This window comes from Thiothrix winogradskyi (genome assembly GCF_021650935.1).
Taxonomy (GTDB): domain Bacteria; phylum Pseudomonadota; class Gammaproteobacteria; order Thiotrichales; family Thiotrichaceae; genus Thiothrix; species Thiothrix winogradskyi.
On sequence record NZ_CP091244.1, the window covers coordinates 3,770,220 to 3,885,562 of the forward strand.

Consider the following 115,343-nt stretch of genomic DNA (forward strand, 5'->3'; position numbering starts at 1 on the left):
ATCAATCGCCCTGAAAGCCGTGGCTTGCATTACACGCTGGATTATCCGAAGACCAACGTTAAATTAGAGGGGATTCCGACGATTTTAGACCCAATCACGACCTACCATGCGCATTAACAGACTTAACACCCGATGAATTTGCGGTACAATCCCAGCCTTTCAGACTTTTGGCTTCAGGATACGGCATGGAACTTTCTGCACTCACCGCTCTTTCCCCCACTGACGGGCGTTACGCCAGCAAAACAGCGGCGTTACGCCCGTGGTTCAGCGAATATGGCTTGATTTACCACCGCGTCCTCGTGGAAATCCGTTGGTTGCAAATGCTGGCAGCACATCCGCAAATCAGCGAAGTCCCCGCCTTTTCTGCCGACACCAACGCCTTTTTAGAAAGCATCCTCAGCAACTTTGGTGAAACAGACGCGCTGCGCGTCAAAGCCATCGAGCGCACCACCAACCACGACGTGAAAGCGGTCGAGTATTACCTCAAGGAAAAAATCGCCGGGCAAGCCGAACTGGAAGCCGTCAGCGAATTCATCCACTTCGCCTGCACCTCCGAAGACATTAACAACCTCTCCCACGCCCTGATGCTCAAAGGCGGCATGGAACAGGTGATTCAACCAGAGCTCGCCGCCACCATCGGCGCAATCCGCCAACTCGCGCACGATTACGCCGAGATTCCGCTGCTGTCACGCACCCACGGGCAACCCGCCACCCCGACCACCTTGGGCAAAGAAATGGCGAATACCGCCTACCGCCTGCAACGCCAACAGCAACAGATTCTAGCCACGCACTATTTCGGCAAAATCAACGGCGCAGTCGGCAACTACAACGCGCACCTCAGCGCCTACCCCGACATTGACTGGCAAGCCACCGCTGAACAATTCGTCACCTCCCTCGGCTTAACCTGGAACCCGTACACCACCCAAATCGAGCCGCACGATTACATCGCCGAAACCTTCGATGCGGTAGTCCGCTTCAACACCATCCTGATCGACTTCTGCCGCGACGTGTGGAGCTACATTTCCCTAGGGCATTTCAAGCAAAAAGTCATCGCGGGCGAAGTCGGTTCTTCCACCATGCCGCACAAAGTCAACCCCATCGACTTTGAAAACGCCGAAGGCAACCTCGGCATTGCCAATGCACTAATGACGCATTTGGCACAAAAACTGCCGATTTCACGCTGGCAGCGCGACCTTACCGACTCTACCGTATTGCGCACCCTCGGTGTCGGCTTGGGGCATTCCTTAATTGCCTACCAATCCGCCTTAAAAGGTATCAGCAAACTCGAAGTCAACGTTACCAGCACCGCCGCCGACCTTGATGCCAACTGGGAAGTGCTCGCCGAACCCATCCAAACTGTGATGCGCCGCTACGGTATCGAACAGCCGTATGAAAAACTCAAAGCCCTGACCCGTGGGCAACGCATTACCCCCGAAGGCTTACGTGAATTCGTCAATGCGCTGGATATGCCGCAGGAAGCCAAAGATGCGTTGATAGCCATGACACCAGCAACTTACATCGGCAATGCCATTGCGCAAGCTAAGGCGGTTTAAATGTTTGGTGATATTTCTGCTGAAGAGTTTCTGCGCGATTACTGGCAAAAAAAGCCCCTGCTGATCCGCCAAGCCTTCCCCAATTTCCAATCGCCCATCACGCAAGACGAACTCGCGGGCTTGGCGTGTGAAACCGATACGGCCCGCATTGTCATCGAACAAGGCGGCGCACACCCGTGGGAAGTGCGCCACGGCGCATTCGACGATGACGATTTCAGCAACCTGCCTGCAACGCATTGGACATTGCTGGTCAACGACACCGACCAGCATTTGCCTGAATTAAAAGCCGTGATGGAACCGTTTCGCTTCATCCCCGACTGGCGCATCGACGATTTGATGATCAGCTTTGCGGTGGAAGGCGGCTCGGTAGGCCCGCATGTGGATGCCTACGACGTTTTCCTGCTGCAAGCGCAAGGGCAACGCCGCTGGCAAATCACCACCCAACCCGCTCACCCTGACAATTTCCTGCCTGATTTGGAATTACGCATTATGAGCGATTTCCAAGCCGAACAGGAATGGATTGTCGAGCCGGGTGATTTACTGTATCTGCCCCCGAATGTGCCGCACTACGGGGTTGCGCTGAACGAATGCATGACCTATTCCATCGGTTTCCGCGCTCCCTCACAAGCCGATATGTTGGAAAAACTGCTCGAAGACTCGCTGGAAGATGCGCGTTTACAACAACGTTTCACGGATTCAGAGCGCACACCACAAGCCAATCCCGGTGAGTTAACCGCTGCTGATATGGATAGGTTGATTGATTTTGTGGTCGATGCACTGCCACAAGATGAACAATCGTTGCAGCGCTGGGTAGGAAAATACTTAACAACACCCAAGGCAGGCGCACAACCCTGTGAAGCAGAACCCATCAGCCGAGCGGAACTTAGCCGCTTGATTCGGCATAAAAAACGCTTTGAAAAATCACTGGATGCACGGATGCTGTACTTTCAATTAGGCAGCGACATACATCTATTTACGAACGGCAATCATTACTGCATAGATAGCCAACACCTTCAATTTATTGAATACCTTTGCCGGTCAGCCATGCTATTGCACAAAGATTATTCATATTTTTTAAGCGACTCCTCCTGTTTTGACACGCTACAAGAACTCCTGACCAACGGTATTTTCTCGATAAAAAAGTGACCAAGCCAAGCATTGTTTTGTTTAAAAGTTTTTCTATAATTATCATCATGATACATAAATAAAACTAATCTTCATTCACCTTAAGTTAAGTTTTGATTGATTAATATACTTCTCAATAATGAACTCACATCCTTTTGGGGATAGTTTTAGGGTTTTTGATGATTTTTTATGTAACAGGGGAAACACGATGGATTTCAAACGATCCATGTTTGCTGCTTTATGCAGCGTAATGGTAGTGGTGACTGCTAACACCATACTGCCAAGCATTGCGGTTGCCGCCGATAGTGAAAAGAAAATTTCACTGAAACGCACCAACCCCAATGAACCGATAGGACGGGATGCGGTACTCTCGAAAGTGAAAGCAACCTATAAGGGGCGAATACTTTCTGTTCAGGAGAAACCGCTGCCCGACTATCCAGATTGCCATATCGTGCGAATGCTTTCGTTGGAAGGTGAATACTTAACAATCAAAGTTGCTTGCAGTGACTAAAGAATCTGCTCGAAATCATTGAAAAATAGCGAGAATTTTATTTAAATACCCGAAGTTCGGTCTGAACCTTCGGGTATTTTTTTATAATTTTTATTAATATCTGCTATTGATGGTTTTTTATTGCCAGCAAGCTGGTGTATGATCACCTTTTCGGAGCTTGCTGATTAATTAAGGCTCCCTTATACATTCAAACGATAATCCGTTGACCAATCAAAAAAGAGCCGTGTTATGCGCGTACTGATAGTAGAAGACGACAACATCATCCGCGAACAAATCGCTGAAAACTTAAAAAAGAGCGGGTTCACCGTAGACCTAGCAGCAGATGGTTCCCAAGGGCTGTATGTTGCCCTCGAATATCCCATTGATATTGCAGTCATTGACTTGGGATTACCCCAATCTAAAGGCAGCCCTGTTAATAATGACCTTGGCCTAGACATTATCCGTGCCATTCGTGCCAAAGGCTTGAGTTATCCCATCATTATTCTGACCGCGCGTGACCGCTGGCAAAGCAAGGTGGAAGGCTTGGAAGCCGGTGCTGACGATTACGTCACCAAACCGTTCCATACCGAAGAACTTATCGCCCGTCTGCGCGTGCAATTGCGCCGTACCGGACGCTGGACGCAAGCTGAGCTTAGTTGCGGCCCGATTCGCTTAAATACCTCCGAACAACGGGTCTACGTTAACGAAGAGGAAATCACCCTAACCGCTTACGAATACCGCGTACTCGAACATTTGATGTTACATGCAGGCGAAGTTATCTCTAAAACACGCCTGACGGATAGCTTGTACGAAGAAGATACCGACCGCGACAGCAATGTGATTGAGGTGTTTATTCGCCGTTTACGCATTAAATTAGACCCGAATGATACGCTTAAGCCTATCGAAACCCTGCGCGGGCGCGGCTACCGTTTCACGTTAACACGCACATAACCTCCGTATTCGGTAGCAACCTTTATGCTAAGCTCCTTACGTAGCCGCCAGCTCATCAGTGGGTTTGGTGTTATTATGGTCGGTATTCTGATGCTAGGCATCATGCTGCACTGGTTTTCTTATAGCTATAAGATCGACCAGAAAAAGGCTGAGTTAAAGGAAATATCTTACGATGTGCTGGGGTATCTGAACTTTCAGGATGGGCAATTCGGCGTCCTGTCCGACGAGGATATGTTAGCCAAAGCCAAGCAAATGATCAGTGATCATAACTTGGATGATGTCACGCAAAATCACTTCGCGTATGTGATCAATATCGAGAAATCCAAAATTGTCTGGAGCGCATCCACACTCAGCAAGCCCAATGCCTTGGTGGATGAGGATTATTACCTGCATTTCCAGATAAATAAGACCTTAAAAACCAGCTTTGAACCCAGCTTCGATCAGCTCAAACCGTTACCGCCTAAAGATACGCGCCGCTTGGAAGACGATCCAATGACGCGACAAACGTATAACCAGGAATACCTGTTAGCGATTCAAAGTTTCTTCCAGCCAGCCCACGGTACTTTCCAGTTCATTGTCGGCGTTTCTATCGCCGATATTGAAAAAGAAATGCAGGACATGCGCCAAAAATTTGCGGTCTTATTGTTTCTATCCGCCGTACTGGTATTGATTGCCCAACTGGCACTGAGTTTTTGGGTAGTGGCACCGATTAAGGAGTTTGAAAATGAAGTCAAAGCGATTGAAGCCGGTGATCGTGACAGCATTCATGAACATTACCCCGAAGAGTTACTCCCGGTCAAAAATGCGCTGAATGGTTTATTGAGCTACGAAAAAGGTCAAAAACAGCGTTACAAAGACACCTTGGATGATTTAGCGCATAGCATCAAAACACCGTTGACCGCCATGCAAAACCAGCTTGACCAATTACGCCGCGAAGCCAATCTGGAGCCAAGCCACAAAATTGCTGTCACCGTATTTGAGACGCAAATCGAACGTATCCGCGAAATCATTGGGCATCAGCTACGCCGTGCGATGGTGACAAACCAAGGCGCAATGATTTTATCCCAGCCAGTACGCCCCGTGCTGTTCCGGTTGCGTGAAACCTTGCAGAAAGTTTACCGTGATAAACCCTTTGAAATTCGCATCAATGTTGACGAATACGCCAAGTGCCGCATGGACGCCGAAGACATGATGGAACTGTTTGGCAACTTACTCAATAATGCCTGCCGTTTCTGCAACAACATTGTGGAAATCTCTGCGCATCACGACGACAACATGCTAGTGATTGATATTGATGATGACGGCATGGGCTTTCCGCTCAATAACCCCGCGAAACTATTGCAACGCGGCATCCGTGAAGACAGCAAAAGCGACGGTCAAGGCATTGGCATGGCAGTCAGTACCGAAATTGTGTCAGCCATTGGCGGCAAAATCGAACTGCTGGTATCACCGTATGTGGGGGCGCGGGTACGCTTGCATTTACCCGTGTAAGACGGCTTCAGGGCTGACTGATGACGCGAATGTTGACCTTATCAACCGCCCCGGCGGTGTCAAACACGGTTAATTCGTAATCGCCCGCTCGCGTAAAGGTATGGCGTAAACCACTACGGGCAGCATCCACGCCAATGGCTTCCCCGTTCACCAACCAGAAATACTCGCCTTCGCCACCATCCGCCAACAAATCCAGCGTTACACCGTTACTGAGCTGCCCTACAGCCACGTTGGGCAAATACAGGCGCGTACTCGCATCCAACTGCCGAATCGCCAATTGTTTCCCACTCTGATATTCGCTACCGGGCGGGCAACTGCTATCAAAAGCAGGTAAGCGTATTTTTTCCAACAAAGTACTGGCTAACCAAGGCTGCAATTCCAATGGCCATTGCGCGACTTGCCGTGACTCACGTGCTGGGGCATTGCAGGCTGCCGTCACCCGCAATCCCGTGGCGGGGTTAATCCAATACGTCTGCAAACCTGCCGACCAAGAATATTGCTGAAAATGCGGCAAGGTTGGCGGGACATTGCCATTGAGAATCCAGGCTTGCTGCCGCACATAGCAATGTTCGGGGGCTGTTTGCGCTGCACTCTCCCCCAGCGGCCAACAAATATCCGTTTGCGTCACGCTTGCCGGGCGACGCCGTGCATTCATGCCCGACTGCTTGGGCAATGCCCGGAATACGTCAAACAGGATAGGGCCTGCCGCAGCCCCCCCCAAACTGCCGGGCAAGGGTGTACCATCCGGGCGACCGGTCCACACACCAACGGTATAGTTATCGCTTACCCCAATAGCCCAAGCATCACGAAAACCGTAACTGGTTCCTGTCTTCCAAGCCACACCCGCCGCATTAATACTGCCCTCTGGCGGAGGAATCGCCCGCAAGGTTTCCTGAATAATCCACGCTGCCCCTGCTGACAGCATCCGGCGTTCCTCCAGCGGGTCTTCCTCCACAAAACGCGGCTTAATGCTAATACCGCCACGTGCCAATGCAGTAAAACCACGCACCAAATCTTCCAATGTCGTGCCAGCACCACCCAAAATGACACTCAAATTCGGCTCAGCATGTTGAGGAAAACTAACCACCACGCCACCATGACGTAACCGCGCCACAAACACGCCGGGCGTTAAGCGCTGCAATATATCCACGGCGGGTACATTCAGGGATTGCTGTAATGCCTGCGCCACACTCACTGCCCCAGAAAAATGCCGGAAAAAATTCTGTGGAGCGTAATCATGCAGCTTAATCGGCACATCACTCAGCAAACTCGCCGAATGCAGCAAGCCATCATCCAAGGCCATCCCATACAAAAACGGCTTCAAGGTCGAACCGGGCGAACGCACAGCCTGCACCATATCCACATGCCCAAAACGCTCGGCATTGTGGAAATCCGCAGACCCCGCATACGCCCGCACGTAACCTGTTTTATTTTCAACCACCAATAGCCCGGCAGAAGCCTTTTCCGGCAAACTATTCACACGGGTACGCAATACATTGTCAACTGCCCACTGGATATTCGCATCCAAGGTCGTTTGTAAACGTGACACTTTATCGGCGAAGGCGCGGGTTTTCATGCGCTCCGCAAACAAGGGCGCTTTCATCGGCTGTTGGAAACGCAACCTCATGACAGGCTCATGCATCGCATCTGCCACTGTGTCTTCTGACCACCTCCCCTGTGTCGCCATACGCCGCAAGACTTTATCGCGGTAACGTTGCGCCAATTCAGGGTAGCGGTCTGGACGCAAGCGCGAAGGTGCCTGCGGCAACACGGCTAATAATGCCGCTTCGGCATGACTCAAGGCTAAGGCAGGCTTGCGTAACCACGCAAAACTGGCAGTTTGCACCCCTTCAATAGGGCCTCCAAAGGGCGCAAGATTGAGGTAAAACGTTAGAATATCGGTCTTGCTGTAATGCCATTCAAGTTGCAACGCCCGAAACATCTGCTGAATTTTTCCACTCACTGTGCGTTCATGGGGATCTAAAATACGCGCCACTTGCATGGTCAGGGTAGAGCCACCCGAAATCACCCGCCCCCCTTGCAACCATTGCCAGCCTGCCCGTACTAACGCAAACGGATTAATTCCCGGATGCTGATAAAACCAACGGTCTTCATAGGTCAGCAATGCATCAACATACAAAGGCGACACTTCATCCAAGGTCACGGGGTAACGCCATACCCCTTCACTGTCAGCAAAAGCCCGCAACGGGGTTCGGTCTTGCGCCAGAATCAACACACTGCGCACCCGCTCAGGTTCCGGCAGCGGCCACCACCAATCTGCCAGCATAAACAGCAACAGGCAGAGCAGCGCTGAACCTGCCACCCGGCTCAGGTAGTAACGCATGATGATTGCCTCTTATGGAATCACCAATGTGGACGGCACTGCCCCTACCCCATTCAATTCTGGTCGATACATATCTTCAACATAAGGCGGTGGCACAGCAAATTTGCCCGCTGACACCACCCGTACCAAATAGAACAAGTGATGACGTGTTTTCGCGCTCAAAGGCAATGCGGCGATGTAACGATCATCGCGGAATTCCTGGGTGCGCAACTCGCTACTACCCAGCAACTCTAACACCGGCTTGTCCATCCCTTCCAATTGCAAGCCCTCCAAGGATTCGTTGCCAGACAAATTGGTATTCTCAATTTCAAAGCCTGCGGGCAATAAATCCGCCACTAGTGCATCATTAATGTCAATATTGCTGCTCACCGCGAGATGTGTCAGCAATAATGCCCCCGCCTTAATGCCATCCGGTGAGACTTTCTTGCCATCCAAACTGTACCAGGTGCGTTGCACCTCAATCGGATCACTGTCCGGTGCTGGCACAGTATTGGGATAGCCGTCCACATTCAACGCCAAGTACAAAGGCTGCGGTGCTGTTACCTGAATGCCTTGCTGGAAATCAGCCGTACTCAAGGTGCGGTATTGCGTACCACTACCCGCCAAATCCACGCTGTCCTTGCCGATGGTCAGCGTTGCTTTCCAAGCCGTTTGGGATTTTTCCTGCACTTTCAAACCCGCTAATAAGGTGAACAACTGTTCTTGGGTGCTGAAATAATTACGGTTATGCAACAAATCCACCAACTGATTAATTTCCGTTGCCAATTGCGGCAATTTGGCTTTGTGGCGTAACAATAAGTACAGCACCGCCGCCTGATCACGCAAACTGCTGCCGTAATCACCGAGGTATTTCTGTTCATCACGCACCTGTGCCAAGCCACGCTGAATCGCTTCGTCACCGCGATTACTGTCACCACCCGGTATCATTTGCAAGGCAAGCCCCAGATGCACCAATGGCAAGCCGGAGGCGGCTTTGCTCAAGTCTTTTTCATACATGACTTTCAGCGTCCCCGGCGAAGCCCGCTTCACCCGCGCCAGCACATACCCCGCATAAGCACGGGCGGCGAAATCCACATGCTCTGGCATATCCGAAAACTCATAACGGCTTTCCGCAGCACCTTCACCTTCCTGCAAACGTTCTTCCAGATTTTGGAGTGAACGCTGTAACAACCATTCCGGTACAATAAAGCCCTGCTCTTTGGCATCCAGCAAAAAGTCCACCACATACGGCGTGAGCCAATATTCTTCTTGTCCACCATTGGCATCGCCCCACAATGTGAAGCCACCATTGGCTAATTGCATTCCTGCAATACGTAATAACGCCGCATTCACCCGCTCATTGCGCTCCTTCATTTCCAAGGGTTCCAAACCCAGCGTTTCAGAGACGTTCGCATCTAGGAACAAGTAAGGCCAAGCACTGCTGGTGGTTTGTTCCAAACAACCATAGGGATACTGCAACAAACCCTGCAAGGCATTCCGCAACGGTAGCACCGGTGTTGCTGCCAAACTCAGATTCGCTTTCAAACCAGCCGCTTGAAACTGCTGGATCGTAGCAGCATCCAGCGTCAGTGTTTCACCTGCCGCCAATTCCCGGTTTTGTGCCAAATATTGCGCCGGGTATGCTGGGCGTATCGCCACCTGAAGTTGTCGCCGTGCCGTAAAGCCTTTTCCCGTCAACTCCAGATTAATCTGTGCATTGCCGAGCGCTTGCTGGGCGGATATTGGCAAACGTATGGTTTCGCGCTTACCCGCCGCCAAACTGAGTTCGCGCGTATCCGCCACACCCGATAGCAAGTCATTGCTGCTGAGTTTCAATGTCACCACTTGCGCTTCTGTCGTAGTGTTATTCACGTCCACGCTCAGAAAACTGCTGTCACCAGCGGCAAGAAAACGGGGAGCCGCCAAACTGGCGACCACGGGCGAAGCTACTTTCATTTCACGTTCGGCGCTACCAAAACGTTCCTGTGTGGCAGCGACTGCCATTAAGCGCAATGTTCCGTCGAAACCGGGCAATGGCAGTTCAATTTTAGCCTTACCGTCGGCATCAAACGTCACCGCACCGCTGAATAGCGACACAATCCGCAGATCCGCCTGTCCCAAAGCGCCACCGCGCCGCCCACCAGCAGCATCCCCACCAAAGCGTTGGCGTAAAGGCGCACCTTCCACGCTTTCAATAATCTTACCGTAAGCGTCATACAGGCTAGGCGTGTACTGGTGTTGTGAGAAATAAAACGCTAGCGGATCAGGGGTTTTGAACTCGGTAATGCTCAATACCCCCACATCCACTGCCGCCAAAGTCACGATTGCCTGTTCACCACTGAGATTATCCGCACTGACGGTCACAGTAGTCGTTTTTTCGGGCAAGACTTTTTCGGGAGCTTCAATGCTCAGATTCAAACGGCGTGAATCCCGATCCAATGGCAGGAAAATAACCCCCAAGGCACGGTTGGGCGCAATTTTCTGCTGACTACTGGCAGGGCGGAACGATGTCACAGTGATGTACAAATCATGGCGATTCCATGCCTTCTCCACAGGAATCTCCACCGTCATGCCTTCGGCTGGCAATGTTACCCGTTGTGACCACAACAGCGACTCCGCCTCTACCGCCACCAGTGCTTCACCAGCCGCAGGCGGGGTAATTTTCAACTTGACCACATCGCCAGCCTGGTACTTGGCTTTATCCAGAGCCAATTCAATCTGATCAGGGCGTGCCGCATTGTTCTCCGCCTGCTCCCAATCCCACCCGGCATGAAACGGGTAAACGGCTTTTAAACCGGTTTCAGCGTCTTCGACTTCCAAGCGGTAATAGCCATATTGCACCACAAACGCCGCTTTACCACGCGCATTCTCATCCAAAGTAATGTTTTTCTGTACAGTCGGGTATTCACTGGAAATCTCTTTACGCTGCCAACCTTCGGCATTGTTGTATTCCCAGAAATATTCTTTTTCTTCCCTAACCAAAGTCACGGTAAGCGCCTGGGTCGCAGGCACTGCCTCCCCTGCTGCATTCAATCGCACCAACTCGAAAGCCGCCTCACTATTATCGGCTACCGTGTCTTTGCTGAATAAAGGGCGAATTCCCACCAAATTGGGGCTAGGCCAAAACGGCACATCCAACTTGCGGGTCACGCTGCGTCCGCCGGTTTCGTGCAAACTGCCGATAATGCTCAAGGTTAACGGGGAACTGATGTTGCCCACCAGCGCCGGGCTTTCCACAAAACCACCACCGGTCTCATTTAAAGCCACTTCGGGTAAATCTTCGCGACTCACCAATTTCTCATCGGCTGGATCGCCAAAGTAATAGTCTTTAAATTCGGCAAAGGGATGACGATTCACGCTTACCGTGCGTACTGCGGTCAATTTATTACCACCGGCAGGTGCGCCGTACAAATAATCACCCTGCGCTGCCACCACAAGCTTTTCCCCTGCCGTCAACAACTTCTCTTCTGCACTCAAAGCCAGCTTCATGCGTTCCGGCATGAAATCTTCGACATGAAAATTGAACGTACTAACCGGCGTTTCATCTTTGGCATTGATACGTACTTCTGCTTTCCAGGTTCCCGTTGGGGCATCCGCTGGAATCAGCAAGCGATAGCTGAAAAAACCGAGATCGGCATTGGCAGCCAACAGGTTCTCTTCCAATAACAATTTGGTATCGGGGCGCACGATGCGTAGATGCAGATTTTTTACCGAAACCGCCTTGCCGTCACGGTCACGTAACAATACCGACAAATCCATCGGTTCACCGGGGCGGAATAAATCACGGGTGCTGTAGATAAACGGGGCAATCGGCTTATCCGGCAAACCCGTTACCGCGTATTCCGACAAATCTAACGCCGCATCACGCAAATCTAGGAAAGCAAACTGCGATTCCTGTTGTGCCGTCAGCAATAAATCACCGCTAGGCCGATGTTCAAAACTGACACGACCCTCCTCGTCTGTCTCCAGCGTCAAGGCTTCTTTTTCACCCTGCAACTTCAATTGCACCCCCGGCAACGGTTTGCCGGTATCCAAAGCATTAGCAAAGACTTCCAACCCACGCGCATACAAACGCACATGCAAACCAATATTCGTCACGACGAACTGCGTAATACGGTAAGCCTCATCGTTAAAACGCCCAGGCTCACGCATCACAGCAAAATACACCCCCGGTGTTTTCAGCTCCTGAATGTCTTCTACCGGAATCAACATCGAAGTACGTGCATTCAACTTGGCATCGGTGACATAGCGGCGGGAGTATACACTTTCAGTCACAGCATGAATTTCTTCCAATTGCCACTGCGACAAACGCCCCCCTAAACTGATTTTTTTCAACATATCCGACAATTTGTCTGGCTGCACCCGCAGGAATTCAATATCCAACTCCGACACATTCACCACACGAATCGGCAAACCACCCGTCAATTTGGCAGGCAAAATACTGCCGGTAGTTGCAAAATCAAACGCTGGGCTAATATCACGGGTTTTAAGGCTAGTATCCGACGGTTTTTGCAATTTCAGACCGTTATTACTGGTTACGCCCGGTCTAATTTGCACGCGGTAATCGGTTTGTGGCTTGATATTGCTGAAAAACAGGCGGCGCGACTCACTTGCCATCACCCACTGACCCTCGACCATTTTGCCGTTAGCCGTTAAGGTGATGAAGCTGTTGTAATCCTCTGTCGGGTTGAGGTCTTGTGAAAATGTTACGGCTAATGCAGGACTGGTATCCAAGGTACGCTCAGACACATCTACCACCAGCATTTGCGTCAATAAGGCTTCATTGCTGTATTGCGGGCTAGTAGCGGCTGATGCAGGCGCTTCTGCCCTTGCCTGTCCCATCAATAGCAGTAACAGGCACACCCACAACCACGGTAACACGCGACGAATTTGATAAGCCATTATTGTTCTCCACCCTGCAAGACCAGACGTATTGTATAGAATGCCAGTATAGACTTTTTTGGTACAGAAAAGTTACCGCGCCATCGTGATAATGCACGATACTGACGAATGGAGGTATGAAGGGGACATAAAGAAAGTGGCGACCCTATGGGGATTCGAACCCCAGTTACAACCGTGAAAGGGTCGTGTCCTAGGCCTCTAGACGATAGGGTCGCTGATGTGAACCTGTTGTGTACTACCTGCGTAGCTAGACTTGGAAAAGTGGCGACCCTATGGGGATTCGAACCCCAGTTACAACCGTGAAAGGGTCGTGTCCTAGGCCTCTAGACGATAGGGTCGCTGATGTAAACTTCCAAACCTATTGTTTGTCATCTTCCCGTGGAGAGAAAATGACAATGGTGGACAACCCGGCAAATGTAATCAAAAAACCGAGTGGCACCGCCAGTAAAAACATTTTCGCCAACTCATCGCTGTCTGCAAACATGAAGCCAAATCCGAAGACCAAGCCTACGACTGTTATCACCAGACCAGTGATTAAGCTGTAGCGACCAAGACGATCCATAAATACTCTCACGTCGGTCAATATTGGTGGAGCTAAGCGGGATCGAACCGCTGACCTCTACAATGCCATTGTAGCGCTCTCCCAGCTGAGCTATAGCCCCACGGCGAAAGAGAGGCGAATTCTGAAGTAATCCGCCGTTTCTGTCAAGCGCCTTTTAAAGAATTTGCGAAGATTGCTTTATGCACATCGCCAAGGCTAATAATGCCGACCAACTTGCCCGCTTCGACCACGGGAATTCGGCGAATTTTTTGCACGCACATAATAGAAACCGCCTTCATCAACGGCATCTCAGGGCTGGCAGATGCCACTAACTTGCTCATCAAATCACTAGCCTGCAAACCCAAAGCATCGCTGTAGCCTTTTTCCATCTTCTCGAAATCCGGCACACCCTCTTCGCGTGCCACCTCAGAGATGTCGGGGAACATTTTGCGTAACACGTCTTTTTCAGAAATGACACCAACAACATTGTTGTTGTCATCCACGACCGGCATACCGCTGATCTTGTTAAAGCACATAACCTCAACCAGATCACGCACTGGGGTATTGGGCTTAGCGGTTTTAACGCTGGTATTCATGATGTCTTTGACTTTCATTCATCCTCCTCATTCATGCTAGGTTTTGGTCGTACAAACATAACATAAAATCCCCCATAAATCGTATTAGCTTTGGGAGATATGCCCGCCTAAATCGCCAAGGTACGGATAAAGCTGACCGCCCGTTGAATGCGCTGCAATGCCCGCTCACGCCCGATCAATTCCAAGGTAATTTCCAGTGAGGGTGAAGAAGCACTGCCCGTTACCGCAACTCGCAACGGTGGCCCCACTTTCCCCAGCTTCAAACCTAATTTTTCGCAAGCGGCTTGAATCGCAGCGTGGATACCCTCGCCCTGCCAACCAGCCAAGACTGCCAATTCATCATGCACCGCCTGCAAATTGTCAGCGGTATCCGCCTTGAAATGCTTTTGCACCGCAGCAGGATCAAATTCTGCGAACTCTTCGTAGAAATAACGGCTGATAGCCACCATATCCACCAAAGTCTTGGCACGTTCACGCTGGGCATTGATTACATCAGCTAACGCAGGACCTTGGGATACATTCAGCTTTTGTGCTTGTAAATGCCATTGCAACTGCGCCGCTAACACCGCTACTGGTAGTGTTTTGATGTAGTGCTGGTTGAGCCATAGCAATTTTTCAGTATTAAAGGCAGATGGAGCGCGATTGATCGCTTCCAGTGAAAATAATTCAATCATCTCCTCACGCGAGAAAATTTCCTGATCGCCATTCGACCAACCCAAACGCACCAAGTAATTCAATACGGCTTGCGGCAGGAAACCATCATCGCGGTATTGCATTACCCCCACAGCACCATGACGCTTCGACAAACGCTGCCCATCCGCCCCCAGAATCATCGGCAAATGCGCAAATTTCGGGGGTTCAAAACCCAATGCCCGCATAATATTGATCTGACGCGGCGTGTTACTGATGTGGTCGTCACCACGAATAACGTGTGTCACCTGCATATCAATATCATCCACCACCACGGTCAAATTATACGTGGGTGTGCCATCCGAACGCGCAATAATTAAATCATCCAGTTCGGTATTGCTGATGGTAATTTTGCCGCGCACCAAGTCATTAATCTCCACGACACCCGTTTGCGGGTTACGGAAACGGATTACCGGCTCAATGCCTTCCGGCGGAGCTTCGTGCTGACGGTCACGCCATAGCCCGTTGTAACGCGGATTTTCTTTACGCGCCATTTGTTCTTCGCGCATCTGCTCCAGTTCTTCCTTGCTGCAATAGCAACGGTAGGCGTGACCACTCGCGAGCAATTGCTGAATCACTTCTGCGTAGCGGTCGAAACGCTGGGTTTGGTAAAACGGGCCTTCGTCATGCCCCAAATCCAGCCACGCCATACCTTCCAAAATCGCATCCACCGATGCTTGTGTGGAACGTTCACGGTCGGTGTCTTCGATACGCAAAATGAAAGTGCCGCCCATCTTGCGGGCATACAGCCAAGAAAACAGCGCGGTACGTGCGCCACCAATATGCAAATAACCAGTCGGGCTGGGGGCAAAGCGAGTTCTGACGTTCATGGGCTTCCAGTGAGTAATTTTTAAATAAACCTTAAGCAAAACTGAACAAAAAATAATCGAAATATTCAGTTCAAATTCAGCGCCACCCTCACATAATTATCCGCGTTGAAGGGCTAAACTGGGCTAAAGGGGCAGAAGAATAATAACAGGGCTACGCCCCTTCTTTTTTATTCGGCACTGAAGCGCCTAATCATAATCACAAGTTTCAGGCATTGAAAGCCTTCCTTCGGGAAGGTTTTTTCCTTTCTACGCAACCAAGAAATACGCCAGTGCTTGCAACACCAGCCAAGCATAGACACCCGCCAGTATATCATCGAACATAATACCAAAGCCGCCAGGCACATCGCGATCCACCAAGCGTATGGGCCAGGGTTTCCAAATGTCGAACAGGCGGAATAAGAAAAATCCCACTACAATCCACATCCACCCTGCCGGAGCCGCCAGCATGGTTAACAAGAAACCCGCAAACTCATCCCACACAATGCCACCGTGATCGTGTACACCCAAGCGCCGCGAGGATTCACCGCAAATCCAAATACCAGCCAATGACATCAGCAGCAATACCGCAACATACCCCCAGAGCGGCAACTGCACCAGCAACAAATACAACGGAATCGCCGCCAAGGTTCCAGCCGTTCCGGGCGCGAACGGTGACAAGCCACTGCCAAACCCGAAGGCAAGGAAGTGTACGGGGGAAGAAAAAACCGTTTTTGCCGGTACTGTGACGTGCATGAAGACAAATTCCTATACGCTTAAGGCTTAGGGATTATACACATCTGGCATCAGGTCGCTATAATTGCGCCCCATTACCTAACCGGAAACACAACATGACCACTTACACCTTTATTTATGACATAAACGGTATTGCCGATTTTGAAGAACGGGTGCTCAAAGCCTCCTTACGTCAGCCTGTCCTGGTAGACTTCTGGGCAGAATGGTGTGGCCCCTGTCTGTTCCTTGACCCGGTGTTGAAAGCCGTTATTCCCGAATACCACGGCAAAGTCATACTTGCCAAACTCGATACCGAAGAAGATGAAAACATGAAGCTGGCAGGTCGTAACCAAGTACGCGGGTTCCCCACCGTCATCTTGTTTGAACATGGCAAAGAAGTCGCCCGCTTTAGCAGCGCCCGTAACAAACCATTTGTCCGGGAATTTATCGACACCAACAGCCAAATGCTGGCAAAAGTTAACCCCGCACATCCATAAGACTAGCGTCTTGACATGAGTCATGCCATTATTCCAATAACAAACATTAATAAAAATGATCAACAGTTGAGGGAATGGCATCACCATGAAAATCCATACGCTTTCCTATACCACCGCCCAAGGTTTTTCTGACAATCTACCGACCATGACAGCCGCACAACAGCTTGTCTTGATCTTTGGGCATTCCAGTTTTCTCGATAACCCCGAACCCTTTGCGGTACTGACGGCGCAATACCCGCAAGCGATTTTCATGGGCTGTTCCAGCGCGGGTGAAATTCTCGACAATCACATTCATGACAATAGCCTCGTCATTGCTTTGGTCGAGTTTGAATCCACCACCTTACGCCTCGCACAAGTGGCTATTCATAACCCAGCGGAGTCACGCACCATTGGGCGCTATCTGGCAGATAGCCTCGCACATGAAACTCTAAAAGGTATTTTCACCCTCTCGGATGGCTTGAAAGTCAATGGCAGCGAACTCACCAAAGGCTTTAATGAGGTCGTATCCCCTGCGATTACCGTCACGGGCGGGCTGGCAGGTGACGGCGAACGCTTTGTGAATACATGGGTATTAAAAGATGGCAAACCCACCAGCGGCATCGTCACAGCACTGGGCTTATATGGCAAGGTACAAATCAGTCATGGCTCCAAAGGTGGTTGGAAACCTTTTGGTCCAGCCCGCGAAGTAACCCGTGCTGAAAATAACGTTTTATACGAATTAGGCGGTAAACCGGCACTGGCTTTGTATAAAACCTACCTAGGCGAGATGGCAGCCGGATTGCCCGCCACAGGGCTACGCTTCCCCTTGGCATTGAGCCAACCCGGTGAAGCCAAAGAACTGGTGCGCACCATCTTAGCCATTGATGAAGCCACCCAATCGCTCACGTTTGCCGGTGATATTCCGGTGGGTGCGCAAGCCCAGCTCATGCGAGCCAATCTGGAACAACTGGTGGAAGGTGCGGAAGACGCTGCCCTGATGAGCACAACGGATACCGACAAACCCGTGTTGTGTATTTCCATCAGTTGTGTGGGGCGGCGCATGGTCATGGGTGCGGATGCTGAAGAAGAAGTTGAAGCCGTGCTGGATCATCTGCCAGAAAATACCACGCAAATTGGCTTCTATTCTTACGGGGAAATTTCACCGTTTGCCAAGGGTACTAATACCTGCGACCTACACAACCAAACCATGACGCTCACCACAATTCATGAGTGATTACGGGCGCACACTCCAGCGGCAGTTACGCAGTCTGGGGTTAACCCCGGACGAACCGCCTGATGCCAGCAGTTGGCGGTCCTTCCTCAATCGGGTAGATCACACTTACGATGATCACAAACAAGCTTACTATGTGCTGGAACGTTCGTTAGAAGTATCTTCGCAGGAAATGCTGGCACTCAATGCCTCACTCCAGCGGGAATCGCAAGAAAAAATTCGCGCTCTGCAACAGTCCAAGGAAAAATCGCGCTTCCTCGCCAACATGAGCCATGAAATCCGCACACCGATGAACGGCGTATTGGGAATGCTGGATATTCTCGCCAAAACCCCGCTGGATCCACAACAACAGGAATACCTGCATACTGCCTACAGCTCATCGGAAATCTTGTTGGATGTCATCAATGCGGTGCTGGATCTTTCCAAAATTGAATCCGGCAAGCTGGCACTGGAATGCATCCCTTTCAACCTGCACAAACTCGCCGCCGACATGGTGCTGTTATTCAGTGGCTCCGCAACCAAAAAACACCTGACGCTGAGTAGCTATGTACCCGATGGTTGCCAGGCATGGTTTTACGGCGACCCCATTCGCCTCAAACAAGTGCTGGGTAATTTATTGGGCAATGCGGTCAAATTCACCACCAGTGGCACGGTGGCACTGCGCATTGAACCGTTACAAGAACAATCCGAACAAACCACTCTGCGTTTATTGATTGCAGACACTGGCCCCGGCATTCCCCCTGCACAACAAGAAGTACTTTTCAACGCCTTCAGTCAAGCCGATGAATCCACCACCCGTCTCTACGGCGGCACGGGCTTAGGGCTAACCATTTCCCAAGAATTGGTACACCTCATGGGAAGTTGTATTCGGATAAAATCCACACTAGGACAAGGCAGCACGTTCTATTTTGATCTTATCCTCACGAAACATCACCTGCCAAGCAACCCTGCCCCCGAACATCCACATGCCATAAGCGCCCCTTCTGCCAACAGCGTATTGGAGGGACACCTCCTGTTAGTTGAAGATAATCTGGTGAATATCAAAGTGGCAAAGGTCATGCTCACCAAACTGGGATTGAGCTTCGATATTGCGATGGATGGGCATGAAGCTGTCACCATGCTGGCTAAAAACCGCTACGATCTGGTGCTGATGGATTGCCAATTACCCGGCATGGATGGCTACGAAGCCACTCGCCAATTCCGCCAGATGGAACAAGCACAGCACACACCACGTACCCCCGTCATTGCACTCACTGCCAACGCCATGCAGGGCGACCGCGAAACCTGCTTGCAAGCGGGCATGGACGATTACATGACCAAACCCATATCAATGGCGGGTTTGCAGCAAACACTGCAACAATGGCTGACGCCAACACTCACATCTTAAAATGTTCATCCCCGGTTAGCATCGCAGGACTATGCTGATATTGCGTGAAGAAAAAACCAAAATTCTGCCGCAATGCTGTCAACGTTGCCCCGGAATCCGCGTTAATCTCTTCCACCGACAACAAATTAACCAAACCAAACAGGGGTGCATTATGAACAAAATAACGTTGGCAACGCTTACCGTTGCCTTGTTGCTCAGCGCCGCGAACGCCGCCGCTGCCACTGACCCGGATTTCGACCGTCTGGATACCAACAAAGATGGTTTGATTTCCTGGCCTGAATACGCCGCCAAAAACCCCAAATCCGGCAGACTTGACCCACGACGCATTTTTGACAATGTGGATACTAACCGCGATGGCTATATCGACACGGCTGAATTTGCTGAAATGAAACGCCGCCGCGATAAGCGTAAGCCCTAAACGCGACTATTCCTCATGGAATCTGACGTTTATTTATTTCAGGCAACAGGTAGAATGTAATCATCATCACTAAACCATAACGAGGATTATCGCATGAGCGCATTAGACCGTATCGACCAAGCCGTTAAAAGCAACCCCGTCGTCATTTTCATGAAAGGCACACCGAAAATGCCACAATGTGGGTTTTCCAGCCGCGCTTCCCAAGCATTGATGGCGTGCGGCGAAGAGTTTGCTTACGTTAACGTATTGAGTGACCCGGAAATTTTCCAAGACCTCCCACAATACGCCAACTGGCCAACATTCCCACAAGTTTACATCAGTGGCGAATTGATCGGTGGCTGTGACATTACCTTGGAAATGTACGCAAACGGTGAATTGCAGAAAATGGTCAAAGAAGCCATGAAAGGTGGCGCGGGCGAAGCGGCTTAATTGCGCAAGCTGAGCACAGAAAAAAGGGCTTGATACTGACATTCAAGCCCTTTTTTTTCAAACCGACTTAAGCTGCGGCTTTTTTCTTTTCTTCAGCGGCTGCATGAAGTGCATCATTAATGGCGTAGCCGTAAGAGCAGTCAACCTCAATCCGCACCCGCATTAGACCATCATCGCCCTCGTCCAACATTACCGCCAAGGGGTTACGGCGCTGGAAACGGCGATGCGGCTTGCTTAACCACATGACCCGCATTTGGCTGCTGAACGGAAACGTGGTGCGCAATGCATCAGCGATACCCACAATATGATCAATACGGTTCATCATTGCCGGGGTTTGTGGGAAAACTTTATCGCCCTGACGGTACTGCTGCAAATGGCGCGGGCGTACGTCTTCACCCAACTGCAAAATCGCCAGCATGTCATCCGCGCTGATCTTCCATTCATCCATGTGATTAAGAACGCCCCGTGTTAAAGCGCCCATTTCTTCGCTTGAAAAAGTTTGCATGAATTAATCCCTCTTTTTCAGACCAGCAATCGACATCACTTTCGGCGCACTGACTTCATCAATAAAATGTGGACGCTCTTCACTCACCCCAGCCGCTTGCGCCAACTCACGTTCACGTGCCGCAATCAAGTCGAAACATTTTTTAACATCTTCGACCGTAGCATCGGATAAGGGATAACGCACGGCGGAATCTGAAGGTGTCAGATCGCGAATAATACCGCCGAGGGTTTTACGCATCGCCATCAGGATACGCCTTTCTGTGGAGAATTGTTCTGCTGACATGATTAATATAGCCTGCCTGTAACGCTGCAAAGTGATGACATTATCTTAACAGCTAAGCCAATACCATACCACCAAGGTGGGGATTACCCTGTATCATCAAGCGGTCAGGGCAGCAACAAACAAACCGACCGCTTCCAATAACACAATACTCGCCCCGATCGACTCCCAAGTTAACCCGCCACTCGTCTGTTTCAGGCGCAAACGGATCAGCAGCAGTAACACAAACACTCCCAATAACGGAATGCCAGCCACTAAGGCCATTGGCAATGCCAATAACAACCAAATAAACAAAGAAACATAGGGAAATTCAGACCGAAAATCCTGTGCAAGGGTTTGTCCCGGTGCACTCGGCGTAAACCCAATCAGCGCAACGACCAATAAACGTGCAGCAAGCGGAGCCATCATGATATACAGCCACAATTTGTATTCAATCAACACCGAAAGTGCCGAGAACTTAACCATCATCACCAGTGCCATCACTCCCATGACACCGAAATGCGGTATCGGCAACTGTGCCGCCTCTGCCTCATCCTCTGCTACGGCAGAATCCCCCCCAAAAAACCACACATTAATGCTACGCGCCAAGGCATCCAGATGATGCAATTCACTAATAAACAACCAAGCCGTCAACAAAATCACCGAAGCCAGCATGGGTTCAATGCTTTCCAGACGCCATGCGGTCAGGGCAAGCAGCCCCCCCATTAACGCGCCAATCACCGGAAACCAGACTAAACCACGCCCTTTTTCTTCCGCAGAAAACGCGGAAACCGGCGGTGCAGGCAATAATGTCAGCACACGCAACGCCACCTGAAAAGAACGCAGCACGGCTTTCATCATCCGCAACCGTGCGCCAACAAACTAGCCCACTCACCGCTACGGTCACGCAACACGCGCAAGCGTGTCAACGCACCGTACTCAATGTTTAACGCCAGCAAGCGCTCATCCGGCATTTGCAATACATGCGCGAGAACCGTGCGAATCACCAAAGCATGAGTCACCACCAACACCCGTTCCCCCCGGTACGCACGCCCTAGCTCTGTCCATGCATCCAAGACACGGGCGCGAAAATCGCCAAAACTCTCCCCGCCCGCTGGCGACACTTGAGCAGGGTTTACCCACCATTCTGCCAACTGCTCAGGGTGGGTAGCCATCACCTCTTGTGGATTATGCCCCTCCCATTCCCCAAAATGGATTTCACGCAGGCGTTCGTCGCGTACCAGCGGCAAATCCTGTTTTTGTGCAAACCACTCAGCGAAGGAAGCGCATTGCATCCGAGGAGAAGTAACGACGGCATCCCAGTCTGCACTGGAACGGCCGAATGCTTGTTTGAGCTGCTTCCAACCGGCTTTGCTGAGCGGGGTATCGAGTTCACCACAGAACACATCCCCCGCCTCCACTGCACCGTGTTGCAACAAGCCAACATGGGTAAAATTATTGGCCACTATTGATAGCTAACTCCAACAATTTCGTATTCACGCACCCCGCCGGGAGCCTGCACCACAGCCACATCGCCCTCTTCCTTACCAATCATTGCCCGCGCAATTGGCGAGGAAACCGCCACACGGTTATGCTTAATATCCGCCTCAATGTCACCCACAATCTGATAGGTGATAGTGTCGCCGGTTTCGACCTCTTCCAATTGCACGGTTGCGCCAAATACAACCTTACCGGGATTCATCGCACCCACAGCCACCACATCAATGATTTGCGCCATTGACAACGTGCTTTCCAGTTCCTTGATACGACCTTCGCAAAAGCTTTGCTGTTCACGTGCCGCGTGGTATTCGGCATTTTCTTTCAAATCGCCGTGTTCACGGGCGGTGGCAATCGCCTGAATGATTTGTGGGCGTTCCTCAGTTTTCAAGCGCTGTAATTCAGCCTTCAAACGTTCGGAACCCTTCAATGTTAGCGGTGGTCTTGTACTCATCGCTTCAAACCCCTTGTTCTGTTATTTCCTGATGTAAATCTTGTAAGCAATAAACCTGCTCACTGTCAGTGTAGGCCATCGCTTTGCACAATGCCCGCGCACCTTCAATCGTGGTGGTGTAGGTAATTTTGTGCTGCAAGGCTTCGCGGCGAATCTCAAACGAGTCGCGGGTCGACTGTTCGCCTTCGGTCGTGTTCACGATCAAGTCAATTTCCTCGTTCTTGATCATGTCGACGATATTGGGGCGACCTTCGCGCATTTTGTTGACGATTTCGCAGGTGACACCAACGTTCTGCAATTCGCGTGCCGTACCACGGGTAGCCACGATCTTGAAGCCTTGCCCGATCAACATATCGCCTACTTCTTTCAAGTGACGGCGATCTGCTTCGCGCACACTGATGAACGCCACGCCAGAGGTTGGGTAAACTTCGCCCGCTGCGTATTGCGCTTTCCCGAAGGCTTCGGCAAAGGTTCTGCCCACACCCATGACTTCGCCCGTGGATTTCATTTCCGGGCTAAGAATCGGGTCAACGCCGGGGAATTTAATGAACGGGAACACCGCTTCTTTCACCGCGTAGTAGGACGGAATGATTTCGTTCAACGCATTCTGACTTGCCAAACTTTGACCAGCCATGCAACGTGCTGCGACTTTTGCCAGCGGACGACCAATCGCTTTAGAAACGAATGGCACGGTACGTGAGGCACGCGGATTGACTTCCAGCACGTATACGTCATCGCCCTTGATCGCAAATTGCGCGTTCATTAAGCCGATAACATTGAGGGCTTTGCCCATGCGCACCATTTGCTCACGCAATTGATCTTGAATCGCGACACTCAGGGAATACGGTGGTAAGGAACACGCCGAGTCACCGGAGTGGATACCCGCCTGTTCAATGTGCTGCATAATGCCGCCAATCAGCACGGTGTCGCCGTCGCAAATCGCGTCAACGTCGACTTCGATGGCGTCATCCAGATAACGGTCGAGCAATACCGGCGAATCGTTGGACACAGAAACCGCCGTGGTCATGTAACGGCGCAATTCGTTTTCGTGGTAAACGATTTCCATCGCCCGCCCACCCAGCACGTAAGACGGACGCACTACCAATGGGTAGCCGATTTCGTCTGCCAAGCGTACCGCTTCGTCGATGCTTCTCGCGGTGCGGTTCGGCGGCTGTTTCAAGCCGAGTTTGTGGATCAATTGCTGGAAACGTTCGCGATCTTCCGCCAAGTCGATGGAATCCGGCGATGTACCAATGATCGGTGCGCCCAAAGCTTCCAAATCGCGTGCCAGTTTCAGTGGGGTTTGCCCACCGTATTGCACGATCACACCGTAAGGCTTTTCCAAATCGACGATTTCCATCACGTCTTCAAGCGTCAACGGCTCGAAATACAGACGGTCGGAGGTGTCGTAGTCGGTGGAAACGGTTTCCGGGTTGCAGTTGACCATAATGGTTTCAAAGCCATCATCGCGCAACGCTAACGCCGCGTGGACACAGCAGTAGTCAAATTCGATCCCTTGACCGATACGGTTGGGGCCGCCGCCCAACACCATGATTTTCTTACGGTCGGTCGGGTTGGATTCGCACTCTTCTTCGTAAGTGGAATACATGTATGCGGTATTGGTAGAAAATTCCGCCGCGCAGGTATCGACGCGCTTATAAACCGGACGCACATTGAGCTTGTGACGCGCCACCCGTACCGTTTTTTCGGTTTCGTGCAACAGTTTAGCCAAGCGGCGGTCGGAGAAGCCTTTGCGCTTCAAGTTGCGCATTTCGTCAACGCTAATGCTGTTCAGCAAACGGTCTTTCAAACCGTTTTCCATATCGACCAGTTCTTTGATTTGCACCAAGAACCACGGGTCAATGCTGGTTTGCGCGAACAATTCTTCAATGCTCAGGCCCAAACGGAACGCATCCGCGACGTACAAAATACGTTCGGAACTGGCTTCGGTCAGTTGACGGCGCAGCGTGTCTTTCGCGTCGGGGTCTTGCGGATCAATGCGCTCGTTCAATCCATCAATGCCGGTTTCCAAACCGCGCAGGGCTTTCTGGAACGACTCTTGGAAGGTGCGCCCCATTGCCATGACTTCGCCCACCGACTTCATTTGCGTGGTCAAACGCGAGTCGGCTTGCGGGAATTTCTCGAAGGTGAAACGCGGGATTTTGGTGACAACGTAGTCGATAGATGGCTCGAACGATGCAGGTGTTGCCCCGCCGGTAATTTCGTTGCGCAATTCATCCAGCGTGTAGCCGACTGCCAATTTTGCCGCCACTTTCGCAATCGGGAAGCCCGTCGCTTTGGAAGCCAGTGCGGAAGAGCGCGATACACGCGGGTTCATTTCGATCACGATAATGCGCCCGTTTTTCGGGTTGACCGAGAATTGGACGTTAGAACCGCCGGTATCGACACCGATTTTGCGCAGAACCGCAATCGAGGCATTCCGCAACAATTGGTACTCTTTGTCGGTCAGGGTTTGCGCAGGCGCAACGGTGATCGAGTCACCCGTGTGAATCCCCATCGGGTCAAGGTTTTCGATGGAACAGATAATGATGCAGTTGTCGTTGCGGTCACGCACGACTTCCATTTCATACTCTTTCCAGCCGAGTAGGGATTCTTCCAGCAACACTTCGGTGGTCGGCGACATATCCAAGCCACGCGCCACGATGGTTTCAAATTCCTGCTTGTTGTAAGCAATACCGCCGCCGCTGCCACCCATGGTGAAGGAGGGGCGAATGACCACGGGGAAACCGAGGGTGGCTTGCACTGCACGGGCTTCGTCCATTGAATGCGCCACGCCGGAACGCGCCGATTCCAGACCGATTTCATCCATTGCCACTTTGAATTTCTGACGGTCTTCTGCCATGTCGATGGAGACTTCGCTCGCACCAATCATGTCCACGCCGAATTTTTCCAGCACGCCGTGGCGGGAAAGATCGAGAGCGCAGTTGAGCGCAGTTTGCCCACCCATTGTCGGCAATAGCGCGTCAGGGCGTTCTTTTTCAATGATTTTGGCGACGGTTTCCCAGCGGATGGGTTCGATGTAAATCGCATCCGCCATATTCGGGTCGGTCATAATGGTCGCGGGGTTGGAGTTGACCAGAATGACGCGGTAGCCTTCCTCACGCAAGGCTTTACACGCTTGCGCACCGGAATAGTCGAATTCGCACGCCTGACCGATAATGATCGGGCCTGCACCAATAATCAGAATGCTTTTAATGTCAGTGCGTTTAGGCATGTGCAGCTCTCATCATCTCAATGAAACGGTCGAATACAGGGGCTACGTCGTGCGGGCCGGGGCTGGCTTCGGGGTGTCCTTGGAAACTCAACGCAGGGCAATCAGTGCGTTCGATGCCTTGCAATGTGCCATCAAATAGCGAGCGATGTGTTGCACGGACATTCGCAGGCAGCGTGGTTTCATCGACCGCAAAGCCGTGGTTTTGGCTGCTGATCATGACGCGCTTGCTGTCCAAATCTTGCACCGGATGGTTCGCGCCGTGATGCCCGAATTTCATCTTGACGGTTTTCGCACCACTGGCTAAACCGAGCAATTGATGACCTAAGCAAATGCCAAACGTTGGAACTTTTTGCTCCAATACTTCGCGGATGGCGGCAATTGCGTAATCGCACGGTTCTGGGTCGCCGGGGCCGTTGGAGAGGAATACGCCATCGGGTTTCATCGCCAGTACATCTGCTGCGGGGGTTTGTGCAGGCACGACAGTAACGTGGCAACCACGATCCACCAACATGCGCAGGATATTGGTTTTGATGCCGTAATCGTAAGCGACGATATTGAATTCAGCCGTTGTTGCGGTGGAAGGGCGCGGGGTGGCGGGGTTTAACTGCCAACTGCCTTCTGTCCACACATAGCTAGACTTGACGGTGACTTCTTTCGCCAAATCCATGCCCTTCAAACCGGGGAAGGAACGTGCTGCATCCAGTGCTATGTCTACAGACAGATTTTCACCTGCCATAACGCAGCCACGCTGCGCACCTTTTTCACGCAAAATGCGCGTTAAACGGCGCGTGTCGATGTCGGCAATGGCGACAACGTTATTGCGGGCTAAATAGTCAGGCAGGGATTCTTCCGCACGCCAGCTACTGTATACCGCAGGCACATCGCGCACGATCAAACCAGCCGCGTGGACTTGCGTAGACTCGCAATCTTCCTGATTGACACCGACATTACCAATGTGGGGATACGTCAAGGTAACGATTTGGCGTGAATACGACGGGTCAGTCAGGATTTCCTGATAGCCTGTCAATGCGGTATTAAAGACCACTTCACCCGTGGTTTGGCCATCACAGCCGATGGAACGCCCGTGGAAAACACTCCCGTCTTCCAGCACCAGCAGTGCTTGCTTGTTCAAAAGAACCTCCGAAGTCTACATACGAAACGGGATGAGGCGTGGCTCATCCCGTGAAATTAGTAGGATGGCATTTTACTCTCTGCCCGACAGAGTGTCCATGCACGCTTTCACGGAAACTTAATGCTTATGCGCTGATCTATTGTATTGGAGCAGATGCAATATGTTTATGCAGATACGCTTTCAATCATGCAAATTATATTTTCTTATGTATAATTAGCGAGATCAGGGCTAAATTGGGGAATTTGTCAATCATGAATGCACACGAAAAAGGGTTCATACAAGTATCAACCTTCGACACTAGTAGCACGTCACTATGGGAAGAATTCCGTAAATTGCGGATTGTGGTTAAGCGCCGCGAAAAAACCTTGCTGAGTGTGTATCTGAGCGTTTTTCTATTAGCGTTGTTTGTCACAGAAGCTTTAAACCCTAATTTGGTGAAAAACTTTATCTTAAGTTTTATTTTGGGCTTGTGTGCTGGAGTGATTGCGGCATTTGTTCGCGAAGGCACGGATGCGATTATCAAAAATTCAGACATGCTGGCGCGGGTGCTACCCATTCCGCTGCTAGGCATTGCGCCTGCCATCCCCAAAAAAGCGGGCAATTATGCGTTCCAGAGTGCCGAACGCCCCGATTCAAAAGTGGCAGAAGCGTTTCGCTCCCTGCGCAATAATCTGTTGGTCGTCACGCAACAACAGCGCCCTAAAGTCATCAATGTGACCAGCACTGATGCCTCCGAGGGCAAAAGCAGCACCAGCATTAATCTCGCCACTGCTTTTGCGCAAGCTGGCACGCGGGTATTGTTGATTGATGCGGACTTGCGCCGCTCAACCCTGCACAAGCATTTTAAATTAGACAACACCAAGGGTCTGGGCAATTACTTGGCAGGGCTAGATGATTTCAACAAGCTAATCCGCCCCACCAAGATTGCTAATTTGCAACTGTTATCATCTGGCCCCATTACCCCACACCCGGTGGAATTGTTGTCTGGCGAGCGTTTAGCGCAATTGGTTGCCACCACTGAACAACAAGATGCACCGTTTGACTTGATTATTATTGACTCACCACCCGTGATGGGCATGGCGGATGCGTTACTTATCGGCAATCGTGTCCACGCCACTTTGTTAGTGGTCGCTTGCAATGAAACCCGCCGTCGCCCGCTTCATGCCGCGTTTGAACGTTTGAAGCAGGCACGTACCAATATGGTGGGTGTAGTGCTGACCAAGGTGCGTTAAAACACCAAACTGACATTTTCCTTACCCAATAGCTGCCGGAGGTCACGTACCCCGGCATCGTCTAGCGGCACTGTCCACGAACCTGCCAAACGCAGATCGGCGCAGGCTTTAGCGTTACGGTATTCAAGCGTAATCGGAAAACTTCCCGCTGTTGCTGCTGGTTTCAGGCGTTGGCGCAAGGCGGGTAATATGCCTTGTTCCACCTGTTTTTCTTCGAGCCGCAACACCAATTTGCGCAGGAAGTTTTCGCGCACGGATTGCATATTGTGAACTTTTTCGACGCGCAGCCGAGTCTTGCCCGTGCGCTGATCGGTATCGAGCGTGCCTTCCAACACAATACAAGCCTCTTTTTCCAACAAATTGCCGTACTGGGTAAAGGTATCGGTGAAAATCATCACCTCGTAATAAGCGGTATTGTCGTCCAATTGCACAAACGCGCGTTTGCCATTATCGGTGTGTTGCGTGCGCACACTAGCGACCAATCCCGCTAACATCACTGGCTCACGGCGGTATTTGGTGCTGTCATCTTCGGCAATATCCACCAGCTTTTTGCGGCTGCCTAAACCGGCAATTTCCGACTGGTATTCATCGAGCGGATGCCCGGTGAGATACAGCCCCAGCGTTTCTTTTTCCAAACGCAACCGTTCTTTTTCAGGAAATTCCTCGCGTTCTGGCATGGTCGCTTCGGGTGTGGATTCTGCCACACCGCCGCCAAATAATCCGCCGAACAGGTCGGTTTGCCCCGTGCCTTGATTGCGGTTGTATTGTTCTGCCATGCGCATGGCTTCGGGCAGGTATTCGAGCATGGCGCGGCGCGTCCCACCCAGGCTGTCGAAAGCGCCGGATTTGATCAAGGTTTCCAGCACGCGACGATTGACCTTTTGTGTGCCAGCACGTTTGCAGAGTTCCGCCAGTGATTTAAATGCCCCTTCTTTATTGCGTTGTTCCACCAATACACTCAAAGCAGCTTCACCCGCGCCTTTCACAGCACCCAGCCCATAGATAATGCGGTTTTGGTCATCCACCGTGAATTGGTATTCGGAACGATTAATGTCCGGCGGCAACACCTGCAAACTCAATTGACGGCAATCATCCAGCAAGGTCACGACTTTTTCGGTGTTATCCATATCCGCTGACATGACCGCTGCCATGAACGCGGCGGGGTGATGGGCTTTTAGCCATGCGGTTTGGAAGGCGACAAGGGCGTAGGCGGCTGAATGGGACTTGTTGAAACCATATTCCGCGAATTTCTCCATTAAATCAAATATATAGCCAGCCTGATTTTCATCGACGTTATTGTTACGCGCCCCCTCCATAAAGATGGAACGCTGTTTTGCCATCTCTTCTGGTTTCTTTTTGCCCATTGCACGGCGCAACATGTCCGCACCACCCAGCGTGTACTGGGCAAGCACTTGCGCAATCTGCATAACCTGTTCTTGGTAAACGATAACGCCGTAGGTCGGCTTGAGAATTTGCTCTAGGCTCGGATGCGGGTATTCGACCTTAGCAATGCCTTTTTTACGGTTGATGAAATCGTCCACCATCCCCGATTGCAAGGGACCTGGGCGAAACAATGCCACCAATGCCACCACATCCTCGAACACGTCGGGTTGCAAGCGACGAATCAGGTCTTTCATGCCGCGTGATTCAAGCTGGAATACGGCGGTGGTTTTTTGCGCCTTGAGCAGATCAAAGCTGGCTTTGTCGTCCAACGGAATGCGGTTAATATCCACCGACGGCAAACCTTTCGCCGCTTGTTTGCGGTTAATGGTTTGCAACGCCCAGTCGATGATGGTGAGGTTGCGCAAGCCCAAAAAGTCGAACTTGACCAGCCCGATGTCTTCCACGTCATTTTTATCGAATTGTGACACCACGCCTTCGCCGTTTTCTTCGCAGCAAATCGCGGTGAAATCGGTCAAATCGGTCGGGGAAATCAAGACCCCACCCGCGTGTTTACCGGTGTTGCGCGACAAACCTTCCAGTGAAATCGCCAAATCCATCAACGACTTAACTTCTTCATCCTTGTTATACAAGTCGATCAGATCGGGGGATACCAATTCGGAATCTTTTTCGGACTTGGGGGTACGCCCCAGCGCGTCTTCCAAGGTGATACCGATAGTAAACGGAATCAGTTTGGCAATCCGATCCACGAACCCGTAGGGATGACCCAACACCCGCCCTACATCGCGCACCACGGCTTTCGCTGCCATTGATCCGTAAGTGATGATTTGCGAAACCTGATTGCGCCCGTAAGTTCTGGCAACATAATCAATCACTTTGTCGCGCCCATCCATGCAGAAGTCGATGTCAAAGTCAGGCATCGACACCCGTTCAGGGTTGAGGAAGCGTTCAAACAGCAAGTCGTAAGCCAGCGGGTCAAGGTCGGTGATTTTCAGCGCATACGCCACCAGTGAACCTGCACCTGAACCCCGCCCAGGGCCTACGGGAATAGCGTTATCTTTTGCCCACTGAATAAAGTCCGCAACGATCAGAAAGTAGCCAGGGAAACCCATTTCGTTGATAACGTCGAGTTCGATTTTCAGGCGTTCGTCGTACACTTTGCGCTTTTCGATGAAAGCAGGCGTACCGCGTGGAAACCGCTCGCCGAGCAGGAAATCGAGGCGTTCTTCCAAGCCTTTTTCGCTGACTTGGCAAAAGTATTGGGCTTCGGTAAGTCCGTCGGGAATCGGGAATTGCGGCAGGTAGTTTTTGCCCAAGGTCAGCGACACATTGCAGCGTTTGGCGATTTCCACCGTGTTGCTGATGGCGCTGGGAATGTCGGCGAACAGTTCCTCCATTTCGTCGCCCGTGCGCAAATATTGCTGCGGGCTGTAACGTTTCGGGCGTTTGGGGTCAGCCAGCACGTAGCCGTCACGGATGCAGACCCGCGCTTCGTGGGAAGCAAAATCGGATTCGGCGGTGAAACGCACGTCGTTGGTGGCGACCACGGGGATGTCGTGTGCAAGGGCGAGGTCGATGGCGGCATGGATGTAGTCTTCTTCGCCATCGCGTCCGGTGCGTTGCAGCTCTAAATAGTAGCGGTCGGGGAAGGTTTCTAGCCATTCTTGCAAGCGTTTGTCGGCGAGTTCTTGATTGCCGGAGAGCAAGGCTTGACCTATATCACCCTCGCGTCCGCCAGAGAGCATGATTACGCCGTCGCTGAATTCCTTGATCCACTCGCGTTGTACACGCGGTACGCCCAGCACTTGCCCTTGTTGGTAAGCGCGGGATACGAGCTTGGTGAGGTTACGGTAGCCGGTGTTGTTTTGGCACAGCAAAATCGTGTGAAACAAGGTATCCGTGCCTTGTTCGTCTGCCAGCAGCAAGTCGAGGCCGAAGATGGGTTTGATGCCTGCGCCCATCGCGGCTTTGTAGAATTTTACCAAACCGAAAAAGTTGTTTTGGTCGGTAATGGCGAGGGCGGGTAAGTCTTTGCTCGCGGCAACTTTCATCAGCGGTTTGATGCGGATGGTGCTGTCGACCAGCGAGTATTCGGTGTGGAGGCGGAGGTGGACGAATGGGGTCATGCCTCATCCCCCGCACGCAATTCGGTATATTTCTTCGCCGACCCTTTCGCCAATTCCACCGGATATTTACGCCGATTCTGCACCATCTTCTCCCGCACTGCCGCTTCCAAATCAATTCCCAAATCCGCACACAAATACGTCAGGTAGGTTGCCACATCTGCCACCTCGTCACGCAACTGCGGCATGACTTTATCCAACGCCGCGCCCCGGCGGTCTTCCCACTGAAACAGTTCCAGCACTTCGCCCGCCTCTAAGGAAAGCGAAATCGCAAGGTTGCGCGGGGTGTGGAACTGCGCCCAATCACGTTCAGCGCGGAAGTGCATGAGTTCATCCACAAGGTCTTTCGGCAGCATGGTAATGTCCTATTGAATCCAATACGCATTATAATCCCCGAATCAGAACCTGACAGAAGAAAAGGACACTCACAGTGCTGAAATTTCTACCCGGCATTTTATTGCTACAAGCCATCACCGTGGTGTTGGTGTTGATTGCGCCCGCCGAATTGAGCGGCTGGGGCTGGTTACGACTGTTGATTCCTGTCAGCATTGTGGGTGTACTCACCGCCGCCTGGTTCAGTGCAATGGCGGCACACCACAACAAAGATGAAATCAGCCGCTTACAAGAATGCCACGCGAAAGAACGTGAAGCGCTGCGCGTCAATGCCGAACGCGCCAAGCATCGCGTGATTAAACAAGCGCATCAGGAAACGATTCAGGAAGTACGCCGCTCTTCCACCGAAGCGAATATCAAGGTAGGCATCGCGTTTGCGGGTGCTGCCGGTATTGGTGGCTTGCTGTTGCTGACGCAATTCATCACGCTAGGGTTGCTAATGTTGACCACTGCGGGCGGTGCACTCGGCGGCTATGTATTACGCATCCGCCAAGAAAAAGCCAAAATGGAACTGTTACCCAAAACAAAAACCAAACCGCGCCTGATCAATGCCTCACCGACCACTAAATAGCACCACGCCCCATTGTCGCGGGTCAGTCAGGGCTTGTTTGTCTTGCGCCATCCACGCGATTTTGCCATCGCGTGAGCCACCATCGTCATCATCGTTTACTTCCACATTGACGCTTACACGGTCTTTGATAGCCGGGTTCATGCCTAACGCTTTCCAGGGAATCCACGCCTCCAGCACATAGCCGTCGTAAAACGCCCGCATATCAAAGCGGATACTGTGCAACGCCTCCGCAGACATTGGTGCAGAACCTTCCCCCAACACCACTTTCTCACGATCACAAGCAAAGATCAGGTGGAAATCGTGCTTGCCGTCCAGCTTAGCATCGCGGCTATTATCCGTATCAATCAAGAACCCTACGGAATCATCATCCGCCGGGTGTGCCGAATCAAACACCCGCTTGCTGTCGTATACGCGCACGGTCAGAAACAGGAAATCGTCATCCCAGCGCCCCTGCCATTTTCCAAACAGATTACGTTTATCCCATGCCGTGCCTTCCAGCAATAAATCCAGGGTAATCGGGTTTTCAATAAAAAATACCCGCTCCGGGTCAACGGCTGGTCGCCATACAATCAAGGGATCATTCGGATTACGCGGGGCAGTGGCCAGCGGATTATGGGCAGGCTTCGATGGTGCAGGCAGAGGACTAGGCTGATGTGCCGCCATGAAATCCAACACGGCGGCATATTTCGGCGCTTGCTCACGCGGTTGGCGAATGTGTTCCTTTAGCCCCCAACAACCGTACCATTGGCAAATGCGTGGCGCAGAAAACAGCATCATCAACTGCCCGCCAGCTTGTTGCCACCCTTCCAAAAACTCAGTGTAAAGTTGCCCCATGCGCGGATCACGATTGGCAGCAAAAAACAGCGGATTAGGGTGCTGCTCTGGCTTACGGGTAGCCCAATCCACCAAGCCCTGCCCACCCTCATAACCTAGCAATGTCACCCCAAACTGCTGAGCCAGTTGCGCATGGCGTTGCACTTTTTCCAACACTTCTGGCAACGAACGGTAGGAATCTGGCTCGGTAGTCAGATGAAAAATATCCTCCACGGTTTCTGCTTCGCGATAGCCTTTGATATTACCGCCAAAATACGGCGCAATCGCCAGCGCATCAACCGCCTTATACGTATCGTCGTAACTCAGCACTTTTTCGGCAAAATCGGGGCGCGTATCCCAACCACCCAGCACACGCACGAAGCGTTCCCGCCCACCAAATACCTGTTCCCACATTGCAAAAATTTCGCGGGCGCGGATGGTGTAATACTCATAGCCCACGTCGGCAGCATTCAGCCCCAACGCCATTTCAATGCCTTTTTTCTGGGTATATTCGCCGTGGTTAAAGTTGGTATTCCAAATTTCATTGGAATATTCGAGGTAAATTTTCAGTTCGGGGTTAAGATGGTCGCGCACATAGGTGGCATATTCGCGCACATAGTCATCATCAGCCGCGTGTGGCAGGCTGAACCAAGCATCCTTTTGCAAACGGTTAGCCAGTTCCACCATGATTTCCAGCGGTGCGCCGCGAGCGCCATACGTACCGCCCCACGTGGCTTCATCCATGCTGGGGCGATCCTGCCAATGCGCTTCGGGGTTGCGGGTAATGCCTGACATCGGCATGAAGCGGATTGCCTGAAAGTCTTTCATGAAATCCAGATAATCCGGGTTGAAAACGATGCTGGCGTAATGATCCGCAAAGGATAAATACATACCCGTATCCCCGTTACAAGCCGCTGCATCCGCCACCCGCTTCAGTGGATAATGCTGGCAAATACCCCCCGGCAACACAATGCGGATATGACGCACATAATTATCCGGGTTACTGCGGGTAATCACCAGACTGGCATCCAAACGCCCATTATTTCCGGCATCCAAGCTAATAATGTCACGCCCCGGCGCATGGGTAATCAGTTTGGCATCATTGCCATAACGGATTTCACCCTCACCCTCATACAACACGGTGTATTCACCGGCGGGCAGCGCATCAGGTGGTAACTCGCCAAGGAAACGTGTGCCTGCTTCGCCACCGTTGAGGTTACTCGGCCAGCCATTCGCATCGTAAGTCACCGCATCAGCCTTCAAACGCAAGACATTTTCCTGAAACGGATTGGCGGAACGGAACAGATCCACAAAAGGCATACTCGCATCGGTATAACCAATTTCATTGGTATTAATGCCAAGCAAAGAGGCTTGCGGAGATTGGGCTGCTATCGAAGTAGCCGGTGTTGGCGGCGCTCTCACGGCTGGCACGGGCGGTTGTTCCTGCCATGCACGGTATGCATACCAAGCAACTGCCAGTAACACGAATAACGATACGAAAATCAGTAACCACTTGGGGAATTTATGTAGCATCCCGCAAGTGTAGGTTATTTTTCGGCGGCTGCCAGTGCTTTCCTGACCGGGGCAAAACTACGCCGATGAATGGGCGTTGCCCCGAACTCCCGCAAAGCGGCTAAATGCGCTGCCGTGCCATAACCTTTGTGCTTGGCAAAACCGTACTGCGGATACAACGCATCCAACGCCACCAACTCCGCATCCCGTGCCACTTTCGCAATGATCGACGCCGCACTGATTTCAGCCACCGTCGCATCACCACCGATAATGGCTTCCATGTTATACGCCAGCTTCGGACAATGGTTGCCGTCAATCTTCACCAGATCGGGCTGGATATGCAGCCCTTCCAAGGCGCGTTGCATCGCCAGAAACGTGGCTTGCAGGATATTGATTTCATCAATTTCCTCCACTTCTGCCCGCCCTAGGCTCCATGTCAACGCTTTCTCGCGGATTTCAACTGCCAGTTTCTCGCGACGTTTCTCAGTCAACTTTTTGGAATCGTTCAGCCCCACAATCGGGCGTTGCGGATCAAGGATAACGGCTGCGGCAACCACTGCCCCCGCCAATGGTCCACGTCCAACTTCATCGACACCTGCAATCAACACTATGCTTTCCTCAGTACAAATACCGAGGCAGGCGGGATATTGAAAAACACTGTGCTCACCCGCTGAATCTTGAAACCTTCGCGCTGCAAACGTTCAAACAAACGGATTTGCTTAATAAACGGCGTATAGCTCATCTGCACAATCGTCGAGCCGCTATTGAGGGAATCGCGGAACTGTTCCACCAGCTTTTCGGAATAAAACATTCCCGTCACCGGCATACACGACACCATGATGCAATTTGCCAACCCTTCCTCACTTTCATCTATCGGCAGGGTAAAAAAGTCCTTTGCCAACAACGGGGTATCTGCCCCAAAACGCGCATGAAACTGGCGGACAAAATCAGGATGCTTCTCCACAAACGCAAACGGCACGGGGGTTTGCATAAAATATTGCGCTACCACCCCACTGCCCGTGCCAATAAAGATACCGCGTGCATACTGGGAAAAATAACGCGCCGCGACTTCAAACATTTTCGCCCCAAACTTATCGCTGGAACTGATGACGGAGCCGGTGTGTTTGAGTTTGGTAAGGTAGACCATGATGTACTGTCTCTAGGATTTTTTGGTCGGAAAATGGGTAAGAATAGCATGGGCAGCGCTGGCACTAGCGTTTTGTCGTAGTTGCGCGTGCAATGCCTGAAAACGTTGCAAGAGGTATTGCTGGCGTTCGGCTGGCAGATTAAACAATTTTTCTATCGCCTGCACCAGATTCGCCGGTGTTACCTGTTCTTGCAACAATTCCGGCACCAGTTCCTCACCGGCAAGATTATTGGGTAAGGTCACAAACCGGACTTTGAGCAATTTGAACGTGCGAATCAGCCAAGCGGTCAGCGGAGCAACCCGATAAGCCGCCACCATTAAACGTCCGGCTAACATGCCTTCCAGCACCGCCGTTCCCGACGCTAACAGAATATAATCTGCCGCTTGCATCAAGGTGCGGGATTGCCCATTCAATACCGTGAGGATAAGTTCCGGGGCAATATCTTGCCGAATCGTATCCAGTTCCTGCCGCAACCTAGGGGTTGCTGCTGGTGTCACCAAACGCAATTCAGGGTATTGTTGCTGCAATTGCAAGGCAGCTTTGAAAAAATCCGGGGCAAGGCGACGCACTTCACCCAGACGGCTGCCCGGCAAGACCGCCAGAATCGGTTTCGTCAGCGGTAAACCCAGTTGCTCACGGGCTATTGCCTTATCCGCATTGAAACTTACTTCATCCGCCAGCGGATGCCCGACGAATTCCGCCGGAATGCCATGCTCGCGATAAAAATCCACTTCAAACGGAAATAAGGTCAACATTAAATCGAGATTGCCACGCATCTTGCGCACCCGTTTGGCACGCCACGCCCATACGGAGGGGCTGACGTAATGCACCGTGGGAATGCCGAGTGCGTGTAATTTCTTGGCAATGGGTAGGTTTAAATCGGGCGCATCCACGCCAATGAATAAATCGGGTGGATTCGCCTGCCAACGTTGCAGCAACTGTTTGCGGATAGCCAACAACTCAGGCAAGCGTGGCAACACCTCAACCAGCCCCATGACCGAAAACTTTTCCAGCGGAAATAAACTGGCGCAACCGGCTGCCTGCATTTCACTGCCTGCAATCCCTTCAAACACCAACTCAGGACAACGCTCACACAACGCCAAGATCAGACGTGCCGCCAGCAAGTCACCTGACGCTTCCCCGGCAATGATGGCAATACGCTTCATGCCTTAACGAATCAGCCCCCGCTGGCTGTTATGGCAGAAGTCGAGTAACAAGCGAATATCGGCATATTCACCGAAATCCACGTCAATTTTCGCGAGGGCTTCCTGCGTAGTCAGATTGTGGCGGTACAGAATGCGATGCGCCTCTTTAATGCGGTGAATCGCTTCGGTGCTATAACCCCGGCGTTTCAAGCCCTCCAGATTGATGCTGCGCGGCTCGGCGGGTGTGCCAGTCACCATCGCATACGGCGGCACATCTTTCGCAATCGCCGACCCCATGCCAGTGAAAGCGTGTTCGCCAATGGTGCAAAACTGGTGAACCAAGGTGAAACCACCCAAGATTACCCAGTCGCGGATTTCGACATGCCCTGCCAGCGTCGCGCTATTGGCGAAAATCGTGTTATTGCCAATGATGCAATCGTGCGCAATGTGCACGTAAGCCATGATCCAGTTATCATCCCCGATCACGGTTTTGCCTTTGTCTTGCGCAGTGCCACGATTCAAGGTGCAACATTCGCGGATAACATTGCGATCACCGATAATTAATTCGGTCGGCTCACCGTTGAATTTTTTATCCTGCGGAGCAGCGCCCACCGAGGCGAACTGGTAAATCTGGTTTTCCGCACCGATACGCGTCGGGCCGTCAATCACCACGTGCGAACCAATGCGGCTGGCCTGACCGATGCTCACATTCGCACCGATCACGCTATACGCACCCACTTCCACATCATCAGCCAGTTGCGCCGACGGGTGCACAAGCGCCGTGGGGTGAATCAGACCACTCAAGCGGCAGTCTCTTTTTTCGCTGCACACATCAATTCAGCCGACACCGCCAGCTTGCCATCAACCCGTGCTTCCGCCTTGAATACCCACATAATGCCTTTACGCTTCACCAATTCAACGGTCATTACCAACTGATCACCGGGGACAACCGCTTGTTTAAAACGCGCATTATCCACTGCCACTAGCAAGTATAAAGTATCGGTTTGCGGCTCTTCACCCATCGTGCGAAAACCCAGCAAGCCGGTCGCCTGCGCCAAAGCTTCAATAATCAGCACCCCCGGCATAATGGGCTGATGCGGAAAATGCCCGTTGACCCACGGCTCATTGACGGTGACGTTTTTAATCGCGGTCAATGACTTGCCCACTTCGTATTCCACTACACGATCTACCAACAAAAACGGGTAACGGTGGGGCAGGTAATTTCTGATTTGTTCAACGTTCATTGTACCCATAGCGGTTCAAGTACTCCCTTTGTTTTGTAAAGCCGCCAGTTGTTTTTCTAACTCCTGCAAACGGCGTGCTAATTTGTCCAACTGATTAAAGCGTACTGCATTTTTACGCCAAACCGCATTTTCCTCTATTGTAGTGCCAGAAGAATATACCCCTGGTTTGGTAATCGAATGCGAAACCATGCTCGTCCCCGTTACCACAACGTTATCAGCAATACTCAAATGCCCCGCAATCGCACACATTCCTGCAATCTGGCAATGCTTGCCAATCTGCACACTGCCCGCCACAGCGGTACACGCCGCCATGGCTGTGTAATCGCCAATTTGGGTGTTATGCCCGATTTGAATCAGGTTATCGAGTTTAACCCCATTGCCAATCATGGTTGACCCCAGCGCCGCGCGGTCAATCGTGGTATTCGCGCCGATTTCAACATCATCACCCACCACCACATTGCCAACCTGCGGAATCTTAAACCACGTGCGCCGATCGGGTGCAAACCCAAAACCATCCGCACCCAACACCGCACCGGAATGGATAATGCAACGTTGCCCAATCTGGGTATCGGCATACAAGGTAACATTGGCGTGCAACCAACTGCCATCGCCAATCTTGCAACCTGCACCAATCACGCAACCGGCTTCAATCACCACATCCTCACCCAGTTCAACCCCCGCACTGATCACCGCACTAGGGTGAATCGCGGGCACAGGGCGCACCATAGGGTAGAGCAAACCCACCGCTTGCGCATACGTAAGGTAAGGATTGGTGCTGATTAAACAATTACCGTCATAGGCTTGCGCCATATCCGGCGGCAAAATCAGCGCACTGGCTGGCGAGGTCTGCAAATAATGGCGGTATTTCGCATCACGGATATAGCTAATCTCACCCACTTGCGCCTTGTCAATGGAAGCAACCGCATACAAACGCAACTGTGCGTCACCTTGCAGGATAGTACCCGTGTGCTCAGCTAATGCCTGTAGCGAAACTCCTTCCGGCATGGCAATCACTCCTGTTTACCGGGCACGGGTGTTGCTGCGGTTTGTGCCTGAAATTTTTGTTCCAAATGCTGCATAACGGTAGCCGTTATATCAATACGGTCGCTGGCGACAATATAATTGCTTTCACGTAACACGAGGTCAATTTTTTCCCGTTCACGCACTTCAACAATCGCCTGCACAATCTCCGCCTGCAAAGTATCAATCGCGCTATCGCGGGCGAGACGGACTTCTTCACGAAAGTCCTCCATAGCACGGGCGTAATTGCGTTGCAAGTCACGTAACTCACGTTGGCGTTCCACTTTTTCAGCACCCGGCAAGACACCGGATTGCAAACCTACAGCAAGATCGTCCTCTAATTGCCGGATAACTTTCTTATCAGCTTCCAGATTTTGCTCGCGCGGCACGAAATCCACCTTCAATTTCGCATCCGCTGCTTTAGACTGCGGCGCATTCGCCAATAACTTGGCAACATCCACAATCGCAATACGCACCGGGCGTTGCGCCACCTCATCGGCAACAACCGCGTGCTGCCCCATTAAGAGCAACAGCCCACAGATGCATAATGCGCTTAACTTCAACATGGCTTAGAACGATGCCCCGATACTGAATTGTACTTTCTGCTCTTTATCGCCTTCTTCTGCATTCAACGGCTTCGCATAACTGACCTCTAACGGACCGATTGGTGACAACCATACTGCGCCAACACCCGCAGAATAGCGTAACTCACCCGACTCAAAATCACCCGAGTCATTAAACACGTTACCGCCATCAACGAAAGCACTCATTTTCAACCCTTTGACATCTTCTGCCAATGGCACAGGAAACTGGACTTCAGCCGTCGCTGTCACCATCAAATCGCCGCCTGTCGGGTCGTCTTTTTCATCACGCGGTCCTAATGTGCTTTGGTCGAAACCCCGCACACTGTTAATACCGCCTGCGTAATACTTATCAAAGAATGGCAGGTTATCCAGATCTCCACCGGTATTGCTGGTGCCGACCTTGCCTTTCACCGCAAAGGTTACGTTATCGGTCAGCGGCTTATACGCTGCCCCATCATAGCTTAATTTCTGGTATTGCAAGTCACTGCCCGGCGCTGCCGCTTGCAAGGAAACTCGGTGACGCTGACCTTCGCTTGGGAATACTGTCCGGTTACGGGTGTCGTGCACATAGCTAACCGTCACCGGTATCTGATTGTATTCATCGCCATTCGTCGCCACGAAATCTTTAATCCGTTGTGCCGGTTCAGTACCCAACACAATTTCGCGTTTTTCCGCACCGATACTGGCATACACGGAATCATGCTCACTAATGGGTACAGTGTAATTGACGCTACCACCGTAACGGTTAGACGCATAGCTGGCAATATCTTCCGCCTCGGCATCGTATTCTTTGTAATAACCGCTGAAACCACGGCTAATACCATCGGGTGTATGGTAAGGATCAGTATAGCCAACGCTGTAATTTTTGTTGACCTTGCTGTTATCAACGTTCAAATCCAGCTTTTTACCTGTCCCCATGAAATTATCTTGGTTGAGGTTGACGTTAAATAACACACCCTGCGATTGTGAGTAACCCGCGCCTACCCGGAACTGGTTAGAAGAGCGTTCACTGATGGTGACAATCAAATCCACCTGATCTTCAGTGCCTGCCACAGGTTCCACTTCAATCTTAGCTTCTTCGACGTAAGGCAGACGTTGCAAGCGGGTTTTGGAACGCTCTACCTGCTCTTTCGAGAACCACGAGCTTTCTACCTGACGTAACTCACGACGGTATACTTCATCCTTGGTACGGTTGTTACCGCGAATGTCGATACGGCGGACATAGGTACGTTTACCCTGATCGACTGACAGCAAGATACCGACCTGCTTGTTGGTTTCATCAAAATCCGGGGTTGCTGCCACTTTGGTGAAGGCATAGCCTTGCGCACCAAGCTGATTGGAGAGATTTTTACGGGTCTCTTCCAGTGCTTTTTGCGAAAACACTTCGCCTTTGCGTAACTTAACCGACTTAGCCAATTGTTCTTTGGATAAGCCGGGATTCCCCGCCACGCTTACCTCACCGATGCGATACTGTGCACCTTCGTTCACGCTGACATTCAGGAAAATATTTTTCTTATCGGGTGACATCGACACATCAGCCGAGGTGATTTCAAAATTGATATAGCCACGGTCACGGTAAAAACTGTTCAGGGCATCCAAATCCGCCATCAGCTTTTCTTTGGAATATTTATCGCTATCGCTCAAAAACGGAATCGAAAATGCCCCGCGTGGCCCGGATTCCAGTTGTTTCAACAATACCGATTCCGGGAAAGCTTTATTGCCGATAATTTTGACTTTCTGAATACGGGCAACATTGCCTTCATTGATATTGATATTGACCGCTACCCGATTGCGCGGCAAAGCTTCAATCGTGGTATTAATATCAACACCGTAATGCCCCATGCCTTGATACTGCTCAGCCAATTCGCGTTGGATGGTCGCCAAGGCAGCCTTATCAAGGGTATCACCTTTGCTGATATTGCGCAGTTTCAACACTTGCATCAATTTGTCAGTGGGAATCTTGCGGTTGCCTTTAATGGTCAATTCACCAATGGCGGGGCGTTCCACCACCGTTACCACCAACACATCACCGCGCCGACCAAGCTGCACATCTTCAAACAACCCTGTCTGGAATAAAGAACGGATTGCTTCAGCCGATTGCGCATCATTAAACTGTTCACCGACTTGCGCAGGTAAGTAATTCAATACGGTACCCGCAGCAATACGCTCCAAACCGTTTACTTCAATGTCGCGGACTACAAAGGCAGCCGCCCAAGCAGCTTGAGAAACTGCCAATAAACAGCTCACAGCCGAAATTACAAGAGTGTGTTTTTTCATAATTAATTTAATAACCGTGTAACGTCATTATACAAGGCAAGCACCATCAGTCCGCCAATGATTGCCATTCCCACCCGAAAACCGACGGCTTCCGTTTCTGCCGACACCGGGCTACCTTTGATCCATTCAATCAGATAATAAAACAAATGCCCACCATCCAACATCGGAATAGGCAGCAAATTCAATACCCCAAGGCTAACACTTACAATCGCAAGAAACCCCAGGTAAACCGTAAAACCAATGGAAGCGGTAACACCGGCATATTGCGCGATAGTCACCGGTCCGCTGATATTCTTCAAAGACACATCCCCGGTCAGCATCCGTCCCATCAATTTTAAGGTCACGACTGACATCTGCCAAGTTTTCTGCATTCCACGCCACAGCGATTCGACAACACCATACGATTGGGTGAAATAAACTTGCTCGCGCAAACTCGCAGGCGGTGAGGCTAATTGCGCTCCAATGGTAGCAGTCTCCACGCCACTCGCCGGGTTAATACGCGGGGTAACAGTCAAGGTTTGCGAATTGCCATTACGTTCAACCGTTAAGACCACGGGTTGATCGGCGTGTTGCTGAACATGCTCAATGAAAGCACGCCTACCGGTTGGCTTCAGGTCATCAATTTGCAGAATCTTATCCTGTGCTTGCAAACCTGCCTGCGCTGCCGGTGTATCCGGTAAAACCGCATCAACCACCACATCGTAAGGCGGCAACCAGGGATTCAAACCCAGCTTATCCAACGCGCCCGCCTCCTCATCAAACATCGCCACCTTACTCAAATCCAGTTGGCGTTGCAGGGCTGAACCATCCGTTGTTTTCACACTGAACAACAACTGCGGGGATTTCAGATACTCATCAATCAGCAACATGCGCATGTCTTCCCACGAAGCCGTCGCAATGCCGTTAATGGCGGTCACTTCTTCGCCGGGCTGGAAGCCTGCCGTCGCCATCGGGGAATCTTTCACCACATCGACATACGGGCGCATCGCATCCTGACCGATCATATTCACCATTGCATAAATCAGGATAGCCAACAAGAAGTTAGCCACCGGCCCTGCCACCACAATCGCCGCCCGCTTCCACAATGCCTGACGGTTAAATGCTCGTGGCAAATCCTTCTCAGGGATTTCACAACCCTCTTCGCATTCGCGCTCATCCAGCATTTTGACGTAGCCACCGAATGGCAAGGCAGCAACCACGTATTCAATCTGATCAGCATCGTTAGAGACGCGCCGCCACAGCGGTTTACCAAAACCGACCGAAAAACGCAGGACTTTAACACCCAGTTTACGGGCGACCCAGAAATGTCCGAATTCGTGTACTGTTACCAATATACCAATTGCGACAAGGAATGCAGGAATTATGATTAACAAGTTCATGATTTAATGTATTTTCTTGTTTTTTATCCAGGATAGTGAACGCAAACGGCTTTCCTCATCCTGAATAAGTATCTCTTCGAGGTTCATCGGCGTGCCAGTGGATGCCGTAAGCATCACATCCCTTACCAGCATCGGAATATCGGTAAAACCGATTTCGCGCCCCAGAAAGGCTTTCACTGCCACTTCATTCGCCGCATTCAACGCAATCGTGGCATAACCACCGCGCTCATGAGCATCATAAGCCAGTTGCAAGCATGGAAAGCGTTCCCTGTCAGGCTGTTCAAAATCCAATCTTGCGGTCGCAAACAAATCCAACGGTGCTACCCCTGACGCTAAGCGCTCAGGCCACCCCAAGGCATACGCAATCGGGGTACGCATATCCGGGTTGCCCAATTGCGCCAACACCGAACCATCATTATAGGACACCATCGAATGAATAGTGCTTTGTGGGTGTACCACCACTTCCACCCGCTCGGCAGGCAAACCAAATAACCAGCAAGCCTCAATCACTTCCAGCCCCTTATTCATCAAGGTAGCCGAATCGACCGAAATCTTTTGCCCCATCGACCAGTTCGGGTGCGCAACGGCCTGTTCCGGGGTAATCGCCTGCAAATCACGCGCCGACCAAGTACGGAATGGCCCACCCGAAGCCGTCAATAAAATCTTTTCTACGCCATTCTTACCATCAGTCGGTAGACACTGAAACACCGCATTGTGTTCACTATCAATCGGTAATAATTCCGCGCCATGCTCACGCACCGCATCAATGAACAATTGCCCCGACATTACCAGCGCTTCTTTATTCGCCAACATTACCCGCTTACCGGCTCGCGCTGCCGCCAAAGTCGGCACCAAACCCGCCGCACCAACAATCGCCGCCATCACGTAATCGGTGTCAGGGCTGCTGGCAACTGCATCCAAGGCTTCCGCCCCCGCCAATACCACCACCTCACTGCCCACCGCTTGCAAACGTTGTTCCAGCAAACTGGCGGCTAACGGATCGACCATCACCGCATAACGCGGCTGAAACTGCTGGCATTGCTCAAACAGCTTCTCCACATTGCTATTAGCGGTCAGTGCGTAGACATGAAAGCGCTCAGGGTGACGCGCCAACACATCCAAGGTACTAACCCCGATACTGCCACTCGCGCCTAAAATCGTAATGCCTTTAGATGCCACGCGAAATCCCCAGCCACAATAAACCGAGTGTGAATAACGGTGCTGCCGCTAGTAAGCTATCAACACGATCCAGAATCCCGCCGTGTCCCGGTAAAATGTTCCCGCTATCCTTCACCCCAGCTTCGCGCTTCAGCAAACTTTCAAACAAATCACCTGCCACTGACATCAGCACCACAAACATGGAGAGCGCCATGAAAATAACCGTTTTACCCTCAGGAATATCCAGCCAAAAACCGGCTAACCCTGCCCAAATAGCGGTGACGATGACAGCCCCCGACACGCCCTCTTTGGTTTTACCGGGGCTTAAATCGGGTGCCAACTTATTTCTACCCAGCTTACGTCCGGTGAAATACGCCGCTGTATCTGCCAAGGCAATCAAGGTAATCAAATAAATAACGTAGGTGTAATGCATCACATGCAAATGCATCAACGCATACCAAGCGGGTAACAACACCAAAATGCCCGATAAACGCATCGCCAGCGCGTGTTTCTTATAGAATCCCGCATTGCGTGGATAGACCTTCAACGCCACCAGAACCAGCAGCCACACCGGAATGCTCACCGCCAAGACCCAAACGGGATCAGGACGAATAAACACCAAAGGAATCGAACCGGTCAAAATCATCATTGCGCCAGCCATGCGCTTTTCAGGCAGATAACAACCGGTCAGCCCTGCCCATTCCCAAGCACCTAAGCCAACGATGAACATCAATGAAAACAAGCCAAACAACTCGATTGGCAGGAACACGATACCGGCAAATACCAACAAAATCAGCACCAGCCCCGTAATCACCCGTTGTTTAAGCATGTTTCCCTCCCGATACCTGTTCGCCTGTCATACCGAAACGCCGCTGCCGACACGCAAAATCCGCAAAGGCATCACGCAAGCATTGCTCGTCAAATTCCGGCCATAATACATCCGTGAAATACAATTCCGCGTATGCCAATTGCCACATCAGGAAATTACTGATGCGTTTTTCCCCACCTGTACGAATAAATAAATCGGGTTCAGGCACGCCATTAGTAGACAATAAACCACCAAACGTTGCCTCATCCAACGTCACTGCGTCCAACTCACCGGCAGCAATACGGCTGGCAACAGTGCGCACTGCCTGCAAAATGTCCCAGCGCCCACCGTAATTCGCAGCAATCAGCAAACGCATTCCGGTACAACTGGCGGTCATTGCCTCCACTTGCTGGATTTTTTCTTGCAAACTAACAGAAAAACCACTGCGGTCGCCAATAAAACGCATTTTGACATTATGCCGGAACAAAGCAGCCGATTCGCGCTCCAGCGCGGACATGAACAATGACATCAGACCGCTGACTTCCTCTTCGGGCCTACGCCAATTTTCACTGCTGAACGCGAACAGTGTCAGGCATTCCACCCCGGCACTGCTGCAACCACGGATAACTTTGCGAGCCGCTTCGACTCCCCGGTGATGCCCCATCAAACGGGGGAGGTAGCGTGATTTCGCCCAGCGCCCGTTGCCATCCATTACAATAGCAACATGGCGGGGAACCGCATCTTTTGGCGTTGTATTTGTCATTAAGGCCCCGTGCCAACGCCACCCGGTGAACAGGTGGCAACTGTTGTCAAACTTCCATCAGTTCTTTTTCTTTCTTTTCCAGCACTGTTTCCACCTCTTTAATGAACTGGTCAGTCAGTTTCTGGATGTCATCCGCTGCGCGGCGTTCTTCGTCTTCGGAAATCTCTTTTTCTTTAAGCAATGCCTTGAAATCGGAATTGGCATCACGGCGAATATTGCGGATAGCAACCCGTGCTCCTTCCGCTTCTGCCTTAACCACTTTCACCAGATCACGGCGACGTTCTTCGGTTAACGCGGGTAACGGTACGCGGATTGCATTGCCGTCATTCGCAGGATTCAAGCCAAGGTTAGACGTTAGAATGGCTTTCTCGATCTTCGCAGCCATTTGCTTTTCCCACGGCACAACTTTCAAAGTACGCGCATCTTCGGTACTCACATTCGCCACTTGGCTAAGGGGAACGTCCGAACCGTAGTAATCGACCGTCACCTGATCCAATAAACTGGGGTGCGCCCGACCGGTACGAATCTTTGTCAAATCATTGCGTAGCGCGTCAATACTTTTGTGCATCCGCTGCTCTGCATCTTTTTTAATGTCTGCAATCATTACCTTAAACCTCAACCAAAGTTCCAACATTCTCGCCACAAACAATTGCAGCAAGCGCCCCCGGTGCGAACATATCAAACACACCGAGGGTCAGTTTATTGTCACGGCACATTACCATTGCCGTTAAGTCCATCACGCCCAATTGGCGCTGGATTGCGTCCTCGAAGGATAACCGATCAAAGCGTTTAGCCGCAGGATTTTTTTTCGGGTCAGCATCATAGATACCATCCACTTTAGTCGCCTTCAACAGCAAGTCACATTGTAATTCAACCCCGCGTAAGCTGGCAGCCGTATCCGTCGTAAAAAACGGGTTGCCACTGCCTGCTGCGCAAATAACGATGTCGCCCTGCTCCAAATAACGGCGGGCTTGATGCGCGGAATAACGTTCGCCCACCTGATCAATGCCCAAAGCTGTCAACACGCGGCAATTAGCACCAAGCTTTTCAAGCGCGTCTTGCATCGCAAGGGAATTCATCACGGTTGCCAACATACCCATCTGGTCGCCACGCACCCGATCCATGCCTTTTTCTGCCAAGCCAGCGCCACGGAACAAATTACCGCCACCGATAACAATGGCGACTTGTACGCCTGAACGTTGCACAGCAAGGGCTTCACCTGCCACACGGTAGAGAATGTCGGGGTCAATGCCGGAATCTTGGTTGCCTAGTAAGGCTTCACCACTGAGTTTGAGAAGAATGCGGCGGAAACGGGGTTCGGCGTTGGGTATGTTAGATGCCATAGGTGAGCCTGCTGCTAGTGTTAAATAAAACGAGTGTATTTATACAGGTGACAGCAAAAAGGGGCAACCAGTGCCCCTTTTTGCGCGAAGTGCCCAAAGGCGCTTCTTTAGTTCCCTGCCGCCGCAGCCGCTTGCGCCGCTACTTCCTCAGCAAAGTTATCCTGCTTCTTCTCGATGCCTTCGCCAACTTCCAAACGCACGAACTCAGCAATGGTCGCGCCTTTGGATGCCAGCAAATCGCCAACGGTTTGATCAGGGTTCATCACGAACGGCTGACCCACCAAGGTGATTTCGCCCAAGAATTTCTTCATGCGACCGACAACCATCTTTTCAGCGATTTCACGCGCTTTGCCGCTTTGCATTGCGATGTCGATCTGAATTTCGCGCTCACGCTCAACCATTTCAGCCGGAACACCGGATTCGTCAACGCAAGCAGGACGGCTAGCTGCGATGTGCATCGCAATGTGCTTGCCCATCTCATCTTCGCCACCTTTCATGCTAACCACAACGCCGATTTTTGCGCCGTGTTGATAGGTAGACAATTGACCGTCACCCGCATCAACCCACACCAAGCGACGCACTTGCACGTTTTCACCGATTTTAGCAATCAGTGCAGTACGGCTAGCTTCAGTCAATGCTGACAGTGCTTCCACATCCGCCACATTGTTTGCCAGTGCAATTGCGCCAACTTCATCAGCAAATGCCACGAAGAAGCTGTCTTTTGCTGCAAAGTCAGTTTCGCTGTTGACTTCAACCACGGCTGCACGTTTTGCATCAGCCGTCAGTGCAATCACAACACGACCTTCCGCAGCAACACGACCGGCTTTCTTGTCAGCTTTCGCTGCACCGGATTTGCGCATCAGGTCGATAGCCGCTTCCATGTCACCATTGGTTTCAGTCAGGGCTTTTTTGCATTCCATCATGCCTGCGCCAGTACGTTCGCGCAGCTCTTTCACCATTCCAGCAGTAATTGCCATTGAGGTAACTCCTTGTTTGAACGGGCTGACTTATTCGCCAGCAGCGTCAGTGGTTTGTGCTTCGTCAGCAGCAGCTTCTGCTGGTGCTTCCGCTTCCGGCATTGGCATAACCGCAGCAGCGGTGTGACCTTCATTGATCGCATCAGCAGCCGCAGAAACGTACAATTGGATAGCGCGGATTGCGTCATCGTTGCCTGGAATCACGTAATCAACACCTTGCAGGGAGTTGTTGGTATCGACGATACCAATGACCGGGATACCCAGTTTGTTTGCTTCTTGAACTGCGATTTTTTCGTAGCCTACGTCGATAACGAAAATTGCATCCGGCAAGCCGCGCATGTCTTTGATCCCGCCAAGGCTGCGTTCCAGCTTTTCAGCTTCACGGGTCAAGGTCAGGATTTCTTTTTTGCCCAATTTCTGGAAGGTGCCGTCTTCAGCCATACGCTCCAGATCTTTCAAACGCTTGATGGATTGCTTGACTGTTTTGAAGTTAGTCAGCATCCCACCCAACCAGCGATGGTTGACGTAAGGCATTTTGCAAGCAGTGGCAGCTTCGCTGACCGCATCACGCGCGGAACGCTTGGTGCCGACAAACATAACTTTGCCGCCTTTAGCAGCTAACTTGCCAATGAAGTTAGTCGCATCATTGAACATTGGCAGTGACTGCTCAAGGTTGATGATGTGAATTTTGTTACGCTCACCAAAGATGAACTGACCCATTTTAGGGTTCCAGTAACGGGTCTGGTGACCGAAGTGAACGCCAGCTTCGAGCATTTGGCGCATAGTAACTTTAGGCATGATAAGCTCCTGTATTGGGTTATGCCTCCATACATCCCAACAAACGCAACCTGTTTTTCGGTCAGGCACCCTGCGTGTCGTGTCGATGTATGTGTGGATTAAATGTAAAACTATTTGCGGAATTCGCGGGCGCTTTATAACATGAAACGCTTTTGAGTGCTACCGGGAACAACCACAAATGGCAAAGACACAACGCGATCAAACAATAACGATCAAAACGGCGGACGAAATCGCCAAAATGCGGGTAGCAGGTAAGCTGGCAGCCGATGTACTGGACATGATTGGCGAGTGCGTCAAACAGGGTGTCACCACCGATGAACTGAATCAAATCTGCCACGATTACATTGTGAATGTGCAGCAAGCGATTCCAGCACCATTAAACTACGGTACACCGCCCTTCCCTAAATCCATCTGTACCTCGCTCAATCACGTTGTGTGCCACGGCATTCCCGGCGACAAGAAATTGAAAAGCGGCGATGCATTGAATATCGACATTACTGTCCTCAAAGATGGCTATCACGGCGACACCAGCAAAATGTTCCACGTCGGCGAACCGACCATTGCGGGCAAACGCTTAAGCCACATTACCCAGCAGTGCATGTATCTCGGCATTTTAGAAGTCCGCCCCGGCGCACCTTTCGGCAATATTGGCAAAGCGATCCAACGCCATGCCCATGCGCACAACTACACGGTGGTCGAAGAATTCTGCGGGCACGGCATTGGCAGCCGTTTCCACGAAGCCCCGCAAATCCTGCACTACTACAGCAAAGACAGTGACAAAATCGTTATGGAGGCGGGGATGATTTTCACCATCGAGCCGATGATTAACCAAGGCAAACGCCACCTGAAAATCCTCCCGGATAAATGGACTGCCGTCACCAAAGACCACAAACTTTCCGCACAATGGGAACACACTGTGTTGGTCACGGAAGAGGGTTTTGAAATCCTCACCCTCCGTACCGAAGAAGCTAACTGGCGCGACAGTCTATGATTCAAACCAATGCATTGCTGGATGTTTACACCCAGCTCCTGGCACGTGAGACGTTACGCACCGCCGATTACGCCCAAGCAATACGGGATGCCCGCAAATTATTGGGGGAAGCATTTCACGCAGGCAGCGACATTCGCATCCTGCTGCGCGATCACGCGGAATTCATCGACACCCTGTTACAGCATTTGTGGGGGCTGAACGGCATTCCCCAACATCACCGTGCTACGCTGATTGCAGTGGGCGGCTATGGCAGGCGTGAACTCCACCCCGCTTCCGATGTGGATTTGCTGATTTTGCTCACCGAAACACCGGGCGAAGAATGCCGTGAACGGCTTTCCAGCTTTATCACCCTGTTGTGGGATATTGGCTTAGACGTGGGTCACAGTGTACGCACCTTCGATGAATGTTTAGAAACCGCCCACGCCGACCTTACGGTCATCACCAATTTAATCGAATCCCGTTATCTCTGTGGCAATGAGCCGCTGTTCCAACGTTTACGTGAAGCAATTTCCCCCGCCCACATGTGGAGCAGTGCAGAATTTTTCCAAGCCAAACTCGAGGAACAGAAAAAACGTTACCTCAAACTAGGCGACACTTCACACCGGGTTGAACCCAATCTCAAGGAAGGTCGTGGCGGCTTGCGGGATATTCAGACCATCGGTTGGGTCACACACCGCGAATACGGCACGATGTCCTTACAAGAGCTGTACGAAAACCGGCTATTGGAATACGACGAATTCCAAACCTTGCGCGAGGGTCGTGAGTTTCTGTGGCGCATTCGCTTTGCCCTGCACCAACTCGCCAACCGCAAAGAAGACCGTTTGCTGTTTGATTATCAGCGCACATTGGCACACCTGTTTGGGTATACCGACGATACCGATAATGCAGCGGTGGAAGCGTTTATGCAGCGCTACTACCGCACGATTACCGATCTGGAACGCTTAAACGAGATGCTGATGGGGATTTTCCGTGAACGCATTCTCACGCAACACCCACCCTTGCCCGAAATGTTGGGTGAGTGGTATCAAAAGCGCGGCAACCTGATTTCGGTGAATTCGCCCGATGTCTTTGTGCTGTACCCGACAGCGCTGCTGGAAATTTTCCTGCTGCTGCAAATGATACCGGGCGTCACCGGGCTGACCCCCGATACCACTCGCCTGATTCGGCATAATTTGCACCGTATTGATGCCAGTTTCCGGCAACAAGCCCGCCATCGGCAACTCTTCATCCAAATCTTACGCCAACCCAAAAGCATTACGTTTGTAATGCGCTTAATGAATCGCTACGGCATTTTGGCGGCGTATATCCCTGCGTTTGCCAATATCGTCGGGCGGATGCAATACGATTTGTTCCACATGTACACGGTGGATGAACACACCCTGTTTGTGGTGCGCAATGTACGGCGTTACAGCACCGCACTGGGCGCTCAGGAATTGCCCTTGTGTGCTGAAGTCTTTAAAACTTTGCGTGACCCAGAAATTTTGTACCTGGCAGGGTTATTCCACGACATTGCCAAAGGGCGCAAAGGGGATCACTCGGTATTAGGCGCGACCGATGCTTACGATTTCTGCCGGGAACACGGTCTTAATTTGCACGATGCCTCGCTGGTCAGTTGGTTGGTACGTCATCACTTGCTCATGAGCATGACCGCGCAGCGCAAAGACATTAGCGACCCTGCCGTGATTCACGAATTCGCGGGCATTGTGGCATCGCAAAGCCGTCTTGACTGCTTATTTTTGCTCACCATTGCGGATATTCGCGGCACCAACCCCAAACTCTGGAACAGTTGGAAACAATCCCTGCTGCATGAACTCTACCACTCCACCCGCCGCTTATTGAGCAACCGTACCCTGCTGACCCACGAAAGCCAGTTATTGATCGAAGAAAAGCGCAATGCGGCACTCGAACCGCTGTTACAGGAAGGCTTTAGCGCTGCCGAATGCAGCGCACTCTGGCAGCAATTCGGTGCTGATTATCACCTGATGCATTCGGTGGAATCCGTGCTCTGGCATACTCGCCACATTCTCACCGAAGCGGCACTCAAACCCACTCTGATCCACATCCGCCGTACTGTATCAGGCAGCAGCAACGTACTGTTTGTCTACACCAGAGACCGCGACGATCTGTTTTCGCGGGTAGTCGCGTCGTTGGAACAGCTTAACCTCAACGTGGTGCAGGCACGCATTGTCTCGACCACCGAAGGTTTCGACCTGTACACCCTGCACATCCTCGGCCCTGACAATCAGCTCATTATCAGTGACGTTGACCAACAACACATCATTGACACCTTATCCAACAATCTGGAACGCGACCAACCCTACCATCACAGCCATCGCAAACCGCGCATTTTGCGTAACTTCGATGTACCCACCCGCATTTATTTCAGCCAGCAACCCGAAAAAAATCTGACCTTGCTGGAAATCAATGCCGGTGACATGCCGGGTTTGCTGTCACGCCTCGGTGAAGCAATGGATGGCTTGGGGCTGCGGGTACACAACGCCCGCATCAATACCCTCGGCGAACAAGCGCAGGATATTTTCTACATCACCACCCGCAACTGCGAAATGATTGTGGATGAAGCGCAACAAGCGCACATTCGGCACACGCTGGAACAAGCCTTGCAACTCCATTAACCACACTTGATTAACCATGAGAACCGCCCATGACCCACACGTGTGACCTCTTACCCCCCGGCATTTTAAGTGTCGAACAGGCGCAAACCCACATTCTCGGCAGCGTTACGGGGTTGCAAGCCAGCGAAGCCGTCACCTTGTGGCAAGCGCAGGGGCGCATTCTGGCGCAAACCGTGTGCGCACCGTTGGATGTTCCGCCGCACCGCAATTCTGCGATGGATGGTTACGCCCTGCGTCATGCCGATCTTGCCAGCGAGAAACCGCTGCAAGTAGTGGGTGCATCCTTTGCCGGTCGCCCCTTTGTGGGTGAGGTACAGCCCGGTGAATGTGTGCGCATTATGACCGGAGCGGTCGTCCCAGACGGTGCAGACAGCGTGGTCATGCAAGAAAATGTGCAACGTGATGGCGACAGTATCCGCATCACCAGCAGCCTGACGCACGGTGAAAATGTGCGGCATCCCGGCGAAGACATGCGCACTGGCGACACGGTTCTCGATGCTGGGCGCAAACTGAATGCGGCTGACCTTGGCTTGCTCGCCTCGCTCGGCATTAGTGACGTTAGGGTATTACGTCGCCCACGAGTCGCCTTTTGTTCCACTGGCGACGAACTCAAAAGCATTGGCGAAACCTTGCAACCCGGTGATATTTACGACAGCAACCGCTACACCCTGTACGGCTTGCTGCAAAATCTCGACGTGGAAATCATCGACCTCGGTGTGGTGCGCGATACCCCGGAAGCGGTGGAATATGCTTTTCAGCAAGCCATGCAGCAAGCCGATGTTTTCATCACCAGCGGCGGCGCATCGGTCGGGGAAGCCGATTACGTCACGTCCACACTGGAACGCTTGGGGCAAGTGAATTTCTGGAAAATCGCCATGAAACCGGGCAAACCGCTGGCGTTTGGTACCTTGGGCGAATGCGTATTCTTTGGGCTACCCGGCAACCCGGTGTCAGTCATGGTAACGTTCATGCTGTTTGTGCGCCCCGCGATCTTGCGGCTGCGCGGCGAAAGCCTGCCCACTGTGCCGGAATACACCGCGCTGTGTACTACCCCACTGAAAAAAGTACCGGGGCGCACCGACTATCAACGCGGCATTTGCGAGCGTGACGCACACGGGCAATGGCAAGTCCGCAGCACTGGCGGGCAAGGCTCCCATATTTTGCGCTCCATGAGTCAGGCGAATTGCTTCATCGCCTTGCCACGGGAGGCGGGGAATTTGGAAGCGGGAGCGGCTGTGACGATTATACCGTTTGAGGGGTTTTTGTAGGCGTTGCTTTAAGATTTTCGGGAAATCTTCCTTATTGGAAGGAAGATTTTCCGAAAAACACCCTCATAATCATCCATATAGATCGGGCTTCAGTCCTACATTGTTTACCCAGTTAAAAAGCGTTTTTCGTCAGAAAAGCAATGACACTCACCCACGCTTTACACTATCATTTCATCATAATAATTAATTCTTATAAGCGAGTAAAATCATGTCACAAGCCTCAACGGTAATCGACACTGCACCCCATGAACTCGACATTCTCACGCAAGCCGAATATCAGGAACGGCAAGCAGACCAGCTTATGCGGGAGGTCTTTGGGAGTGAGGCACGAGCGGGGGCTACTGGGGATTTGATTACCCGTTTCATTACCTCCTACGAACAGCATAAAAACGACATGCCGCTGGAACAGTGGCTGGTTAAAGCGCTTAATCATTTTCCTGACCTTTGGCAAGATCGGTCAGAAGCAGAGGTAACCGCCCGTAGCATTATCACGAGCGTAGAACGCAATAATGCCGCGATGGTGTCGTTGCATGAACATCTGGAGAAAGGGAAAAGTCGGGCAAGCTGGATTGCCAAACGTATTGAGGAAAGTGCGAAAGAGGCTGGTATTACCGATGTTGCGGCGTATGCAGCAGAAATTCATGAGGGTTTACGGCAAGCGGATCAGCACACCGCTGAATCACTGGCAGATAATAATGAAGCAGTGAAGACATTTTTACAATTTGCGGGCAATGAGCGCGTTGCCGCCACTTGGAATGATGTGAGCCGTATTGATTATGCACAGTTGCTAGACAAAGATGCTCGCCGCAATGCCACGTTAAACGCGGCTAAACAAGGCGCAAGAATTCTAGGGGAACGATCATGGAATTGGATAACCGGCAGAAAAAATCCTTCAGTCAGTGAAGACATGCAGCGGTTTTTTGAGAGTTCGCTGCACAGTGCCAAGCACGTTGGGGTTCAAGTGGCAGTGTCTGGTGGGATGGTGGTTGCGGTCAAAAAGGGATTGGTCGAAGGTGTTCTAAAAAATACACCCATTGCCCCCTTGGTCGATATGGTGACAATGGGGATGTCGAAAGCCAAAGTTCTCTATAAATTTGCCAAGGGTGAACTCACAGCAGCAGATGCGCTAGAGGCTGTCGCCGGAAATGTCATTGCGACAGTTGCCTCCAATGTTGCCACAGTGATTGCGACGAAAGGCGCGAGGGAACCTCTAAAAACCCACTGATACCCACACAAATGTGAGAAAATGCTCATCTGAGCCACCGCCCCGTTACTAGCCATGCCCAAGAAAAGTGCCATCAAAACCAGTCTGTTTGCCGCCGAAGAGCGTGAACAGAAACTCGACCGCAAGGGCGACCTGCTGTCCACGCTGAACCAGCACGTCAACTTTGTCGCCTTGGCAGCAGAAATCGACCACATCGCCCCACGCCCAAGTGACAAGCGAGGAGGCCGTCCACCCTACCCAACGGAACTGATGGTACGGGTCTTGGTGTTGCAACACCTGTACAACCTGTCGGACGAGGCATTGGAATACCAATTGCTTGACCGGCTGTCGTTCCAACGGTTTTGTGGCCTGCGTCATTCCAGCACGATCCCGGATGCCAATACCTTGTGGGTATTCCGTGAACGGATCAGTGCGGCAGGTGGTGCGGATGCCCTGTTTGATGCCGTCCAACGGCAATTACAACAACACGGTTTTATTGCCCGTGGTGGTCAAATCGTCGATGCCACGCTGGTGGAAGCCCCTAAACAACATTTCCACAAAGAAGAAAAAGCGCTGTTGGAACAAGCGGCAACACCCGCTGGCTGGACACCTGCCCAACGTCGCCAAAAGGATACGGAAGCAAGCTGGACGAAAAAACACGGCAAAAGCTACCACGGCTACAAACTCAGTATCAGTGCCGATCGGAAATACAAACTCATCCGCAAACGCCATATCAGCACCGCCAAAGAGCATGACACCAACCATTTTGAAGCGGTGCTTGACCGAGCCAACACCAGCCGTGACGTATGGGCGGACAAAGGTTATGAAGACCAATCCCGTGAACAACGCCTCAACCAAGGTAGCTGGCGGTTACACATCCAGCACAAAGCCAAGAAAGGCAAGCCGCAATCCGACTGCCAGAAACGCCGCAACACCCGCATCGCCAGACCCCGCGCACGGGTTGAGCATGTGTTTGGGTCAATCTGTGCGATGGGTGGCAAAGCCATCCGCAGCATTGGGTTGGCACGGGCAGTATTCGGCCTCAGCATCAAAGCAACCGTGTATAACCTGCGTCGGCTCTGTTCGCTCAGAGAGGGCGGAGTTGTGCCCATTTGATGGAGAAATTCCCGAAAAAACAGCAAAAATGCGGAAAAACAACCTGATTGTGGCTTGGTGTGCTAAAAATTGAGATGGGTTGGTGTTTTTTTAACAAAATGCCGATAGGCCAACGCTAACCGTTGCAATACGCCGGGTTTTTAGAGGTTCCCGCGAGTGTTGGTGCTTACATTGGCTCAGTTTTCGGTCCCGTGGGTACAGCCGTTGGGGGCGTGATTGGAGGTGTTGTCGGTGCTATCGCAGGAAGTACAGTAGGGAAAGCCATTTATGAAGGCGGCAAGAAAATTGTCAATACGGTTGCCACTGGCATCAAAAAAGCCGCCAATACCGTAGCAAAGGCTGTGAGCAGCGTCGCTAATAAGGTTGGTGGTTTCCTAGCAGGATTATTTAGTTAATAACCGAGGTGACTAATAATGACAGTTTTGAAAAAAATTAAGTTTGATTTACCTATCGATAACATAAGAATAAAAAACTTAGAAGAATTACGCGAGCATTTTTCAGTGGAAATTCTGAAAGTCTATCATGATGGAATTCTTGAAAAATGGTTGCAATCACGCAGTTATTCAGACGAATTCAATGCCATTCAGAACTTAAAGAAAACGCATGTATCTGATCGTCTTTTATTGGAAAGGCTGCACAACATTTTTTCCACAAGAACAATCATTTCAGGTAAATATGTAATACACGAAAATCGTACAGTCACTGATACTAAAACCAAGCTAATATGGAAGCAAGATAGTGAAGTAGGTCAATACACATGGAGTGATGCAATGGAAAAATTTAGCCATAATGTCCGCTTTGCGGGCAATAATGACTGGCGAATGCCAATGATTGAAGAACTGAAAACATTGATTGATAAAAATCATTGTCCAACAATTTACTTGACCGCTTTCCCCGATACCCCATCAGCGGCATTTTGGTCAGCATCTCCTCATGCTTACGGCGCATTATATGTCTACTTCGGTAACGGTGACGACATCTGGGGAAATAAAAACAAGGAGTATCGAATCCGGTTAGTGCGTAACGGACAGTAATCTTCTAGCACTATTAACAAAAAATCATCAAAGAAAAATAAAAGAGCAAAATAACAATGACCATTATAAAAACAATAAAATTCGACCTTCCCATTGATGGCACAAAAGTCAAAAACATCGAGGAACTCCGCGAACATTTCACCGTGGAGATTCTGGAGCTATATAATAACGGAATACTCTTGAAATGGTTACGTGCAAGAAAAAATATTAAAGAAGTCAGCCGTTTAGAAGCAATACCTGTAGCACTGCCATCAAGTATTTCTTCATTAAAAGCTTTATGTGATATTTTTAAGGTCGATACAGATGACATGATTCTCTCTGCTGCACTTGGGATGCCTCCCGAAAAAATGGAGAAAAACTTCCCTGAAATAAAAGCACAATACCGAGCCATTGCAAAAGCTGAGATAGAAGCCAAAGCTAAAGAATCAATCGTTTCAGGAAAATACCTTATCCATGCAAATCGCATAGTCACTGATACTGAAACTAAGCTAATGTGGAAACAAGACAGCGAAGTGGGTCAATATACATGGGATAATGCAATGAAAAAGTTCGGAAAAAACGTCAGCTTCGCGGGTTATAATAACTGGCGGATGCCAACGATTGAAGAACTGAAGACATTAGTCGATAAGGAGCACTCCCCGACAATTGACCTGACCGCCTTCCACAACACCCCAGCGATGTTTTGGTCGGCGTCTCTTCATGCTAGCAATGGTGACTACGCATGGTTCGTCAACTTCGACGTCGGCAGCGCCAGCTGGTACTATAAGTATGGCGCCTTTCAGGTACGGTTAGTGCGTAGCGGACAGTGATTTTGATTTTTGCCTTTTTATCAAATTGATGCACTACAAGAATAAGTTCAAAGGATACCGCCATGCAAACACTAACAGACACCATTCGCGCCCACATCGAGTCACATTATCCGCTACTGTACCTAATCACACACGAGGAAAAAGAAGCAGATGACCTGATTACCAATCTCTCCGAAGATCGGAAAATCACCGAGTGGAACATGGCACAAGGTTTGGTGAACTTCAAAACCAAGCAACCCTTGTCAGAATGGAGTGATCTTGCTGCCGCATTGGATAATCTACTGGCGTGGGATTTTTCCGAAGCAGAACACACGATTGTTATCCGTGATGCACATTTAGGGCTAAAAGATCAGCCCGTAGCGGTTGCCCGTTTAAAAGCGTTAATCAGCAAAATTCTGACGGATTCTGATGTGACCGCGACCGTATTTTTAATATCGTCACAGCCCTACATTCCGCGTGAACTAGAGAAATTCATCACGCTATTCGACATGCCACTCCCCAACGAAGCCGCGATCCGCGCCTTAATCCTGCAATACACCGAGGCTTACGACCAAACCATCACCGATGAAGATGTCACCAAATTAGCGATGGCATTCCAAGGCTTAACCCGCTACGAAATCGGGCAATTGATCAACCGTGGCTACCAACGCGACGGCAATATCGGCATTGAAGACCTCGACCTCGTGCATTCCGAAAAAGCCCAAATCATCAAAAAAAGCGGCATCATGGAAATGCTAACGGTACGCGAAAAGCTCGAAGACATCGGCGGCTTACACAACCTCAAACCGTGGCTACAACAAAAAGCCAACGTGATGAACGACTGGTCAGCCGCCCGTAAGTTCGGCGTAGAAATGCCCAAAGGCGTGATGATCGTCGGGATGCCCGGTTGCGGCAAATCCCTCACCGCCAAAGCCACCGCCGCCCTGTTCAACCTGCCGCTACTCAAGCTCGACATGGGCGCACTCATGGGCAAATACGTCGGCGAAAGCGAAGGCAATATGCGCCGTGCCATCCAAGTTGCCGAAGCCGTCAGCCCCTGCGTATTGTGGGTCGATGAAGTCGAAAAAGCCTTCGTCGGCATTGGCAGCGGCGGCTCAGGCTCAGAAGTCGCCACCCGCTTATTCGGCTATTTCCTAACGTGGATGCAGGAAAAAACCTCACAAGTGTTCGTCATCGCCACCGCCAACGACATTTCCGCCCTGCCCCCAGAATTGTTGCGCAAAGGGCGTTTCGACGAAATTTTCTACGTGGATTTCCCCAACAAAGCCGAACGCATCGACATCTTCAACGTGCATCTAAAACGCCGCAGTAAACTCAACAGCCGCATCGACATTGGGCAACTGGCAGCCAAAACCGAAGGTTATTCCGGCGCAGACATTGAATCCGTGGTAACAGAAGCCATCGAACAAGCCTTTGTCGACAACCACGCCGAACTCGATACCGGACGTTTGCTGGCGGTCATCCAAGCCACACACCCGTTGAAAGAAGTCATGAAAACCAAGGTAGACGAATACCAAAAGAAATTTGCCGAGATGAAGATCAAGAAGGCATCGAAAGGCTGATAAAACCCGTAGGGGCAGATCCCTGTATCTGCCCCTACCAAGGAAACCGAAAATTCATGTCCCGTGGGTATCTCAATCCAAACGCTGCAAATACGCCGCCCCACCCAATGAACGCATCTGCCGCAAAATCCGGTTCTGCCGCGCTCGCACATAACCGGACGGCTTCACCACGCTGTATTTGCGCGGTGCAGGTAACACCGCTGCCAACAACGCCGCATCCGCTGCTGCCAACTTACCGACCGGCTTTTTCAACAAATACTGACTCGCTGCACCCACCCCATAATCTGCATTGCTGAATTGTGCGGTATTCAGGTAAACCTCCAGAATCCGCTCTTTCGACCAGAAGATTTCCATCACGCTCGCAATGCCCCATTCCAGTCCCTTACGCACATAACTGCGCCCTTCCCACAGGAACAAATTTTTCACCAATTGCTGGGTAATGGTGCTGCCGCCACCTTTGCCACGCCCGCGCATTTCGGCACGAATCGCCGCCTCCGTTGCCGCCACATCAATGCCCCAATGCTCGGCAAAACGCTGGTCTTCCGACGCAATCACTGCAATTTGCATGTGGCGCGGAATCTCCTCCAAACTCACCCAATCGTGGCGCACAAACGGCGTTTCCGCGCTAAAGATTGCCACTATATCTTGCCGCAACATAAACGCCGACGTCGGCACTGGCAGCCAACGAAAAATCAGCAACCACACACACAAAGCCACGAATAGCAGCAACGGCACGCGCCACAGCCAGTGCGCCCAATGCTTGGATTGTCCAACAGTTAACAGGTCATACAGTTTCATAATGGCGCGTATTATGTCACAACAAATCCCCACTCGTGCGATACGTGCTAACATTCGCGTTTCGTTTTCAGCAGAAAAAGCATTATGACGACGGCTCTCGACATTCAAGGCTTACAAAAAACCTACGGCAACGGCTTTATCGCCCTCAAAGGCATCGACTTGCGCGTGGAACAAGGCGACTTCTTCGCCCTACTCGGCGCAAACGGCGCAGGCAAATCCACCACCATCGGCATTGCCAGCTCCTTGGTGAACAAAACCGCAGGCAAGGTCAGCATTTTTGGCTACGACCTCGACACCCAGCGCGAACAAGCCAAAGCGCAAATCGGGCTAGTCCCGCAAGAATTCAATTTCAATATCTTCGAGCCAATCGTCGAAATCCTCGTGAATCAGGGAGGCTATTATGGCATCCCGCGTGCCGAAGCCTTTGCCCGTGCCGAAGTCTTACTCAAACAACTCGGCTTGTGGGACAAAGCCCGCGATCAAGCCCGCACCCTCTCCGGTGGCATGAAACGCCGCTTAATGATTGCACGTTCCCTCATCCACCAACCACGCCTGCTAATCCTCGACGAACCCACTGCTGGCGTTGACATTGAAATCCGCCGCTCGATGTGGGAATTCCTGCGCAAACTCAACGCCGATGGCACCACCATCATCCTCACCACGCATTATCTCGAAGAAGCCGAAAGCCTGTGCCGCAACATCGGTATTATCGACCGAGGCGAATTGATCGAAAATACCAGCATGAAACAACTCCTCAACCGACTGGATACCGAAAGCTACGTGTTCGACCTTGCCAGCCCCGTGGATATATTGCCAACCACCAGCAACCTCTGCCATTTCACCCTGCAAGATCCGACCACCTTGGAAGCCGTGTTCCACAAAGAACATTATTCGCTCAACAAAGTCTTCGCCTTCCTCAATGAACACGGTGTCGTGGTCAACAGTATGCGCAATAAAACCAACCGCTTAGAACAGCTTTTCATGGATTTGGTGGAGAACAATAAGCAATGAATGCACAACAACTCTGGACAGCCTACACCACCATTCTGGTCAAGGAGGTACTGCGGTTTGCACGGATTTGGGTACAAACCATCATCCCACCCGTGATTACTACCGCGCTGTATTTCGTGATTTTCGGCAACCTGATCGGCTCGCAAATTGGCGATATGGAAGGGCATAGCTACATCGACTTCATCACGCCGGGGTTGATTATGATGACGGTGATTACCAACTCCTACGCCAATGTGGTGTCGTCGTTTTACGGTAGCAAATTTCAAGGCAATGTCGCGGAAATGCTGGTCTCGCCCATGCCGAATTGGATCATTCTGGCGGGTTTTGTGAGTGGCGGGGTGGCGCGTGGCTTGGCGGTTGGGTTCGCTGTTACCTTGGTATCCTTGTTTTTCAGTACCTTGAGTGTGCAGCATATTTTCATCACGTTTACGATTGTCTTACTGACGTCGGTGCTGTTTTCGCTGGCTGGGGTGATCAATGCGGTATATGCGAAAAGTTTTGATGACATCACCATTATTCCGACCTTTGTGCTGACACCGCTGACGTATTTGGGCGGGGTGTTTTACTCGATTGCGATGCTTTCACCGCTGTGGCAGAACATTTCCTTGCTGAATCCCGTGCTTTACATGGTAAATGGCTTCCGTTATGGCATTTTGGGCGCGTCGGATATGTCGATCTGGCTGAGTTACGGGGTAATCATGGGCTTTATCCTGCTGCTGGGTGGGTTTAGCCTGCATTTATTGAATAAAGGCATTGGGATTCGCAGTTGAGCGTGATCATTATTGGCGGCGGCCCCGCTGGGTTGATGGCTGCCGAACAGCTTACCAATGCCGGTTATGCGGTGGATTTGTACGATGCCATGCCGACGCTGGGGCGCAAGTTCTTGCTGGCAGGCATTGGCGGTTTGAACATTACGCATTCTGAACCGTTTGAGGCGTTTTGCAGCCGCTATGCTGAACGTGAACCGCAATTACAACCGCTGTTGGCACGCTTTGGCGCGGAGGAATTGCGGGCGTGGTGTGCCGAATTGGGCGTGGAAACGTTTGTTGGTACGTCGGGGCGCGTGTTTCCTAATGAGATGAAAGCTGCGCCGTTGTTGCGGGCATGGTTGGCACGGCTGAAACGGAATGGTTTGCGGGTGCATCCACGTCATCGTTGGATGGGGTGGGATGCGCAAGGGCAGCTCGTATTTGAAACATCGGGGAAAGAACCCCCTCCTAACCTCCCCTTATCAGGGGAGGGACAAGAAGGCGACGCACCTCTTCACTCCTCCCCTGATAAGGGGAGGCTGGGAGGGGTTTCTTCTCCCCCCGTCATCCTCGCGCTCGGTGGCGGTAGCTGGAAAAAACTCGGCAGCGATGGCGCATGGGTCAAGCTGCTAACCGACAGTCACATCCCCATTGCCCCCTTAAAACCTGCCAATTGCGGCTTTTTGTGTGCATGGAGCGCACACCTCAGCAGCCGCTTTGCCGGTTCACCCCTAAAATCCGTCACTTTACGTTTCACCGATTTGACGGGGCAAACCGAAACGCGCATGGGTGAAATGATCGTCACCGCACGCGGTGTGGAAGGCAGCTTAATCTACGCCTTCTCTGCCCGCTTACGTGACACGCTGGCTGCACACGGCTCAGCCACATTCCATCTGGATTTGCTCCCCAACCACAGCCACACCCAACTGGAAGCGGCCTTACACAAAAAACCTGCCAACAAAACGCTGGGCAACTTCCTGAAAAGCTCTTGGAAATTGGACGGGGTAAAAGCGGCATTGCTGTTTGAAACGCTGGATAAAGCGCACTGGCAAAATATTCCACTGCTGGCGGCAACCTTAAAAGCCATTCCCATCACCGTGACCGCCACCACGCCAATAGACGAAGCGATCAGCACCGCAGGCGGCGTACCGTTTGAAGCCTTGGATGAGAATTTGATGTTGCGGCACTTACCGGGGGTCTTTTGCGCGGGGGAAATGCTGGATTGGGAAGCGCCGACAGGAGGCTATCTCCTGACGGCGTGTTTCGCCAGCGGACGAGAGGCTGGGAATGGCGTCATCCGCTGGTTAACATCGGTCAGTGACAGGCGTCCAGTTCCGCAGCCGTAAAGCCCGGCATCCGTGCCGCCATGATCGCATTAGTGAAGGTCGCACTCGGACGCATCACGGCTTTGGTCTTGGCAGAATCCGCAAAGAAATGACCACCTATATCCACAGGATGCCCTTGGGCGTCCTTCAGCTCTGCCAAGATGGTGGCTTCATTGTCCGTCAGGATTTGCGCCAGCTTGCTGAAATGTTCCGCCATTTCTGGCTCTTCGGTTTGCTTGGCAAGCGCTTGCGCCCAATACATCGCCAGATAGAAGTGATTGCCCCGCGTATCCAGCTCACCCGTGCGCGGTTTCGGTGACTTGTCACTCAACAGCACATTGCCGATGGCTTCATCGAGGGTTTCAGACAGCACTTTTGCCTTATTGCTGCCGTATTGTCTGGCGACCTGTTCAAAGGAAACCGTCAGTGCCAGAAACTCACCGAGGGAATCCCAGCTCAGATGGTTCTCTTCCAGCAATTGCTTCACCAATACTGGCGCAGTACCACCTGCACCCGTTTCATACAAACCGCCGCCTTTCATCAAAGGGACAACCGACAGCATTTTGGCACTGGTGCCTACTTCCATAATCGGGAACAGGTCAGTCAGGTAGTCGCGCAAAATATTACCAGTAACGGAAATCGTGCTCTTGCCACGAATAATACGCTCCAGACTGAAACGCATCCCACGCAGCGGTGACATAATGCTAATATCAGTACCGGTCAGATCATGATCCTTCAGGTAAGTTTTAACCTTCTTGATCAGCTCATATTCATGCGGGCGGTACTCATCCAGCCAGAATACCGTCGGCAATTGTGATTCACGCGCCCGTCTGACCGCCAGCCCCACCCAGTCACGCACTGGCAGATCTTTGGTCTGGCACATACGCCAAATGTCACCAGCTTCCACGTTTTGCTCAATCAGGACATTGCCCTTGTCGTCCACAATACGTGCCACGCCATCTTCTGGAATTTCAAACGTCTTGTCATGCGAACCGTATTCTTCGGCTTTTTGCGCCATCAGACCGACGTTCGGCACAGTACCTAATGTTCTGGGGTCGAACGAACCGTGGGTTTTACAGAAGTTAATAATCTCCTGATAAATACGCGCAAAAGTACTTTCCGGCATTACTGCCTTGGTGTCTTTCAACTTACCCGCCGGGCCATACATTTTGCCGCCATTGCGGATCATGGCTGGCATCGAAGCATCCACGATGACATGATTCGGGGAATGCAGATTGGAAATGCCTTTGGCGGAATCCACCATTGCCAGTTCTGGGCGGTGTTCGTAGCAGGCATGAATATCGCGCTCAATTTCTTCCCGCAGCGAGGTCGGCAGCGTGGCAATCTTTTCATACACACTGCTCATGCCGTTGTTCGGGTTGACACCCAATTCCTTGAACAACTGACCGTGTTTTTCAAACAGCTCTTTGTAGAAAATCTTGACGCAGTGACCGAACACAATCGGGTGCGAGACTTTCATCATGGTGGCTTTCACATGCAGCGAGAACATGACGCCCGTTTCCTTCGCGTCATCGATCTGCTTTTCATAGAACTCGCACAGGGCTTTTTTGCTCATGAACATGCTGTCGATGATTTCACCTTCCAGCAGGGACACTTTAGGCTTAAGCATGATGGTTTTGCCGCTTTTGGTCACCAGATCCATGCTGACATCGCAGGCATGATCCAGCGTCAGGCACTTTTCACTGCTATAGAAGTCACCGTGATGCATGTGCGAAACGTGGGTGCGTGATGCCTGACTCCACTCTTTCATTTCATGCGGGTAGGTTTGGGCGTAACGCTTGACCGCCGCCGGGACGCGCCGATCCGAGTTGCCTTCGCGCAGCACAGGGTTGACCGCACTGCCCAGTACTTTGGAATAACGGCGCAGCAGGGCTTTTTCGTCTTCGGTTTGCGGGTCTTCGGGGTAATCCGGCAGTGGGTAGCCTGCGACTTGCAGTTCTTTGACCGTCGCGATCAATTGCGGCACGGAGGCACTGATATTGGGCAGCTTGATAATGTTGCTATCCGGTTGCTGTGTCAGCTCAGCCAGTAACGCCAGATCGTCAGAGACCTGCTGCTCTGCGGTCAGGTAGTCAGAAAACTCGGCAAGGGTACGGGCAGGCAAGGACAAATCATTTTTGATGATTTTGATTCCAGCACCGGAGGCAAAGGTGCGGATAATCGGTAGCAAGGAACAAGTCGCCAGCAGTGGCGCTTCATCCGTCAACGTGTAAATGACCTTTGGTGTTTCATTATTCATCTATATGTATTCCTAGCAGCGGTATTGTAAGACAATCTTACATAAAAACCGCGAAAATCGCCACAAAATCCGTAAATAAAAACAAATATTGTCGACAAAGCCAATTCTACGCACACTGGCAACACGACACATCTGTGCGCAGTTTTATAACCTTTTAATAAATTTAAGCTTGTAGTTATCATAAAGTAGGCATAGATTCCTAATCCGCAAAAAGTGTAAATACCGAAGCATGTGTGCCTGCCCCATAAAAATTAAAGGCACGCCGATTTCGCACCTTATTTCCGAATAATATTTATCAAGAGAAACCTCATGTCGTTGACCTTCTCAATGCAAAATTTTAGTGCAAAACTTACCGCCGGTTGGCTGGCAGCCGTGCTGTTCGGCCTTTTATTCAGCTCTATTGCTCAGGCCGATGGTAAGCCTTTGGATCTTTCCGCTTATAAAGGCAAGGTTGTTTACGTCGACTTCTGGGCATCTTGGTGTTCCCCTTGCCGTAAATCTTTTCCTTGGTTAAATCAAACCCAAGAGAACAAACAAGCCAATGGACTGGTTGTTCTGGGTGTAAATGTGGATGAGGACAGAACCGATGCCGACCAATTTCTGGTAAAATATCCTGCACAGTTTAACGTACTGTTCGACCCCAAAGGTGAGTACGCCACTTACTACAACTTGCTAGGTATGCCGTCTGCACTTATTTTTGACCGCAATGGCAATTTGCTTCACCAGCACAGTGGCTTTCTCGAAGACCAGATTCCAAGCTATGAAAAAGCCATTGACGATGCCTTGCAAGCCACTCAATAAGGACATTTTTATGCATTACGCCCGACATCAATTCAACCGGTTGCTACCGGTGTGCCTAGTCGTCACGGTCGCTACCCTGTCCGGCTGTAGTACAGTCAAACCTTGGGAACGCGGCACTCTCGCGGAACCCGGTATGACATTCGGCAGTGACCCTCACATAGACGCGATCGAAGACCATGTTTATTTTTCCAAAGAAGGCACCAGTGGTGGGCGTTCTTTCTCAGCAGGAGGTTGCGGATGCAATTAAAACACTCATCTACGTTGGCAGTAGCCGCCTTAAGCCTGCTGGGAGCCGGACATGCATTTGCCGCCGAATGGGAGCAGGAAGCATCCGTGCTGTACTATGGTGAATCCGATGGTCGTGTGAAAGATGGCAGCCTGAAATACACCGGCACACGCACAGCAGACAATGGTGATCTGCTTAATTTGAACGTTGGTATTGACACGCTGACCGGTGCATCGCCCAGCGGTGTAACCACCACTAACCAGATACAAACCATAACCTCGCCCTCCGGTCACAGCAACGTAACACCCGCTGGTGAGCTACCACTGGATAACCGTTTCAAAGATACCCGTGTCTCGGCATCAGTGAACTGGGATCATGAATTAAAGCCCGACTTGCGTGGCAATGTCGGCGCGTCATTTTCCAAGGAATATGACTATCTGCACCTAGGTGTAAATGGCGGCGTAAGTCAGGCTCTGAACGATAAAAATACCATTCTAAGCGCTGGCTTTGCCATCAGCCAAGATGCGGTTGAAGCAGTAGGGGGGACACCAACGCCACTGAGCGATAGCAACCAGCGACTGGGCGATGAAGCCAAGGGTAGCGAAGACAAAACCGTTACCGAAGTGTTATTGGGTGTTACACAGGTATTCAATAAAAAGCTGGTTGGACAGTTTAATATTGGCATCAGCGAAGACAGTGGTTACTTAAATGATCCCTATAAATACGTGAGTCAGGTTAGCCCCCAGGGAATCGTCTCGACCAACCTGCACGAATCCCGCCCAGACAGTCGCAGCGGGCAAAACCTGTATGGCGCACTCAAATACAAGGCAACTGACCGACTGACCTCGACCAGTTCAGCACGACTACACACCGATGACTGGGGCGTGGACTCGGTGACAATCGACCAGAAAATTCGCGTTGACATGGGAAATAAACGCAGTATCGAACCACACGTGCGGTATTACAGCCAAAAAGCTGCCGATTTCTATACCGTGCAGCTCAACGAACAGGATCCCCTGCCACAATATACAACGGCTGATTACCGTCTGAGCGAACTGGATGCCTACACCGTCGGTTTGACCTACCGTTGGGAAGATAAGGCCAATCGGGAATGGCGTATTACGGGTGAAATGTATAAGCAGGAACCCACCAAACAGACGCTTACCGCAGGACAAGCCGATTTGAATGCAAATCCTGGCTTCACGGCTCAGATGATCTCGCTAGGTCTGACTTTCTAAATGATGTCCGCTGATGGTGTCACCCATGCATTTCGTTTTCAAGCGATGGCTAACCCCTGTGAGGTTTTGCTAGAGGGCTGCACTGCTCGGCAAGCTCACACGTTGTTCACCCAATTGGAGCAGGAAGTCCGCCGCATTGAACATAAGTACTCTCGCTATCGGGAGGACTCCACGCTGTCTTTGTTAAACCGCTCGGCAGGGCAAATCTGTGCAGTCGACCCGGAAACTTGGCAATTGCTGAAATTAGCAGGGGTGTTATGGCAACACAGTGCAGGTCGGTTTGACATCAGCAGTGGCGTCTTGCGTAAGGTGTGGCAATTCAAATCCGCGCAAGAACAAACAGCAAACACAGCAATACCCCACGAACAAGCCATTGCGGCACTAATGCCATTTATTGGCTGGGAAAAAACCCACCTTGATGAGCGCCATTTTCAAATGCGAGCTGGGATGCAAATCGACTTTGGCGGCATCGGCAAAGAGTATGCGGCAGACCGCTGTGCCGACATTGCCCGTGCTGCCGGATACCGACATTGCCTGATTAATCTTGGTGGTGATGTGGTGGCGACAGGAGGACGAGTCAATGGCAGCACTTGGCAGGTCGGCATTGAAGCCACCCACACTGCGAACACGGCAAACCCTAGAATTTGGCGCGTATTACCCCTAAATGCCGGAGCTATTGCCACCAGTGGCGACACCCACCGCTACTTGTTGCACGCTGAAAAACGCTACGGACACATCCTTGATGCTCGCACCGGCTGGCCGGTAGAAAACGCTCCAAGTTCGATTACCATTGCCGCGCCGAATGCCACCGAGGCTGGCATGATCTGTACACTGGCTATGCTGCACGGCATTGACGCCGAAACATTTCTGCATCAGCAACAACGTCCCTATTGGATTCAGCCAACCGCCTGAAGCGCTGCGGATCATGCCTTTGTTGCGGCGCACATAAATATTCCTGTAACATCGCCCTCACTTTTTGGCGTTGTTGGATGTTATTGCTCATGTCAGAACCTTCCCTGCAAATCAATCACCTAGCACGTGGCATTGCCACTACCATCCTGCAAGGCTTTAATCGACATTTTGAAATTTTCCAGCGCATCACCTCCGGCGCACGGCAACGTTTTGAAGAAGCCGATTGGAAAGCGGTACAACTCGCCTCCCGCGAACGCATCGTGTTGTACGATTGGCGCGTCAAAGAAACTGTCTCAATGGTGCAAGAACTCTACGAAATCAAAACCGTGAATCTGGCGCTGTGGCGTGAAGTGAAACATTGCTACATGCGTCTGTTATTGGATCACCAACAACCCGAATTAGCCGAAACCTTTTATACCTCGGTATTCTGCCGCCAATTTCCGCGTGAGCATTACACCAATGAATTTATTTTCGTGCGCAGTTCCATTTCGACCGAATACATTGACTCCAAAGAAACCAGTTACCTGTGTTATTACCCCGGTAAAATTGGTTTGCGCGAATCCCTAGCGCGTATTCTGCAAAACGCCGGATTTGAATTGCCATTTGAAAATCTGGAGCGCGATGTACGCAATATTTTCCGCGCCATTGTCAAACATTACCGGGGCAAATCCGCCCGCAAAGCGCAATTGAATTTCCAACTCTCGGTGATTCGCCACCCATTTTTCCGCAATAAAGCCGCGTATTTGGTGGGGCGCATGATCAATGGGCGTGAAGACATTCCGTTTGCGCTGCCGATTCTCAATAATGAAACCGGTGGCTTGTACATCGACGCATTGTTGCTGGGGGAAAAACAGCTTTCGGTGGTTTTCAGCTATTCACAAGCGTATTTCATGATGGAACACCAAGTGCCTTCCGCTGTGGTGTCGTTTTTGCAGCACTTATTACCGCGCCGTGACACCTCAGAGCTGTATTCGGCGATTGGTTTGCATAAACAAGGTAAATCCGCGTTTTACCGCGATTTCTTGCACCATTTACGGCATTCCAGCGATGAAATGATCGTCGCACCGGGGATACGCGGTATGGTGATGATGGTATTCACCCTGCCCTCTTACCCTTATGTATTCAAAATCATCAAAGACAAATTTGCACCGCAAAAAGAATTCACCCGCCAACAAGTCGAAGACAAATACCAGTTGGTTAAACGCCATGACCGCGTAGGACGCATGGCGGATATGCTGGAATATTCCAACGTACTACTGCCAGTGGAACGCTTCGTGCCAGAACTGCTGCAAGAATTGCAGGAAACCTGTGCCAGCAGCATTAGTTTTGATGGCGACAATATTATTTTCCGGCATATTTATTTAGAGCGGCGCATGATTCCGCTGAATATCTTTATCGAAACCGCTGACGATCAAACACTGGAGCGGGTCATCGAAGACTACGGCAACGCCATCAAACAATTGGCGGGCGCAAATATTTTCCCCGGTGATTTCCTCTATAAAAACTTCGGGGTCACGCAATTGGGGCGGGTGGTGTTTTACGATTACGATGAAATCACCTACATGACCGAATGCAATTTCCGCAAAATTCCGCCGCCGCGCTTCCCTGAAGATGAATTCCGTTCCGAACCTTGGTATTCGGTCGAGCCAAATGATGTATTCCCGGAAGAATTCGGCACGTTTTTGCTGTCTACCCCCAAAATCCGCAAGTTTTTCCTCAAATACCACCGCAATTTGCTGGATGCGCGTTACTGGCAAACGAAAAAAGACAATATCAATAACGGGCAATACGAAGATGTGTTCCCCTACCCTGAGGCATTGCGCTTCAAGCGATAGTATACTTGGGGCATGACTGAAGCAGCCGAACCCGACTTTTTACAGCAACCTGTGACCGCCCTGCGAGGGGTAGGCGATGCGGTCGCGGAAAAACTGGTACGACTCGGCATCTTGCGCGTCGCTGACCTGCTGTTTCACCTGCCCCTGCGCTATCAGGATCGCACCCGCATTTACCCCATTGCCAGCCTCAAAGTCGGGCAGGAAGTGCTCGTCGAAGGTGAAATCGAGTACACCGAAGTGGTGCAACGCGGGCGCACCATGTTGTTGTGCCACCTCAACGACGGCAGCGGTTCATTGATCTTACGCTTTTTCCATTTCACTTCCGCCCAGAAATACAGCTTGCGTAAGGGCGTGTTGCTGCGCTGCTTTGGCGAAGTGCGCCAATCGGGTATGAAGCTGGAAATGGCACACCCCGAATGCCATTACCTCAAAGCCGATGAACCCGAACCGATTGCCAATACCCTCACGCCGACGTATCCCATGACCGAAGGTTTGCAGCAACGTAGCCTACGCCGCCTGATCGACTTGGCGTTGGAGCATGTGGAGGAACTGCCGGATTTATTGCCGGAAAGCGTGGTCAAGCAACACCATTTTCCAGCGCTGGCGCAATGTGTGCGGATGTTGCATACACCGCAGGGAAACCTCTCCCCAACCCTCCCCTTATCAAGGGAGGGAGTAAGAGATGCCGCGCTTTCTTCCTCCTCCCCTGATAAGGGGAGGTCGGGAGGGGTTTCTTTTAATCTTGAGACATTTTCCCGTCGCTTGATTTTCGAGGAACTACTCGCCCATCAACTCGGTGTGCAGCAAGCGCGGCACGAACTCAAGCAAGTGCAAGCTCACACCATGCAGGAAGCCAATCACTATTGGCGACAATTGCTGCGCACCCTGCCCTTTGCCCCCACGGGCGCACAAAACCGCGTGATTGCGGAAATCACCACCGACCTGCAACAAGCTGTACCCATGAATCGGCTGGTGCAAGGCGATGTCGGTTCAGGCAAAACGCTGGTCGCTGTCGCAGCCGCTTTGCACGCCATTGCCAACGGTTTCCAAGTCGCGCTCATGGCTCCCACCGAATTGCTAGCGGAACAGCATTACCAAAACCTAGTGCGCTGGCTGGAACCACTAGGGGTAGAAACCGTGTACATTTCTGGCAACCAAACCCCGCGCCAACGCCGCCGCAAGGTCGAAAATTTGTTGCTAGGCATCGGACATATCGCAGTCGGCACACACGCTCTGTTCCAACGCACGGTGGAATTTCTGCAACTGGGGCTGATCATTATCGACGAACAGCACCGTTTCGGCGTGCATCAGCGCATGGCACTGCGCGAAAAAGGCAAACAAGGCGAGCATTACCCGCACCAGTTGGTGATGACCGCAACACCGATTCCGCGCACCTTGGCGATGACCGCTTACGGCGATTTGGATTATTCGGTGATCGACGAATTACCGCCGGGGCGCACGCCGATTACTACCGTTGCGCTGAATAATGAACGCCGTGATGACGTGATTGAACGCATTTCCGCCGCGTGTCGCGAAGGGCGGCAGGTGTATTGGGTTTGCACGCTGATCGAAGAATCGGAAGCCTTGCAATGTGAAGCGGCAGAAGTGACCGCTGCGATGTTGCACGAACGCTTGCCGCATGTCGCCGTGGGGCTGGTACACGGGCGGCTGCATGGTTCGGAAAAAGAAAACATCATGCGTCAGTTTAAGCTGGGGGAAATCCAGCTTTTGGTGGCAACCACGGTGATTGAAGTCGGGGTGGATGTGCCGAATGCGTCCTTGATGGTGATCGAAAACGCGGAACGCATGGGCTTATCGCAATTGCACCAGTTGCGCGGACGGGTTGGGCGCGGTAGCGTTGCGAGCAGTTGTGTGTTGCTTTACCAACATCCACTCGGCAGGACGGCGCGGAAACGGCTGGATGCGATGCGCACCACCACCGACGGTTTCATGATTGCGGATATTGATCTGGAATTGCGCGGCCCCGGCGAAGTATTGGGAACGCGCCAGACGGGGGATGTGCGGCTGAGAATTGCCAGTTTGCTGCGCGATCAACATTTGTTGCCAGCGGTGCAAACGGCTGCGCGGGACGTGGTGGCGCATTACCCAGAACGGGTGGAGGCATTGACGCAACGTTGGTTGCAGCAGCCGGATGGCGAGACGGCGACGCAGTTTTTCCAGAGTTGAGACATCCTCACTTCCTGCTATGCTAACATCAGCATTAGAACAATCAGTAGGTGATGTTATGGCAGCATTGGCAGAAAAATTCGATTACCTTTCCGTAGAAGACTATTTAGCAGGCGAAAAGACCAGCGAAATCAGGCATGAATACGTAGATGGTCAAACCTACGCGATGGCTGGCGGTAGCCTCAAACACAACCTGATTGCCGCGAATATTTCCGGGCTATTGTGGAGTCATTTACGGGGAACCTCTTGCGTGCCGCTGAGTAGCGACATGCTATTGAAGACGTTGGGTAAACGCTTCCGTTACCCCGATGTGGTTGTGGTGTGTGATGATGATACCTCGAACGATGAGCAGATCAGGGAAAGCCCAATACTCATTATCGAAGTGCTTTCCAAAAGCACCCGCAAAAAAGACAAGGGCGAAAAGCGTCTGGAATACCTCGCCATTCCCAGCCTGCAAGAATACGTGTTGATTGAGCAGGATTTTGCAGAAATCGAAGTACAACGCCGTAGTGCCAGTTGGCAATCCACCTATTACTTCTTGGGGGATGAGGTGGTATTGGAATCGGTCAATGCCCGCTTACCTGTTGAAGCCATTTATGAGCGGGTTAAGAATGAGGATGTGTTGGCGTGGTTGGAGCAGCAAATCAGTCAAAGTTCCGACTGATTTTTGGATGAAATCACTCAAAATTGAAATACAAGGAGTATGACCAATGGGGGCAGCAGAACAGTTACCGCAACATTTTACCTACGCCGATTACGCTAAATGGCCGGAAGATGAGCGTTGGGAACTGATTGAGGGTGTGGCGTATGCAATGGCTGCTCCGTCACGGCAACATCAACTGGTCAGTTTCGAGGTGGGTTTTCAAATACGTACCCATTTAGCCGACAAACGTTGCGGCATTTACTCCGCACCGTTTGATATACGCCTCCCCAATCACAACGAAGCCGACAACGATGTAGACACCACTGTGCAACCCGACCTTGCCGTAATCTGCGACAAAAATAAGCTGGATGACAAAGGCTGTCGGGGTGCGCCCGACTGGATTATTGAAGTGCTTTCGCCTTCCACCGCGCTCAAAGATATGGACAAAAAACGCTGGTTATATGAGCGTCATGGGGTAAAGGAATATTGGATTATCCACCCGATTGACCGTTGGGTGATGGTGTATACGCTGAAAGATGACGGGCAATACGGCTTGCCGCTGATGTTTGGGATGGATGAGCCGACGGCGGTGGGGCTGTTTCCTGAATTGCTGATTGATTGGGGGTTTATGCAGGAAACCACTACCTAACATGCCAACCAATCTCCCCCGCTTCGGTGAATTCGTCGCCCTAATCGCCATGCTCACCTCCCTAACCGCACTGGCAATTGATGCCATGCTGCCCGCGCTCGTCACCATCGGGCGCGAATTGGGCGTTCAACACGATAACGACGCGCAATTAATCCTCACCACCTTATTTCTGGGCTTGGCGTTGGGGCAAATATTTTTCGGTCCCTTATCCGATGCGACCGGGCGCAAACCGCTGATGTACGTGGGCTTGGGTATCTTTATGCTGGGCAGTTTGCTTTCAATGTTCGCGCAAGACTTTTCGCACATGCTGATCGGGCGCTTTTTGCAAGGGGTCGGTGCATCTGCCCCGCGCGTGTTAACGATGGCATTGGTGCGCGATTGCTATTCCGGGCGGGCAATGGCGCGGGTTATGTCATTCACCATGAGTATTTTTATCCTTGTCCCGATGATTGCGCCATCATTAGGGCAAGGTATTTTGCTGGTGGCAGGCTGGCGCAGTATTTTCACACTGTTTTTTGTACTGGCACTTAGCGTGGCTGTGTGGTTTTGGTGGCGAATGCCAGAAACCCTACCCGCCGCGAAACGCCGCGCTTTCCGTTTTGGTGAATTTTGGCAGGGGCTAAAAGAAGTCATCAGCAACCGTACCAGCATGACCTACACCCTCACCACCGGCATTGTGTTTGGCGCATTTCTCGGCTACTTGAGTTCCGCGCAACAAATCCTGCAAATCCAATACGGCTTGGGGGAACGTTTCCCGCTGTATTTTGCGCTGCTGGCGCTGGCGATTGGCGGCGCATCGTTACTGAATGCCAAGCTGGTGATGCGTTATGGAATGCATTGGATTTCAAAACGGGCATTGCTGCTGTTCACGCTGCTATCGGGCGCATTTTGGTTCGTCACTTACAGCAGCGCCGGACACCCGCCACTGCCACTGTTGATGGCATATTTCATGCTGGCATTTTTGGCATTAGGCATGTTATTCGGCAATCTCAACGCGCTGGCGATGGAACCGCTGGGGCATATTGCCGGAATTGGCGCATCGGTCATCGGCTCACTCTCGACCCTGATCGCGATTCCGCTAGGAACGTTTGTCGGGCAAGCCTACGATGGCACAATATTACCCCTGATCAGCGGCTTCTTGATTTTTGGCTTAGCCGCCACCGCCGCCCTATTTTCACAGCGAAAACCCGCATGACAACCACCCTGACTTTTTTACGCCATGCCACTGCGGAAGATCACAATCTGCCGATTCCCGATGAAGCACGCCGCCTCACCCCCAAAGGTAACAAGCAAGTGCAACGGGTTGCCGACTTTTGCCAACACCACGCCTTACTACCCACCCACTTGCTGTGCAGCCCACTGGTAAGAGCGTTAGAAACCGCGCAAGGTTTACGTAAACACCTACCCGCTTGCCCCAAAGCAATCATAGTGCCGTGGTTAGCGCATGGCGCAGATACCCCAACCATGCTGCAAGCACTCGCAACATTAGCCGCAAACGGTGACAATAATATTTGGCTGGTGGGTCATGAGCCGGAATTTTCAACCTTAATAGCACACCTGCTAGGCAGCCCTAACAGCCGTATTAAAGTCAAAAAAGCCGGATTGATACGCCTAGAAGTCGACATGACAAGCGGCGTTGGGGAACTCCAATGGAACATCCCCAACGCGCTAATGAAGTAGTGGGGAATCTATTACACGTTAAATAAGAAGTTCAACACATCGCCATCTTTCACAATGTATTCCTTGCCTTCCGCACGCATTTTCCCGGCTTCTTTCGCACCCTGCTCACCTTTGTAAGCAATGAAATCTTCATACGCAATGGTTTGCGCCCGAATAAAGCCGCGTTCAAAGTCAGTATGAATCACGCCCGCTGCTTGTGGCGCAGTCGCATTTTTCGGAATTGTCCAGGCTCGCACTTCTTTCACACCTGCGGTGAAATACGTCTGCAAGCCCAGTAAATCGTAACCCGCCCGAATCACGCGGTTCAAACCCGGCTCATCCAACCCCATGCCCGCCAAAAACTCATCGCGTTCCGCATCGTCTAATTGCGAGAGTTCGGATTCCATTTCCGCACACACCGGTACAACCACGGCATTTTCACGCTTGGCAATCTCGCGGACTTGATCCAAATACGGGTTATTCTCAAAACCGTCCTCGTTGACGTTAGCAATGAACATTAACGGTTTGATGGTAATCAGATGGAATTCACGGATAGCTAAAGCGCGTTCTTCGGGAGTCATCTCCATTGAACGTGCCGAATGCCCTTCGGACAAATGCGCGAATAAACGTTCTGCCAACACTTTTTGCGCAACTAAATCTTTGCTGCCGGATTTGGCGGAACGGGTCAAACGATTGACCGCTTTTTCAGCCGTCTCCAAATCCGCCAACGCCAGCTCGGTATTGATGGTGTCGATGTCGGAAGCCGGGTCAATTTTGCCCGCAACGTGGATAATGTCGGCGTTATCAAAGCAACGTACCACTTGCGCAATCGCGTCAGTTTCGCGGATATGCGCCAGAAACTTATTGCCCAAACCTTCGCCCTGTGACGCACCGGCGACCAAACCTGCAATGTCGACGAATTCCATCGTCGTGGGCAAAATTTTGAGCGGTTTAACGATGGCCGCCAGCGCATCCAAACGCGGGTCTGGCATGGGTACGATACCTACGTTCGGCTCAATCGTACAGAAAGGATAATTCGCTGCCTGAATGCCCGCCTTGGTGAGAGCATTAAACAGGGTGGATTTACCCACGTTTGGCAACCCAACAATTCCGCACTTGAATCCCATGATGTCTTACCTTTATTTGGTGTGCAGCGCGTTCATCGCCTTCTGCATCTCACCGGCTAAAATCAATTCAATCTGGTCGGCGGCTTTATCAATCGCCCGTGAAATGACGATTTCATCATCCAACGAGGGGCGCGACAGCACATAATCGACCACTTTATTACGGTCGCCGGGGTGTCCGACACCTAGGCGCAACCGCCAATATTCCGCGCTCAAATGCGCATGGCAATCACGTAAACCGTTGTGTCCGCCGTGACCACCGGCTAACTTCAAACGCACGTCACCGGGGGCAATATCCAGCTCGTCGTGCGCTACTAAAATTTGTTCCACCGGAATTTGGTAGAAACTGGCTAACTGCTTCACTGCCAGCCCGCTGCGGTTCATGAAGGTCATGGGCTTAATCAGCCATACCGTAGCGCTGCCAACTTGCAGTTTACAGACTTCACCGGAAAAACGCTTCTCAACAGCAAACTTGCCGGAGTAGCGTCTTGCCAGTTCATCAACAAACCAAAACCCGGCATTGTGCCGGGTTTTGTCGTACTGGCTACCGGGGTTGCCCAAACCTGCAATGAGGCGGATCGGGGTTCCCATCGGTATAAACCTTAGTGAATCGCCGCGATGGCGTTGTCGTGGTCTTCGCCCATTGCCAACTGTGGCAGGCTGACGCCTTCTGGCAATTTCAAGTCAGACAAGTGCAGAATCTGACCTTTTTCGACGTTGATCATGTCAACTTCGATAAACTCAGGCAGGTTCTTCGGCAAGCAAGAGACTTCGACTTCAGAAATCATGTGGCTAACTGTGCCACCTTGCTCTTTCACGCCTTTTGACACCTCGTCATTGATGAAGTGTAATACCACATGAACGTTGATTTCTTCATCATCACGGATGCGCTGTAAGTCAGCGTGCATAATGATTGGCTTGGCCGGGTGGCGTTGCAGGTCACGCAGAATCACTTGCTCTTTACGATCACCGAAATCAACGGTAATGATTTGCGAGTAGAACCCTTCTTCCTGCAAATTACGGATCATTTCATTGTGACGCAAGGAAATGGATTGTGCTTCACCACCTGCACCGTAAATAACGGCAGGAACCATACCGGTATTACGCAGGCGGCGGCTCGCACCCTTACCCTGCAATTCACGTACCTGCGCTTGCAGAACGTATTGTTTTGACATGTTACTTCTCCAACAGAATCGTTACCGAACGCGACCGGACGGCAACTAAAAAACCCGCGAACGGGGACAACGTTTTACCCCCCAAGAGGGGGCTTTTATAAACCTTCAAACAGGGAGCTGACAGAATCGTCCTGATTGATGCGTAAAATGGTTTTCGCTAACACACCGGCTACCGAAAGCTGGCGAATCTTAGCACATTTTTTTGCAGCGTCACTTAATGGAATGGTATCCGTGATAACCACTTCATCAAGCTGAGAATTTTCGATATTGCCGACGGCTTTGCCGGAAAATACCGCATGAGTCGCATACGCCCGCACACTCAATGCGCCGTGCTGCTTCAAGGCCATCGCAGCGTTGCACAAGGTACCGCCGGTATCGATCAAATCGTCGATCAAAATGCAGTTGCGCCCTTCCACATTGCCGATGATATTCATGATTTCGGACTTATTCGGCTCAGGGCGGCGCTTATCAATAATCGCCAACTCGACATCACCCAAACCTTTCGCCAAGGCACGAGCACGGACTACACCGCCAACATCCGGTGAAACCACCATGATATTATCCAGCTCACACGCCAGCACATCCTTAATCAACACACCCGATGCGTAAACATTGTCTACCGGCAAGTCGAAAAAGCCTTGTACTTGGTCAGAATGCAAATCAATGGTCAGCACGCGGTCAACGTGCCCGGTCGCGATCATATCCGCCACCAATTTGGCAGAAATCGGTACACGCCGAGAACGCACCCGGCGATCTTGCCGCGCATAACCGTAATACGGTATCACGGCGGTAATCCGCCCTGCGGAAGCACGATACAAGGCATCAGCGATGATCAGCAATTCCATCAGGTTATCGTTGGTAGGCGCACAGGTAGATTGCACGATGAAGACATCACGACCACGCACGTTTTCCAAAATCTCAACGTGCACTTCACCATCGCTGAAGCGTTCTGCTTTGATTTTACCGGTGGGAATTCCGAGGTGATCGACGATTTTTTCGGTGAGTTCAGGATTAGCATTACCTGTAAACACCATCATTTTATCGTCAGCCATGACATATCCGCATTGAGTGGGGGGGAGGAAAATGGCAGGGCCGCCAGGATTCGAACCTGGGAATGCTGGAATCAAAATCCAGTGCCTTACCGCTTGGCGACGGCCCTTCTGAAACTAGTTGTGAAGCGTTGACAATGTTAACAGCTTTTGTTGCAAAGGCGAAACATTCGCACTACTTGCGACAAATCCAAACCAGTCATTAGGTAAGCATTGCAGGATTGTTTCACCTTCTTGCTTACTGGAAACCGGAGCGAACAAGCAACTGCCTGAACCCGTCAACACCGCGTTTGAATACCGAGACAGCCAACGCAATGCAGCAGTAACTTCGGGATAACGCTTTTCTACCACCGGTTGGAAGACATTTATGCCTAGCCCCGCGTGGAAGGTCGCTAATGTAATGGGCGGACAGTCACGTGTCAAGCCCGGATCAGAAAAAAGTTCTGCCGTCGGCACATGCACACCGGGGTGGATCACCACATACCAAGATTCAGGTAAGCTAACCGGGGTTAATTGCTCCCCGACACCTTCCGCCCATGCGGCATGACCGCGCACAAAAACCGGCACATCAGCCCCCAAGCGTAAGCCTAATGCGGCTAACTCATCCGTACTCAAGCCGCAACGCCAGAGGTAATTCAAGCCTTGCAACACCGTTGCCGCATCGGAACTGCCGCCCCCCAAACCTCCGCCCATCGGAATGCGCTTGAGCACCTGAATATCTGCCCCCAACGGCGAACCGCTCATTTGCTGCAACAAACGTGCTGCCCGCACCGTCAGGTCAGCCGCTTCCGGCACACCTTCCGCACCGGCTGGGCGGTGGATTGCGCCATCATCGCGCACCCTCAAGGTGATTTCGTCGCCAAAATCGAGGAATACAAACAGGGTTTGCAACAAATGGTAGCCATCCGCTCGCCTGCCGGTAATGTGCAAAAACAGGTTGAGCTTAGCGGGTGCGGGCAATATGAGCGTTTGCATAGGAATCAGTAACGTGTCTGCCAATCTTTTGCGATCACTTTGACCTTGGTGTTATCCGGGGTGCGGCTCAGATTGATCCTTTCCGGTAACGCTTTCCAATCCGTGCCTTGCCAACCGCTGTATTCTACCTGCCAGCCGGATTGTTGCAGCAGTTCGGGGCGGCCTTGCGCATCCAGCTTAACTTGCTGCACCGGGGAATCGGGGGCAGGAATGCCGCGCACCCAATATTTCATGCCATCCAGCGGTAAGGACACCCCAAGATGACCTTGCAACAAGCGCTCGGCATTCGCGTCTTTGTAAGTCTTGCCATTAGCCTGCATCACCACTTCGGAACGCTCCCCCTTGAGATAGGCAACAATCGAACCAGTGAGCGGATTTTTAATGTTCATCTCATACTGGTCTTTGCCGGTTTGCAGCCATGACATATTGAACGAAGCGCTTTGCTCCTGAAACTGCACGCCCACTTTGCCCTGTAAACGCCAGCTACTCATACGGGCGAAATCAGCCTGACGTTGCTGCCAAGCACTTTGCGCATCCGTCGGTTTGGTCGAAACGTCTACACCTTGGGATGGGCTTTTGGTCTGCGTTGCACACCCGCCCAGCATCAATGCGCAACACGCTGCCACCAGCATCCATTGTTTCATGAGTCGTTATCCTTAAATAATGAAAAGTTACAAGCCGACCAGCTTTTCCTTAGCTTTGAGCAATAAGCTATCGTCTGGAAATTTGCTGAGCATGGTATCGAGAATACCCTGCGCTTCGGCTTTATTGCCGCGTACCGCCAACACTTCGATCAAATGGCTAGCAATTTCGGGGTCTGGTAACAGAGTATAGGCTTTGCGTAGCCAAGTTTCCGCTTCTTCTGGTTTGCCCATCAGGAACAACACCCAGCCCATGCTATCCATAATCGCGGGATCATCCGGGCGACCGGCGATTGCTTTAGTGATCAGCTCGCTGGCTTCTGCGTAACGTTGCGTATTGACCGCCAACATATACCCCAAGGCATTCAACACCGTCGCATTATCAGGCTGCAACTTGAGTGCTGCCCGTAAATCAGCCTCAGCCTTGCCGAAATCACCCAGTTTTTCGGTACTCAAGGCGCGGGAATACAAAACATCCGGGTCGTCTGCTTTCACCGCCAATGCCTTACCAAAGCTCTCGATAGCCTCAGCATACTGCCCAGCATCATGCAAAAGTTGCCCATCCAACTGTAGCAACAATACTTGGCGCTCATTGTTGGTGGTAGCCCCCACTTGCGCCTGCAACCACTCACGCGCCTTCGCCAAACTTTCGGTTTCGACCAATAAATCAGCCACACGCAAGGTGGCTTCGCGGCTGTACTGCCCACCGATGGCCTGTTGGTAAACCTCAATCGCCTGCTTAGGGCGTTGCAAGCCTTCATGAATTTGCCCCATGAAATAACTGGCATCCGCCGCACGCTCCGGCATAGTCAGCAATTTAGCAATCAACGGTTCAGCGGCGGTGAAAGACTTTTGCTCCAAGTGCAACAAGCTTAAGGTGTAAATAATATCCGGGTTATTGGGGAAGGTAGCGTAAAGCTGCTTGTATAGCGACAATGCCTCCTCGCGCCGATCCGCCAATATCAACAGGCGGGCGTAATCCAGTTTAAAGTCGGTATCCTGGGCTTGCTTGCCAATGGCTTCCAGTTCCTTGATCGCTTCGGGTAATTTCCCCAAGCCTGCCAAGGCTTTAGCAGCCCAACGCGCCGCCTGCACCTTCTCGGCAGCATTACCCTGTTTTTTTGCCGCCTGACTCGCCTGCAAAGCGACTTCAAATTGCTCCACCTTGAGCGCAAACGACGCTAAGGCGAGTTGCGCCTGCGGTGAACTGTCCGCACTCTCCACATAGCGCTTGAAGGTTTCATAAGATTTATTCGCGTCCGACTCTAATGCCAGCAATGACACAATGAACGCAAAACCGTGCCCGGCTTTTTTTTCGGCGGCATCACGGACTTTCACCAAATCCTTAACCGCTTCCGCGTATTTCTCAGCACGCACCTTAGCCAAGGCTTGATACTGCATCGCCTCGCTAGAATCCGGGGACAACTTAATCCACCGTTCCAGCGCCCGCCCTGCCAATGGCGTATCTTCGGCACTCATCGCCAGTTCCACCGCCCGCTGCGCAACCGCCGGGTCAGTGGTCTGCTGGGCAGCGGCGACGTAATGCAACGCTGCCTGCGCCACATTGCCTTGCTTTGCGAACATTTCACCCGCCAAGATATTGTAAACCTGATAGCTTAAAGGGCTGCTGAAAGTGGCAACATTACTGATTGACTGGTCGGCAAATGGGGCATTCCCCAACGTGCAGCCACCAATCAAGAGCGCGAGACTTAGACTCACAAAACGGCGCGGTAAACGACTGCTGGGCATGTACTTCTCCGGTCTGCCACAATCCCCGATTGTGACAGATCGTATAATGTTGCAAGAGGTTTAAGGATATATTCAACGAATTACCTTGTAATAAGCCATAACGTATCAGAAAATTCGCGGTTCCGAAAGTTAACTACCTCGCCCTGAAAAGGTGCAAAGGCTGAAATGTATCTGTTGGTAAATTACTGAATGTCCATCCTGATCGTTGGAGTCAATCATAAAACCGCCCCAGTCTCCATCCGGGAAAAGGTTTCGTTCTCACCCGACAGCTTGCCACTGGCATTGCACGCTGCGCATCGGGTCGTGCCTGAAAGCTTGATACTCTCCACCTGCAACCGCACCGAAATCTACGCCGCCGCGCATCCGCAGCAATCCGCAGAAGCCTTGGTGGACTGGCTGGCAAATTGGCACAAAATACCTGCGGCACAATTGCGCCCCTACTTATGCATCTACCAACAAGATGAAGCCGTGCGCCACGCCCTGCGGGTTGCCTGTGGGCTGGATTCGCTGGTATTGGGTGAACCACAAATTCTGGGGCAACTCAAAACCGCCCTGCAAGCCGCCAGCGACCAAGCCACTACCGGCAACCAATTAAACCGCCTGATGCAGCACGCCTTTTCCACCGCCAAAAAAGTGCGCACCCAAACCAGCATTGGCGCAAACCCCGTCTCGGTAGCGTTCGCCGCCGTCAGTCTTGCCAAACAAATTTTCAGCAAACTCGAAAAACAAACCGCGTTACTGATTGGCGCGGGTGAAACCATCGAACTCGTCGGCAAACACCTTGCCACCAATAATATTGGCAAAATTATCGTTGCCAACCGCAGTGTCGACAAAGCCCAAAAACTCGCCGCAGAATACGGCGGCAAAGGCATCGGCTTACCCGAATTAGCCGATCATTTGCCGCAAGCGGATATTGTGATTTCCTCCACCGCCTCACCCGTCCCGATTTTAGGTAAAGGTGCGGTGGAACGGGCGCTCAAAATCCGCAAACACCGCCCCATGTTCATGGTCGACATCGCCGTTCCGCGTGATATTGAGCAAGAAGTCGCGCAACTCGATGACGTCTACCTGTACACCGTGGACGATTTGCACTCGGTAATCGAGGAAAATCTCCAATCGCGCCGCGCTGCTGCCGAACAAGCCGAAGGCATGGTTCTCACCGAAGTCAGCAATTTCATGGCATGGCTACGGGCGCAAGACCACATGGACACCATTCGTGCCTACCGCGCCCGCACCGACAACATCCGCCAAGAAGTCTTCGAAAAAGCCGCAGCCTTGTTGCAAAACGGCAAAAGCCCCGAAGAAGCCCTGCAATTTCTGGCGCACACGCTGGCAAACAAACTCTCACACGACGCGACCCAAGCCATGCACCAAGCGGCACGCAACGGCGACCACCAATTATTGGCACACGCCCGAACCTTGTTTAACCTTTCCACTGACGACAACGGCTAAAAATCTGTGAAAGCATCTATCCTGCAAAAACTCGAAGCCTTAAGCGAACGCTACGCCGAAATTTCAGCCCTGTTGGGTGAACCGGATGTGATTGGCGATCAGCAACAATTCCGCAAACTCTCGATCGAATACAGCCAACTCGAACCCGTGTCGCAAGGCTTTCACGCTTACCAACAAACCGCTTCTGACATCGAATCCGCACAGGAAATGCTCGCAGACCCCGAAATGCGTGACATGGCACAAGAAGAAATCGAAGCCGCCAAAGCCCGTCGCGCCGCGCTCGAACTCGACCTGCAAAAGCTGTTATTGCCGCAAGACCCGCACGATAACAGCAACGTGTTCCTCGAAATCCGCGCAGGCACGGGCGGGGATGAAGCCGCGATTTTCGCCGGAGACTTATTCCGCATGTACGCACGTTACGCCGAAAGCCGCCGCTGGCAAGTGGAAATCATCAGCCAAAACGAAGGCGAACACGGTGGTTTCAAAGAAATCATTTCCCGCGTTATTGGGCAGGGTGCGTATTCACGGCTGAAATTTGAATCCGGCGCACACCGGGTACAGCGCGTCCCTGCCACCGAATCGCAGGGTAGGATTCACACCTCGGCTGCCACGGTTGCGGTCATGCCAGAGCTGGATGAGGTCGAAGCCACCGACATTAATCCGGCAGATTTGAAGGTGGACACCTACCGCGCTTCCGGTGCAGGTGGGCAGCACATCAACAAAACCGAATCCGCCATCCGCATTACTCACCTCCCCACTGGTATCGTGGTCGAATGTCAGGAAGAACGTTCGCAGCACAAAAACCGCGCCAAAGCGATGGGGCTGCTGCAATCGCGCATCTTTGAAGGCGAACGTCAAAAACAAGCCGCTGAACAAGCCGAAACCCGCAAAAGCTTGGTCGGGTCTGGCGATCGTTCCGAACGCATCCGCACTTACAACTTTCCACAAGGGCGCGTCACCGATCACCGCATTAACTTAACGCTGTATAAGTTGGATGAAATTTTAGTGGGTAACGTTGATCAGGTGATTGAGCCGTTGATTAATGAGTATCAAGCCGATCAGTTGGCGGCGTTGGCGGATGAGTGAGAAGAACCCCCCTTCCCCAGCCCTTCCCCCGCAAGGGGGGCAGGGAGCAAGAATTCGGGACATTTTACGGGAAGCGGCGAAGCAATTAACCACCACTTCGGAATCGGCGCGGGCGGATGCGGAGATTTTGCTGGCACATTGCCTGCAAAAATCGCGTACTTGGTTGATGACATGGCCTGAAAAACTTGTCGAACCGGAAGTTGAAGCAAAGTTTCAGCAATTGCTGGCGGAACGTATACGCGGTGTTCCGATTGCACACCTGACTGGACAGCGTGAATTCTGGACGTTGAACCTGAAAGTCACTTCCGACACACTCATTCCTCGCCCCGAAACCGAACTGCTGGTCGAAACCGCTCTTGTCTTGCTTGAAGAAAGAACCTCACCCCCTAGTTCCGCTATCCTCGACCTTGGCACTGGCACTGGCGCAATCGCCCTGAGCCTTGCTAGCGAACGCCCTGACCTAAACATCACCGCCTGCGATTTTTCCGCCGCTGCTCTCGCCGTTGCGATCGAAAACGCCAACACCCACCAACTGCACAATGTCAGCTTCATCCAGTCCGACTGGTTCAGCAACCTGCCACCACAACGCTTTGAGGTAATTGTTTCCAACCCGCCGTACATCGAAACCAATGATCCACACCTGACACAAGGCGACGTGCGCTTTGAACCGCTAACCGCGCTCACTGCTGGGCAAGACGGGCTGGATGACATTCGCCACATTGTACAAACCGCACCGCACTGGTTAGTAAACGGTGGCTGGTTACTGTTGGAACACGGCTACAATCAGGGAACAACCGTCACCACCCTGCTGCAAATGGCGGGCTTTCAACAAGTGCGTTGCCTACCGGATTTGGCAGGCAACGATCGTGTTACTTTAGGGCAATGGCTAGCGGCTTAATCGGTCACATTGTGATCCAACCAGAACATGCGCGGTAAGATGTCGGTCAAGTCGACACTGCCCGTCACCCCACCTACCCCAACATCCTGTATATCATTACTCGCGTCCAGAAGCGGCATTTCCAGCTTGCCAACGCGAATTTCCACGGTTTGCTGGCAGTCACCGGCAGCACAGTCACCGCCATCAGCAGCACTGGGCATACGGAAGATGATCTTGGCGGCATCAAGGATTTCGTTGAAACCTGCGACCACAAATTCATCTTTGCCTTCAGTGCCAGTTGCGGTTTTACGGTCAAGATCGGCAACCGCCTTACCCGTAAACAAATCCAATACATAAGCGCGAGCGCTGTTGGGTGGAATTTCACAAGGGTCATCCGACGGCTCTTGTCCCGCTTCATCCACAGGCGCAAACGTGGTGAACACGACTTTGTTCAGGAACGTGACCGCTGGCGCGAGCACTTTTTCCCCCTTATGCGCGAAATCGTAATACCAACCTTTATAGACAGTATTGGCAGGTGGGGTGAGCAGGTTATCATTCACACCCGTGAAGCCGGTTTTGGCATTGACCAAATCCGCATTCGTGAGTGCGACGAAACCAGGCGGGGGTTCGTTGTAAACATTCGGTTCCATTAACACGTAGAAACGGTCTTCGGTATTGGTATTCAAGGGGTGCGTGCGGTAGCCGCTGCCCAAGGAAATCGTCATGTATGTTTTACCATTGTGCTGAAGCAGCGCGGTGTCGGGTTCGTAGAAGAACTTGCGGGTATCCGTGCCGTGAGCGCCATTCGTACCCAAGTCCGCAATTTTGGTGAGAATCGCGTCATCGTAGTTGTACATATCCGGGTCACTGTCACGCAAATCGTGATCCATATCGACGCGCCACACGTTGCCGCCGGTATCCGCAAAATACAAGCGATCAAGCGTACCGTTGCGATCCATATCCAATACCCGAATATCACCGGGGATGCTGTGTTTGATGGGGTTACTTTCAGGGTCGCCGCCGTAAACATCGCGCTGCAATGACCAGTGCAATTCACCGCTTAAAGCGTCCACAATCATGACATCCTGACCGAGTTGATCAGGCTGACGACCGGTTTCGGCATCTTTAGATGCATCGTAACCCGCGCCGAACACCACAACATCATGCACTTTATTGGAGGTCGCACTGCCAATACGCATTTTTGCCAAGGTGGGTTTTGACCATGTTTCGCCTAACTCCTTCCAAGCGTTATCGTCCACCGTCAGGGTATGGTCTTTTTTCCACAAAATCACCGGGCTATCGGGGCTGGTAATATCCAGTGCGTAATAAGCTCTGCCACCTCGACGTAAACCAAAGAACAAGACGCGCTTATCGCCATCACTGGTTTTAATTTCACCGTCCGAATTTTTGTCGTAATTCCATAAAGTTAACGGACCATCAATGCCGTATACATGTTCTTTGGTCGGTAAGTTTTCCATAAAGGTTTTGATATTGGGCAACAAACTTTTCGGCATGAATGCCCATTGTTCTTCGCCATCCTCGGTATCAATGGAGTGCAGGAAACCTTCATTGGTGGCGGCAAAAATCCGCTCTTCCCCATCACCGTAATCCACGATCAAGGGCTTGCTGTTGAGCATATCCCCCATTTGCTGACGCGGAATCGTCGCCGTCGGGTCATCACTAGCCGGATCGTCTATTTCACCCCGCGCAAAATTGATCAGGGTTTCACGGGCAGAGTCCGTCAAATAATCGGTCGCTGGGCAGGTAATTGCCACACTGGAAATCGTGATACAGCCTACTTTGGTTTCGTAATTACCCAAAACAACGTGTTTTTTACCGGTACAATCCGTGTAATACCCAAGGCAACTGGAACCATCACCATCTGCATCAGGCAACCAATACTTAACCTTTTCCCCCGGAACTTCGGGCAAACCTAGCAATTTACCATCCGTTAAATCATTGGTGTTACTAACCGACAATGCATTTTTTGCAGCGGTCAGATTTTTGTCTGTGCTGACATCGGTATACAAGTTACGGTCATCAGGAACGGGTAACTGGCTGGCAGCACCGCCTGTGGTGACATCTGAACCGCTGAGGGGCCCCCATAAATCATCGGCAGTATCCAGAAGTTCGCCCTTGTCGTTCACGACCGGAGCGCCGCCAATAACCCTGTTCTGGTCATCCCGCACTAGCGTTCCACCCACGATTTTACCATCCAAGGTACGGGCAAACTTTTTCAAATTCCCCGGCCACATCGCGGTGCTGCTGCGATCAAACATCGGGATGTAGACTTCATCGCTATGCGCCAACATACTGTTGGTGTCAATCGCATAGGTGGGCGAACTGAACGATGACGCGGCTTTGCTGATGGAACTCAAAATCGCTTTGAATGCACCCGCGAGTTCTTCGGCATTATCAGCAGTAAAAGCACCGTCTTCTTTCGTTGCCAAGTCTTTTAGATACGCAGTGCCTTTTGGCTCATCCGCCAGTGCAAATGCCACGGTATAAGTTTCGACCCCTTGCTTACCTTCGAGCGCCGTACTGTGGTCAGTATCCGCCAACCACCGGGTTAACTCCGGCCCACAACGCCCACTGTTGAAACCCTGTGGTGCGGCAGCACCGCCATCACACCCTTTCGCTGCGGTTGTTCCCAAATAATCCTGTAAACGGGGTGCAACTTTAATCTGGCTATTATTGGTAGCAATCAGTGGGTTGAAATACGTATCCCAACCCGGCGGCATGGGCTTGAAGTCGCCAATTTCTAAATCTTTCACTGAGGGTGGGTAATAATGTGCGCCATCCGTATCAGTCAACCCAGGGAAATAGGGGTATTCGGGCTTACCATCTGACATCAATACCAAGTAATTGGCTTGGCAACTGTATTTAATCGGTGAGTTGTAAACGGGAGCGCCTGCGACTGTATCGCAGATGGTGTGTGTACACTTTTCGATTGTCGTCGAGCACGTATAATCATCATCTTTACAATACCCCGAACCATCACCGCCGGTGGTGATCCATTGACAACACTCGTTATGACTGGTTGAAGCGCAACTGCCCGGCACAATATTGGAATTGCATTGCCCCCAGCTTTTCACACACTCCGCTGTATGTGACGCCGTACAAGTTGGCGCATTGTCATAGGTCAACGGGTGCGCTGCCCAACCGATATTGGGTACATCCATACCCCACTCAACCGTTTCGCCCCGAAAATAACGTGCAGCCTCATACAAAGAATCCACAATCGGTGTATAACCATTGGCTTCCCAATTATTGACAATACTCGCCAGAAATTCGCGTACTACCGTATTGCCATCAGCAGGATTGGGCAAGTTATCATCAGCTTGATGAGTGGCAATCAAAGGTTGTACTTTTTCATCAATCGGAGAAATCGGAAAGTTAGCGCCTTTAATCGAACTCCACCAGTAATCGTTGCCTAAACCGTGGTTAGCGTAATGCATCAAGCCCACATTCAAATTGGCAGGCGCGGTATTCATCACCTCTTGAAAAGAACTTTTTAACACTTGCAACCGGGTGCGGCTTGAGGCATCTCCCGTCACCACCTGGCTCATACTGCCCGATCCATCAATCACAAACAGTACGTTGGGCGCTACTTCGCCACTTTTGTCGGTAAAGTAGATTTCGGTTTCGTCCGCTATTAACGGAAACGCCGCGAAGGTGGCTAACAACCATAACCAACTGTTGAGAAGATGCTTATTTTTCATAATTTTTTACATCACATTGCAAGATTTATTTAATACTACAACAAGCAAGATTAATTAGAAACGTGCTGATCACGCCAAAACGTCCGAGGTAAAATATCGGACACATCCACGCTCCCTGCCACGCCATTACCGATAGCATTAGTGCTATCCATCACCGGTAACAGCATTTTCCCCACCCGAATATCCACTGTCTGCTGGCAATCACCCGCCGTGCATTCATCCACCCCATTCCCGCCTTTCGGGTCAAGGAAGACAATTTGCGCACCACCCAGGATTTCATTCACCCCGGCAACCACCGACTTCTCCTTCACCGGGTCAATCACCCCATCCCGATCCAAATCCGCGATAGCCTGACCGTTAAACAAATCCAGCACATAAGCACGCGCACTATTCGCTGGTGCATCACACGGATTTTCGGTATCGCCATCCGCTGCAAACGTGGTAAACACCACTTTATTGAGGAACGAGACAGCAGGTGCTAGCACCTTTTCCGCCTTGTTCGGCAAGTCGTAATACCAGCCTTTTTCATTCAAGGTCAGAATATTCTTTCCAGCACTCGCCAAAGCATCGGCTTCGCTCAAGTCTGCGTCGGTCAGCGTCACAAACGTAGCAGCTACAGGTGCGTAAGCAAACTCATCCCGCAATACGTAAAAACGATCCTCAATCCCCGCATCCTGTGGGTGTGAGCGATAGCCGCTGCCAAGCGCAATGGTCAGCACCGTTTGCCCCTGATGCTGCATCAACGCCACATCCGGTTCGTAAAAGAACTTGCGCTTGTCTGTACCCGTGCCCCCCAAATCAGCCAAAGCCGTCAAGGTAGCATCCGCGTAGTCATATAAACCGGCATCAGCATCACGCACATCCGTATCCAGATCGACACGCCACACTTTGCCCCCGGTATCCGCAAAATACAGGCGGTCGAGCGCACCATTGCGATCCATATCCAACACCCGAATATCGTTAGGAATGCTGTGTGTGAGCAAGCCGCTTGCACCGCTCACGTCATCACGCAACGACCACAGCTTTACCCCCGACAAGGCATCCACGATAAACACATCACGCCCCATCGCATCAGCCACCCGCACGGTTGGGTCGATTTCTTCCAGTGATGCATCAAAGCCTGCACCGAATACCAGCACATCCCGCAAGATCACCGGGTCAGTCACACTGGCTTGAGTACGCATTTTAGCCAATGCCGGTTTTGACCAGCTTTCGCCTAATTCGGCAAAACCCGTAGTGGCGTTATTGACTGTCCATGCCAATGTTGGCGCAGTCACGTCGGTAATATCCAAGGCGTAATAAGCGTTGCCACCGCGTCGTAACCCAAAGAACAAATACGCTTTGTCACCGTTACCCGCATCAATTTTGCCATCACCATTCTTATCCAACATCCACGGCACTAACGCACCATCCACGCCGTAAAAGTGGGTTTTGGGTTGGTTGTTGTCGTAAAAATGCCGGATATTTTTTAACAAGGTTTGCGGCATGAATGCCCATTTTTCCGCACCGTCGTCGGTATCAAACACGTGCAGGAAACCTTCATTGCTGCCCACCATCACGTAGCTTTTGCCGTCAATATAATCCAGTACCACGGGTTTGCTGTTCATAATGTCGCCGATATGGTGGCGCACCGTGCTGCCATCCTTGTCATAACCGCGTGCAAATGCGAGCAAACTGTCACGCACGGCATCCGTCATCCCTGCATCGCCCAGCAACGTTTTGCTGATATTGGGATTGGTTGCGCCATCCAAATCGCCCAACATGCCGCCTGCATCGGTATACAAATTACGGCTGGCAGGGTTCAGCAAGGCGGCGGCACCGCCTGCGGGTACAGTTTTACCATCAGCAGTAGCGGAGATTGACCATTCATCCCATGCTGCATCGGTGAATTGACCTTTGTCGTCAACAGCGGGCTTATTGTTTTTCGTGCTGTAGATTTGCCCTTTCTGAATATCCACCACGCCGTCGCCGTCCGCATCAATCGGGGATTTAGCGACCTTGAATTTCTTCAGATTACCCGACCACAACGGCAACATACTGCGCTCAAACACCGGAATGTACACATTGTCACCGTGCGCCAACATACTGTTTTTATCCACACTGTACGTTGGAGAGCTAAACGACGACGACACCGAATCAATTTTTTCCAGAATGCTGTTAAAGCTCTTGGTCAAGTCTTCAAGGTTATTCGCCGTGAATGCTCCATTGGATGCCCCATCCGTCATATTGGCAAGGCTAGCAAGGTAATCGGTGCCCGCCTTATCTTCCACGCCAAACGCCACGGTGAACGTACCAATCGCTTGTTTGCCATCAATACCGCTGGTTTGATCGCTATTCGCCTGAAAATGGGTTAACTCAGCACCACAGGTTCCGCTTTTATAACCATGTGGCGCATCGTTGCCACAATTCTCGCCCTTACCAGTCAGGGTTTGCACTGCATTTTTGCGTAAGGGGTATTGGTTAATTCCACCGCCCGTGCTGGCACTGCCTGCGTATTCGGGGCGACCATCTGACATAAGCACCACATAGTTGGCTTGGCATTCATGCTCAATCGGGGAAATATAGCGCTTTGCCCCACCACAGACGGTTTCCTGCTGTTTACAGATCTCTTCCTCAATCACCTCTTCTTCGACGCAAACATTCTTGGTGTCGGTCTTAGGTGTTGTGCAAGTAAATCCCCCCGTGCATTGCTGCACATCCTTGTTACAAGCCACATCGGTGCATTGCTCCACGTCTTTCATGCAAGCCACCTCGGTGCATTGCTGCACATCTTTCATGCAGTCGACCGGCTTGCAACTATTGATAGGCTTACCGGATTCATCGTAACCACTGATGGTGCACTCTTGGCACGTACTCGCTTCCTGAACTGTTTTACAATCCTGGCACATACCGGCTTGTTTAACTTTTTTACAATCCTTACACACACTCGCTTGTTGCACCGTCTCCCAGCCACAACATTGATTTGTCAACTCAGTGGTTGTTGTCTCGATCTTCTCTGTTTTACAAACCGTGTGGGTCTGTGTCTTACAGTCCAGCAACGGTAACGCTTCATCACACTGCTTGGCAGTGTTATTACACGATGTCTCATTGGTCTGGCAGTTTAAGGTCGTATCGTTCACATACGTAGCCGGATGCGCGGCACGTACCTGATCTGGCGCTAAATTCCCAAAATCGACCGTTTCCCCACGGTAATAACGGCTGGCTTCGTATAACGCATCCACGATGGGTGTATTGCCGCCCGCACTCCAACTGTTGGCAACGTCTTGCAGAAACGTCCGTACCGGCTGGGCAGCACCGGTAGGATTCGGCAAATTATCTTCTCCTAGCGGAATGCTGGCTTCGATAATGGATTTGGCACTGCCATTACCATCCTTATCCAAATCAATGGGTTTAACTGGGAAACTCACCCCATTCGCTTGATTTTCGCTGTGTCCGCCGTAGCGCATCAGCCCGATATTCAGATTGCCGGGGGCGGATGCCAATACCGTGCTGACTGCCTCCTGCATCACCTGCATCCGTGTTTTGCCGCCGCTATCGGGTACGGTATTTTTATTGACGCATGTCGTGTCTGGCTTGTCGTACAGCCCGTTGCTATCCGCTTTGCACTCCATACTGAGAGATGTATCCAACACAAATAAGATATTGGGATTCACACTCACGCCTTGCGAGTAGTAAATTTCCGCATCATCTGCCATCAACGCAGCAGAAAACAGCAGCGGAATCGCGGGCAACAAACGACCAAGCAAACGTTTCATGTTGTACCTTCTTATTTTTGCTTACCAACAGACCGTGGAGGCAGCATTACTGCTGTCTTTCGCTGTTTTAGTACCACGGTTATTCAGCGTTAATTCCTGACAAGGTTTATCATGAACCTGCGGCTTACCGGTTGCGGGTGCAGCACTTGCTACATACGCTGTACAAGCAGCCGCTGCCAGCCCGGTACATGTGCCGGGGGTTGGGGCAATGCTTAAGCCATACTGCCCCTCGGCACTGGTGGCGGCATACCCTAGTTGCGTCAGATCTTTGGCGTAACTGCGATTGCGTAGAAAATAAGCCTCCTGACGTTGCGCAATTTCCTGTAGCGCCACTTGTGCATCGGCACGACGGCTTTTTTGCACCTGCGCGGTATAGCTGGGGTAGGCAATCGCAGCCAAAATCCCCAGAATCGCCACCGTGATCATGAGTTCTATCAGGGTAAAACCTTGGTGCTTTTTTATTGTTGTCATGATTAATTCCTGCTTAGTTGATTTTGGGAACGGGCTTTAACACACCTTCGGAATGCCTGCTTTGCGCCCCCGTACCCGATAAGGATGCAGCGGCATCAGTGGTAAATACACGGCAGGCAATACCGCCAGCATCCGGCGTCATTTCGGTCGTCATCGCAATGCCTTTTAAGGGCGGGCAACCGGACTCATCACCCATTGATGACTGCGCGGTAACTGCCACACCACTGGTATTGTCGGTGTAGCCATCATTCCAAGTACCATCCGCTTGCGCAGCCTCAACCGCCCTCATATCATCCATTTTACGTACCCGATGTATGCCATTTTCGGCGGTTCCCTTTTGAACGGTCAGCATCACCTCATACAAACTGCGGGACTTGTTGAGCATCGAATCCGCGCCTTGGAACGTCAGCATGTAAGTCATCTGGTTCCCCGCAATACGGCTATCAACCGTTGCCATGCGGGTTGCCGCAATGCCAATGACCGTTAACGTTAAGAGAATCACCATGCCCCACACGAGCACCGCACCTTGTTGTTGATTTTTACTGGTTTGCATAGTTATTACCTTAACCTTCAACGACGTTGCGCAAATGAATGACCGTGGTATACACCGACCGTTGGAAGCGATCATTACGATTCAGCGTTACATCCAACACGTCATAAGACTTAGCTTCTGCCACTGGCAATACCGGCTCTAACGACCTGACCAAAATACCTGTTTTGATACTTATCACCCGCTGCCATGCGGAGGCTGCGGATACCCCCGTTGCATTCAGGTACTGCTCGACATTGCCATCGGCATTCGCATCCACACCATACAAAAATTGAACATTTTCAACGCCATTGGCAATGGGTGTCGCACTGGTATTGCGCGAACCGAAACACATCAAAGTCGGATGTCCGGTACTTTCATTAACAAAAAACGTGTTGTAGATGAGTGCGGCTTCCATGCTAGGGGCTTCACCCACGCGACAATCCTCAGGCAGTACGCCATTAGCGCAATCGGTAAATAAGGTAGGATCACCCAAAAAACGTACACTGACGGCATCGCCTGTAGCGGTCACACCATCCGGCTTATAATTATCCTGCGCTGCTCGTGCGGCAAATGTCGTCAAATTCAAACTTGGATGCACCCCACTATTAGCACCGTCACAAGCAGCTTTAGGTGGAGTAGTGCCGCCGAGAGGGTACATATACTCAACAATTGGCAATTTTGTCGGGGTGGCATAACCCGCGTGTTCCAAATGCTTGGTTAGCGCATTCAAAGCAATCCGCGCAGTTTCATCCATCAGGGAGAGTTGGTCACGGGCATGGTAATTGCGCTTGCTGCTCATATAAACGGTGCCGACACCAGCGACTAACACCAAGCTGACCACCATAGCGATCATCAATTCGATTAAGGAAAGCCCGCGCTGTTTATTGCTGTATTTCATGCTTTCCCCTTATAAAACCGCATTGAGGTTAATGGTGAAGGTTTCAATGCCGTCTGCAACATCCGCACCCGTCCCTGCGAAATCTGCCTGGCGCGTAGCGTTACGCTCATCCCATTGCAGATTAACGGTCACACCATTACTGCAATCGCCTGTCGGACACGTAATTTGCAACTGCCCACCCATCAAAACATTGCTGACCCCTGTGCTTGAACCATACCCGCATAAGGTTTGATGAAGGTCGTAAGTTGCCAGTTCTTCATGGCTACAAAGAGCAGTTGCACAGTCCTTTGATGGCTTTTTCGTAAGATCGGCACAATGAGTCGCCGCATTGGTCAGATTCGCTAACAGATAACTAGATTGCGGCACTGGTGTTGAAGCAGTGCTCATGCGAAACACTTCTGCACGATTTGCCCGCATTTTTTCCAGCAAATCATGCACAATCCAAGTCGCTTGTTGCATCTGATAAGAATTGTGCGTGGTCTTCATCCCGGCAATTTGCAGACCGGCAAGACCTAACAAACCGGTGGACAGCACCACTGTGGCAATTAACACCTCAATCAGGCTTAAACCTGACTGCTGGCGTCGAGAAGCTAAACGTATCGGCATAGAGCCACCTATTACTTTTATGATTGGAGGCGTATTAACTAAGGCTATTATACTGAAAACTGAAACCTATGCTGGAAAAACACAACTTATGCCGACAAGCTGTAGTATTCTGGGAACCAATGGTAATTGCACAGTGATTAAGCAGCCCATAAAAAAACCCCGGAGAACCGGGGCTATAAACTCTCAACTCATGACCATCACACTACTATGTTCCCTTAGGAGTCGTGATAGCCAAGCAAATAGTTCATGACGTTGACAATCATTTTTAATGCACCGTTTCAATGCACTCTCAAGGAAAATGTAGGGTCAAAAGTCGACCTCATGCCACCTTCCCGCAGCAAACGCTCCAATTGTTTGCCCAGATCACCTAAATCCTGACGATAAAGAATCAAACCATCTAACAAAAGTTGAGCAGTGCTACGCTGCCCTACGCTATTTCTACCCACAAGCCTTCTATTCATTGATAAGCTCCCCGTCTTTGACTGACCACTAGTACTAACCCTCGGTTTAACTATAGTGCAAAAATGATTTTTTGGCGTTGTCTTTGCACTAAATTTGGGGATAATACAAGAAGTTTAGTATATTACCTGTTACTAATTGAGCAAGATAATGACAGAAACCCTCACTTATGAATCACATACCGTATTTGTTGACGAGTTAACACCCCAACAAATTACGCAATTACAACAAGCTACCGCTCAGGCGTACCACTTACCCCCTCAGTTTCATGACACCCTGAAAACCGGTCGCAGTGGTCCTGAATTAGCAATCATCCCTGCCGGGCGTTTTGAAATGGGTTCAGAACCTAGCGAACACGGGCATCAGCGTGACGAAGCGCCGCGTCACCTTACTATGGTTCGTAAACCCTTCGCTATTGGCATTTACCCCATCACGGGTGAAGAATTCCGGCTATTTCGCGAGGATACCGAGTGGTTTTTACGCCCGGAACTCATCTGGCATGAAGGTCGCTACCCCGCCATCAATATTCGCATGGAAGATGTTAAACTGTTCTTGGCATGGTTAAGCCTGCAAACAGGTCAGAAATATCGCCTGCCAACCGAAGCTGAATGGGAATATGCGGCGCGTGCTGGCACGACTACCCCGTTTCATCATGGCGAAGATGTCAGTTGCCGTGAGGTACATTTCAACCCGTTTTTCCCTTATCGGGAACAGCGGGAGAAACGCCGGTGGTACCTGCCACATTGTTTCCCCAGCCCCAAAGCCAGCGAAGTAGGGTTACAAGCCCCAAATGCGTGGGGCTTACACGATATGCACGGCAATGTGTGGGAATTCACCCAAGATCACTGGACAACTTCCCATCTGAACGCTAACCGTGATGGTAGCCCGTCCATTGCCGCCAGCCCTTACTGGTATGTCACTAAGGGTGGCTCGTGGTTTGACCCCGCCGCCCGCGCCCGCAGCGCCGCCCGCAAAAAACGCTACATGGATGAAATGGATACCAACCTTGGCTTCCGCCTAGTCAGGGAGCTTTAGCGCTCAAATTCCAGTGCCATGCCAACAGGTGCAACGTCCAGCAATTTGCCGTCTTGCCACACCAACTGACCGTTAACCAAGGTGGCGGCAATGCTGGAACGGAATTCATAGCCATCAAACGGTGTCCACCCGCACTTCGACAAACTGTTAGCGTGCGTCGATGTGAAGGGTTTTTCCAAATCGACTAACACCAAATCTGCCCAATAACCCTCACGGATATAACCCCGCTCTTTAATATTGAACATTTCCGCCACTGCGTGGCTGGTCTTTTCGACAATAAACTCCAGCGTGAAAATCTCATCCTGATAATGTTCCAACACCAGCGGCAGCGCGTGCTGCACCAATGGCAACCCGGAGGGCGCTTTGAAATAGCTGGGGTTGTGTTTCTCCTCCCACGTATGCGGCGCATGATCCGTGCCGATAACATCCAGTCTGCCATCCAGCAATGCCTGAATAATGCCCGCCCGATCTTCGGCTGTTTTAATCGCGGGGTTGCACTTGATTAATGCGCCTTTGCTGGCGTAATCCTCATCCGCAAAGTGCAGGAAATGCACGCAAGCTTCGGCGGTAATGCGCTTATCTTTCAGGGGAATATCCGCAAACATCTCGGCTTCTTTTGCCGTGGAAATATGCAAAATATGCAAGCGTGTCCCACAACGTTTTGCCAATTCCATCGCCATTGATGACGATTTGTAGCAAGCTGCCTCACTGCGAATGGTAGGGTGCAAACTAAACGGAATATTGTCACCGTAAATACTGCGGAAACTTTCCTCATTTTCCATAATGGTCGGGGTATCTTCACAATGTGCCGAAATCAGGGTCGGCGCATGTGTAAAAATTTGCTCCAATACCTCTGGGTCATCAACCAACATATTGCCGGTTGACGCCCCCATGAAGACTTTTATCCCACAAGCATCCCTAGGGTTTAATGCCTTAATCGCTTCCAGATTATCGTTGGAAGCACCAAGGTAGAAGGCATAATTCCCCGCTGCCCGACCTGCCGCCAACTGTTTCTTGTCGTTGAGAATCGCCGACGTCAGTGTATTTGGGATGGTATTGGGCATATCCATAAAACTGGTGATGCCCCCGGCTACGGCTGCACGGCTTTCCGTTGCCATATCCGCTTTGTGCGTCATTCCCGGTTCACGGAAATGCACTTGATCATCAATCATACCGGGTAGCAAATGACGCCCTGCGGCATCCAGCACTGCAACACCCGGTGCTGATAAGTGCTTACCGATCGCGGCAATACGTCCATCATGGACTAACACATCCGCCTCGACAATCTGCCCTTCATTGACAATATTGGCATTGACAATCAACAGTGAACTCATGGGGAAGAGTCTCCTTGGGATCAGGATTCCCGTTCAAGAATAAGGAAAGAATAAGGATAGGGGTTTTTAGCGTCAGCAGGATGATAAGTCTGCTCCAAGGTACGCCATTGATACTGATTATAGTCGGGAAAAAACGTATCGCCTGTAAAATCAGCATCAATCAGGGTTAAATACAGACGATCGGCATCTGCAAGAAAGTGCTGATAAATTTGTGCACCACCTACCACCATGATTTCCGGCACATCAGCAACGGCTGCCATTGCCAGCTCCGGTGAACTGGCACGTTCAGCACCGCTGGGTTGGAACGTAGCATCGCGTGAAATCACGATATTGCGCCGCCCCGGTAGCGCCCTCCCTATCGAATCCCAAGTTTTACGCCCCATGATAATGGGTTTGCCGAGGGTATTTTGCTTAAACCACGCTAAATCAGCGGGTAAATGCCAAGGCATAGCACCCTTGCATCCAATTACCCGCTGCGGTGTCATTGCTGCAATTAAAGACAGCATTGGATTTATTTTACCACCCGCAAGAATGAAGGGCGGGTCGTGGGCTTCGATGGTGGCGGCGGTTCATCATCACCATTCGCGTCATCGGTTGCATCGGCTTCATCGCTGGTCTCCGAGTCACTCACCGTTGCATCCGCCGCAGGTACGCTAGCCAAGGTCGGGCGAGATGTCGCCGCCTCGGTAAGCGCCATGCTTTCGGCGTACTCTTCCAGCGGGAAATTCAAACCATCGTGTGTTTCACGCGCATAAATCGTCATGATTGACCACATTGGCAACCAGACTGCCATCGCCTTGCCACTGAAACGGGCATTAAAGGTGACTTTCTCATTATCCATCAGCAGATTATTAGCGGCGGTCATGCTGATATTCAGCACAATGCTGCCATCTTTGACGAATTGACGCGGCACTTTCACCTTAGGCGAACGCGCATCGACCATAATGTGTGGCGTCATGCCGTTATCCACGATCCATTCATAAAACGCCCGTAATAAATAAGGGCGTTTCGGCGTGGCAATAAATTCAGGGGGATTCGGCTGACTCATGGGCGGATCGACTTTTCAACCTTGCTTAATGACTGCTGGAACGCATCCCGTGAGAACACGCGCTCCATGTACTTCAAAATAGGCTTGCCTTGTTTCTCAGGGACATCAATACCGTATTTCGGTAAACGCCACAAGATCGGTGCAATCGTGCAATCCACCAAGGAAAAATCGTCACTGAGGAAATAGGGCTTAACCGAAAACACCTCTGCGGCTGACAACACACTTTCGCGCAAGATTTTACGGGCTTGGGAAGCGGTTTCAGCATCACCATGCTCAATATCATGCACCAGTGAGAACCAGTCTTTTTCAATACGGAACAGTGCCAAACGCGAATGCGCCCGTGTCACCGGGTCAACCGGCATCAGGGGCGGATGCGGGAAACGCTCATCCAAGTATTCCATAATAATACGGGCGTCATACAACACCAGATCACGGTCAAGTAAGGTCGGCGTGGTGTTGTAAGGGTTCAACTCCGAGAGATCTTCGGGTTTGTTATCGGGGTTGATGTTGAGAATATCGACGGTAATGTCTTTTTCCGCCAGAACAATACGCACCCGGTGACTGTCTGCGCAGTCGGGGGCGGAAAATAATGTCATCACAGATCTTCGGCTGGAAAGCGAAGCCATATAAGCGGAACTCCCTGGACTGAAAACAAAAAAGCCACTCTATATTACACTAGAGTGGCTTCAAGGTGTTATACCGATGAAGGATTAATGCACGTCCTTCCAGTATTCCTTCTTGAGGAAATACGCAACCACGGCGAACAATACCAAGAACAGCAACGTGAAGATGCCGTAGGTAGCACTGTACAATTTGGCAGGTTCGCCCACATAAGTCAGGAAGTTCGTAATATCACGCACCGTTTGATCATATTCAACCGGGGTCATGCTCCCTGCTTTAGTGAGTTTTAACTCGCAATGTTCAACTGCGTGAGCACCTTCGCCTTCCTTAGTACACTGCTTTTCCTGCCAGCCTTGCAATTCCCACAAGACGTGAGGCATACCGGCATTAGGGAATACGGTGTTATTCGCACCCAGCGGACGGGTCGGGTCGACATAAAACGCCTTCATGTAACTGTAAATCCAGTCTGGTCCGCGTGAACGCCCCACCAAAGACAAATCCGGTGGCGGTGCGCCAAACCATTCAGCGGACTGCTTCTGGGACATCGCGTTTTTCATCAGTGATCCCGGATTCTCCGGTTCACCGTCTGCATTACGGGTAAAGATCAGGTTTTTAGCCACCTGCTCGTCGGTCAAACCCAAGTCAGCAGCCACACGGTTGTAGCGGCTGAAGTTCAGGGAGTGGCAACCCATGCAGTAGTTAACGTAATACTTCGCACCACGTTGCAAGCTCGATTGGTTATGAATATCAACTTTCGCATCTTCCAGCTCAACCGAACCACCTGCCGCCATCGCGGTAGTTGCCAACAGAGACGTGGACAGTGCAAACATCAAACCGATAATAAATTTTTTCATGTTGCTACACCTCAACCTGTCACACGGTCTGGAACGGGTTTTTCTTCATTGCAGCTTGCTTTGAAAGCAGGCAACAACAGCGTCAGCGCCAAGTAAGCTACTGGCCAAATGAACTGAATCAGCATTTGGTTCGTCGCTTCTGCATCACCAGGGATATAGCGGAACATAATGTCATAAGCCACGACCGACGCCAGTAAAATCCCAAACCACATGACATACTTCGCTTTCGCTGGCGTGCTGTGAATCCACAGAACCACAAAGAAGAGGAAGTAGATTTGGGTCATGCGTGTACCCAATTCCTTATAAGCTGGAGTAACCGCTTCAACACCCATCCAACCCAAAATGAAGAACACCACAGCAAACAGAATCAGGTTGATCTTGTGTGCCATGTTGCGATAGCGCCAAGATTTAACCGGGTTACGGTCAATCCAGGGCAGTACAAACAGTACTGCAATTGCACCGAACATTGCCAAAGTTCCCAAGAATGGGTCAGGAATAGCCCGCAGTACAGTATAGAACGGTGTGAAGTACCAAACCGGTGCAATGTGCAGCGGTGTTTTCAGTGCGTTAGCAGGCTCGAAGTTAGGCGCTTCCATAAAGTAACCGCCGCCTTCCGGGAAGAAGAACAACACCGTAAAGAAACCGATGAGGAAGACCACTACACCCAAAATGTCTTTCACAGAGTAGTAAGGGTGGAACGGAATACCATCAGCCGGAGCCGTTTCGCTCCAACGGTTGCCCTTAGGCCCTTGCTTAATTTCAACGCCATCCGGGTTGTTAGAACCAACCGCGTGCAATGCCACAATGTGGACAAACACCAGAGCAGGCAATACCAGAGAAGGCAGGAAGAAATGCAATGCAAAGAAACGGTTCAGGGTTGCATCGCCGAGTACGAAGTCACCACGAATCCAAGTAGACAAGCCTTCGCCAATCACTGGAATAGTATTAAACAAGTTGATAATAACCTGCGCACCCCAGTAAGACATCTGACCCCAAGGCAGCAAATAGCCCATGAAAGCAGTTGCCATCAGCGCCAGATAAATCGCCATACCGATCAACCAGATCAGTTCACGCTTGCCTTTGTATGACCCGTAGATCAGGGCGCGGAACATGTGCAGGTAAACCACGATAAAGAACGCAGAAGCACCGGTAGAGTGCATGTAGCGGATAAACCAACCACCCGGCACATCACGCATAATGTATTCTACTGAAGCAAATGCTAGGGCTGCATCGGGTTTGTAGTGAAATGCCAAGAACAAACCGGAAAAAATCTGGATAACCAGTACCAGCATCGCCAGTGAACCGAAGAAATACCAGAAGTTGAAGTTTTTAGGCGCATAGTAACCAGCCAAATGCGCTTGCCAAGTTTCCATCATCGGGAAGCGGTCTTCGACCCAACCCAAGAAACCTGTGTAATTGTGTGCGGGACGCTCAGCCATTATGCAGCACCTCCATTTTCACCGATCAGAATGGTGTTATCATCTTTGAAGTAGTACGGAGGTACTTCAAGGTTTGCACCGGCGGGGACATTCTTGAAAACGCGGCCAGCCAAGTCAAAGCGTGAGCCGTGGCAAGCACAATACCAACCACCTTTCCAGTTTTCACCCAAATCAGCCGGAGCCAACTCAGGGCGGTAGGTAGGGGAGCAACCGAGGTGGGTACAAATCCCGACCAGCACCAGATATTGCTCTTTACCTTCACGGGTACGCGCCAAGTTTTTGGCGTATTCCGGTTGCTGTTTCACGTTATCGGAATTCGGGTCTTTCAATGCATCAGCCAACCCTTCCAAGGTTGCCAGCATTTCTGGGGTACGATTCACCAACCAAACCGGTTTACCGCGCCAGATTACACGAATTTGCTGCCCTGGTTCCGCCTTAGCTACTGGAACTTCTACCGGTGCACCAGCGGCTCGCGCCCGCGCACTAGGGTTCCAGGAATTAAGGAACGGAGCCGCAACCGCAGCCACGCCTGCTGCCCCAACCACAGATGTGGCGGCAATCAGGACGCGGCGACGGCCTTTATCTACTCCAGAATTTGCCATCGTTAGCACTCTCCCAAATGTTCAAAACTTAACCTGCCGCACGCCTACAAACACACCATGATAATGCTTGCAACCGCACTAAATATCTGAGCCATTAACTCAAGCATAGCTATATTAGTATATGCTAAAAGACTTTGTAGAATGTCGGAACTCACGCCTAAAATCAAGCAGAAATCCCAATCGCAATGGAGAAAACGCAAACGTTTTGATTTAAATCATTCATCGCTCACCTATCAACAAAGCGCAGCAATAGTAGCATAAAAACACAAAAAAAAACCCGACTTAGGCGGGGTTATTGATGTCCAGAAAACAATGTTCCACCCCAAACTGTTCCGCCAAGTGATTTCCCAGTGCCTGAATGCCGTAACGCTCAGTCGCGTGATGCCCCGCTGCCAGGTAATGGATGCCGTTTTCCCGCGCAAAATGCACCGTGTGTTCAGAAATTTCACCGCTCAGGTACGCATCCGCGCCCAGATCAAACGCTTGCTGGATGTAACCTTGCGCACCGCCGCTACACCATGCAATGCGCTGGATAGGCTGCTCACCACCCGCAATCAATAAAGGGTCACGCCCCAGCACTGCCGCAACGTGTTGCCCAAACGCGCTCAAGCTCACGGGTTCAGCCAAGGTACCGACATTGCCCACGCCTTGCAGTTCGCGTTCATCCATCACGCCTTCGGTGCGAATCCCCAGCAATTTTGCCAATTGCGCGTTATTGCCCAGCGTCGGATGCGCATCCAAAGGCAAGTGATAGCCCAACAAACTGATGTCATGCTGGAGTAAGGTCGCAATCCGGCGTTTTTTCATGCCGCGAATCACCTGCGACTCACCCTTCCAGAAATAACCGTGATGCACTAACACCGCGTCAGCATTGCATTCCACCGCTGCATCCAACAACGCTTGCGAAGCGGTGACACCCGTAACAATGCGCTTAACTTCCGCCCTGCCCTCGACTTGCAAACCATTCGGCGCGTAATCGCGGAACTTGCCGACATTCAGCAAGGTATTAATGTGGGTTTCGAGTGCGTAGAGGTTCATAGCTCTGCCAATACGCTCAGGAAGGTTGCCATTTCCTCATCCGTACCAATGGTAATCCGCAAGTATTCGTTAATGCGCGGCTTATTGAAGTAACGCACCAACACACCGCGCTGTTTCAGTGCCAAATACAAGCTTTCCGCATTACCCGCCGGTGGACGCGCAAACACGAAATTCGCCGCTGACGGTAATACGCTGAAACCCATCTCGGTCAGGCTTTGCACCGTCATCTCACGGGTAGCGATAATTTTCTGGCAAATATCCTCGAAATACGCCTTATCACGCATCGCCGCCGCCGCACCTGCAATCGCCATACGCCCCAAGGGGTAAGAGTTGAAGGAATTTTTCACCCGTTCCAGCGCATTGATCAAATCAGGATGCCCCACCGCAAAGCCCACCCGCAAACCCGCCAGTGAACGCGACTTGGAGAAGGTTTGCACCACCAACAAATTCGGGTACTTGTCGATCAGCGGAATCGCGGTTTGCGCCCCAAAATCGACGTAGGCTTCATCGACGACCACCACGGATTCCGCGTGAGTTTGCAACAAAGCTTCAATCGCATCCAAACCCAATGCCATGCTGGTGGGCGCATTCGGATTGGGGAAAATAATTCCACCGTTATCCACCGCGTAATCGCCCAAGCACACCCGAAAATCCTCACGCAAGGGGATTTGTTGCGCATTAATCTGGTAAAGATTGGCGTAAACGGGGTAAAAACTGTAGCTAATATCCGGGTATAGCAACGGCGCGTCGTGCTTGAGCAAGCCTTGGAAAACGTGCGCTAATACCTCATCCGAACCATTCCCGACAAAAATATTGGCGCGTTGCACGTCGTAATAGTCGGCAATTGCATCCTTCAGCTCATCCGCATTCGGGTCGGGGTAAAGCCGTAAACGCTCATCCGCCGCCGCGTGGATTGCCGCGAGTGCATTCGGTGAGGGCGGGTACGGGCATTCGTTGGTATTCAGCTTGATGTAACGCTGGTCTTTCGGCTGTTCACCCGGTACATACGGGTCGAGATTGTGTACCAGTTTGCTCCAGTATTGGCTCATGCGTGCTTCCGGTGGAGAATATAAACGTGTGATGATATAGGGATGAAACAAATCCAGCAATCGACCTTTCGCCCCGCGTGGTGGTTACGCTCACCTCACCTCCAAACCTTGTGGCCGGTATTTCTGCGCCGTCGCGTACAATTGCCCCTGCAAGCCGAACGGGTGGAACTCAGCGACGGTGATTTCATCGACCTTGCTTGGTATCCGCGTGCGGATGCGCCGCTGGTGCTGGTGATTCATGGGCTGGAAGGTTCGCTGCAATCGCATTATGTGCAAACGCTAATGCAAGCGTTGCAGCAAGCGGGTTTTGCGAGTGTCTTCATGCATTTGCGCGGTTGTAGCGACGAACACAATCGCTTACCAGAAAGTTATCATTCGGGGCGCACGGCTGACATTTCGGAAGTGCTGGCACATTTGCAGCAAACCCAACGAATGCCTAACGCCGCCATCGGCTTTTCACTTGGTGGCAATTTGATTTTGAAATACCTTGGCGAAACGGGCGCGAACGCTGGTTTGCAAGCGGCGATTGCGGTTTCCGTACCGTTCCAATTACAGGAATGCGCTCAGAAGCTGGAACGAGGTTTCTCTGTCATTTACGGGCGCTATTTGGTCAACAAACTCAAGGCCTCCTATCGCCGCAAATTCAGCCAGATGACCAGCCCGCTATCAGTCGATTTGGACAGACTCAAGACGCTGTTCGCTTTCGACGATCAGATTACCGCGCCGCTGAATGGCTTTGCCGGGGCAGAAGATTACTACAGCCGCAGCAGTTCGCGGCAATTTCTGCAACGCATTGAAACCCCAACGCTGATTATTCATTCGCAAGATGATCCGTTTATGTACTCGACCACTGCACCGACGGAAGCCATGTTGAGTGATAGCGTCACGCTGGAATTGACGACGCACGGCGGGCATGTGGGTTTTGTGGCGGGTAGTGTGCCTTGGCGGGCTGACTATTGGCTGGAAAGGCGGATGATCGAGTGGTTGCGCTTGCGGTTGCAACAGAAACAAAAAACCCCTTAATTTTTCTTTAAAAATCAAGGGGTTACAGTTTGGTGGCGGCGACCACTAAATTTATGACGTAAGATAATGATATTTATAGTTTTAATGTTTTTTATTTTTTAACAATACCCCCCTTGATACCCCCTTTAGTGCACTTCACCCCATTTTCTGCCCTTCGATCACCACAATGGAGACACCCATTCAAGGGGGTATTATCGGGGGTATTTCGCTGAACCGTTTGCGCCGATACCCCTAAAACACGAACTAAAAACGAATCCCAACATTAAGAAAAAATATTTTTTTTCTACCGCTATGCTTAGTTTTGAGGTGTAACAGGTGTAACAGTGTAACAGGCTGGATTAATCTTTTTATTATCATTAACTTAATTGCATTGCTAGGGTGTAACAGCGGTGTAACAAGGTGTAACACACAAAAAAGCCGCAACATGTGCGGCTATTTGCTGGTGAGAGGTGTCTAGTTATCTGGGCGTGATGATGAAACCACGAAACCCCCGTTTACCATCATTAACCTGAGTTCGGGATAAGGTAAGGCGCAGCCTTTCATGGGAGAATGTGAGTAACCACACACAACATTGACCCCACCAAAGGCTGCTACTGAGATGCTAACACGGTTATTCTGTGCCATTGACGATTTTTGTCAGGACTTTCATCCCGAATGGAACAAAACGTTATTGACCCCGAAAGGCGGGCATCGTCGTCGCCACAGTGGTCTTGGCGATAGTGAAATCATGACGATTTTGGTGCATTACCACCAAGTGGGGTATCGTACTTTCAAGTGGTATTATGAGCGTCATGTCAAAGTATTTCTTAAGGGTCATTTCCCGCAACTCCCTAGTTATCAACGTTTTATTGAGTTAATGCCGCGTGTTCTTTTGCCACTAACCCTGTTTATGCAGCAACGCTGTGAAACGGGGCGAGGTATTGCCTTCATAGACTCTACCCCTTTGAAAGTCTGTGAAAATTTGCGTATTCCACGTCATCACACCTTTCGCAAAGACGCAGGGCGGGGTAAATCGTCAACAGGCTGGTTTTATGGGTTCAAACTTCATTTGGTCGTGGATGACTGCGGCAATATTTTATCGTTTGCCATTACTTCGGGTAATACCGATGACCGTAAGCCCGTTCCACGTTGCTGAAAAAAGTGGTCGGCAAAGTCTTTGGTGATCGTGGCTACATTTCCAAGGCATTGACAGAATCGTTGGCAGAGCAAGGGGTTGAATGGATTACCTCGCTGAAGAAAAACATGAAACCCGTGGCGCGTGACACGTTCGATACACTGATGTTGCGTAAACGGAGCATCATCGAAACCATCAATGATCAGTTGAAAAATATTTCACAAATTGAGCATTCACGCCACCGTTCACTCACTAACTATATGATTAACATCATTGCTGGCTTGGTGTCATATGCCTATCAAGATAAAAAACCAGCACTGGATTTAAAAACATCAGCATTGGTTGTGATCTAAATTGAGGGATGGCTTATCCCGAACTCAGGTTCATTAAGGTCTTTGTCTTCCGCACGTAAGGAAATGTTTATGGCGTTCTTCCCGTCTTTGTCGGGTGCGTTGATCATATCCACTGTCCGAAGTGCTGCAATGATTTGCTCTTTGCTGTAACCCTCTGCCAGCTTTACCAATTGCGCCGTTGGCACAAGGAAAGCGCCGTCTTCTTCGGGTCTGTTGCGTACAAATCCAACTCGATCTTTAATGTTGTAAACAGAACCTTCACTAAGATTTGTTCCCTGAAACCGTGAAATTTGCGAAAACAGAAAGGATTCAACGGCTTCAATAACTTGGCGGTGTTCGCGCTTGCCATCTGCCCCGCCGAAGTCATCTACCCATGAATCAAAGCACTCTTTAGCCGCTGCGGTAGCCTCTCCCGCTTTCCATCCGGTAATGCCGTGCTTGGTTGCCAGTTCGCCCGCGTAAGCAATTAGGGCAAATTGTCGAGCCACGCGCCGTACTTGTCCGCTTGCGTCTTCGGGTAGCATTGTCTCCCGGATTGCGTCAATAGCTTGGCTAATGTCATCAGGGATCCCGCCCGGTTGCGTGATCGCATAAAGCCACGCATCGCCCGCCGTGCCGTAATACTTTTTGGTGTTAGCTTCCAACATTTCAGCGAACACAGAACCGTTTCCCATGCCGTGCAAGTCATTAAACGCGCCATGCTTCCATGCATCGCTGCGCACGTTAATCATGCGCACCTCTTGCCCTGCCCTTGTGACCATGCCCGCTTCCTTCATGAGTGCATCAAGCGACTTTTCACCAGTAGACAAAAACACCACGCGCCATTTCTTTGTGATCTTGGCGTTACCGTCACGCCCGCCCCGCCGCTTGCCTTCGCCGTTTGCCAGTGCGTAGGCTGTGGCGCTAACGGTTTGCGCGGTCGCTTCGCCGATTTCATCGAGTGCTAGAAATAGATCATTGTGGGCGTATGCGCTGCCCTCAATACCGACTGAGGTTGATAGCCACTGCTGCCAGAATTCGCTACCCCACACGCTGCAAGCTGTTTTCATGGTGGTGCTTTTGCCATCGCTGGAACTACTCCACAAGTGCAAGCCGAACCCCATCATTCCCGACTGTTTGAGCAATGCGCCGGTAAACGCACTGGATAAAGCCAACATCGTTAACGGGTTGCCTTGCGCATACCGTGCAACATTGGCTTGCCAGTCTGCCAGCGTTCCCGCTTGCCCGATCTTGTTATCAATCACGCTGGTGGGTTGGTAGGTGTATCGCTCTGCATTTTCGCCGTAGTTTGTCTTAGGTGTGATAAATACATCATCTACCCATCCCGTGCGGTCGCTGCATGTCATCAAGTCAGTGACCGGGGACGATAGCAGGTAATCAATAATTTCTTTGTCATTGCCATACACGAAGTTCAGCCCGTTACCGCGCAAATACTTAGTAATTTCTACGCCATCGCCAGCCGCGAATATGGCGGGCATTGCCCACGTTTTGAGCCTGCCCCGCGTATCCTTGAATTCAATGAAGCGCCCATTATTGCCGTCTGTTGTATCGTAAGTTTCTGCAATAACTTGCAGGTGAGGGGAAATGCACACGGGTTCTGAATAGCCGTTGGTGGTGGGCTTGCTGTACCACACGCCGTTATCCCTCAGTGAGTACACACCCCGCCCGCCTTTGATGCCGTCCGGTTCCCCTTGGGTGGCGCGTTTCGCGGCTTTTTCCACGGCTGCGAGTGCGTTACCCGCCGCCCGCTTGCCTACGCCTAAGGTTTTGTTGTTGCCTAGGGCGACAATCAACAAGGTACGCTGTACCGGGTCAAAAACATCATTGATCGTATACGCCGCCAGCTCTTCGAGTAGCGCGGTGTAGTTTTCCATCGTTGCCGCTTGCGCCTTGGCTTCAAACGCGCTGAATACATCGGTGTCTGGTGTGGTTTGTGCGGTAGCGCTCATGATGTTTGCCCCTGAATGGTTGCCAGTGTTGCCCGTGCTTTGTGCATTGCGCGGTGTTTGCGGTAGGTGATTTGATTGTGAGCTTGCAGACTGATACCCGTATTAGTGGTGAGTAACTTAGCCGCTGCTGGGATAGCTGCCCATTCGTCGCCGCCGTGTGCCAGGATACAAAACAGGTCAAACGCATCGTGTGCCAGCCCGTTGGCTATCGGGTCATTGCTGTGGTGGCTGAATGCCCGCTCTTTGCCGTCATCCCCTTGCAGGATCACCACGCCAGCCATACCGGATTGACTTGTGGGGGCAACAAACTTGCTACCCGTCGCCCGGTAGCCGTGGGCGGTGAGGATAGACCGCACGTCGTGCGCATCGTTAAACGCGGTGATCGGGGAAACCTGCCCTTCTATGAGTCGCCCGCCTTGGCGTTGGGTGCGTTGGGTTTCGGTTTGTACAGCCCTAGCCGTGGCTAACTGTTCGCGTTCTGCCTTGGCGCGTTTGTCGGCTTTATAGAATGTGTTGGCAGTGTCTTTCAGAACCACGTCAACCGCTTGACCCGATACATGGAAAAACACATAGGGGCTTTCAGGATTCCGACCATAGGGAACCTCTAAAAACCCACTGATACCCACACAAATGTGAGAAAATGCTCATCTGAGCCACCGCCCCGTTACTAGCCATGCCCAAGAAAAGTGCCATCAAAACCAGTCTGTTTGCCGCCGAAGAGCGTGAACAGAAACTCGACCGCAAGGGCGACCTGCTGTCCACGCTGAACCAGCACGTCAACTTTGTCGCCTTGGCAGCAGAAATCGACCACATCGCCCCACGCCCAAGTGACAAGCGAGGAGGCCGTCCACCCTACCCAACGGAACTGATGGTACGGGTCTTGGTGTTGCAACACCTGTACAACCTGTCGGACGAGGCATTGGAATACCAATTGCTTGACCGGCTGTCGTTCCAACGGTTTTGTGGCCTGCGTCATTCCAGCACGATCCCGGATGCCAATACCTTGTGGGTATTCCGTGAACGGATCAGTGCGGCAGGTGGTGCGGATGCCCTGTTTGATGCCGTCCAACGGCAATTACAACAACACGGTTTTATTGCCCGTGGTGGTCAAATCGTCGATGCCACGCTGGTGGAAGCCCCTAAACAACATTTCCACAAAGAAGAAAAAGCGCTGTTGGAACAAGCGGCAACACCCGCTGGCTGGACACCTGCCAACGTCGCCAAAAGGATACGGAAGCAAGCTGGACGAAAAAACACGGCAAAAGCTACCACGGCTACAAACTCAGTATCAGTGCCGATCGGAAATACAAACTCATCCGCAAACGCCACATCAGCACCGCCAAAGAGCATGACACCAACCATTTTGAAGCGGTGCTTGACCGAGCCAACACCAGCCGTGACGTATGGCGGACAAAGGTTATGAAGACCAATCCCGTGAACAACGCCTCAACCAAGGTAGCTGGCGGTTACACATCCAGCACAAAGCCAAGAAAGGCAAGCCGCAATCCGACTGCCAGAAACGCCGCAACACCCGCATCGCCAGACCCCGCGCACGGGTTGAGCATGTGTTTGGGTCAATCTGTGCGATGGGTGGCAAAGCCATCCGCAGCATTGGGTTGGCACGGGCAGTATTCGGCCTCAGCATCAAAGCAACCGTGTATAACCTGCGTCGGCTCTGTTCGCTCAGAGAGGGCGGAGTTGTGCCCATTTGATGGAGAAATTCCCGAAAAAACAGCAAAAATGCGGAAAAACAACCTGATTGTGGCTTGGTGTGCTAAAAATTGAGATGGGTTGGTGTTTTTTTAACAAAATGCCGATAGGCCAACGCTAACCGTTGCAATACGCCGGGTTTTTAGAGGTTCCCAACAGTAGAAAGCCTTTTCCACGGTGACAGACGCAAAAAAGCCGGGAACTTGCCCGGCTCTTTGGTGGTGGCGTTGCGGTTATACGGGTGTTGCCGTGCTGATAGCGTTGCGCACGAAGTCGTTTAAGCTGATGCCAAGTTCTTTAGCCTTCACCGCCGCCGCTAGGTGAAGATCGTGACCAACACGCACATTGAAACTACCTTTACAGGGTAATTCAGGTGCATAGCCTTTGGCTTCGCAAGTGGCTAGGTAGTCATCAACGGCTTCTTCAAACGCTGCTTTGAGCGCTTGCACGGTTTCGCCTTCGTAGTTAACCAGTGCAGCAATGAATTCGAGCTTGCCGTACAGAACGCCGTCTTCAACTGAGGCTTCAATGCTGCCGTAATAGCCTTTGTGTTCTAACAGTTTCATAACATTGATCGGGTTTTGATTGTTGTAACAGATTTCAAGCCGCCGCTTTCCAGCCCTGCCCGGTGCTTTCCAGTTCCAGCCGCTGAATGTGCCGTGCATGGTCGAGCTTACTCAAACGCTCCACCATTGCTTTGATATAGGCGTTGCCCTGAATGTGTTCTTGGTACAGCAAACGGGTGAACCTATCCGCCGCCGCCGTGATCGGTTGCCGCCCTGCCTCCCAGTTCCTCACGGTGGACTCACTCACGCCCAACACCTCACCCAACATCGTTTGGGAAAGGTCTAATTCCTTACGCAAGAAACGAATTTCCGCCCCATCCAACAAGGGTTGGTTGTTGGTGATGAATAGCCCTATGGTCTTGTGCAGCCCTGCTACATCGGCAATCGCCACCGCTTCACCGTAAGGCGTTTGCTGGCTTTCAAAACCATTGCGTAACCACACGTTAGCAAGCCCGCAACTTTGATAATGGAATAACTCAGACATAACAACACCTCACTAGATAACGGTAATAATCACAGCAAGATTCCCGTGCTGATCTTCATCAATGGCAAGCGCCACGCGGATATATTCGCCTGCGGTGAATAGCCTTAGCCGCATTGCCCAACTTCCCCGCGCATCCTTGGCGGGTTCCTCCTCAAAGCTACCCACTTGCAAACAGCGTAAAACCTGCATACGGGTTATTTCCCGCTCCACCATACGTTCCTCTGCATGACGGGTGAAGAATATCCGTCTCCCGTCGCTGGCTAGGTCGTTCAAGATGGCTTTTGCTTGGTGTGGGGTCATGTGCTTTCCTGCCTTGTTGACCGTTAAATATTAACGCCTTTCGGTGCGGATAGATAGGCGCAAAAAAGCCGGGAACTTGCCCGGCTCTTTGGTGGTGGCGTTGCGGTTATACGGGTGTTGCCGTGCTGATAGCGTTGCGCACGAAGTCGTTTAGGCTGATGCCAAGTTCTTTAGCCTTCACCGCCGCTGCTAGGTGAAGATCGTGACCGACACGCACATTGAAACTACCTTTACAGGGTAATTCAGGTGCATAGCCTTTGGCTTCGCAAGTGGCTAGGTAGTCATCAACGGCTTCTTCAAACGCTGCTTTGAGCGCTTGCACGGTTTCGCCTTCGTAGTTAACCAGTGCAGCAATGAATTCGAGCTTGCCGTACAGAACGCCGTCCTCAACTGAGGCTTCAATGCTGCCGTAATAGCCTTTGTGTTCTAACAGTTTCATAACATCCCTCCCGTTGTTAATTTTTCGCGAACTTGCCGAATGACATAAGCCTTCATCACCTCATTGCCGGGGTGTGGCTTGTGTTGTGATGGATCAACACCACGCGCCCACAATGCCCTAGCCTCTTCGTGCAGTAACCGTGCATCCTTCAGGCTGATTTCTGGATAACTGCCAATGGATAGAACTTTCTCTTTTTGTAGCTTGTACTTGTAATGCCACAACTTAGAACCGTTGGGCTTAACCAGTAAGTACAACCCTCCCCCGTCGCTCAATTTGTATTCTTTGTCTTTGGGCTTGGCGTTCTTAACTGCGGTGTCGTTCAAGCTGCGTTTCATAAAAGGGGTGTCGCTTTTCTGAGTTTGGAAGATACCCCCCAAGACACCCCCAAAAGTGTGCGATGTCATGCGACGGGATACGACGCCATGCAACAAAAAACCCCTTACAGATTGCCGCCTGTAAGGGGTTTTGAGTCTTCATGTAACGGCATGAAGTTGGTATTTGGTGGAGGCGGCGGGAATTGAACCCGCGTCCGCAAACCCTCCATCTGAAGGCTACTACATGTTTAGTCAGTCGTTTATTTAACCCGATTGCCGCCAACTGACAGGCTGCTCACAGGCTGTCCCAATACTGTTTAGTGGTTTGGCCTTGGGCGAGCCTCCCGCACGATCTTATGATTGGATGATGCCTGAATATTCGTACTGCATAAGCACAGTAGCGATCAGACAGCTAACTACCGGTTATTAAGCGGCGAGAGCGTAAGAGTCGTCGTTTGCGACTATTGTTTGTGACTAGAATTTAAGTGGTCACCACATCCACTACATGCTCCCCAGACTTTGTGATCCACGTCGAAGCCAAGTCGCCCCCGTAGTTCCGCAAAAGTTGCTGGACTTGTCATTATACGGTTTGACACAGCCAGTGTCATGCAGTTCCGCAAAATCGCACCGATTTAACTGATCAACGGCAAACAAGAGCCTAAAGGGTCGCCCAGAA

The 115,343-nt window shown here is 51.3% G+C and carries 103 protein-coding genes, 4 tRNA genes, 1 other RNA gene and 2 pseudogenes (1 of these 110 only partly in view); 42 read left to right on the forward strand and 68 right to left on the reverse strand.

Annotated elements, in window-relative coordinates:
• The 6 genes from nadB to L2Y54_RS18715 all read left to right on the forward strand — a co-directional run.
• Positions 1-117 carry the end of an L-aspartate oxidase gene (nadB, locus tag L2Y54_RS18690; RefSeq protein WP_236498179.1) on the forward strand. The gene continues 1,482 nt to the left of window position 1, outside the view, so 117 of the gene's 1,599 nt are visible here — the last part of the coding sequence; the start codon falls outside the window, past its left edge; it ends in the stop codon at positions 115-117.
• Between the two features lie 68 nt (positions 118-185).
• Entirely contained in the window at positions 186-1,553 is a 1,368-nt protein-coding gene (gene purB / locus L2Y54_RS18695) for an adenylosuccinate lyase (protein ID WP_236498180.1), read from the forward strand.
• Positions 1,554-2,699: a cupin domain-containing protein gene (locus L2Y54_RS18700; RefSeq protein ID WP_236498182.1), complete on the forward strand. Its 1,146-nt coding sequence runs from the start codon at positions 1,554-1,556 to the stop codon at positions 2,697-2,699.
• A 187-nt stretch (positions 2,700-2,886) separates the two neighbouring features.
• Entirely contained in the window at positions 2,887-3,189 is a 303-nt protein-coding gene (locus L2Y54_RS18705; RefSeq protein ID WP_236498184.1) for a hypothetical protein, read from the forward strand.
• 228 nt (positions 3,190-3,417) lie between these two features.
• Entirely contained in the window at positions 3,418-4,119 is a 702-nt protein-coding gene (locus tag L2Y54_RS18710; RefSeq protein WP_236498186.1) for a response regulator transcription factor, read from the forward strand.
• A gap of 24 nt (positions 4,120-4,143) precedes the next feature.
• A complete protein-coding gene (locus L2Y54_RS18715; RefSeq protein ID WP_236498188.1) occupies positions 4,144-5,610 on the forward strand; it encodes an ATP-binding protein in 1,467 nt (488 codons plus the stop codon).
• A gap of 7 nt (positions 5,611-5,617) precedes the next feature.
• Here L2Y54_RS18715 and pbpC read toward each other — a convergent pair whose 3' ends face one another.
• The 9 genes from pbpC to L2Y54_RS18760 all read right to left on the reverse strand — a co-directional run bounded on the left by pbpC (position 5,618) and on the right by L2Y54_RS18760 (position 16,224).
• Complete coding sequence (gene pbpC, locus L2Y54_RS18720) at positions 5,618-7,954, reverse strand: penicillin-binding protein 1C (protein ID WP_236498190.1); 2,337 nt, start codon at positions 7,952-7,954, stop codon at positions 5,618-5,620.
• 12 nt (positions 7,955-7,966) lie between these two features.
• A complete protein-coding gene (locus L2Y54_RS18725) occupies positions 7,967-12,835 on the reverse strand; it encodes an alpha-2-macroglobulin family protein (protein ID WP_236498191.1) in 4,869 nt (1,622 codons plus the stop codon).
• A gap of 137 nt (positions 12,836-12,972) precedes the next feature.
• Positions 12,973-13,048, reverse strand: a tRNA-Glu gene (locus L2Y54_RS18730).
• 49 nt (positions 13,049-13,097) lie between these two features.
• Positions 13,098-13,173: transfer RNA gene (locus L2Y54_RS18735), tRNA-Glu, on the reverse strand.
• 20 nt (positions 13,174-13,193) lie between these two features.
• Positions 13,194-13,397 carry a hypothetical protein gene (locus L2Y54_RS18740; RefSeq protein ID WP_236498192.1) on the reverse strand — a complete coding sequence of 68 codons (204 nt, stop codon included), beginning with the start codon at positions 13,395-13,397 and terminating at the stop codon, positions 13,194-13,196.
• A 24-nt stretch (positions 13,398-13,421) separates the two neighbouring features.
• Positions 13,422-13,497 (reverse strand) — tRNA-Ala (locus L2Y54_RS18745).
• A 43-nt stretch (positions 13,498-13,540) separates the two neighbouring features.
• On the reverse strand, positions 13,541-13,990 hold the full coding sequence (locus L2Y54_RS18750; RefSeq protein ID WP_236498193.1) for a CBS domain-containing protein: 450 nt from the start codon (positions 13,988-13,990) through the stop codon (positions 13,541-13,543).
• An 89-nt stretch (positions 13,991-14,079) separates the two neighbouring features.
• Positions 14,080-15,492: a glutamate--tRNA ligase gene (gltX, locus tag L2Y54_RS18755; protein ID WP_236498194.1), complete on the reverse strand. Its 1,413-nt coding sequence runs from the start codon at positions 15,490-15,492 to the stop codon at positions 14,080-14,082.
• Positions 15,493-15,738: 246 nt separating this feature from the next.
• Entirely contained in the window at positions 15,739-16,224 is a 486-nt protein-coding gene (locus tag L2Y54_RS18760; protein ID WP_236498195.1) for a phosphatidylglycerophosphatase A family protein, read from the reverse strand.
• A gap of 95 nt (positions 16,225-16,319) precedes the next feature.
• Between L2Y54_RS18760 and L2Y54_RS18765 the strand changes: the two genes are divergently transcribed.
• From L2Y54_RS18765 to grxD, 5 genes are all read left to right on the forward strand, one after another.
• A complete protein-coding gene (locus tag L2Y54_RS18765) occupies positions 16,320-16,700 on the forward strand; it encodes a thioredoxin family protein (protein WP_236498197.1) in 381 nt (126 codons plus the stop codon).
• Positions 16,701-16,785: 85 nt separating this feature from the next.
• Positions 16,786-17,913: an FIST signal transduction protein gene (locus L2Y54_RS18770; protein WP_236498198.1), complete on the forward strand. Its 1,128-nt coding sequence runs from the start codon at positions 16,786-16,788 to the stop codon at positions 17,911-17,913.
• A complete protein-coding gene (locus tag L2Y54_RS18775) occupies positions 17,906-19,297 on the forward strand; it encodes an ATP-binding protein (RefSeq protein WP_236498200.1) in 1,392 nt (463 codons plus the stop codon). Before L2Y54_RS18770 ends, L2Y54_RS18775 begins: the two co-directional genes overlap by 8 nt.
• A 151-nt stretch (positions 19,298-19,448) precedes the next feature.
• Positions 19,449-19,715: an EF-hand domain-containing protein gene (locus L2Y54_RS18780; RefSeq protein WP_236498202.1), complete on the forward strand. Its 267-nt coding sequence runs from the start codon at positions 19,449-19,451 to the stop codon at positions 19,713-19,715.
• Positions 19,716-19,808: 93 nt separating this feature from the next.
• Positions 19,809-20,144 carry a Grx4 family monothiol glutaredoxin gene (grxD, locus tag L2Y54_RS18785; protein ID WP_236498204.1) on the forward strand — a complete coding sequence of 112 codons (336 nt, stop codon included), beginning with the start codon at positions 19,809-19,811 and terminating at the stop codon, positions 20,142-20,144.
• Positions 20,145-20,211: 67 nt separating this feature from the next.
• Here the strand turns inward: grxD and L2Y54_RS18790 are convergent, their stop codons facing one another.
• The 7 genes from L2Y54_RS18790 to carA form a co-directional block, all read right to left on the reverse strand.
• Positions 20,212-20,649 (reverse strand): DUF2384 domain-containing protein, encoded by a 438-nt coding sequence (locus tag L2Y54_RS18790; RefSeq protein ID WP_236498206.1) that lies wholly within the window; start codon positions 20,647-20,649, stop codon positions 20,212-20,214.
• Positions 20,650-20,652: 3 nt separating this feature from the next.
• Positions 20,653-20,931 (reverse strand): segregation and condensation protein A, encoded by a 279-nt coding sequence (locus L2Y54_RS18795; protein ID WP_236498207.1) that lies wholly within the window; start codon positions 20,929-20,931, stop codon positions 20,653-20,655.
• A gap of 96 nt (positions 20,932-21,027) precedes the next feature.
• Complete coding sequence (locus tag L2Y54_RS18800; protein WP_236498208.1) at positions 21,028-21,768, reverse strand: adenosylcobinamide-GDP ribazoletransferase; 741 nt, start codon at positions 21,766-21,768, stop codon at positions 21,028-21,030.
• Positions 21,765-22,373: an alpha-ribazole phosphatase family protein gene (gene cobC / locus L2Y54_RS18805; protein ID WP_236498209.1), complete on the reverse strand. Its 609-nt coding sequence runs from the start codon at positions 22,371-22,373 to the stop codon at positions 21,765-21,767. Before cobC ends, L2Y54_RS18800 begins: the two co-directional genes overlap by 4 nt.
• Positions 22,373-22,858, reverse strand: coding sequence for a transcription elongation factor GreA (gene greA / locus L2Y54_RS18810; RefSeq protein WP_236498210.1), 486 nt, complete (start codon positions 22,856-22,858; stop codon positions 22,373-22,375). Before greA ends, cobC begins: the two co-directional genes overlap by 1 nt.
• 4 nt (positions 22,859-22,862) lie before the next feature.
• Complete coding sequence (gene carB, locus L2Y54_RS18815) at positions 22,863-26,093, reverse strand: carbamoyl-phosphate synthase large subunit (protein WP_236498212.1); 3,231 nt, start codon at positions 26,091-26,093, stop codon at positions 22,863-22,865.
• Entirely contained in the window at positions 26,086-27,225 is a 1,140-nt protein-coding gene (gene carA / locus L2Y54_RS18820; RefSeq protein WP_236498214.1) for a glutamine-hydrolyzing carbamoyl-phosphate synthase small subunit, read from the reverse strand. Before carA ends, carB begins: the two co-directional genes overlap by 8 nt.
• A gap of 251 nt (positions 27,226-27,476) precedes the next feature.
• Here carA and L2Y54_RS18825 point away from each other — a divergent pair, with 251 nt between their 5' ends.
• The gene (locus L2Y54_RS18825) at positions 27,477-28,457 is read left to right on the forward strand and encodes a CpsD/CapB family tyrosine-protein kinase (protein WP_236498216.1); all 981 of its coding nucleotides are present in this window, start codon (positions 27,477-27,479) and stop codon (positions 28,455-28,457) included.
• Here the strand turns inward: L2Y54_RS18825 and dnaE are convergent.
• The gene (gene dnaE, locus L2Y54_RS18830; protein ID WP_236498218.1) at positions 28,454-31,984 is read right to left on the reverse strand and encodes a DNA polymerase III subunit alpha; all 3,531 of its coding nucleotides are present in this window, start codon (positions 31,982-31,984) and stop codon (positions 28,454-28,456) included. The two genes, L2Y54_RS18825 and dnaE, sit on opposite strands and share 4 nt — an antisense overlap.
• Complete coding sequence (locus tag L2Y54_RS18835) at positions 31,981-32,337, reverse strand: nucleotide pyrophosphohydrolase (RefSeq protein ID WP_093070160.1); 357 nt, start codon at positions 32,335-32,337, stop codon at positions 31,981-31,983. The genes dnaE and L2Y54_RS18835 overlap by 4 nt, the downstream gene beginning before the upstream one ends.
• 74 nt (positions 32,338-32,411) lie before the next feature.
• Here L2Y54_RS18835 and L2Y54_RS18840 point away from each other — a divergent pair, with 74 nt between their 5' ends.
• On the forward strand, positions 32,412-32,945 hold the full coding sequence (locus tag L2Y54_RS18840) for a hypothetical protein (protein ID WP_236498219.1): 534 nt from the start codon (positions 32,412-32,414) through the stop codon (positions 32,943-32,945).
• Here L2Y54_RS18840 and L2Y54_RS18845 read toward each other — a convergent pair.
• The 17 genes from L2Y54_RS18845 to rpsB form a co-directional block, all read right to left on the reverse strand.
• Entirely contained in the window at positions 32,928-35,291 is a 2,364-nt protein-coding gene (locus L2Y54_RS18845; protein ID WP_236498220.1) for a sugar-binding protein, read from the reverse strand. The genes L2Y54_RS18840 and L2Y54_RS18845 overlap by 18 nt on opposite strands.
• A gap of 14 nt (positions 35,292-35,305) precedes the next feature.
• Complete coding sequence (gene rnhB / locus L2Y54_RS18850) at positions 35,306-35,878, reverse strand: ribonuclease HII (protein WP_236498221.1); 573 nt, start codon at positions 35,876-35,878, stop codon at positions 35,306-35,308.
• Positions 35,878-36,417, reverse strand: coding sequence for a hypothetical protein (locus L2Y54_RS18855; protein WP_236498222.1), 540 nt, complete (start codon positions 36,415-36,417; stop codon positions 35,878-35,880). The genes rnhB and L2Y54_RS18855 overlap by 1 nt, the downstream gene beginning before the upstream one ends.
• Positions 36,418-36,429: 12 nt before the next feature.
• Positions 36,430-37,584, reverse strand: coding sequence for a lipid-A-disaccharide synthase (lpxB, locus tag L2Y54_RS18860; RefSeq protein WP_236498223.1), 1,155 nt, complete (start codon positions 37,582-37,584; stop codon positions 36,430-36,432).
• Positions 37,585-37,587: 3 nt separating this feature from the next.
• Positions 37,588-38,358: an acyl-ACP--UDP-N-acetylglucosamine O-acyltransferase gene (lpxA, locus tag L2Y54_RS18865; RefSeq protein WP_236502065.1), complete on the reverse strand. Its 771-nt coding sequence runs from the start codon at positions 38,356-38,358 to the stop codon at positions 37,588-37,590.
• 5 nt (positions 38,359-38,363) lie between these two features.
• Positions 38,364-38,816 (reverse strand): 3-hydroxyacyl-ACP dehydratase FabZ, encoded by a 453-nt coding sequence (fabZ, locus tag L2Y54_RS18870; protein WP_236498224.1) that lies wholly within the window; start codon positions 38,814-38,816, stop codon positions 38,364-38,366.
• A gap of 6 nt (positions 38,817-38,822) precedes the next feature.
• A complete protein-coding gene (gene lpxD / locus L2Y54_RS18875; protein ID WP_236498225.1) occupies positions 38,823-39,812 on the reverse strand; it encodes a UDP-3-O-(3-hydroxymyristoyl)glucosamine N-acyltransferase in 990 nt (329 codons plus the stop codon).
• A 5-nt stretch (positions 39,813-39,817) separates the two neighbouring features.
• Entirely contained in the window at positions 39,818-40,393 is a 576-nt protein-coding gene (locus tag L2Y54_RS18880) for an OmpH/Skp family outer membrane protein (RefSeq protein ID WP_236498226.1), read from the reverse strand.
• A 3-nt stretch (positions 40,394-40,396) separates the two neighbouring features.
• Entirely contained in the window at positions 40,397-42,646 is a 2,250-nt protein-coding gene (bamA, locus tag L2Y54_RS18885) for an outer membrane protein assembly factor BamA (RefSeq protein WP_236498227.1), read from the reverse strand.
• A 44-nt stretch (positions 42,647-42,690) separates the two neighbouring features.
• Positions 42,691-44,067: an RIP metalloprotease RseP gene (gene rseP / locus L2Y54_RS18890; RefSeq protein ID WP_236498228.1), complete on the reverse strand. Its 1,377-nt coding sequence runs from the start codon at positions 44,065-44,067 to the stop codon at positions 42,691-42,693.
• A gap of 3 nt (positions 44,068-44,070) precedes the next feature.
• On the reverse strand, positions 44,071-45,246 hold the full coding sequence (gene ispC / locus L2Y54_RS18895) for a 1-deoxy-D-xylulose-5-phosphate reductoisomerase (RefSeq protein ID WP_236498229.1): 1,176 nt from the start codon (positions 45,244-45,246) through the stop codon (positions 44,071-44,073).
• A complete protein-coding gene (locus L2Y54_RS18900; RefSeq protein WP_236498230.1) occupies positions 45,236-46,054 on the reverse strand; it encodes a phosphatidate cytidylyltransferase in 819 nt (272 codons plus the stop codon). The genes ispC and L2Y54_RS18900 overlap by 11 nt, the downstream gene beginning before the upstream one ends.
• Positions 46,047-46,796 (reverse strand): polyprenyl diphosphate synthase, encoded by a 750-nt coding sequence (uppS, locus tag L2Y54_RS18905; protein ID WP_236498231.1) that lies wholly within the window; start codon positions 46,794-46,796, stop codon positions 46,047-46,049. The genes L2Y54_RS18900 and uppS overlap by 8 nt, the downstream gene beginning before the upstream one ends.
• Before the next feature lie 46 nt (positions 46,797-46,842).
• Complete coding sequence (gene frr / locus L2Y54_RS18910; protein WP_236498232.1) at positions 46,843-47,400, reverse strand: ribosome recycling factor; 558 nt, start codon at positions 47,398-47,400, stop codon at positions 46,843-46,845.
• Positions 47,401-47,404: 4 nt separating this feature from the next.
• Positions 47,405-48,139: a UMP kinase gene (gene pyrH, locus L2Y54_RS18915; RefSeq protein WP_236498233.1), complete on the reverse strand. Its 735-nt coding sequence runs from the start codon at positions 48,137-48,139 to the stop codon at positions 47,405-47,407.
• 107 nt (positions 48,140-48,246) lie between these two features.
• Entirely contained in the window at positions 48,247-49,116 is an 870-nt protein-coding gene (gene tsf, locus L2Y54_RS18920) for a translation elongation factor Ts (protein WP_236498234.1), read from the reverse strand.
• Positions 49,117-49,146: 30 nt separating this feature from the next.
• Entirely contained in the window at positions 49,147-49,914 is a 768-nt protein-coding gene (gene rpsB, locus L2Y54_RS18925) for a 30S ribosomal protein S2 (RefSeq protein ID WP_236498235.1), read from the reverse strand.
• Between the two features lie 178 nt (positions 49,915-50,092).
• Between rpsB and map the strand changes: the two genes are divergently transcribed.
• The 9 genes from map to L2Y54_RS18970 all read left to right on the forward strand — a co-directional run bounded on the left by map (position 50,093) and on the right by L2Y54_RS18970 (position 60,531).
• Positions 50,093-50,905, forward strand: coding sequence for a type I methionyl aminopeptidase (map, locus tag L2Y54_RS18930; protein WP_236498236.1), 813 nt, complete (start codon positions 50,093-50,095; stop codon positions 50,903-50,905).
• Positions 50,902-53,538, forward strand: coding sequence for a [protein-PII] uridylyltransferase (glnD, locus tag L2Y54_RS18935; RefSeq protein WP_236498237.1), 2,637 nt, complete (start codon positions 50,902-50,904; stop codon positions 53,536-53,538). The genes map and glnD overlap by 4 nt, the downstream gene beginning before the upstream one ends.
• 29 nt (positions 53,539-53,567) lie before the next feature.
• The gene (moeA, locus tag L2Y54_RS18940; RefSeq protein ID WP_236498238.1) at positions 53,568-54,806 is read left to right on the forward strand and encodes a molybdopterin molybdotransferase MoeA; all 1,239 of its coding nucleotides are present in this window, start codon (positions 53,568-53,570) and stop codon (positions 54,804-54,806) included.
• A gap of 208 nt (positions 54,807-55,014) precedes the next feature.
• Positions 55,015-56,031, forward strand: a complete 1,017-nt coding sequence (locus L2Y54_RS18945; protein ID WP_236498239.1) for a hypothetical protein — start codon at positions 55,015-55,017, stop codon at positions 56,029-56,031.
• A 54-nt stretch (positions 56,032-56,085) separates the two neighbouring features.
• Entirely contained in the window at positions 56,086-57,126 is a 1,041-nt protein-coding gene (locus tag L2Y54_RS18950; protein WP_236497348.1) for an IS5 family transposase, read from the forward strand.
• Positions 57,127-57,317: 191 nt separating this feature from the next.
• Positions 57,318-57,521 carry a hypothetical protein gene (locus L2Y54_RS18955; RefSeq protein ID WP_236498240.1) on the forward strand — a complete coding sequence of 68 codons (204 nt, stop codon included), beginning with the start codon at positions 57,318-57,320 and terminating at the stop codon, positions 57,519-57,521.
• Positions 57,522-57,539: 18 nt separating this feature from the next.
• Positions 57,540-58,160, forward strand: coding sequence for an Lcl C-terminal domain-containing protein (locus L2Y54_RS18960; protein WP_236498241.1), 621 nt, complete (start codon positions 57,540-57,542; stop codon positions 58,158-58,160).
• 56 nt (positions 58,161-58,216) lie between these two features.
• Complete coding sequence (locus tag L2Y54_RS18965) at positions 58,217-58,969, forward strand: Lcl C-terminal domain-containing protein (RefSeq protein ID WP_236498242.1); 753 nt, start codon at positions 58,217-58,219, stop codon at positions 58,967-58,969.
• A gap of 62 nt (positions 58,970-59,031) precedes the next feature.
• Entirely contained in the window at positions 59,032-60,531 is a 1,500-nt protein-coding gene (locus tag L2Y54_RS18970) for an AAA family ATPase (protein WP_236498243.1), read from the forward strand.
• 72 nt (positions 60,532-60,603) lie between these two features.
• On the opposite strand, the gene mtgA is transcribed toward L2Y54_RS18970, so the two are convergent.
• Positions 60,604-61,383, reverse strand: coding sequence for a monofunctional biosynthetic peptidoglycan transglycosylase (gene mtgA, locus L2Y54_RS18975; RefSeq protein ID WP_236498244.1), 780 nt, complete (start codon positions 61,381-61,383; stop codon positions 60,604-60,606).
• A 30-nt stretch (positions 61,384-61,413) separates the two neighbouring features.
• On the opposite strand from mtgA, the gene L2Y54_RS18980 reads away from it, so the two are divergent.
• Genes L2Y54_RS18980 through L2Y54_RS18990 form a run of 3 tightly spaced genes read left to right on the forward strand, consistent with a single transcriptional unit; the run spans position 61,414 to position 64,435 of the window.
• A complete protein-coding gene (locus tag L2Y54_RS18980) occupies positions 61,414-62,340 on the forward strand; it encodes an ABC transporter ATP-binding protein (RefSeq protein WP_236498245.1) in 927 nt (308 codons plus the stop codon).
• Positions 62,337-63,110, forward strand: coding sequence for an ABC transporter permease (locus L2Y54_RS18985; RefSeq protein ID WP_236498246.1), 774 nt, complete (start codon positions 62,337-62,339; stop codon positions 63,108-63,110). Before L2Y54_RS18980 ends, L2Y54_RS18985 begins: the two co-directional genes overlap by 4 nt.
• A 2-nt stretch (positions 63,111-63,112) precedes the next feature.
• The gene (locus tag L2Y54_RS18990) at positions 63,113-64,435 is read left to right on the forward strand and encodes a TIGR03862 family flavoprotein (RefSeq protein WP_236502066.1); all 1,323 of its coding nucleotides are present in this window, start codon (positions 63,113-63,115) and stop codon (positions 64,433-64,435) included.
• On the opposite strand, the gene L2Y54_RS18995 is transcribed toward L2Y54_RS18990, so the two are convergent.
• Complete coding sequence (locus tag L2Y54_RS18995; protein WP_236498247.1) at positions 64,404-66,674, reverse strand: NADP-dependent isocitrate dehydrogenase; 2,271 nt, start codon at positions 66,672-66,674, stop codon at positions 64,404-64,406. The two genes, L2Y54_RS18990 and L2Y54_RS18995, sit on opposite strands and share 32 nt — an antisense overlap.
• A 309-nt stretch (positions 66,675-66,983) precedes the next feature.
• Here L2Y54_RS18995 and L2Y54_RS19000 point away from each other — a divergent pair, with 309 nt between their 5' ends.
• The 10 genes from L2Y54_RS19000 (at position 66,984) to sixA (ending at position 76,845) form a co-directional block, all read left to right on the forward strand.
• Positions 66,984-67,475: a TlpA family protein disulfide reductase gene (locus tag L2Y54_RS19000; protein WP_236498248.1), complete on the forward strand. Its 492-nt coding sequence runs from the start codon at positions 66,984-66,986 to the stop codon at positions 67,473-67,475.
• 133 nt (positions 67,476-67,608) lie between these two features.
• A complete protein-coding gene (locus tag L2Y54_RS19005; protein WP_236502068.1) occupies positions 67,609-67,722 on the forward strand; it encodes a DUF4266 domain-containing protein in 114 nt (37 codons plus the stop codon).
• Entirely contained in the window at positions 67,713-68,939 is a 1,227-nt protein-coding gene (locus L2Y54_RS19010) for a DUF3570 domain-containing protein (protein WP_236498249.1), read from the forward strand. The genes L2Y54_RS19005 and L2Y54_RS19010 overlap by 10 nt, the downstream gene beginning before the upstream one ends.
• Positions 68,940-69,851 (forward strand): FAD:protein FMN transferase, encoded by a 912-nt coding sequence (locus tag L2Y54_RS19015; protein WP_236498250.1) that lies wholly within the window; start codon positions 68,940-68,942, stop codon positions 69,849-69,851.
• Positions 69,852-69,940: 89 nt separating this feature from the next.
• Complete coding sequence (gene aceK / locus L2Y54_RS19020) at positions 69,941-71,686, forward strand: bifunctional isocitrate dehydrogenase kinase/phosphatase (RefSeq protein WP_236498251.1); 1,746 nt, start codon at positions 69,941-69,943, stop codon at positions 71,684-71,686.
• A 12-nt stretch (positions 71,687-71,698) separates the two neighbouring features.
• Positions 71,699-73,873 carry an ATP-dependent DNA helicase RecG gene (recG, locus tag L2Y54_RS19025; RefSeq protein ID WP_236498252.1) on the forward strand — a complete coding sequence of 725 codons (2,175 nt, stop codon included), beginning with the start codon at positions 71,699-71,701 and terminating at the stop codon, positions 73,871-73,873.
• A gap of 58 nt (positions 73,874-73,931) precedes the next feature.
• On the forward strand, positions 73,932-74,537 hold the full coding sequence (locus L2Y54_RS19030) for a Uma2 family endonuclease (RefSeq protein WP_236498253.1): 606 nt from the start codon (positions 73,932-73,934) through the stop codon (positions 74,535-74,537).
• Positions 74,538-74,583: 46 nt separating this feature from the next.
• Entirely contained in the window at positions 74,584-75,165 is a 582-nt protein-coding gene (locus L2Y54_RS19035) for a Uma2 family endonuclease (RefSeq protein ID WP_236498254.1), read from the forward strand.
• Between the two features lies 1 nt (position 75,166).
• Positions 75,167-76,360 (forward strand): multidrug effflux MFS transporter, encoded by a 1,194-nt coding sequence (locus tag L2Y54_RS19040; RefSeq protein WP_236498255.1) that lies wholly within the window; start codon positions 75,167-75,169, stop codon positions 76,358-76,360.
• Positions 76,357-76,845 (forward strand): phosphohistidine phosphatase SixA, encoded by a 489-nt coding sequence (gene sixA / locus L2Y54_RS19045; protein WP_236498256.1) that lies wholly within the window; start codon positions 76,357-76,359, stop codon positions 76,843-76,845. The genes L2Y54_RS19040 and sixA overlap by 4 nt, the downstream gene beginning before the upstream one ends.
• A gap of 11 nt (positions 76,846-76,856) precedes the next feature.
• Here the strand turns inward: sixA and ychF are convergent, their stop codons facing one another.
• From ychF to L2Y54_RS19085, 8 genes are all read right to left on the reverse strand, one after another.
• Positions 76,857-77,951 (reverse strand): redox-regulated ATPase YchF, encoded by a 1,095-nt coding sequence (ychF, locus tag L2Y54_RS19050; RefSeq protein ID WP_236498257.1) that lies wholly within the window; start codon positions 77,949-77,951, stop codon positions 76,857-76,859.
• Between the two features lie 12 nt (positions 77,952-77,963).
• Entirely contained in the window at positions 77,964-78,539 is a 576-nt protein-coding gene (gene pth, locus L2Y54_RS19055; protein ID WP_236498258.1) for an aminoacyl-tRNA hydrolase, read from the reverse strand.
• An 11-nt stretch (positions 78,540-78,550) separates the two neighbouring features.
• Positions 78,551-79,123 (reverse strand): 50S ribosomal protein L25/general stress protein Ctc, encoded by a 573-nt coding sequence (locus tag L2Y54_RS19060; protein ID WP_236498259.1) that lies wholly within the window; start codon positions 79,121-79,123, stop codon positions 78,551-78,553.
• A gap of 95 nt (positions 79,124-79,218) precedes the next feature.
• The gene (locus L2Y54_RS19065; protein WP_255697796.1) at positions 79,219-80,175 is read right to left on the reverse strand and encodes a ribose-phosphate pyrophosphokinase; all 957 of its coding nucleotides are present in this window, start codon (positions 80,173-80,175) and stop codon (positions 79,219-79,221) included.
• Between the two features lie 32 nt (positions 80,176-80,207).
• Positions 80,208-80,282, reverse strand: a tRNA-Gln gene (locus L2Y54_RS19070).
• Positions 80,283-80,289: 7 nt separating this feature from the next.
• On the reverse strand, positions 80,290-81,147 hold the full coding sequence (gene ispE, locus L2Y54_RS19075; protein WP_236498260.1) for a 4-(cytidine 5'-diphospho)-2-C-methyl-D-erythritol kinase: 858 nt from the start codon (positions 81,145-81,147) through the stop codon (positions 80,290-80,292).
• A gap of 5 nt (positions 81,148-81,152) precedes the next feature.
• Positions 81,153-81,791, reverse strand: a complete 639-nt coding sequence (lolB, locus tag L2Y54_RS19080; RefSeq protein ID WP_236498261.1) for a lipoprotein insertase outer membrane protein LolB — start codon at positions 81,789-81,791, stop codon at positions 81,153-81,155.
• Between the two features lie 27 nt (positions 81,792-81,818).
• Complete coding sequence (locus L2Y54_RS19085; RefSeq protein ID WP_236498262.1) at positions 81,819-83,537, reverse strand: tetratricopeptide repeat protein; 1,719 nt, start codon at positions 83,535-83,537, stop codon at positions 81,819-81,821.
• Positions 83,538-83,726: 189 nt separating this feature from the next.
• On the opposite strand from L2Y54_RS19085, the gene hemA reads away from it, so the two are divergent.
• From hemA to prmC, 3 genes are read left to right on the forward strand one after another with little or no spacing between them, the layout of a single operon-like run.
• Positions 83,727-84,989, forward strand: a complete 1,263-nt coding sequence (gene hemA, locus L2Y54_RS19090; RefSeq protein WP_236498263.1) for a glutamyl-tRNA reductase — start codon at positions 83,727-83,729, stop codon at positions 84,987-84,989.
• Positions 84,990-84,995: 6 nt separating this feature from the next.
• Entirely contained in the window at positions 84,996-86,075 is a 1,080-nt protein-coding gene (gene prfA / locus L2Y54_RS19095) for a peptide chain release factor 1 (protein ID WP_236498264.1), read from the forward strand.
• On the forward strand, positions 86,032-86,973 hold the full coding sequence (gene prmC, locus L2Y54_RS19100; protein WP_236498265.1) for a peptide chain release factor N(5)-glutamine methyltransferase: 942 nt from the start codon (positions 86,032-86,034) through the stop codon (positions 86,971-86,973). The genes prfA and prmC overlap by 44 nt, the downstream gene beginning before the upstream one ends.
• Here the strand turns inward: prmC and L2Y54_RS19105 are convergent.
• From L2Y54_RS19105 to pilV, 6 genes are read right to left on the reverse strand one after another with little or no spacing between them, the layout of a single operon-like run.
• The gene (locus tag L2Y54_RS19105; RefSeq protein WP_236498267.1) at positions 86,970-90,674 is read right to left on the reverse strand and encodes a PilC/PilY family type IV pilus protein; all 3,705 of its coding nucleotides are present in this window, start codon (positions 90,672-90,674) and stop codon (positions 86,970-86,972) included. The two genes, prmC and L2Y54_RS19105, sit on opposite strands and share 4 nt — an antisense overlap.
• Positions 90,675-90,724: 50 nt before the next feature.
• Complete coding sequence (locus L2Y54_RS19110; protein ID WP_236498269.1) at positions 90,725-94,429, reverse strand: PilC/PilY family type IV pilus protein; 3,705 nt, start codon at positions 94,427-94,429, stop codon at positions 90,725-90,727.
• A 21-nt stretch (positions 94,430-94,450) separates the two neighbouring features.
• Entirely contained in the window at positions 94,451-94,900 is a 450-nt protein-coding gene (locus L2Y54_RS19115) for a type IV pilin protein (RefSeq protein ID WP_311196206.1), read from the reverse strand.
• Between the two features lie 13 nt (positions 94,901-94,913).
• Positions 94,914-95,453, reverse strand: coding sequence for a pilus assembly PilX family protein (locus tag L2Y54_RS19125; RefSeq protein WP_236498270.1), 540 nt, complete (start codon positions 95,451-95,453; stop codon positions 94,914-94,916).
• Between the two features lie 10 nt (positions 95,454-95,463).
• Positions 95,464-96,330, reverse strand: coding sequence for a PilW family protein (locus L2Y54_RS19130; RefSeq protein ID WP_236498272.1), 867 nt, complete (start codon positions 96,328-96,330; stop codon positions 95,464-95,466).
• Positions 96,331-96,339: 9 nt separating this feature from the next.
• The gene (pilV, locus tag L2Y54_RS19135; RefSeq protein WP_236498274.1) at positions 96,340-96,936 is read right to left on the reverse strand and encodes a type IV pilus modification protein PilV; all 597 of its coding nucleotides are present in this window, start codon (positions 96,934-96,936) and stop codon (positions 96,340-96,342) included.
• Positions 96,937-97,545: 609 nt separating this feature from the next.
• On the opposite strand from pilV, the gene L2Y54_RS19140 reads away from it, so the two are divergent.
• Positions 97,546-98,430: a formylglycine-generating enzyme family protein gene (locus L2Y54_RS19140; protein ID WP_236498276.1), complete on the forward strand. Its 885-nt coding sequence runs from the start codon at positions 97,546-97,548 to the stop codon at positions 98,428-98,430.
• Here L2Y54_RS19140 and L2Y54_RS19145 read toward each other — a convergent pair.
• The 9 genes from L2Y54_RS19145 to hisC form a co-directional block, all read right to left on the reverse strand.
• Complete coding sequence (locus L2Y54_RS19145) at positions 98,427-99,764, reverse strand: dihydroorotase (RefSeq protein ID WP_236498278.1); 1,338 nt, start codon at positions 99,762-99,764, stop codon at positions 98,427-98,429. The two genes, L2Y54_RS19140 and L2Y54_RS19145, sit on opposite strands and share 4 nt — an antisense overlap.
• Before the next feature lie 20 nt (positions 99,765-99,784).
• A complete protein-coding gene (gene folA / locus L2Y54_RS19150; RefSeq protein ID WP_236498280.1) occupies positions 99,785-100,213 on the reverse strand; it encodes a type 3 dihydrofolate reductase in 429 nt (142 codons plus the stop codon).
• A gap of 62 nt (positions 100,214-100,275) precedes the next feature.
• Positions 100,276-100,812, reverse strand: a complete 537-nt coding sequence (locus L2Y54_RS19155) for a ClpXP protease specificity-enhancing factor (protein WP_236498281.1) — start codon at positions 100,810-100,812, stop codon at positions 100,276-100,278.
• Entirely contained in the window at positions 100,809-101,438 is a 630-nt protein-coding gene (locus tag L2Y54_RS19160) for a glutathione S-transferase N-terminal domain-containing protein (RefSeq protein WP_236498283.1), read from the reverse strand. The genes L2Y54_RS19155 and L2Y54_RS19160 overlap by 4 nt, the downstream gene beginning before the upstream one ends.
• Positions 101,439-101,522: 84 nt before the next feature.
• Positions 101,523-102,287, reverse strand: coding sequence for a cytochrome c1 (locus tag L2Y54_RS19165; RefSeq protein ID WP_236498285.1), 765 nt, complete (start codon positions 102,285-102,287; stop codon positions 101,523-101,525).
• Between the two features lie 11 nt (positions 102,288-102,298).
• Positions 102,299-103,726: a cytochrome b gene (locus L2Y54_RS19170; protein ID WP_236498287.1), complete on the reverse strand. Its 1,428-nt coding sequence runs from the start codon at positions 103,724-103,726 to the stop codon at positions 102,299-102,301.
• Positions 103,726-104,328, reverse strand: coding sequence for a ubiquinol-cytochrome c reductase iron-sulfur subunit (petA, locus tag L2Y54_RS19175; protein WP_236498288.1), 603 nt, complete (start codon positions 104,326-104,328; stop codon positions 103,726-103,728). The genes L2Y54_RS19170 and petA overlap by 1 nt, the downstream gene beginning before the upstream one ends.
• A 282-nt stretch (positions 104,329-104,610) precedes the next feature.
• The gene (locus L2Y54_RS19180; protein WP_236498289.1) at positions 104,611-105,366 is read right to left on the reverse strand and encodes a Nif3-like dinuclear metal center hexameric protein; all 756 of its coding nucleotides are present in this window, start codon (positions 105,364-105,366) and stop codon (positions 104,611-104,613) included.
• Positions 105,363-106,415, reverse strand: a complete 1,053-nt coding sequence (gene hisC, locus L2Y54_RS19185; RefSeq protein ID WP_236498290.1) for a histidinol-phosphate transaminase — start codon at positions 106,413-106,415, stop codon at positions 105,363-105,365. The genes L2Y54_RS19180 and hisC overlap by 4 nt, the downstream gene beginning before the upstream one ends.
• Positions 106,416-106,457: 42 nt before the next feature.
• Here hisC and L2Y54_RS19190 point away from each other — a divergent pair, with 42 nt between their 5' ends.
• Positions 106,458-107,438 carry a hydrolase gene (locus L2Y54_RS19190; RefSeq protein ID WP_236498291.1) on the forward strand — a complete coding sequence of 327 codons (981 nt, stop codon included), beginning with the start codon at positions 106,458-106,460 and terminating at the stop codon, positions 107,436-107,438.
• A gap of 598 nt (positions 107,439-108,036) precedes the next feature.
• Positions 108,037-108,905, forward strand: a pseudogene (locus L2Y54_RS19195) (IS982 family transposase).
• Here L2Y54_RS19195 and L2Y54_RS19200 read toward each other — a convergent pair.
• A complete protein-coding gene (locus L2Y54_RS19200; protein ID WP_236498292.1) occupies positions 108,902-110,854 on the reverse strand; it encodes a DUF927 domain-containing protein in 1,953 nt (650 codons plus the stop codon). The pseudogene L2Y54_RS19195 and the gene L2Y54_RS19200 overlap by 4 nt on opposite strands.
• Positions 110,851-111,390, reverse strand: a complete 540-nt coding sequence (locus L2Y54_RS19205; RefSeq protein ID WP_236498293.1) for a hypothetical protein — start codon at positions 111,388-111,390, stop codon at positions 110,851-110,853. Before L2Y54_RS19205 ends, L2Y54_RS19200 begins: the two co-directional genes overlap by 4 nt.
• Before the next feature lie 137 nt (positions 111,391-111,527).
• Between L2Y54_RS19205 and L2Y54_RS19210 the strand changes: the two are divergent.
• Positions 111,528-112,566: pseudogene (locus L2Y54_RS19210) on the forward strand (IS5 family transposase).
• Between the two features lie 231 nt (positions 112,567-112,797).
• On the opposite strand, the gene L2Y54_RS19215 reads toward L2Y54_RS19210, so the two are convergent.
• From L2Y54_RS19215 to ssrA, 6 genes are all read right to left on the reverse strand, one after another.
• Entirely contained in the window at positions 112,798-113,130 is a 333-nt protein-coding gene (locus L2Y54_RS19215; RefSeq protein ID WP_236498294.1) for a type II toxin-antitoxin system HicB family antitoxin, read from the reverse strand.
• A gap of 34 nt (positions 113,131-113,164) precedes the next feature.
• Positions 113,165-113,614, reverse strand: coding sequence for a helix-turn-helix domain-containing protein (locus L2Y54_RS19220; protein ID WP_236498295.1), 450 nt, complete (start codon positions 113,612-113,614; stop codon positions 113,165-113,167).
• 12 nt (positions 113,615-113,626) lie between these two features.
• Positions 113,627-113,914: a DUF4258 domain-containing protein gene (locus L2Y54_RS19225; RefSeq protein WP_236498296.1), complete on the reverse strand. Its 288-nt coding sequence runs from the start codon at positions 113,912-113,914 to the stop codon at positions 113,627-113,629.
• A 106-nt stretch (positions 113,915-114,020) separates the two neighbouring features.
• On the reverse strand, positions 114,021-114,353 hold the full coding sequence (locus L2Y54_RS19230) for a type II toxin-antitoxin system HicB family antitoxin (protein WP_236498294.1): 333 nt from the start codon (positions 114,351-114,353) through the stop codon (positions 114,021-114,023).
• Positions 114,350-114,688, reverse strand: a complete 339-nt coding sequence (locus L2Y54_RS19235; RefSeq protein ID WP_236498298.1) for an Arm DNA-binding domain-containing protein — start codon at positions 114,686-114,688, stop codon at positions 114,350-114,352. The genes L2Y54_RS19230 and L2Y54_RS19235 overlap by 4 nt, the downstream gene beginning before the upstream one ends.
• Positions 114,689-114,852: 164 nt before the next feature.
• Positions 114,853-115,217: a transfer-messenger RNA gene (gene ssrA / locus L2Y54_RS19240) on the reverse strand.
• Positions 115,218-115,343: the final 126 nt, after the last annotated feature.

Bases quoted from the DNA above. Each gene is read 5' to 3' on its own strand.
- purB (WP_236498180.1), top strand. From the start codon at position 186: ATGGAACTTTCTGCACTCACCGCTCTTTCCCCCACTGACGGGCGTTAC.
- L2Y54_RS18700 (WP_236498182.1), top strand. From the start codon at position 1,554: ATGTTTGGTGATATTTCTGCTGAAGAGTTTCTGCGCGATTACTGGCAA.
- L2Y54_RS18705 (WP_236498184.1), top strand. From the start codon at position 2,887: ATGGATTTCAAACGATCCATGTTTGCTGCTTTATGCAGCGTAATGGTA.
- L2Y54_RS18710 (WP_236498186.1), top strand. From the start codon at position 3,418: ATGCGCGTACTGATAGTAGAAGACGACAACATCATCCGCGAACAAATC.
- L2Y54_RS18715 (WP_236498188.1), top strand. From the start codon at position 4,144: ATGCTAAGCTCCTTACGTAGCCGCCAGCTCATCAGTGGGTTTGGTGTT.
- pbpC (WP_236498190.1), bottom strand. From the start codon at position 7,954: ATGCGTTACTACCTGAGCCGGGTGGCAGGTTCAGCGCTGCTCTGCCTG.
- L2Y54_RS18725 (WP_236498191.1), bottom strand. From the start codon at position 12,835: ATGGCTTATCAAATTCGTCGCGTGTTACCGTGGTTGTGGGTGTGCCTG.
- L2Y54_RS18740 (WP_236498192.1), bottom strand. From the start codon at position 13,397: ATGGATCGTCTTGGTCGCTACAGCTTAATCACTGGTCTGGTGATAACA.
- L2Y54_RS18750 (WP_236498193.1), bottom strand. From the start codon at position 13,990: ATGAAAGTCAAAGACATCATGAATACCAGCGTTAAAACCGCTAAGCCC.
- gltX (WP_236498194.1), bottom strand. From the start codon at position 15,492: ATGAACGTCAGAACTCGCTTTGCCCCCAGCCCGACTGGTTATTTGCAT.
- L2Y54_RS18760 (WP_236498195.1), bottom strand. From the start codon at position 16,224: ATGCACGTCACAGTACCGGCAAAAACGGTTTTTTCTTCCCCCGTACAC.
- L2Y54_RS18765 (WP_236498197.1), top strand. From the start codon at position 16,320: ATGACCACTTACACCTTTATTTATGACATAAACGGTATTGCCGATTTT.
- L2Y54_RS18770 (WP_236498198.1), top strand. From the start codon at position 16,786: ATGAAAATCCATACGCTTTCCTATACCACCGCCCAAGGTTTTTCTGAC.
- L2Y54_RS18775 (WP_236498200.1), top strand. From the start codon at position 17,906: ATGAGTGATTACGGGCGCACACTCCAGCGGCAGTTACGCAGTCTGGGG.
- L2Y54_RS18780 (WP_236498202.1), top strand. From the start codon at position 19,449: ATGAACAAAATAACGTTGGCAACGCTTACCGTTGCCTTGTTGCTCAGC.
- grxD (WP_236498204.1), top strand. From the start codon at position 19,809: ATGAGCGCATTAGACCGTATCGACCAAGCCGTTAAAAGCAACCCCGTC.
- L2Y54_RS18790 (WP_236498206.1), bottom strand. From the start codon at position 20,649: ATGCAAACTTTTTCAAGCGAAGAAATGGGCGCTTTAACACGGGGCGTT.
- L2Y54_RS18795 (WP_236498207.1), bottom strand. From the start codon at position 20,931: ATGTCAGCAGAACAATTCTCCACAGAAAGGCGTATCCTGATGGCGATG.
- L2Y54_RS18800 (WP_236498208.1), bottom strand. From the start codon at position 21,768: ATGATGAAAGCCGTGCTGCGTTCTTTTCAGGTGGCGTTGCGTGTGCTG.
- greA (WP_236498210.1), bottom strand. From the start codon at position 22,858: ATGAGTACAAGACCACCGCTAACATTGAAGGGTTCCGAACGTTTGAAG.
- carB (WP_236498212.1), bottom strand. From the start codon at position 26,093: ATGCCTAAACGCACTGACATTAAAAGCATTCTGATTATTGGTGCAGGC.
- L2Y54_RS18825 (WP_236498216.1), top strand. From the start codon at position 27,477: ATGAATGCACACGAAAAAGGGTTCATACAAGTATCAACCTTCGACACT.
- dnaE (WP_236498218.1), bottom strand. From the start codon at position 31,984: ATGACCCCATTCGTCCACCTCCGCCTCCACACCGAATACTCGCTGGTC.
- L2Y54_RS18835 (WP_093070160.1), bottom strand. From the start codon at position 32,337: ATGCTGCCGAAAGACCTTGTGGATGAACTCATGCACTTCCGCGCTGAA.
- L2Y54_RS18845 (WP_236498220.1), bottom strand. From the start codon at position 35,291: ATGCTACATAAATTCCCCAAGTGGTTACTGATTTTCGTATCGTTATTC.
- L2Y54_RS18855 (WP_236498222.1), bottom strand. From the start codon at position 36,417: ATGGTCTACCTTACCAAACTCAAACACACCGGCTCCGTCATCAGTTCC.
- lpxB (WP_236498223.1), bottom strand. From the start codon at position 37,584: ATGAAGCGTATTGCCATCATTGCCGGGGAAGCGTCAGGTGACTTGCTG.
- fabZ (WP_236498224.1), bottom strand. From the start codon at position 38,816: ATGGGTACAATGAACGTTGAACAAATCAGAAATTACCTGCCCCACCGT.
- lpxD (WP_236498225.1), bottom strand. From the start codon at position 39,812: ATGCCGGAAGGAGTTTCGCTACAGGCATTAGCTGAGCACACGGGTACT.
- L2Y54_RS18880 (WP_236498226.1), bottom strand. From the start codon at position 40,393: ATGTTGAAGTTAAGCGCATTATGCATCTGTGGGCTGTTGCTCTTAATG.
- rseP (WP_236498228.1), bottom strand. From the start codon at position 44,067: ATGAACTTGTTAATCATAATTCCTGCATTCCTTGTCGCAATTGGTATA.
- L2Y54_RS18900 (WP_236498230.1), bottom strand. From the start codon at position 46,054: ATGCTTAAACAACGGGTGATTACGGGGCTGGTGCTGATTTTGTTGGTA.
- uppS (WP_236498231.1), bottom strand. From the start codon at position 46,796: ATGACAAATACAACGCCAAAAGATGCGGTTCCCCGCCATGTTGCTATT.
- frr (WP_236498232.1), bottom strand. From the start codon at position 47,400: ATGATTGCAGACATTAAAAAAGATGCAGAGCAGCGGATGCACAAAAGT.
- pyrH (WP_236498233.1), bottom strand. From the start codon at position 48,139: ATGGCATCTAACATACCCAACGCCGAACCCCGTTTCCGCCGCATTCTT.
- tsf (WP_236498234.1), bottom strand. From the start codon at position 49,116: ATGGCAATTACTGCTGGAATGGTGAAAGAGCTGCGCGAACGTACTGGC.
- rpsB (WP_236498235.1), bottom strand. From the start codon at position 49,914: ATGCCTAAAGTTACTATGCGCCAAATGCTCGAAGCTGGCGTTCACTTC.
- map (WP_236498236.1), top strand. From the start codon at position 50,093: ATGGCAAAGACACAACGCGATCAAACAATAACGATCAAAACGGCGGAC.
- glnD (WP_236498237.1), top strand. From the start codon at position 50,902: ATGATTCAAACCAATGCATTGCTGGATGTTTACACCCAGCTCCTGGCA.
- moeA (WP_236498238.1), top strand. From the start codon at position 53,568: ATGACCCACACGTGTGACCTCTTACCCCCCGGCATTTTAAGTGTCGAA.
- L2Y54_RS18945 (WP_236498239.1), top strand. From the start codon at position 55,015: ATGTCACAAGCCTCAACGGTAATCGACACTGCACCCCATGAACTCGAC.
- L2Y54_RS18950 (WP_236497348.1), top strand. From the start codon at position 56,086: ATGCCCAAGAAAAGTGCCATCAAAACCAGTCTGTTTGCCGCCGAAGAG.
- L2Y54_RS18960 (WP_236498241.1), top strand. From the start codon at position 57,540: ATGACAGTTTTGAAAAAAATTAAGTTTGATTTACCTATCGATAACATA.
- L2Y54_RS18965 (WP_236498242.1), top strand. From the start codon at position 58,217: ATGACCATTATAAAAACAATAAAATTCGACCTTCCCATTGATGGCACA.
- L2Y54_RS18970 (WP_236498243.1), top strand. From the start codon at position 59,032: ATGCAAACACTAACAGACACCATTCGCGCCCACATCGAGTCACATTAT.
- mtgA (WP_236498244.1), bottom strand. From the start codon at position 61,383: ATGTTAGCACGTATCGCACGAGTGGGGATTTGTTGTGACATAATACGC.
- L2Y54_RS18980 (WP_236498245.1), top strand. From the start codon at position 61,414: ATGACGACGGCTCTCGACATTCAAGGCTTACAAAAAACCTACGGCAAC.
- L2Y54_RS18985 (WP_236498246.1), top strand. From the start codon at position 62,337: ATGAATGCACAACAACTCTGGACAGCCTACACCACCATTCTGGTCAAG.
- L2Y54_RS18995 (WP_236498247.1), bottom strand. From the start codon at position 66,674: ATGAATAATGAAACACCAAAGGTCATTTACACGTTGACGGATGAAGCG.
- L2Y54_RS19000 (WP_236498248.1), top strand. From the start codon at position 66,984: ATGTCGTTGACCTTCTCAATGCAAAATTTTAGTGCAAAACTTACCGCC.
- L2Y54_RS19005 (WP_236502068.1), top strand. From the start codon at position 67,609: ATGACATTCGGCAGTGACCCTCACATAGACGCGATCGAAGACCATGTT.
- L2Y54_RS19010 (WP_236498249.1), top strand. From the start codon at position 67,713: ATGCAATTAAAACACTCATCTACGTTGGCAGTAGCCGCCTTAAGCCTG.
- L2Y54_RS19015 (WP_236498250.1), top strand. From the start codon at position 68,940: ATGATGTCCGCTGATGGTGTCACCCATGCATTTCGTTTTCAAGCGATG.
- aceK (WP_236498251.1), top strand. From the start codon at position 69,941: ATGTCAGAACCTTCCCTGCAAATCAATCACCTAGCACGTGGCATTGCC.
- recG (WP_236498252.1), top strand. From the start codon at position 71,699: ATGACTGAAGCAGCCGAACCCGACTTTTTACAGCAACCTGTGACCGCC.
- L2Y54_RS19030 (WP_236498253.1), top strand. From the start codon at position 73,932: ATGGCAGCATTGGCAGAAAAATTCGATTACCTTTCCGTAGAAGACTAT.
- L2Y54_RS19035 (WP_236498254.1), top strand. From the start codon at position 74,584: ATGGGGGCAGCAGAACAGTTACCGCAACATTTTACCTACGCCGATTAC.
- L2Y54_RS19040 (WP_236498255.1), top strand. From the start codon at position 75,167: ATGCCAACCAATCTCCCCCGCTTCGGTGAATTCGTCGCCCTAATCGCC.
- sixA (WP_236498256.1), top strand. From the start codon at position 76,357: ATGACAACCACCCTGACTTTTTTACGCCATGCCACTGCGGAAGATCAC.
- ychF (WP_236498257.1), bottom strand. From the start codon at position 77,951: ATGGGATTCAAGTGCGGAATTGTTGGGTTGCCAAACGTGGGTAAATCC.
- pth (WP_236498258.1), bottom strand. From the start codon at position 78,539: ATGGGAACCCCGATCCGCCTCATTGCAGGTTTGGGCAACCCCGGTAGC.
- L2Y54_RS19060 (WP_236498259.1), bottom strand. From the start codon at position 79,123: ATGTCAAAACAATACGTTCTGCAAGCGCAGGTACGTGAATTGCAGGGT.
- L2Y54_RS19065 (WP_255697796.1), bottom strand. From the start codon at position 80,175: ATGGCTGACGATAAAATGATGGTGTTTACAGGTAATGCTAATCCTGAA.
- ispE (WP_236498260.1), bottom strand. From the start codon at position 81,147: ATGCAAACGCTCATATTGCCCGCACCCGCTAAGCTCAACCTGTTTTTG.
- lolB (WP_236498261.1), bottom strand. From the start codon at position 81,791: ATGAAACAATGGATGCTGGTGGCAGCGTGTTGCGCATTGATGCTGGGC.
- L2Y54_RS19085 (WP_236498262.1), bottom strand. From the start codon at position 83,537: ATGCCCAGCAGTCGTTTACCGCGCCGTTTTGTGAGTCTAAGTCTCGCG.
- hemA (WP_236498263.1), top strand. From the start codon at position 83,727: ATGTCCATCCTGATCGTTGGAGTCAATCATAAAACCGCCCCAGTCTCC.
- prmC (WP_236498265.1), top strand. From the start codon at position 86,032: ATGAGTATCAAGCCGATCAGTTGGCGGCGTTGGCGGATGAGTGAGAAG.
- L2Y54_RS19105 (WP_236498267.1), bottom strand. From the start codon at position 90,674: ATGAAAAATAAGCATCTTCTCAACAGTTGGTTATGGTTGTTAGCCACC.
- L2Y54_RS19110 (WP_236498269.1), bottom strand. From the start codon at position 94,429: ATGAAACGTTTGCTTGGTCGTTTGTTGCCCGCGATTCCGCTGCTGTTT.
- L2Y54_RS19115 (WP_311196206.1), bottom strand. From the start codon at position 94,900: ATGACAACAATAAAAAAGCACCAAGGTTTTACCCTGATAGAACTCATG.
- L2Y54_RS19125 (WP_236498270.1), bottom strand. From the start codon at position 95,453: ATGCAAACCAGTAAAAATCAACAACAAGGTGCGGTGCTCGTGTGGGGC.
- L2Y54_RS19130 (WP_236498272.1), bottom strand. From the start codon at position 96,330: ATGAAATACAGCAATAAACAGCGCGGGCTTTCCTTAATCGAATTGATG.
- pilV (WP_236498274.1), bottom strand. From the start codon at position 96,936: ATGCCGATACGTTTAGCTTCTCGACGCCAGCAGTCAGGTTTAAGCCTG.
- L2Y54_RS19140 (WP_236498276.1), top strand. From the start codon at position 97,546: ATGACAGAAACCCTCACTTATGAATCACATACCGTATTTGTTGACGAG.
- L2Y54_RS19145 (WP_236498278.1), bottom strand. From the start codon at position 99,764: ATGAGTTCACTGTTGATTGTCAATGCCAATATTGTCAATGAAGGGCAG.
- folA (WP_236498280.1), bottom strand. From the start codon at position 100,213: ATGCCTTGGCATTTACCCGCTGATTTAGCGTGGTTTAAGCAAAATACC.
- L2Y54_RS19155 (WP_236498281.1), bottom strand. From the start codon at position 100,812: ATGAGTCAGCCGAATCCCCCTGAATTTATTGCCACGCCGAAACGCCCT.
- L2Y54_RS19160 (WP_236498283.1), bottom strand. From the start codon at position 101,438: ATGGCTTCGCTTTCCAGCCGAAGATCTGTGATGACATTATTTTCCGCC.
- L2Y54_RS19165 (WP_236498285.1), bottom strand. From the start codon at position 102,287: ATGAAAAAATTTATTATCGGTTTGATGTTTGCACTGTCCACGTCTCTG.
- L2Y54_RS19170 (WP_236498287.1), bottom strand. From the start codon at position 103,726: ATGGCTGAGCGTCCCGCACACAATTACACAGGTTTCTTGGGTTGGGTC.
- petA (WP_236498288.1), bottom strand. From the start codon at position 104,328: ATGGCAAATTCTGGAGTAGATAAAGGCCGTCGCCGCGTCCTGATTGCC.
- L2Y54_RS19180 (WP_236498289.1), bottom strand. From the start codon at position 105,366: ATGAACCTCTACGCACTCGAAACCCACATTAATACCTTGCTGAATGTC.
- hisC (WP_236498290.1), bottom strand. From the start codon at position 106,415: ATGAGCCAATACTGGAGCAAACTGGTACACAATCTCGACCCGTATGTA.
- L2Y54_RS19190 (WP_236498291.1), top strand. From the start codon at position 106,458: ATGAAACAAATCCAGCAATCGACCTTTCGCCCCGCGTGGTGGTTACGC.
- L2Y54_RS19200 (WP_236498292.1), bottom strand. From the start codon at position 110,854: ATGAGCGCTACCGCACAAACCACACCAGACACCGATGTATTCAGCGCG.
- L2Y54_RS19215 (WP_236498294.1), bottom strand. From the start codon at position 113,130: ATGAAACTGTTAGAACACAAAGGCTATTACGGCAGCATTGAAGCCTCA.
- L2Y54_RS19220 (WP_236498295.1), bottom strand. From the start codon at position 113,614: ATGTCTGAGTTATTCCATTATCAAAGTTGCGGGCTTGCTAACGTGTGG.
- L2Y54_RS19225 (WP_236498296.1), bottom strand. From the start codon at position 113,914: ATGACCCCACACCAAGCAAAAGCCATCTTGAACGACCTAGCCAGCGAC.
- L2Y54_RS19230 (WP_236498294.1), bottom strand. From the start codon at position 114,353: ATGAAACTGTTAGAACACAAAGGCTATTACGGCAGCATTGAAGCCTCA.
- L2Y54_RS19235 (WP_236498298.1), bottom strand. From the start codon at position 114,688: ATGAAACGCAGCTTGAACGACACCGCAGTTAAGAACGCCAAGCCCAAA.